110 protein-coding genes and 1 tRNA gene (2 of these 111 cut by a window edge) are annotated in these 115,343 nt (G+C 48.6%); 60 read left to right on the top strand and 51 right to left on the bottom strand.

The genetic code is table 11. The annotated features are described in order from the left end of the window. From GWC95_RS18000 to GWC95_RS17985, 4 genes are all read left to right on the top strand, one after another. Positions 1-1,942: the 3' portion of a SusC/RagA family TonB-linked outer membrane protein gene (locus GWC95_RS18000; RefSeq protein ID WP_161820095.1), read on the top strand. Its footprint begins 1,223 nt before the window's first position; the window shows 1,942 of its 3,165 coding nt (coding positions 1,224-3,165); its start codon lies beyond the left edge, outside the window; the stop codon is at positions 1,940-1,942. 19 nt (positions 1,943-1,961) lie between these two features. Next, positions 1,962-3,419, top strand: coding sequence for a RagB/SusD family nutrient uptake outer membrane protein (locus tag GWC95_RS17995; protein WP_161820094.1), 1,458 nt, complete (start codon positions 1,962-1,964; stop codon positions 3,417-3,419). A gap of 153 nt (positions 3,420-3,572) precedes the next feature. Next, entirely contained in the window at positions 3,573-3,803 is a 231-nt protein-coding gene (locus GWC95_RS17990; protein ID WP_161820093.1) for a hypothetical protein, read from the top strand. Beyond that, the gene (locus GWC95_RS17985; protein ID WP_161820092.1) at positions 3,793-4,128 is read left to right on the top strand and encodes a type II toxin-antitoxin system PemK/MazF family toxin; all 336 of its coding nucleotides are present in this window, start codon (positions 3,793-3,795) and stop codon (positions 4,126-4,128) included. The genes GWC95_RS17990 and GWC95_RS17985 overlap by 11 nt, the downstream gene beginning before the upstream one ends. 467 nt (positions 4,129-4,595) lie before the next feature. Here GWC95_RS17985 and GWC95_RS17980 read toward each other — a convergent pair. The 3 genes from GWC95_RS17980 to GWC95_RS17970 all read right to left on the bottom strand — a co-directional run bounded on the left by GWC95_RS17980 (position 4,596) and on the right by GWC95_RS17970 (position 5,763). Further along, positions 4,596-4,667, bottom strand: a tRNA-Arg gene (locus GWC95_RS17980). A 95-nt stretch (positions 4,668-4,762) separates the two neighbouring features. Continuing rightward, on the bottom strand, positions 4,763-4,951 hold the full coding sequence (locus tag GWC95_RS17975; protein ID WP_161820091.1) for a hypothetical protein: 189 nt from the start codon (positions 4,949-4,951) through the stop codon (positions 4,763-4,765). A 17-nt stretch (positions 4,952-4,968) separates the two neighbouring features. Beyond that, positions 4,969-5,763 (bottom strand): mechanosensitive ion channel family protein, encoded by a 795-nt coding sequence (locus GWC95_RS17970; RefSeq protein WP_161820090.1) that lies wholly within the window; start codon positions 5,761-5,763, stop codon positions 4,969-4,971. 138 nt (positions 5,764-5,901) lie between these two features. Here GWC95_RS17970 and GWC95_RS17965 point away from each other — a divergent pair, with 138 nt between their 5' ends. The 5 genes from GWC95_RS17965 (at position 5,902) to GWC95_RS19850 (ending at position 12,548) form a co-directional block, all read left to right on the top strand. Continuing rightward, complete coding sequence (locus GWC95_RS17965) at positions 5,902-6,366, top strand: VOC family protein (protein WP_161820089.1); 465 nt, start codon at positions 5,902-5,904, stop codon at positions 6,364-6,366. A gap of 63 nt (positions 6,367-6,429) precedes the next feature. After that, positions 6,430-7,080, top strand: coding sequence for a tetratricopeptide repeat protein (locus tag GWC95_RS17960; RefSeq protein WP_161820088.1), 651 nt, complete (start codon positions 6,430-6,432; stop codon positions 7,078-7,080). 220 nt (positions 7,081-7,300) lie between these two features. Next, a complete protein-coding gene (locus GWC95_RS17955) occupies positions 7,301-7,660 on the top strand; it encodes a BlaI/MecI/CopY family transcriptional regulator (protein WP_161820087.1) in 360 nt (119 codons plus the stop codon). A gap of 15 nt (positions 7,661-7,675) precedes the next feature. Continuing rightward, a complete protein-coding gene (locus tag GWC95_RS17950; protein ID WP_161820086.1) occupies positions 7,676-9,028 on the top strand; it encodes a M56 family metallopeptidase in 1,353 nt (450 codons plus the stop codon). A gap of 139 nt (positions 9,029-9,167) precedes the next feature. Further along, entirely contained in the window at positions 9,168-12,548 is a 3,381-nt protein-coding gene (locus GWC95_RS19850) for a glycosyltransferase family 117 protein (protein WP_237722205.1), read from the top strand. A gap of 70 nt (positions 12,549-12,618) precedes the next feature. Here GWC95_RS19850 and GWC95_RS17940 read toward each other — a convergent pair whose 3' ends face one another. After that, complete coding sequence (locus tag GWC95_RS17940; RefSeq protein ID WP_161820085.1) at positions 12,619-13,905, bottom strand: serine hydrolase domain-containing protein; 1,287 nt, start codon at positions 13,903-13,905, stop codon at positions 12,619-12,621. Between the two features lie 87 nt (positions 13,906-13,992). Continuing rightward, entirely contained in the window at positions 13,993-14,871 is an 879-nt protein-coding gene (gene purN / locus GWC95_RS17935; RefSeq protein ID WP_237722204.1) for a phosphoribosylglycinamide formyltransferase, read from the bottom strand. 237 nt (positions 14,872-15,108) lie between these two features. Here purN and GWC95_RS17930 point away from each other — a divergent pair, with 237 nt between their 5' ends. From GWC95_RS17930 to GWC95_RS17865, 14 genes are all read left to right on the top strand, one after another. Then, entirely contained in the window at positions 15,109-16,377 is a 1,269-nt protein-coding gene (locus GWC95_RS17930; protein WP_161820084.1) for a c-type cytochrome, read from the top strand. Positions 16,378-16,454: 77 nt separating this feature from the next. Next, positions 16,455-19,577, top strand: coding sequence for a TAT-variant-translocated molybdopterin oxidoreductase (locus tag GWC95_RS17925; protein ID WP_161820083.1), 3,123 nt, complete (start codon positions 16,455-16,457; stop codon positions 19,575-19,577). A gap of 153 nt (positions 19,578-19,730) precedes the next feature. After that, positions 19,731-21,176 (top strand): NrfD/PsrC family molybdoenzyme membrane anchor subunit, encoded by a 1,446-nt coding sequence (gene nrfD / locus GWC95_RS17920; protein WP_161820082.1) that lies wholly within the window; start codon positions 19,731-19,733, stop codon positions 21,174-21,176. Positions 21,177-21,281: 105 nt separating this feature from the next. Continuing rightward, positions 21,282-21,872, top strand: coding sequence for a DUF3341 domain-containing protein (locus tag GWC95_RS17915; RefSeq protein WP_161820081.1), 591 nt, complete (start codon positions 21,282-21,284; stop codon positions 21,870-21,872). Positions 21,873-21,897: 25 nt separating this feature from the next. Beyond that, positions 21,898-22,551: a c-type cytochrome gene (locus tag GWC95_RS17910; RefSeq protein WP_161820080.1), complete on the top strand. Its 654-nt coding sequence runs from the start codon at positions 21,898-21,900 to the stop codon at positions 22,549-22,551. 80 nt (positions 22,552-22,631) lie between these two features. Further along, positions 22,632-23,858: a quinol:cytochrome C oxidoreductase gene (locus tag GWC95_RS17905; protein ID WP_161820079.1), complete on the top strand. Its 1,227-nt coding sequence runs from the start codon at positions 22,632-22,634 to the stop codon at positions 23,856-23,858. 80 nt (positions 23,859-23,938) lie between these two features. Further along, positions 23,939-25,000 (top strand): cytochrome c oxidase subunit II, encoded by a 1,062-nt coding sequence (locus tag GWC95_RS17900; protein ID WP_161820078.1) that lies wholly within the window; start codon positions 23,939-23,941, stop codon positions 24,998-25,000. A gap of 101 nt (positions 25,001-25,101) precedes the next feature. Then, entirely contained in the window at positions 25,102-26,916 is a 1,815-nt protein-coding gene (locus GWC95_RS17895; protein WP_161820077.1) for a cytochrome c oxidase subunit I, read from the top strand. A 138-nt stretch (positions 26,917-27,054) separates the two neighbouring features. Next, on the top strand, positions 27,055-28,023 hold the full coding sequence (gene cyoE, locus GWC95_RS17890; protein ID WP_161820076.1) for a heme o synthase: 969 nt from the start codon (positions 27,055-27,057) through the stop codon (positions 28,021-28,023). A gap of 231 nt (positions 28,024-28,254) precedes the next feature. Then, positions 28,255-28,764 carry a cytochrome c oxidase subunit 3 gene (locus tag GWC95_RS17885; protein WP_237722203.1) on the top strand — a complete coding sequence of 170 codons (510 nt, stop codon included), beginning with the start codon at positions 28,255-28,257 and terminating at the stop codon, positions 28,762-28,764. 78 nt (positions 28,765-28,842) lie between these two features. Continuing rightward, positions 28,843-29,520, top strand: coding sequence for a cytochrome c oxidase subunit 3 (locus GWC95_RS17880; protein ID WP_161820074.1), 678 nt, complete (start codon positions 28,843-28,845; stop codon positions 29,518-29,520). Between the two features lie 44 nt (positions 29,521-29,564). Continuing rightward, positions 29,565-30,047, top strand: a complete 483-nt coding sequence (locus GWC95_RS17875) for a cytochrome C oxidase subunit IV family protein (RefSeq protein ID WP_161820073.1) — start codon at positions 29,565-29,567, stop codon at positions 30,045-30,047. Between the two features lie 103 nt (positions 30,048-30,150). After that, positions 30,151-30,963 carry an SCO family protein gene (locus tag GWC95_RS17870; RefSeq protein WP_161820072.1) on the top strand — a complete coding sequence of 271 codons (813 nt, stop codon included), beginning with the start codon at positions 30,151-30,153 and terminating at the stop codon, positions 30,961-30,963. Between the two features lie 123 nt (positions 30,964-31,086). Further along, positions 31,087-31,671 carry a DUF420 domain-containing protein gene (locus GWC95_RS17865; protein WP_161820071.1) on the top strand — a complete coding sequence of 195 codons (585 nt, stop codon included), beginning with the start codon at positions 31,087-31,089 and terminating at the stop codon, positions 31,669-31,671. Positions 31,672-31,689: 18 nt separating this feature from the next. On the opposite strand, the gene GWC95_RS17860 is transcribed toward GWC95_RS17865, so the two are convergent. The 4 genes from GWC95_RS17860 to GWC95_RS17845 form a co-directional block, all read right to left on the bottom strand. Then, a complete protein-coding gene (locus GWC95_RS17860) occupies positions 31,690-32,079 on the bottom strand; it encodes an MGMT family protein (RefSeq protein WP_161820070.1) in 390 nt (129 codons plus the stop codon). Positions 32,080-32,217: 138 nt separating this feature from the next. Then, positions 32,218-32,412: a DUF5522 domain-containing protein gene (locus GWC95_RS17855; protein ID WP_161820069.1), complete on the bottom strand. Its 195-nt coding sequence runs from the start codon at positions 32,410-32,412 to the stop codon at positions 32,218-32,220. After that, entirely contained in the window at positions 32,393-33,097 is a 705-nt protein-coding gene (trmB, locus tag GWC95_RS17850) for a tRNA (guanosine(46)-N7)-methyltransferase TrmB (protein WP_161820068.1), read from the bottom strand. The genes GWC95_RS17855 and trmB overlap by 20 nt, the downstream gene beginning before the upstream one ends. 61 nt (positions 33,098-33,158) lie before the next feature. Continuing rightward, the gene (locus GWC95_RS17845) at positions 33,159-33,470 is read right to left on the bottom strand and encodes a putative quinol monooxygenase (RefSeq protein ID WP_161820067.1); all 312 of its coding nucleotides are present in this window, start codon (positions 33,468-33,470) and stop codon (positions 33,159-33,161) included. A gap of 66 nt (positions 33,471-33,536) precedes the next feature. Here GWC95_RS17845 and GWC95_RS20015 point away from each other — a divergent pair, with 66 nt between their 5' ends. Together GWC95_RS20015 and GWC95_RS17835 are read left to right on the top strand one after the other, a co-directional pair. Next, positions 33,537-33,914 (top strand): DUF6660 family protein, encoded by a 378-nt coding sequence (locus GWC95_RS20015; protein WP_161820066.1) that lies wholly within the window; start codon positions 33,537-33,539, stop codon positions 33,912-33,914. A gap of 33 nt (positions 33,915-33,947) precedes the next feature. Continuing rightward, positions 33,948-36,098: a TonB-dependent receptor gene (locus GWC95_RS17835; RefSeq protein WP_237722201.1), complete on the top strand. Its 2,151-nt coding sequence runs from the start codon at positions 33,948-33,950 to the stop codon at positions 36,096-36,098. Positions 36,099-36,132: 34 nt separating this feature from the next. On the opposite strand, the gene GWC95_RS17830 is transcribed toward GWC95_RS17835, so the two are convergent. Further along, positions 36,133-36,492: a winged helix-turn-helix transcriptional regulator gene (locus tag GWC95_RS17830; protein ID WP_161820065.1), complete on the bottom strand. Its 360-nt coding sequence runs from the start codon at positions 36,490-36,492 to the stop codon at positions 36,133-36,135. Positions 36,493-36,604: 112 nt separating this feature from the next. Between GWC95_RS17830 and GWC95_RS17825 the strand changes: the two genes are divergently transcribed. Further along, on the top strand, positions 36,605-36,982 hold the full coding sequence (locus GWC95_RS17825) for a DoxX family protein (protein WP_161820064.1): 378 nt from the start codon (positions 36,605-36,607) through the stop codon (positions 36,980-36,982). 124 nt (positions 36,983-37,106) lie between these two features. On the opposite strand, the gene GWC95_RS17820 is transcribed toward GWC95_RS17825, so the two are convergent. Further along, a complete protein-coding gene (locus GWC95_RS17820; protein ID WP_161820063.1) occupies positions 37,107-37,916 on the bottom strand; it encodes a helix-turn-helix domain-containing protein in 810 nt (269 codons plus the stop codon). Between the two features lie 124 nt (positions 37,917-38,040). Then, the gene (locus GWC95_RS17815) at positions 38,041-39,033 is read right to left on the bottom strand and encodes an SDR family NAD(P)-dependent oxidoreductase (protein ID WP_161820062.1); all 993 of its coding nucleotides are present in this window, start codon (positions 39,031-39,033) and stop codon (positions 38,041-38,043) included. A 496-nt stretch (positions 39,034-39,529) separates the two neighbouring features. Between GWC95_RS17815 and GWC95_RS17810 the strand changes: the two genes are divergently transcribed. From GWC95_RS17810 to GWC95_RS17800, 3 genes are read left to right on the top strand one after another with little or no spacing between them, the layout of a single operon-like run. After that, a complete protein-coding gene (locus tag GWC95_RS17810) occupies positions 39,530-40,003 on the top strand; it encodes an Lrp/AsnC ligand binding domain-containing protein (RefSeq protein ID WP_161820061.1) in 474 nt (157 codons plus the stop codon). 21 nt (positions 40,004-40,024) lie between these two features. Then, entirely contained in the window at positions 40,025-40,888 is an 864-nt protein-coding gene (locus GWC95_RS17805) for a GumC domain-containing protein (RefSeq protein WP_161820060.1), read from the top strand. A gap of 1 nt (position 40,889) precedes the next feature. Beyond that, positions 40,890-42,338 (top strand): O-antigen ligase family protein, encoded by a 1,449-nt coding sequence (locus GWC95_RS17800; protein WP_161820059.1) that lies wholly within the window; start codon positions 40,890-40,892, stop codon positions 42,336-42,338. 63 nt (positions 42,339-42,401) lie between these two features. Here GWC95_RS17800 and GWC95_RS17795 read toward each other — a convergent pair whose 3' ends face one another. From GWC95_RS17795 to GWC95_RS17785, 3 genes are all read right to left on the bottom strand, one after another. Beyond that, a complete protein-coding gene (locus GWC95_RS17795; RefSeq protein ID WP_161820058.1) occupies positions 42,402-43,481 on the bottom strand; it encodes an ABC transporter permease in 1,080 nt (359 codons plus the stop codon). 204 nt (positions 43,482-43,685) lie between these two features. Next, positions 43,686-44,831, bottom strand: a complete 1,146-nt coding sequence (locus GWC95_RS17790; protein ID WP_161820057.1) for a glycosyltransferase — start codon at positions 44,829-44,831, stop codon at positions 43,686-43,688. A gap of 71 nt (positions 44,832-44,902) precedes the next feature. Continuing rightward, positions 44,903-45,709 carry an alpha/beta fold hydrolase gene (locus GWC95_RS17785; protein ID WP_161820056.1) on the bottom strand — a complete coding sequence of 269 codons (807 nt, stop codon included), beginning with the start codon at positions 45,707-45,709 and terminating at the stop codon, positions 44,903-44,905. Between the two features lie 78 nt (positions 45,710-45,787). Between GWC95_RS17785 and GWC95_RS17780 the strand changes: the two genes are divergently transcribed. Continuing rightward, positions 45,788-46,228: a MarR family winged helix-turn-helix transcriptional regulator gene (locus tag GWC95_RS17780; RefSeq protein WP_161820055.1), complete on the top strand. Its 441-nt coding sequence runs from the start codon at positions 45,788-45,790 to the stop codon at positions 46,226-46,228. A gap of 76 nt (positions 46,229-46,304) precedes the next feature. After that, positions 46,305-48,095 carry an acyl-CoA dehydrogenase family protein gene (locus tag GWC95_RS17775; RefSeq protein WP_161820054.1) on the top strand — a complete coding sequence of 597 codons (1,791 nt, stop codon included), beginning with the start codon at positions 46,305-46,307 and terminating at the stop codon, positions 48,093-48,095. A gap of 86 nt (positions 48,096-48,181) precedes the next feature. On the opposite strand, the gene GWC95_RS17770 is transcribed toward GWC95_RS17775, so the two are convergent. After that, complete coding sequence (locus GWC95_RS17770; RefSeq protein WP_161820053.1) at positions 48,182-48,508, bottom strand: hypothetical protein; 327 nt, start codon at positions 48,506-48,508, stop codon at positions 48,182-48,184. Here GWC95_RS17770 and GWC95_RS17765 point away from each other — a divergent pair. Then, positions 48,507-49,199, top strand: coding sequence for a LytR/AlgR family response regulator transcription factor (locus GWC95_RS17765; protein WP_161820052.1), 693 nt, complete (start codon positions 48,507-48,509; stop codon positions 49,197-49,199). The genes GWC95_RS17770 and GWC95_RS17765 overlap by 2 nt on opposite strands. Positions 49,200-49,246: 47 nt before the next feature. Here the strand turns inward: GWC95_RS17765 and GWC95_RS17760 are convergent, their stop codons facing one another. Genes GWC95_RS17760 through GWC95_RS17750 form a run of 3 tightly spaced genes read right to left on the bottom strand, consistent with a single transcriptional unit; the run spans position 49,247 to position 50,850 of the window. Then, positions 49,247-49,573, bottom strand: coding sequence for a DUF4907 domain-containing protein (locus GWC95_RS17760; protein ID WP_161820051.1), 327 nt, complete (start codon positions 49,571-49,573; stop codon positions 49,247-49,249). Further along, complete coding sequence (locus GWC95_RS17755; protein ID WP_161820050.1) at positions 49,566-50,597, bottom strand: Kelch repeat-containing protein; 1,032 nt, start codon at positions 50,595-50,597, stop codon at positions 49,566-49,568. Before GWC95_RS17755 ends, GWC95_RS17760 begins: the two co-directional genes overlap by 8 nt. Continuing rightward, positions 50,509-50,850 (bottom strand): hypothetical protein, encoded by a 342-nt coding sequence (locus GWC95_RS17750; RefSeq protein WP_161820049.1) that lies wholly within the window; start codon positions 50,848-50,850, stop codon positions 50,509-50,511. Before GWC95_RS17750 ends, GWC95_RS17755 begins: the two co-directional genes overlap by 89 nt. A gap of 82 nt (positions 50,851-50,932) precedes the next feature. On the opposite strand from GWC95_RS17750, the gene GWC95_RS17745 reads away from it, so the two are divergent. From GWC95_RS17745 to GWC95_RS17735, 3 genes are all read left to right on the top strand, one after another. Further along, the gene (locus tag GWC95_RS17745; RefSeq protein ID WP_161820048.1) at positions 50,933-52,258 is read left to right on the top strand and encodes a DUF4270 family protein; all 1,326 of its coding nucleotides are present in this window, start codon (positions 50,933-50,935) and stop codon (positions 52,256-52,258) included. 7 nt (positions 52,259-52,265) lie between these two features. Continuing rightward, on the top strand, positions 52,266-53,525 hold the full coding sequence (locus GWC95_RS17740; protein ID WP_161820047.1) for a PorV/PorQ family protein: 1,260 nt from the start codon (positions 52,266-52,268) through the stop codon (positions 53,523-53,525). 126 nt (positions 53,526-53,651) lie between these two features. Further along, complete coding sequence (locus GWC95_RS17735; protein WP_161820046.1) at positions 53,652-54,821, top strand: N-acetylmuramoyl-L-alanine amidase; 1,170 nt, start codon at positions 53,652-53,654, stop codon at positions 54,819-54,821. 43 nt (positions 54,822-54,864) lie between these two features. On the opposite strand, the gene GWC95_RS17730 is transcribed toward GWC95_RS17735, so the two are convergent. Further along, positions 54,865-57,015: a S9 family peptidase gene (locus tag GWC95_RS17730; protein ID WP_161820045.1), complete on the bottom strand. Its 2,151-nt coding sequence runs from the start codon at positions 57,013-57,015 to the stop codon at positions 54,865-54,867. Positions 57,016-57,161: 146 nt separating this feature from the next. Here GWC95_RS17730 and GWC95_RS17725 point away from each other — a divergent pair, with 146 nt between their 5' ends. Together GWC95_RS17725 and GWC95_RS17720 are read left to right on the top strand one after the other, a co-directional pair. Further along, positions 57,162-57,506, top strand: coding sequence for a carboxymuconolactone decarboxylase family protein (locus tag GWC95_RS17725; protein ID WP_161820044.1), 345 nt, complete (start codon positions 57,162-57,164; stop codon positions 57,504-57,506). A 105-nt stretch (positions 57,507-57,611) separates the two neighbouring features. Further along, complete coding sequence (locus tag GWC95_RS17720) at positions 57,612-58,658, top strand: 2-oxoacid:ferredoxin oxidoreductase subunit beta (protein ID WP_161820043.1); 1,047 nt, start codon at positions 57,612-57,614, stop codon at positions 58,656-58,658. Between the two features lie 99 nt (positions 58,659-58,757). Here GWC95_RS17720 and GWC95_RS17715 read toward each other — a convergent pair whose 3' ends face one another. Then, on the bottom strand, positions 58,758-59,414 hold the full coding sequence (locus GWC95_RS17715) for a response regulator transcription factor (RefSeq protein WP_161820042.1): 657 nt from the start codon (positions 59,412-59,414) through the stop codon (positions 58,758-58,760). A gap of 286 nt (positions 59,415-59,700) precedes the next feature. Next, a complete protein-coding gene (locus GWC95_RS17710; RefSeq protein ID WP_161820041.1) occupies positions 59,701-60,582 on the bottom strand; it encodes a cupin-like domain-containing protein in 882 nt (293 codons plus the stop codon). 95 nt (positions 60,583-60,677) lie between these two features. Here GWC95_RS17710 and GWC95_RS17705 point away from each other — a divergent pair, with 95 nt between their 5' ends. Then, complete coding sequence (locus GWC95_RS17705) at positions 60,678-61,286, top strand: L-threonylcarbamoyladenylate synthase (RefSeq protein ID WP_161820040.1); 609 nt, start codon at positions 60,678-60,680, stop codon at positions 61,284-61,286. Positions 61,287-61,291: 5 nt separating this feature from the next. Here GWC95_RS17705 and GWC95_RS17700 read toward each other — a convergent pair whose 3' ends face one another. Beyond that, positions 61,292-61,948, bottom strand: a complete 657-nt coding sequence (locus GWC95_RS17700; protein WP_161820039.1) for a ribonuclease HII — start codon at positions 61,946-61,948, stop codon at positions 61,292-61,294. 126 nt (positions 61,949-62,074) lie between these two features. Between GWC95_RS17700 and GWC95_RS17695 the strand changes: the two genes are divergently transcribed. Next, positions 62,075-63,133, top strand: a complete 1,059-nt coding sequence (locus GWC95_RS17695; protein WP_161820038.1) for a COX15/CtaA family protein — start codon at positions 62,075-62,077, stop codon at positions 63,131-63,133. A gap of 64 nt (positions 63,134-63,197) precedes the next feature. Then, positions 63,198-65,423, top strand: a complete 2,226-nt coding sequence (locus GWC95_RS17690; protein WP_161820037.1) for a patatin-like phospholipase family protein — start codon at positions 63,198-63,200, stop codon at positions 65,421-65,423. A gap of 10 nt (positions 65,424-65,433) precedes the next feature. Here GWC95_RS17690 and GWC95_RS17685 read toward each other — a convergent pair whose 3' ends face one another. From GWC95_RS17685 to GWC95_RS17675, 3 genes are all read right to left on the bottom strand, one after another. Beyond that, entirely contained in the window at positions 65,434-66,336 is a 903-nt protein-coding gene (locus GWC95_RS17685; protein ID WP_161820036.1) for a diacylglycerol/lipid kinase family protein, read from the bottom strand. A 138-nt stretch (positions 66,337-66,474) separates the two neighbouring features. Beyond that, entirely contained in the window at positions 66,475-67,524 is a 1,050-nt protein-coding gene (locus GWC95_RS17680; RefSeq protein WP_202630311.1) for a 3-oxoacyl-ACP synthase III family protein, read from the bottom strand. A gap of 113 nt (positions 67,525-67,637) precedes the next feature. Then, on the bottom strand, positions 67,638-68,651 hold the full coding sequence (locus tag GWC95_RS17675; protein WP_161820034.1) for an alpha/beta hydrolase: 1,014 nt from the start codon (positions 68,649-68,651) through the stop codon (positions 67,638-67,640). A 131-nt stretch (positions 68,652-68,782) separates the two neighbouring features. Here GWC95_RS17675 and GWC95_RS17670 point away from each other — a divergent pair, with 131 nt between their 5' ends. Continuing rightward, positions 68,783-69,904, top strand: a complete 1,122-nt coding sequence (locus GWC95_RS17670) for an acyltransferase family protein (RefSeq protein ID WP_161820033.1) — start codon at positions 68,783-68,785, stop codon at positions 69,902-69,904. Between the two features lie 266 nt (positions 69,905-70,170). Next, positions 70,171-71,985, top strand: coding sequence for a translational GTPase TypA (gene typA / locus GWC95_RS17665; protein WP_161820032.1), 1,815 nt, complete (start codon positions 70,171-70,173; stop codon positions 71,983-71,985). Between the two features lie 75 nt (positions 71,986-72,060). On the opposite strand, the gene GWC95_RS17660 is transcribed toward typA, so the two are convergent. The 10 genes from GWC95_RS17660 to paaA form a co-directional block, all read right to left on the bottom strand. Further along, complete coding sequence (locus GWC95_RS17660; RefSeq protein ID WP_161820031.1) at positions 72,061-72,246, bottom strand: hypothetical protein; 186 nt, start codon at positions 72,244-72,246, stop codon at positions 72,061-72,063. A 154-nt stretch (positions 72,247-72,400) separates the two neighbouring features. Next, positions 72,401-72,814, bottom strand: coding sequence for a hypothetical protein (locus GWC95_RS17655; protein ID WP_161820030.1), 414 nt, complete (start codon positions 72,812-72,814; stop codon positions 72,401-72,403). Positions 72,815-73,126: 312 nt separating this feature from the next. Beyond that, positions 73,127-74,128, bottom strand: coding sequence for a GTPase ObgE (gene obgE / locus GWC95_RS17650; protein ID WP_161820029.1), 1,002 nt, complete (start codon positions 74,126-74,128; stop codon positions 73,127-73,129). Between the two features lie 115 nt (positions 74,129-74,243). Next, the gene (locus tag GWC95_RS17645) at positions 74,244-74,843 is read right to left on the bottom strand and encodes an acyltransferase (protein WP_161820028.1); all 600 of its coding nucleotides are present in this window, start codon (positions 74,841-74,843) and stop codon (positions 74,244-74,246) included. Between the two features lie 14 nt (positions 74,844-74,857). Beyond that, positions 74,858-75,280 (bottom strand): hydroxyphenylacetyl-CoA thioesterase PaaI, encoded by a 423-nt coding sequence (gene paaI / locus GWC95_RS17640; RefSeq protein ID WP_161820027.1) that lies wholly within the window; start codon positions 75,278-75,280, stop codon positions 74,858-74,860. A gap of 1 nt (position 75,281) precedes the next feature. Beyond that, a complete protein-coding gene (locus GWC95_RS17635; RefSeq protein WP_161820026.1) occupies positions 75,282-76,058 on the bottom strand; it encodes an enoyl-CoA hydratase-related protein in 777 nt (258 codons plus the stop codon). Between the two features lie 87 nt (positions 76,059-76,145). Beyond that, entirely contained in the window at positions 76,146-76,697 is a 552-nt protein-coding gene (gene paaD / locus GWC95_RS17630; protein WP_237722198.1) for a 1,2-phenylacetyl-CoA epoxidase subunit PaaD, read from the bottom strand. A 2-nt stretch (positions 76,698-76,699) separates the two neighbouring features. Further along, a complete protein-coding gene (paaC, locus tag GWC95_RS17625) occupies positions 76,700-77,458 on the bottom strand; it encodes a 1,2-phenylacetyl-CoA epoxidase subunit PaaC (RefSeq protein WP_161820025.1) in 759 nt (252 codons plus the stop codon). A gap of 25 nt (positions 77,459-77,483) precedes the next feature. Beyond that, entirely contained in the window at positions 77,484-77,774 is a 291-nt protein-coding gene (paaB, locus tag GWC95_RS17620; protein WP_161820024.1) for a 1,2-phenylacetyl-CoA epoxidase subunit PaaB, read from the bottom strand. A gap of 31 nt (positions 77,775-77,805) precedes the next feature. Further along, positions 77,806-78,750 (bottom strand): 1,2-phenylacetyl-CoA epoxidase subunit PaaA, encoded by a 945-nt coding sequence (paaA, locus tag GWC95_RS17615; RefSeq protein ID WP_161820023.1) that lies wholly within the window; start codon positions 78,748-78,750, stop codon positions 77,806-77,808. Between the two features lie 162 nt (positions 78,751-78,912). Between paaA and GWC95_RS17610 the strand changes: the two genes are divergently transcribed. Further along, complete coding sequence (locus GWC95_RS17610; protein WP_161820022.1) at positions 78,913-79,578, top strand: GDSL-type esterase/lipase family protein; 666 nt, start codon at positions 78,913-78,915, stop codon at positions 79,576-79,578. 22 nt (positions 79,579-79,600) lie between these two features. Here the strand turns inward: GWC95_RS17610 and paaE are convergent, their stop codons facing one another. Together paaE and GWC95_RS17600 are read right to left on the bottom strand one after the other, a co-directional pair. Next, the gene (paaE, locus tag GWC95_RS17605; protein WP_161820021.1) at positions 79,601-80,680 is read right to left on the bottom strand and encodes a 1,2-phenylacetyl-CoA epoxidase subunit PaaE; all 1,080 of its coding nucleotides are present in this window, start codon (positions 80,678-80,680) and stop codon (positions 79,601-79,603) included. Between the two features lie 48 nt (positions 80,681-80,728). Then, complete coding sequence (locus GWC95_RS17600) at positions 80,729-81,322, bottom strand: TetR/AcrR family transcriptional regulator (RefSeq protein WP_161820020.1); 594 nt, start codon at positions 81,320-81,322, stop codon at positions 80,729-80,731. 181 nt (positions 81,323-81,503) lie between these two features. Here GWC95_RS17600 and GWC95_RS17595 point away from each other — a divergent pair, with 181 nt between their 5' ends. The 4 genes from GWC95_RS17595 to GWC95_RS17580 all read left to right on the top strand — a co-directional run bounded on the left by GWC95_RS17595 (position 81,504) and on the right by GWC95_RS17580 (position 85,810). Next, positions 81,504-82,424, top strand: a complete 921-nt coding sequence (locus GWC95_RS17595) for a PfkB family carbohydrate kinase (RefSeq protein ID WP_161820019.1) — start codon at positions 81,504-81,506, stop codon at positions 82,422-82,424. Between the two features lie 383 nt (positions 82,425-82,807). Then, positions 82,808-83,797 (top strand): aspartate-semialdehyde dehydrogenase, encoded by a 990-nt coding sequence (locus GWC95_RS17590; RefSeq protein ID WP_161820018.1) that lies wholly within the window; start codon positions 82,808-82,810, stop codon positions 83,795-83,797. Positions 83,798-83,983: 186 nt separating this feature from the next. Further along, positions 83,984-84,796: an IPT/TIG domain-containing protein gene (locus GWC95_RS17585; protein WP_237722197.1), complete on the top strand. Its 813-nt coding sequence runs from the start codon at positions 83,984-83,986 to the stop codon at positions 84,794-84,796. Positions 84,797-84,955: 159 nt separating this feature from the next. Further along, positions 84,956-85,810 (top strand): IPT/TIG domain-containing protein, encoded by an 855-nt coding sequence (locus tag GWC95_RS17580; RefSeq protein WP_161820016.1) that lies wholly within the window; start codon positions 84,956-84,958, stop codon positions 85,808-85,810. Here GWC95_RS17580 and GWC95_RS17575 read toward each other — a convergent pair. Both GWC95_RS17575 and ligA read right to left on the bottom strand, forming a co-directional pair. Continuing rightward, entirely contained in the window at positions 85,807-86,478 is a 672-nt protein-coding gene (locus tag GWC95_RS17575) for a DUF2461 domain-containing protein (protein ID WP_161820015.1), read from the bottom strand. The two genes, GWC95_RS17580 and GWC95_RS17575, sit on opposite strands and share 4 nt — an antisense overlap. Positions 86,479-86,746: 268 nt before the next feature. After that, positions 86,747-88,852, bottom strand: a complete 2,106-nt coding sequence (gene ligA / locus GWC95_RS17570) for an NAD-dependent DNA ligase LigA (protein ID WP_161820014.1) — start codon at positions 88,850-88,852, stop codon at positions 86,747-86,749. A 156-nt stretch (positions 88,853-89,008) separates the two neighbouring features. On the opposite strand from ligA, the gene GWC95_RS17565 reads away from it, so the two are divergent. The 6 genes from GWC95_RS17565 (at position 89,009) to GWC95_RS17540 (ending at position 94,297) form a co-directional block, all read left to right on the top strand. Next, complete coding sequence (locus tag GWC95_RS17565; RefSeq protein WP_237722196.1) at positions 89,009-89,749, top strand: NUDIX hydrolase; 741 nt, start codon at positions 89,009-89,011, stop codon at positions 89,747-89,749. A gap of 124 nt (positions 89,750-89,873) precedes the next feature. Then, positions 89,874-90,749: a YicC/YloC family endoribonuclease gene (locus GWC95_RS17560; RefSeq protein ID WP_161820013.1), complete on the top strand. Its 876-nt coding sequence runs from the start codon at positions 89,874-89,876 to the stop codon at positions 90,747-90,749. A 109-nt stretch (positions 90,750-90,858) separates the two neighbouring features. Then, positions 90,859-91,326: a gliding motility lipoprotein GldH gene (locus GWC95_RS17555; protein ID WP_161820012.1), complete on the top strand. Its 468-nt coding sequence runs from the start codon at positions 90,859-90,861 to the stop codon at positions 91,324-91,326. After that, entirely contained in the window at positions 91,323-92,306 is a 984-nt protein-coding gene (locus GWC95_RS17550; RefSeq protein ID WP_161820011.1) for a sensor histidine kinase, read from the top strand. Before GWC95_RS17555 ends, GWC95_RS17550 begins: the two co-directional genes overlap by 4 nt. Continuing rightward, the gene (locus GWC95_RS17545) at positions 92,303-93,007 is read left to right on the top strand and encodes a response regulator transcription factor (RefSeq protein WP_161820010.1); all 705 of its coding nucleotides are present in this window, start codon (positions 92,303-92,305) and stop codon (positions 93,005-93,007) included. The genes GWC95_RS17550 and GWC95_RS17545 overlap by 4 nt, the downstream gene beginning before the upstream one ends. Positions 93,008-93,163: 156 nt before the next feature. Further along, complete coding sequence (locus GWC95_RS17540; RefSeq protein WP_161820009.1) at positions 93,164-94,297, top strand: formimidoylglutamase; 1,134 nt, start codon at positions 93,164-93,166, stop codon at positions 94,295-94,297. A 108-nt stretch (positions 94,298-94,405) separates the two neighbouring features. On the opposite strand, the gene GWC95_RS17535 is transcribed toward GWC95_RS17540, so the two are convergent. After that, entirely contained in the window at positions 94,406-96,454 is a 2,049-nt protein-coding gene (locus GWC95_RS17535; protein WP_202630310.1) for a M13 family metallopeptidase, read from the bottom strand. A gap of 205 nt (positions 96,455-96,659) precedes the next feature. On the opposite strand from GWC95_RS17535, the gene dacB reads away from it, so the two are divergent. After that, positions 96,660-98,018 carry a D-alanyl-D-alanine carboxypeptidase/D-alanyl-D-alanine endopeptidase gene (dacB, locus tag GWC95_RS17530; protein ID WP_161820008.1) on the top strand — a complete coding sequence of 453 codons (1,359 nt, stop codon included), beginning with the start codon at positions 96,660-96,662 and terminating at the stop codon, positions 98,016-98,018. Positions 98,019-98,028: 10 nt separating this feature from the next. Here the strand turns inward: dacB and mutL are convergent, their stop codons facing one another. Then, positions 98,029-99,870, bottom strand: coding sequence for a DNA mismatch repair endonuclease MutL (gene mutL / locus GWC95_RS17525; RefSeq protein WP_161820007.1), 1,842 nt, complete (start codon positions 99,868-99,870; stop codon positions 98,029-98,031). Between the two features lie 180 nt (positions 99,871-100,050). Between mutL and GWC95_RS17520 the strand changes: the two genes are divergently transcribed. Continuing rightward, on the top strand, positions 100,051-101,769 hold the full coding sequence (locus GWC95_RS17520; protein WP_161820006.1) for a M3 family oligoendopeptidase: 1,719 nt from the start codon (positions 100,051-100,053) through the stop codon (positions 101,767-101,769). A 94-nt stretch (positions 101,770-101,863) separates the two neighbouring features. Here the strand turns inward: GWC95_RS17520 and GWC95_RS17515 are convergent, their stop codons facing one another. From GWC95_RS17515 to GWC95_RS17500, 4 genes are all read right to left on the bottom strand, one after another. Then, positions 101,864-103,339, bottom strand: coding sequence for a PSP1 domain-containing protein (locus GWC95_RS17515; protein WP_161820005.1), 1,476 nt, complete (start codon positions 103,337-103,339; stop codon positions 101,864-101,866). Between the two features lie 253 nt (positions 103,340-103,592). After that, positions 103,593-104,738, bottom strand: a complete 1,146-nt coding sequence (locus tag GWC95_RS17510) for a DNA polymerase III subunit (protein WP_237722195.1) — start codon at positions 104,736-104,738, stop codon at positions 103,593-103,595. Positions 104,739-105,008: 270 nt separating this feature from the next. After that, entirely contained in the window at positions 105,009-105,545 is a 537-nt protein-coding gene (locus tag GWC95_RS17505) for a glutathione peroxidase (protein WP_161820003.1), read from the bottom strand. A 161-nt stretch (positions 105,546-105,706) separates the two neighbouring features. Beyond that, positions 105,707-106,402, bottom strand: a complete 696-nt coding sequence (locus tag GWC95_RS17500) for a ComF family protein (protein WP_161820002.1) — start codon at positions 106,400-106,402, stop codon at positions 105,707-105,709. 79 nt (positions 106,403-106,481) lie between these two features. On the opposite strand from GWC95_RS17500, the gene GWC95_RS17495 reads away from it, so the two are divergent. Both GWC95_RS17495 and GWC95_RS17490 read left to right on the top strand, forming a co-directional pair. Continuing rightward, positions 106,482-107,846: a M20/M25/M40 family metallo-hydrolase gene (locus GWC95_RS17495; protein WP_161820001.1), complete on the top strand. Its 1,365-nt coding sequence runs from the start codon at positions 106,482-106,484 to the stop codon at positions 107,844-107,846. Then, a complete protein-coding gene (locus GWC95_RS17490; protein ID WP_161820000.1) occupies positions 107,846-108,235 on the top strand; it encodes a hypothetical protein in 390 nt (129 codons plus the stop codon). The genes GWC95_RS17495 and GWC95_RS17490 overlap by 1 nt, the downstream gene beginning before the upstream one ends. 63 nt (positions 108,236-108,298) lie before the next feature. On the opposite strand, the gene GWC95_RS17485 is transcribed toward GWC95_RS17490, so the two are convergent. Next, positions 108,299-109,000 (bottom strand): SAM-dependent methyltransferase, encoded by a 702-nt coding sequence (locus GWC95_RS17485; protein ID WP_161819999.1) that lies wholly within the window; start codon positions 108,998-109,000, stop codon positions 108,299-108,301. A 21-nt stretch (positions 109,001-109,021) separates the two neighbouring features. Continuing rightward, positions 109,022-109,789, bottom strand: a complete 768-nt coding sequence (locus GWC95_RS17480; protein ID WP_161819998.1) for an EI24 domain-containing protein — start codon at positions 109,787-109,789, stop codon at positions 109,022-109,024. Positions 109,790-109,838: 49 nt separating this feature from the next. On the opposite strand from GWC95_RS17480, the gene GWC95_RS17475 reads away from it, so the two are divergent. Next, positions 109,839-110,468, top strand: coding sequence for a DNA-3-methyladenine glycosylase (locus GWC95_RS17475; protein ID WP_161819997.1), 630 nt, complete (start codon positions 109,839-109,841; stop codon positions 110,466-110,468). Positions 110,469-110,482: 14 nt separating this feature from the next. Beyond that, a complete protein-coding gene (locus GWC95_RS17470) occupies positions 110,483-111,355 on the top strand; it encodes a hypothetical protein (protein WP_161819996.1) in 873 nt (290 codons plus the stop codon). Here the strand turns inward: GWC95_RS17470 and GWC95_RS17465 are convergent. Next, a complete protein-coding gene (locus GWC95_RS17465) occupies positions 111,352-112,344 on the bottom strand; it encodes a PorP/SprF family type IX secretion system membrane protein (protein WP_161819995.1) in 993 nt (330 codons plus the stop codon). The two genes, GWC95_RS17470 and GWC95_RS17465, sit on opposite strands and share 4 nt — an antisense overlap. Positions 112,345-112,436: 92 nt before the next feature. Beyond that, the gene (gene upp / locus GWC95_RS17460) at positions 112,437-113,090 is read right to left on the bottom strand and encodes a uracil phosphoribosyltransferase (RefSeq protein WP_161819994.1); all 654 of its coding nucleotides are present in this window, start codon (positions 113,088-113,090) and stop codon (positions 112,437-112,439) included. A gap of 178 nt (positions 113,091-113,268) precedes the next feature. Here upp and GWC95_RS17455 point away from each other — a divergent pair, with 178 nt between their 5' ends. Next, on the top strand, positions 113,269-113,703 hold the full coding sequence (locus GWC95_RS17455; protein ID WP_161819993.1) for a hypothetical protein: 435 nt from the start codon (positions 113,269-113,271) through the stop codon (positions 113,701-113,703). A gap of 17 nt (positions 113,704-113,720) precedes the next feature. Here the strand turns inward: GWC95_RS17455 and ade are convergent, their stop codons facing one another. Then, positions 113,721-115,343, bottom strand: the 3' portion of a protein-coding gene (gene ade / locus GWC95_RS17450; protein ID WP_161819992.1) for an adenine deaminase. 27 nt of this gene lie beyond the right edge of the window; the window shows 1,623 of its 1,650 coding nt (coding positions 28-1,650); its start codon lies beyond the right edge, outside the window; it ends in the stop codon at positions 113,721-113,723.

Raw genomic sequence — 115,343 nt, 5'->3', positions numbered from 1 at the left:
GCTTGAGTTTGCCACCAACGTAGGTATTGCAAGAAACAGCCAGGTGGGCTTTAACGATTCGAGGAATACCGGCGCCAACTATTTCTTCCAGGTGAGAAACCTGTTGTGGCCTTTTTACTGGCCAACAGATTACAAAACCGGCCAGCCTTTTACCGCGCGTTTTGGAAGCCTTGCGCAGAACAATATTTATTACAACGATCAATGGAACAACAATTCTGTAACCAAACGTTTTTCTGTGAATGAAACGGTTACGTTGAAGATCCTTCCTGAGCTCAACATCAAATCCGTTTTCTCTTACGACAACGCAGAAGTGAAGGATCATTTGTATTACAGCTCGATCCATTACAATGGTTCTGCAACAAACGGGCTGATCCAGGAAAGCAGCACAGGGATAAGCAAACTGGTTTCTTCTACCACGATCAATTACGCAAAAAATTTCGGTTATCATGGCATTACTGTGCTGGGTGGATTTGAGTACGAAAAAAACATTACAGAGTTTCAAACCACAACCGGTACCAATCTTCCTTCCAGCGCATTGACAACCTTGTCGCCCGCAGGCGCATTTGCGGGCAGCGGGTATAACTATGGCAACGCGATCGCTTCTGTATTATCCCGCCTGGAATACAATTACAAACAAAGATATTTCCTGTCGGGATCGTTCCGCCGCGATGGTTCTTCCAAACTTGCGCCAGGCACCCGCTATGGTAATTTCTGGTCGGTAGCCGGTTCATGGAAGATCAGCGGTGAAGATTTTATGAACGATCTTACCGCGGTCAGTAATTTAAGACTGAGGGCATCATATGGTATCAACGGTACCCTGCCATCGCAGAACTATGGATGGAGATCGCTCACCAATTACACCTTGCGTTACAACGGCAATGCCGGCGGGTACTTATCAACCAATGCAAATCCTGATCTTACCTGGGAAACCAATTACACCACCAACATTGCTCTGGAGTTTGGTCTCTTCAAACAGAAACTGACAGGTACCATCGAGTACTTCAACCGTGATTCCAAGAACCTTCTGCAGGATGTGCCTATCTCAACCGTTACCGGTTTCTCAAGTGCATTGGCAAACGTGGGAGAGATCAACAACAGGGGCATCGAGGTAGAGCTTGGTGGCGACATCATCAACAGCAAATCGGTTAAATGGACGGCTTCGCTGAATGCATCGTTCATCAAATCAAAAGTTACGAAACTGTATGGCGGAAGGGACATTGTATGGTACGACCCTACCGGCGGCGATGCACGCGCACAGTTCATTTACAGGGAAGGTGCATCAACCCTGAGCCTCTGGGGCTACGAGTGGGCCGGTGTTGATGCGAAGAACGGCAACAATGTGTACTACGTTAACAACCCTGGAGATCCAAAAGCGGGAGATTTTCTTTACAACGGCAGGGGAGCAACCTATACTTTCACAAAAGCAAACTATACCATCATCGGCAATGCAATGCCTGATGTGTATGGCGGATTGAATACGGAAGTATCGTACAAAGACTTCACACTCGGTTTGAACTTCATTTACAAATTCGGTGGAAACATATACGATGGTGCAAACAAAGATGTATCGGACGATGGTTACTACTGGGAAAGGATCAGGGAAAAATCTGTGTACTCGAAAATGTGGACGCCTGAAAACACATCGGGAACCGTTCCGCTGCTGCGTGGAACCGATCTTACAGACCCGATGCAATACAGCACGCGCCAGATGAGCAGCGCCAGCTTCCTGCGATTGAAGAACATCAATCTCGCTTATGCGCTGCCGGAAAGCCTGATCGGCAGGATAGGCATCAAGAGCGCAAGGGTATTCTTCAACGGAACAAACCTGCTTACCTTCTCGAAATACAAAACAGCAGATCCTGAAGTGAACCAGTATGGAACCCGTGGATGGGAAACGCCATTGGGCAAAGTGTATACGTTTGGGCTCGATATTAATTTTTAATCCATCAAAAGCTTAAGTCATGAATAAACTAAAAATATTTTTACCGATGCTGGCGCTGGGATGGTTCTCCTGCAGCAAACAGCTCGACGTACAGTCTACCAACCAGGTTGATGCAAGCACGTCTATCAAAACACCCGCTGATGCGCAGATCATGATCAATGGCATCATCCGCAGCATGAGCAGTTCAGATTATTACGGAAGGAACTTTGTTCTGTACGGAGATGCAAAAGGCGGCGATCTCACCATCGCATCGCAGGGAAGGGGCAACGACGGGCTCTATACTTTCAACCACTCCGCATCCAGCGGAAGTTATTCCGGTTACTGGTCGCAGATCTATTTCTCTTTGCTGCAGGTGAACAACCTTCTCCAGAACATCGATAAGCTGGAAGCGGCTGGTGCCACGGGTTTTGGCAGTTACAAAGGACAGGCGCTTACCCTCCGCGCCATCATGTATTTCGACCTGGTAAGGCTCTATGGCAAACCATACGATGTTGATAAAACCGCGTACGGCGTACCGAATGTTACCACGCCATTGACATCGTCTGCGCAACCGTTGCGCAACACGGTGAACGACAACTACACACAGATCATGAACGACCTGAAAGCCGCTGCGCCGCTGCTGGGAAAAGCAAAGGCAAACGGTTTCATCAATTACTATGGCAACATTGCGATGCAGGCGCGCGTGTATCTCTACATGAAAGATTATGCAAATGCGCTGAAGTTTTCAGAAGAGATCATCACCAGCAATGTGTATTCGCTGTACAGCAATGCGGCCTGGGTAGACTCCTGGAAAACGCAGTTTGGATCAGAATCGATCTTTGAGATCGGCGTCTATCCGCTTGAAGGCGACCTGGGAGCGACTTCGCTTGGTGGCTACCTCAGGAAGAAAGGAGATGGCGGAAGCACGATACTCGGATGGTTCATCGCCAGCGATTATTACCTCAACCGCTTGAAACAGGATGCCGCCGATGTAAGATGGGGCGTAATGAACGACGATGAGATCTCCACCACCGCCAATCCGCGCAAAGGAGCCTTGTACAAATACAGTGGAAGTACCACGCTTGCCGGCGATGGAAAAGCAACCAGCACCGCCGTGAACATAAAGGTGATCAGGCTTTCAGAGATTTACCTGATTGCGGCGGAAGCGGCGTTGCCAACGGATGCCCCGAAGGCGGCCACCTACCTCAATGCCATCAGGAAACGTTCGCCAAACCTGTTGCCCGCAACAGGTTTAACGGTTACGCTGGATATGATATTGGATGAAAGAAGCAAAGAACTTTTTGGCGAGGGCCAACGGTTTTTTGATATGATCCGCCTGAACAAGAGTATCACGTTCAACGACGACATCATCGGCATATCGGTTCCAACACGTCCGAAAACGATAGACAGGACATTCTTTAAAACTTTGCTGCCGATCTCCCAAACCGAGATCAACGCAAACCCTGCACTGGGCGGGCAGCAGAATACCGGTTACTAAGGCAAGACAGAAAAACAAGCAAGAAGGGGCGCTGCGATGCAGTGCCCTTTTTGTTTTCGGAAGAGTGGTTGTGGCCATGGCCACGCGCAACAATGTTCCCTTATTAATTTGGAGTATATACAAATAGTATATACCTTTGAACAAATCGATTTTATGAAGACGCTTTCCCTAAAACTTGATGATACAATTTTTGACGAGGCAGAGAACATCACCCATCAATTGAAACTTCCCAGGAACAGGTATATCAATGAGGCGGTAAACCTCTATAATCTTTTTAACAAAAGGCAAATCCTTAAGAAAAAGTTGCTGAAAGAGTCCAGGCTTTCGAGAAAGGACTCTATGGATATTTTACGTGAATTTGAACAACTCGTTGATGAAAATTAATCAGTTTGACATCTGGCTGGCCAACCTCAACCCGGCTAAAGGAACTGAGCCGGGTAAAATCCGCCCTGTTGTCGTTATCCAGACCAATTTGTTAAACGGCGAGCATCCTTCAACGATCGTTTGCCCAATCACAACAAATGTGCAGCCCGAACTTGAAATATTGCGCGTGCATCTCAAAAAGTCACAGCTCGAAAAGGCAAGTGATGTTTTGGTTGACCAGATCCGTGCTATTGATAACAAGCGTTTAATAGAAAAGGTCGCCAGATTGACAAAAGAACAAGCAAGTTCGTTAAAACGAAACCTTCAGATAGTGCTAGACCTCTAAAGCTTTCGCCGTTGTTGGTCGCCCGACCAACAACAAACAAACATCTGCATTATGGATGATATTCAAGTATGAGCCCACTTAAGCTAATGCATCGCTGGTGATTTAGTTCCGGTAACATCCAAAATTGTATCTAAAGTTTTGTCCCCACAGACTTGGCGGATATTCTATCCATTGAAGCTAACAAACAAAAAGCCCACCTGCGCTAAGCTTCGCTGGACGATGTAGTCCCGATAAGAATCGAACTTGTATCTAAAGTTTAGTCCCCACAGTACTGTGGGGATATTCTATCCATTGATAGCTTAATAAACAAAAAGCCCACCTGCGCTAAAGCTTCGGTGGGCGAGTAGTCCCGACAAGAATCGAACTTGTATCTAAAGTTTAGTCCCCACAGTACTGTGGGGATATTCTATCCATTGATAGCTTAATAAACAAAAAGCCCACCTGCGCTAAAGCTTCGGTGGGCGATGTAGTCCCGACAAGAATCGAACTTGTATCTAAAGTTTAGGAAACTTCTATTCTATCCATTGAACTACGGGACCAGCATTATTAATTAGCAATTAGGAACTAATAATTAATAATTGGAGCGCAAAAATAGGGGTCTGGCGGGGATATAACAAGAGCTGCCTGCCTGGTTTTAAGGATGGGCCGGCTTTTTATTCTCTTCCTGGGGATCGGCATCTACCTTTTTGGCCTTTTGACTGTCCTGGATGGTGAGGCCCTCCTCCGGATGATCGGCGGCATCTTCTCCCGGGGCCTTGTCTACGCCCTGCGGGCCGGAAAGCTGGTCTTGGGGCTTGTCGCTGCCTGGTTTATCGGTTGTCATATGGATTGTTTTAAGGTTTATAGATGGATCGCATCGGGCAGTTTGATGCCTGATGCAACAAGCGCTTTCAGCAATGCCTCGCGGAAACCCTGGCGCTCGTCTTCAAAACCATGTGCCGGAAGCCAGAGATTGATGATGATGCGGTAACAATCAGGGTCGATGTGCGATACCCCGATCCTGTAGGCCGGCGACTGCAGCACAGCACTGCGCGATCTGATCGCGGTCTCCACCACGGAACGGATCTGCTCAAATGGGACCGGAAACGCCACTTTCATCTCCGTATCCAGGCGCCTGGTGCCCTCCCGGCTCAGGTTGACGATCTGTTCATTCGATAATTTGCTGTTGGGGATGATCACGGTGCGGTTGTCATATGTTTTGATGACCGTGTAAAACAATTGAATCGAATCAACGGTTCCCTCCTGTCCCTGTGCCAGAACATTGTCACCTACCCGGTAAGGTTTGAGCACAAGGATCAATATACCGCTGGTAAAATTCTGCAGGGTGCCCGACAAAGCGAGACCGGCCGCCACACCTACGGATGCGATCAGCGCAGCGAAAATACTCATCTCGATTCCCAGGATCTGCATGATGGCGATCACCAGTAAGACCTGCAGCGTGGTAAACAGCAATCCCAGTAAAAAAGGCCGGAGCGAGGGAGCGAAATTTTTCTGCTGCATGGATCGGTGCGTCCATTTTCTAAGCAGGCGGATCAGCCATTGCCCTGCAAAGAACACCACCAGGGCCAGCAACACACGCGGCCCCGCATTTACGAGCCAGGTGAGGGCTTTGTCGTAAAATTTATCCATGTCCATGGCGCAGAAGGTTAAAAAATTATGCCAATCAGGGCTGAAAACAAAAAGCAGTTTGCGGTGTGAAGTCATAGACGGGGCGCCTAAGCTTATGACCTGCCGCAACCAAATTCTTCCTACATTCAATCTTCAAATCCATATATGAAACAAATCATTTACTGTTTTCTGCTGGCCGCGTTTTTTCTTACAACAGGAAATGCAAATGCGCAATCAGGAAACAAACCCAAAGCGGTGCTCAACCACCTTGCTATTTATGTGACCAACCTGCAGCGTACGGTCGATTTTTACAGCAATGTGTTCCAGCTGGATACGATCCCGGAACCATTTCACGATAACAAACATGCGTGGTATTCCATCGCGCCCGGTGTGGCCCTGCATGTGATCGCGGGAGCGGATAAACCCAAAGAATATTTTCTCAATAACCACATGTGCTTCAGCGTGGCATCGGTGGATGATTTTGTTGCCAGGATCAGGGCCCGCAACATTTCCTGGGTCAATGCCAAGGGCGAGCCCGGTCTCATCACTACGCGGGTGGATGGTGTAAAACAAGTCTGGGTCAACGACCCCGACGGATATTTCATCGAGGTGAACGACGCAAAGAACTAAGCAGTTGGGCCTTTGGCGCGCCACTGTTTCCAAACGCCCAACTTTCTTTATCTTTGCGGCATTATGAAGTTTTACAATCTTTTGATCAAATACCGTTTCTGGCTGGGTTTATTTTCTTTGGCGCTGGCAGTGTTCGTGAACGTGTACAGTGGTTTCTGGCCCGCTTTTGTTTTATATTTCTTAGGGGTGATCGCTATTGCGAGCCATCTGTTCATCGGCCCCATGCGTCTTATACAGGAGCCGATGGAAGCCGGCAACGTGGAAGAAGTAAACCGGATCCTCAACAGCATCTGGTGGCCCAACCTGCTGTATAAACCTGTCCGCTCCACCTTCTATACCATCAAGGGCAACCTGGCCATGATGAACCAGGATTTTGATGCAGCCGAAAAACACCTCAAAAAAAGTTCCGACCTGGGCTCGCCGATGCCCGAAGCAGAGGGCGCCAATAAATTGCAATTGGGTATGATGGCCATGCAGCGTGGCGACCTGAAACAGGGTGAAAACTACATCCGCGCCGCTATCCGCGCAGGTATTCCAGATAAAGAGAGCGAGGCCGTGGCTTACCTGAGCATGTGCCAGATCTTTATGAACAAAAGGGAGTTCCGCGCCGCTAAAGATTTTTTCCGCCGCGCCAAAGCCTGCAAACCGAAAACCAAACAGGTGCTCGACCAGGTAAAAGAGATCGAGAAATACATTTCGAGAATGCCGGGATAAGGTTTGCGTTCATCCGTGAATCTTTATTACAGGAAGCCGTTCAAATGCGCAATACAGCCGCGTATGAACGGCTTTTTCAATGCAGCCTGCCGGTTGCTGCGCCGCCCTTTCATCCATCCGCTGTCTCCACGCTAACAAAAAGTTAAAGCCCGGCTGCGCGCCGATTATTTTTTGCGGTTTACGAAATATTCGTAGATTTACGAACTCATCGTAGATTATCATGGAGAAACTGACCAAACAGGAAGAAGAAGTGATGCAGGCCATCTGGAACGCCGGCGAAAACAACATCAAGGCATTTCTTGAATACCTGCCCCAACCGCGCCCGCCGTATACAACGCTGGCCTCAACCGTAAAAAACCTGGAGAAAAAGAATTTTCTCAGCAGTCGCCTGATCGGTAACAACTACCTGTACAAACCCCTGGTATCCGAAGAAGTATACAAACAGAAACTGATGCAGGGGTTTGCGAAAAATTATTTCAACAACTCTTACAAGGAGATGGTGAACTTTTTCATTGAACAGAAAAAACTCAAGCCAAAAGAACTCCAGGAACTCATCAAAATGATCGAAGAAAAAAAATAACTAAAACCATTACCCATGCAATTGTTATTTGCCTACCTGCTGAAATCTTCGTTTTGCCTGGCATTGGGATACCTGTTTTACTTCCTGTTGCTCCGCAGAATGACCTACTACAACTGGAACCGCTTCTTCCTTCTCCTGTTTCCCGTTGCCGCACTGGCCATCCCTTTGTTGCCGATGGAATTTCCGCAGGAACTCAAACCGGCCAACGTGCTCTTTTTTGTTACAGATGCGATCCCTTCTGTCGATCAAACCCTGGCTACCCCTGCTGCTTCGCAATGGAACCTTGTGTCTTATTTGATATGGATACCCGTTGCCGGAATGCTGTTTTTTCTCCTTCGTTTTGCCCTCCGGTTCTATTCCCTTTACAAAACGCGCGATGCAGCAAGGCTGATCAGCGATGGCGACATCAAACTCTATCACCTGGAAGGTTGCGCCGCCCCGTTTTCTTTTTACAACAGCATTTACCTTGACGCCAACGCATACGAAGAAACCGAACTCGAAAAAATAATGGAGCATGAGATCGTTCACGTTTCCCAGAAACATACGATGGATATGCTGTTTTCAGAACTGCTCTGCATTGTGCAATGGTTCAACCCGTTTGCGTGGTTCATGAAACACGCCATCAGGCAGAACCTTGAATTCATCGCCGACGAATCTGTTTTACAGAAAGGTGCAAACCGCGAAGGATACCAGTATTTATTATTGAAAGTATCGGGCGCCATGCCTTATTCGCTCGCCAATAATTTATTGTTCCCCTCTCTCAAAAAAAGGATCCACATGATGAACCGCGAGCGCACGGGGAAAATACACCTGCTTAAATTCATGTGCCTTGTTCCGCTGGTTTGCCTGCTGCTGTTCGCTTTCAGCGGCCCCGCCCCGCGGCGTGCGGCGGATTCGCCTTCGGTGTCTTCGGAAATGTTCAGCCTGAGCAGCCTGAGTTTTTACATCAACGATGAAGAGGTGGCGGGCATCGTTCGCCAGGGACAGGGCAAAAGTTTCCTGAAAGCCGGTGGCCCCCTGAGCTTATCCCTGATCAGCCAGGAAAAACTGCGTTTGAAAAACCTGCTGGAAGAATACGGCTACAAAAACATCAGCAACCACGCGATCACTTTTTTGATGGACACATCGGCAACCAGCAAGAGCTTTTCCGTGCAGGTAACGATCAACTTAGACAAAACACAAAAACAACTTTACCAGGCAGACAAAATAAAAAGCGACAATACCGCCATTCATACCGGTACTGGTGGACACAACATCCGTTACACGTCTGCAAGGGAAGATGCAGCCGGGCAGGATCCGGTGATCCGGGAACAATCGCCGCCACAACGCGCAACCAGTAACAATGCCGCATCGTTGACCAGGGAATAGACCAAAAACATCGGTTTACAATCCGTTTTTAAAGAGATTCTTTAGAAGCGTGGCGGAGCTTTGCCTTTTGTTTTACAAAAACAGGATAACCATAAAGTAAAAAAGAAAGAATACATCAACCAACAACAAACCATTCAACATGGATTACAAAAAAATAAACAACATCTCCGGCTGGATCATTTGTCTCATCGCTTGCACGGTCTACATTCTTACAACCGAAGCGGGTGGTAGTTTTTGGGATTGCGGGGAATTTGTGAGTACCTGTTACAAAGTACAGATCCCGCATCCACCGGGCGCGCCTTTGTTTGTTTTGCTGGGCCGTGTTTTCATCATTGCCTTTGGCGACAACCCGCTCACGGCGGCCAAAGCGGTAAATGTGATGAGCGCCCTCTCGAGCGGTTTCACCATCCTTTTCCTTTTCTGGAGCATCACCTATTTCGCGCGCAAAATAATGTGGGGGCGGTCGGGTGAGAAAACCTTGTCCACTCCGCAGCTCATTGCAATGATCGGTGCCGGCGCTGTTGGCGCACTGGCCTATACTTTCACAGATTCATTCTGGTTCAGCGCAGTGGAAGGTGAGGTGTATGCGATGAGTTCTTTCTTTATCGCTATCGTTTTCTGGTGCATTTTAAAATGGGACGAGCAGGCCGATGAGCCGCATGCAGATAAATGGCTCGTGTTTATTTTTTTCCTGATCGGTGTATCCATCGGTGTGCACCTGCTCTGTCTGCTGAACATTCCCGCGATCGTGATGATCTGGTATTTCAGGAAAAAACACACGGTAAACCACGCGCTGGTCCGCAAATATTTCATCCGCTTTGTACTCATCGGTGGCGTACTGGGTGTGATCGGGGCTTACATCGGTGCGCGTTCCGAAGCCGCTGCTGTTAATGGCCTTGCCGTTGATGGAACCGTTCCTGCACTCATTTTCTTTGGTGCCGCTGCGGTGATCGGTGTTTTGTTTTTGATGGAAAGGATCGGGAAGAAGAAAAACAAAAACTACAGCAGTGTCTATATTTTTATCATCATCGGTGTGGCGCTGGAACAGTTTATACAGATCGGCATCATACAATATTCGGTTAAGGTGGCCAGCAAGTTTGATGTTCTGTTTGTGAACTCCTTCAATCTTCCTTTCTTCTCGGGCTTTGCGTTTTTCTTTTTGCTGCTTGGCCTGGGTATCTGGTACGGGTTACGCATCGCATCCAGGAAACAGTGGCCCTTGCTCAGGCTTTCGATGTGGGGACTCGTGTTTATATTACTCGGCTACAGTTCTTATGTTACCACGATGATCCGCAGCAATGCTGATACTGCCGTTGATATGTTCAATGTAGACAATCCCATCAGTCTCGAAGGCTACCTCGGCCGCGAGCAATACGGCGATTTTCCCATCCTCTACGGGCAGCGTTTTACTGCGCGCCCGGTGGGTTACCGCGAAACATCAGACAAATTTCAAAAAGGCGACAAAGGGTATAACAACATCGGTAAAGATTTTCAATATGTTTTTGCACCGGAAGACAAAATGGTTTTTCCACGCATGTGGGATATGAGCAATGAACAATCGCATGCCGATTACTATGCCGATTACCTGGGCCTTTCAAAACTGAAAGACGGAACCTACGATGTTGAAAAAGACAACGATGGCCACCCGCTTAAACCAAACAGGGCCGACAATATCTCCTTCTTTCTCAACTACCAGAATTATTTTATGTACGTGCGTTATTTTCTCTGGAATTTCTCGGGAAGACAAAACGACCTGCAGGGATTGGTGGTGAGAAATACACGTGATGGAAACTGGATCACCGGCATATCTTTTATCGACAACGCACTTTACGGCAACCAGGATGAAATGCCCGATACATTGAAGAACAACAAGGCACACAACAAGCTCCTGGCTTTGCCGTTGATACTGGGATTGATCGGCCTGTTCTATCATTTCAAAAAAAGAAAAACGGATGCGCTGGCCGCAACACTGTTGTTTTACTGGACGGGCCTCGCCATATTGATCTACATCAACCAATCGGGCATGCAACCACGCGAACGTGATTACGCTTACGCAGGTTCCTTTTATGCATTTGCGATCTGGATCGGCCTGGCTGTTTTATATTTTGTTGACCTTGCATCTAAATGGGACAAGGCGCTGTTGAAAAGCATATTGGTGCCCGGCGCAGTTGCAGCGGCACTGCTCGCATTTCTGTGCATGATCGCGGGATTGGGTGGTGGTATTGTTGCCGGCCTGGGTATCTTTATTTTGTATGCTGCCGTTGCCGCGGGATTGCCCTATGTTTTAAAATTCCTGCGTTCCCCAAAAGCCATTGTTACAACCGCAGTTGCCATTTCGCTTTTTGTTCCTTTGCTGATGGCGCAGCAGGAATGGGACGACCACGACAGGAGCAAAAAACAACTGGCGCGCGATGTGGCTAGAAACTACCTCGAGAGCTGCGCCCCCAACGCGATCCTGTTTACGATGGCGGATAACGATACCTACCCGTTGTGGTATGCACAGGAAGTAGAAGGCATCCGCCCCGATGTACGCGTGGTGATCACAACCTTGATCAGTGCAGACTGGTGCATCAACCAACTGCGTTACAAGATCAACCAGAGCGATCCCGTTGATGTGATCTGGAGCAAAGAACAGATCGAGGGACAAAAAAGAAACGTTGCATTTTACCAGCCGCTCTCGCAGTTTCCGCAGGATAAATATTACGATCTGTATGATCTCATGAAAAATTACATTGGCGACGATAAGAATGTTGACGAGCGGGGTTACAATATTCTTCCTGTAAAACGCGTCAGTGTTCCTGTTGATGAAAAACGGGTGCGCGCCAATGGAACGGTGAATGCAGGCGACAGTGTTGTATCGTCTCTGCAGTTCGAGATCCCGAAAACGAGCCTGTTGAAAAACGATATGGCCATCCTAAACGTGATCGCCGCCAACCAATGGAAGCGCCCTATCTATTTTACCATGCCTTTCGGCGAACTGGGTTTTGGAAACTACCTGCGCAGGGATGGGCTCACCTACCGGTTGGTTCCTGTGCTGCAGTCGCCCGTTAACACCGATCGTGTGTTTGACGTAGTGATGAACAAATTCAGTTACGGCAATGCGCACCTGCCCAATGTGTATTTTGATGAACTCAACCGCCAGCAACTCAACAATCTCCGCCGTGCGGCCGCAGATCTTGCAGAGGATCTTGTGGCAAAAGGAAGAACAGCAGATGCCATCAAAGTACTCGACAAAACAGATGCAGGTATGCGCGAAGAAAATATGCCTTATGCCATGATCTCGCGTGGCGATGAACACAACCGCACTTCCTTGTTCCTTCTGGAAGCCTGTTACCGTGCGGGACATAAACCGCTTGCCTCAAAAATTTCGGCGGCGCTAAAAAAAGGATTGCAGCAGGAAATCAGGTACTATAACAATCTTTCGGGCAACGCAGCCACCTATATGCAATACGACCTGCAACATGCGCAGCGTATGTTGAATGACCTTGAAACGATGGAAAAAATGAAATGGTCTGGTTAACGCATCCAACACCAGGCAACGAACACGAACCGATCGTGTTCGTTGCCTGGTGACTATAGGCGCCTGCTGTTTAATCGCGCAGCGCCTGGTAAACAGCAACCTTGAATTTCTCTGCAATTTCGCCGTGGCTGTTTGGGTAATGCTGCAGCACAAACTGCCCGATGATCTTTTCTTGCGGATCGATCCAGTAAGACGATGCAAACATGCCGCCCCAGCTAAAGGTGCCGGTTGAAACGGTGCTTCGCGGTTCATCCGCTTCGGTGGCGATCTGGAAACCCAAACCGAATTTTGCGGCGCGACCGATGTTGATCTCGCCCACCTGGTTCACCGTCATTAAACGAACCGATTTGCGGCTGAGCAAACGTTTGCCGTTGTATTCGCCTTCGTTCAAAAGCATCTGCATAAATACGGCGTAATCATACGCAGTGGAAACAAGCCCGCCACCACCCGAATAAAATGTTCCGGGCAGGTTTGGATAGTCGCGGTAAAGCGTTCCGTTTACGTTGATCGATTCCGGCGTATTGATCACGTGTTTCCCTGCATCTTCCGAATGCAGCATCGCAAGCCGGTTTTGTTTTTCTTTCGGGATGTAGAAATACGTGTCTTTCATACCCAGTGGCTCGAAAATATTTTTCCTGAAATAGGCGTCGAGGCTCATGCCGCTTGCTACTTCAACCAGGTAGCCGAGTACATCGGTGTTGAGACCGTAGGTGAATTTTTCGCCCGGCTGGTGCATCAGCGGGAGTGAAGCCAGTTTGATGATATTGTCTTTGAGCAGGCCACCTTTCAAACCGATGCCGCCTACAACACCGGCCTTGTAATAGATCGCGTTTGCAGTTTCTGTTCCGATCTGCGCGTAAGAGATGCCCGATGTATGTGTGAGCAGGTCGCGGATGGTGATCTCTCTTTTCGCCGGAACCGTGGTGTATGTTGTATCTGCTTTGTTGAATTTATCAAGCACCACGGGTTTGCGGAAAGCAGGGATGTATTTTGAGATAGGATCGTCGAGCAGGAATTTCCCTTCTTCGTACAACATCATAATGGCCACGCTGGTGATCGCTTTTGTTTGCGAGGCGATGCGCCAGATCGCATCTTTCTGTAAGGGCTTGTTGGCCGGCTTGTCGTCGTACCCGACCGCTTTGTGGTAAACAATGTTGCCGTCTCTTGCCACCAACGCAATCGCGCCGGCGATCCAGTTGCTGTCGATATACTGCTGTATCAGTTTGTCGATGCGCTGCAGCCGCTCCGGCGAAAAACCGGCTTTCTCAGGGGCCGATGCAGTTAATACAGGATGTTTTGTCTGCGCAAAAGTTTGCAGTGATACGGCAAACGCAGCGACCAGGAATATTTTTCTCATGGCGTTCAAATTGAAAAGGAAGTTCGGGAAAAAACAGGAACGAAACGTTATGTACGAATGATGTAATACGTTTCCTTTAATTAAGAATTACGACTTACGACCCAGCACCCGCTCGATCGTTTCCGGGAAATGCGCATGTTCCAGTGCATGTATCTTCTGCGCCAGGCTTTCCGGCGTGTCGCCGGCCTCGATGACCGTTTTTGCCTGGAAGATGTGTTCGCCCTCGTCGAAATGTTCGTTTACGTAATGGATGGTGATCCCGCTTTCTTTTTCACCCGCGGCCAGTACAGCTTCGTGTACTTTCATGCCATACATGCCCTTGCCGCCGTATTTGGGCAAAAGTGCCGGGTGTATATTAATGATGTGGTTGGGGAACGCGGCGATCAGGCTAACCGGAACTTTCCATAAGAAACCGGCCAGTACGATAAAATCGATCTTGTGTTTCTTCAGCTCGGGCAGGTAGGCGTCGCCGCTGAAAAAACGCTCTTTTTCGATGAGAAGGGAAGGTACGCCCTTGCTTGCCGCGATCTGTAATACGCCTGCGCCTGGTTTGTTGCAAACGATCAAGGCAACTTTTATCGAACGGTGACCCTCCAGGTAATCGATGATCTTTGCTGCATTGGAACCTGCACCCGAGGCAAAAATGGCAATACGCGTAACGTCTTTGTTCCTCGCTTTTGACAATATCCCGAGTTTTACAAGCAGTTTTTTCTCGTATTTCCAGAAAAAGGACCATTGGCCGAGTAAGGCGCCAAACGTTAGCAGGATCACCTGGTAACCAAAAACCAGCATGCCGATGCGGAGTAACACACGCCAGAGCCAGTAAGTGGAAGCATCCATGCCGAGCAGGGTGGTGATGTAGCGGGTGAGAACGGCGGTGGTGGTGCCGGTGAGGCCGAATACGATGAAAAGGATCCAGAATTGCCGGGTGCTTACCCCCCATTTTTCCTGCAGGCGTTTAAACATGGGTCAAAAATGAGATAAAAATCTGACTAATCTTGAACCGCTTTTCAAATAACCCGATTGTGTAATACGGAAGAAAAATTCATGACACAGATTTAATCCACCACGGCAAAATCGGCTGAAACCCACGCCAGATAAGGATAAAAAAATTTTTTGATGATGAAGCTTTTGTCAGCTTCCTGTCATATTTTTGCACCCGTTCAAGGATCTTTTTCCACATATAAGAACAACGTTGTGAATATGATATCTTTTAGACGTTTAGCCAAAACATACCTCACCGGAACAGTCCTTTTCCTGAGTTTTTCTTTCGGTACGGCCCTTAATGCACAAGATGGAAAGGCTCTTTTCCAGACCAATTGTGCGAGTTGTCACGCGGTTCACAAAAAAGTGACAGGCCCAGCCCTCGCCGGCGTAGAAAGCCGCTGGAGCAGCAAAGAGAACCTCCATGCGTGGATCAAGAACAACCAGGCCTTCCTGAAAACAGGTGATAAATACGCGAACGACCTGTTCCTCGAGTACAATAAATCTGCGATGACGGTTTTCCCGTCACTGACAGATGCAGATATCGATGCGATCCTCGCTTACATCAAATCTGTTCCTGAACCAAGCGCCGCAAACCCGGCAGCAGGTGGTGCAGCAGCAGCCAAAGACGAAAGCAGCGACAATACCTTATTATTTGGTATCCTTACCCTTGTTCTCGCCGTTGTAGCATTGATCCTCCTCCAGGTAAATGCCAACCTCAAGAAATTAGCAGACCAACACGCCGGCGAACCAGGTGTTGAGCCGGTTCCTTTCTGGAAGAACAAAAGTTACATCGCTTTGTTGACCGTTGTTTTATTTATTGTCGGCGGATATTTAACCTCTGTTGGCGCCATGAACCTCGGCCGCAGCAAGAATTACCAGCCCTTACAACCTATTTACTACTCTCACAAAGTTCACGCAGGCATCAACCAGATCAATTGCCAGTACTGCCACATCGGTGTTTACCAGGGCAAACAGGCTACTATTCCTTCTGTGAACATTTGTATGAACTGTCACCTTGCTATTAAAGAATATACCGGCGCCCCGCTCCACAACGAAGAAGGAGAGGAAGTGAACGGTACGGCACAGATCCAGGAACTTTACAAATACGCAGGGTACGATCCTTCCAAACAAACACCTGAATCATGGGATGCCTCCAAGGCAAAACCAATTGAGTGGGCGAGAATTCACAACCTGCCCGACCACGTTTACTTCAATCACTCACAACACGTAAAAGCAGGTAAAGTGCAGTGCCAGACCTGTCATGGCGAGATCCAGAAAATGGATGAAGTAAAACAATTCGCCGACCTGAGCATGGGCTGGTGCGTAAACTGTCACCGCGAAACGAAAGTTCAGTTCAAAGACAATGGATTTTACAGCATTTACGAGAAATACCACCAGGATTTAAAGAACGGTAAAATGGACAGCACCAAAGGTGTTACGGTGCACGATATCGGTGGAACAGAGTGCCAGAAATGTCACTATTAACAGAATGAACCGGGCGAAACGATCGCCTGATTCAGCGTTGTCAAATTTTCAAATTATCGAATTTTCAAATTAGAATAATGGAGCAAAAAAAGCACTGGCAAAGTTTTGGAGAGCTGAATCAGTCTGAAGCTTACAATAAAGATGTAAAAGACGAATTCAAGGAGGAACTACCTTTTGTATCTGAAGAAAGCACCAGCTTCCTCGATGCGAAAGCGCCGCGCAGGGACTTTTTAAAGTACCTCGGTTTCAGTACCGCTGCTGCCGCTGTGGCTGCAAGTTGTGAGATGCCGGTGAAAAAGGCGATCCCTTTTGCCAATAAACCGGAAGATATTGTTCCGGGTGTTTCCAAATTCTATGCTACTACCTATGTTCAGGATGGCGATGTGGTGAGCATTCTCGCCAAAGTGCGCGATGGCCGCCCGATCAAAATAGAGGGCAACGAGTTGAGCGAAGTGACCAAAGGCGCAACCTCTGCACGTGTCCAGGCTTCTGTACTCGATCTGTATGATACGGCCCGTCTCCGCTTCCCAACCATGAATGGAAAAGAGGCGCGTTTCGAAGACATAGACAAGGCCGTTGCCGGTGCCATCAGCGGTCCGGTGGTTTTGCTTACGAGCACCATTACTTCTCCTTCAACCAAAGAGATCATTGCGCAGTTCCTTGCAAAGAACCCGGGCAGCCGCCACGTAACCTACGATGCGGTTTCCTATTCAGGAATGTTGCTGGCGAACGAAGCTTCTTATGGCAAAAGGGCGATCCCTTCTTACCATTTCGAGAACGCGAAAGCGATCGTGAGCCTCGGCGCAGATTTCCTCGGTACATGGCTCAACCCGGTTGAATTCAGCAAACAATACGCTACAGGAAGAAAGATCAACGAAAAAAATCCCGAAATGAGCAAACACATCCAGTTCGAGGGTGTGCCAAGCATTACGGGAGCAAGCGCTGATGAAAAATATTTACACCGCCCTTCAGAAACAGGCGCCGTGGCTGCAGCCCTGCTCGCAGCGGTAACAGGCGGATCTGTTAACATCGCAGATGCGAAACTGAAAGCAGGCATCGAAAAAGCGGCAAAATCATTAAACGAGAACAAAGGCGCTGCGGTTGTGGTTTGCGGAAGCAATGACGTAAACATCCAGCTCATCGTGAACGCGATCAACGAAGCCGTTGGCGCAGGCGGAAAAACGATCAACTGGTCGGCCCCGCTCAACATCCGCCAGGGTGTCGATGCAGATTTTGCAAAGCTGGTTGATGATATGAACGCCGGCTCAGTAGGCACCCTGATGATCTACGGCGCAAACCCGGTTTACACCTGGTTCGACGGCGAAAAAGTAAAAGCGGGCCTCGCCAAAGTAAAAACTACCATTTCATTCAACCCTAAACTGGATGAAACAACACAACTCTGCACATACGTAATACCCGACAACCACTTCCTGGAAAGCTGGGGCGATGCAGAAGCAAAAGCCGGTTATTACTCATTCATGCAGCCTACCATTTACCCACTGTTCAAAACACGCCAGTGGCAGGATAGCCTGTTGAAATGGTCCGGCAATCCATCCGATTACCTCGCATTCCTGAAATCGTTCTGGGGATCGCGCATTGGTGGAGAAGCGGGTTGGGACAAGGCCTTGCAGGATGGTGTGATCAATCCAACTGCTGCCACACCTGCCGGCGGCACCTACAACGGCGGCGCAGTAGCGGCGGCTGTTACGGCGGCCACTTCGGGCAAAAAAGGCGGTAAGATTGAATTGGTGTTGTATGAGAAAATAGGTATCGGTGCAGGACAAGGCGCTGCCAACCCATGGTTGCAGGAACTGCCGGATCCGATCACGCGCGCTACCTGGGACAACTACGTAATTGTTTCTCCGGCACTCGCGAGAACATTATTGAATATTGACCTGAACAACGGCGGACAGGCGGATGCTTACGAAGTAAATCCACCAAAACCTGTTGTAAAAGTTACGGTTAACGGCAAAAGCATGGAGCTTCCTGCGTTGATCATACCGGGAACACATCCTGATACGATCGCCATCGCCGTTGGTTATGGCCGCAGTGAGAAATTGGGTAAAGCGGTTGTAGGAACGGGTAAGAACGCCTATGTTCTTGCAAGCCTCTCCGGTAACACCGTGAACTTTGTAAACGCAGATGTTGCCATCGCAGCAACCGGCGAAAAATATCCTGTAGCCCTGACACAAACACACAACCGTTACGATACCGAACAGGGCAACCGTACGGAAGTGATGAAAGAAACATCGCTCGCAGCCTATAAGCACCATCCTACAGAGATCCGCGATGAGCGCCAGAAAGAACTGGAGCCATGGGGTGGACTGGAGAACTTCGAAAAACAAGGTACCATCTATCCTGTTTACGATCGTCCGGGTGTAAGATGGGGAATGAGCGTTGACCTGAACGCATGTAACGGTTGCGGCGCGTGCGTTGTGGCATGTAATGCAGAGAACAACGTATCTGTTGTTGGTAAACCGGAAGTATTACGCGGCCATGAAATGCATTGGTTGCGCATCGATAAATATTACAGTGGCGATATGGACAACCCTAACGTGGTGTTCCAGCCATTGATGTGCCAGCATTGCGACAACGCTCCTTGTGAGAACGTTTGCCCTGTTGCCGCAACCAACCACAGCTCTGAGGGTCTGAACCAGATGACCTACAACCGCTGTATCGGAACAAGGTATTGTGCAAACAACTGTCCTTATAAAGTACGCCGCTTCAACTGGGCCGATTACTCGGGTGCAGACAGCTTCCCTAACAACCAGAAAGAAGTGGTGAACGATGTTGTGCTGGATATGAACGATGATCTCACAAGAATGGTATTGAACCCGGATGTGACCGTACGTTCACGTGGTGTGATCGAAAAATGTTCTTTCTGCGTACAGCGTTTACAGGAAGGAAAACTCGCTGCGAAAAAAGAAAGCCGTCCGCTGGAAGACAAAGATGTGAAAGTGGCATGTGCGCAGGCATGTGCGAGCGGTTGCATCACTTTCGGAAACGTGAACAACCCGAACAGCGAGATCAGCCAGATCAGGAAAAACAACCCGAACCGTACGTTCTATGTGCTTGAACAATTGCACGTGCTCCCGAATGTGAACTACCTCGCGAAAGTGAGAAACACAGACGAAATGCACGAAGACGCGGCACACGGCGAGGCAAAGAAAGAAGAACACGCGGCACCGGCGCACCATTGATTGGTAATTGATAATTAGAAATTAGTAATTAGTAATTGAGAGAGAAGTTCTTGATTGTTGATTCTTATTCTTGATTATTAGTTGAAAATAAAGTTGATTCAATAAAATACGATTCCCGGCAGTACTGCAGGGAGTGACCATAAACAAGACCAGATGCATTTAAAGTACGAATCACAGCTCAGGGAACCATTGGTGAATGGAGATAAAAACTATCACCAGGTTACGGAAGATATTGTTCGCCCTATTGAAGCTAAACCTACCAGGTTATGGTACATCGGCTTTTACATAGCCGTTGCCTTGCTTTTGTTTGGTGTGTACAGTATTTACAGGGACGTTACGTATGGTATTGGCCAGTGGAACCTGAACAAGACCGTGGGTTGGGGTTGGGACATCACCAACTTCGTTTGGTGGGTAGGTATCGGTCACGCCGGTACGCTCATCTCTGCGATCCTTCTCCTTTTCCGCCAGGGCTGGAGAACAGGTGTGAACCGTGCGGCAGAGGCTATGACGATCTTCGCGGTAATGTGCGCCGGGCAGTTCCCGATCTGGCACATGGGTCGTGTGTGGATGGCATTCTTCGTATTACCTTACCCAAATACACGTGGCCCTTTGTGGGTGAACTTTAACTCACCGCTTCTCTGGGATGTATTTGCGATCTCTACTTATTTTACCGTATCACTGTTGTTCTGGTATTCAGGATTGATCCCGGATATGGCAACGGTTCGCGACCGCGCTTTCACCAAGCTCCGCAAACGCCTGTACGGTATCGCTTCTTTCGGATGGAACGGTTCAACCAAACACTGGCAAAGACATGAGAGCCTCTCTCTTGTACTCGCAGGTTTGAGTACACCGCTGGTACTTTCTGTACACACGATCGTATCCTTCGACTTCGCCACTTCCGTTATCCCGGGCTGGCACACCACCATCTTCCCTCCTTACTTCGTTGCCGGTGCGATCTTCTCAGGTTTTGCCATGGTGCAAACCCTGCTGGTGATCATGCGTAAGGTATTTGAAATGGAAGACTACATCACCATCGGCCACATCGAGGCGATGAACAAAGTAATTGTACTCACCGGTTCTATCGTAGGTATCGCCTACCTGACAGAACTGTTCATGGGCTGGTACAGCCAGAACAAATACGAAGGCTACACATTCTGGTACAGCCGTGCCTACCTGTTCAGTCCTTATGGATGGAGCTACTGGGGCATGATGGCATGTAACGTATTGAGCCCGCAGATCTTCTGGTTCCGCAAAATGAGAAGGAACCTGTTTGTTACCTTCTTCATGAGCATCATCGTGAACATCGGTATGTGGTTCGAGCGTTTTGTGATCATCGTAACTTCTTTGTACCGCGATTACCTTCCATCAAGCTGGTCTGTTTACTACAGCCCGTCTATCTGGGAGATCGGTTTCTATGCCGGTACATTCGGTTTGTTCTTTACCTGCTTCTTCCTCTTCGCCAAATACTTCCCTGTGATCGCGATCGCAGAGATCAAATATGTATTGAAAACGACGGGTGAGAACTACAAGAATAATATGGGAAGCATTGAAGCGGAAGATCTCGACAAATTTGTTCACGATCAACAGCATCACCACTAAAGCCCTGGCCACCGAAGCTTCAGCGCAGGCGGCCGGCAAAACAGAGAGTATTGAAATTTTTATAAAAGCTCGAAGCTCAAAGCTTACAGCTCAAAGCTCAAGAAAATGGCAAAAAAGAAATTCGTAGTAGGTTGTTTCGATGATGAGGCTACATTATTTCCTGCAGTGAAAAAAGTTCGTACGGCAGGTTATAAGATCCATGATGTGTATACGCCTTTCGCGGTACACGGGCTGGATCATGCAATGGGTTTGAGGGAAACAAGCCTGCACACTGCGGGATTTATTTACGGTATCACCGGTACATCAACAGCATTGGGTTGCATCAGCTGGATATTGACGAAAGACTGGCCGCTGAACTTCGGCGGTAAACCACACTTCGCATTGCCGGCGTGGATCCCGATCACGTTCGAGTTAACGGTATTGTTCTCAGCAGTAGGCATGGTACTCACATTCTGCTACCTCTGCCAGATCGCGCCGTTCGTGAAAAAACACCATTTTCACCCGCGTGCCACCGATGATCTTTTTGTGATGGTGATCGAATGCACGGAAAAAACAAACGAGAACGATCTCACCGCTTTCTTATCCGCCAACGGCGCAATAGAAACAGATGTACAGATCGCCGAAGAAGGATGGTGGCTTGGCCGTTACGATAAGGACGAACTTCCTTTCACAAACAAAACAACTGTAGCCGCTTAATATTATTATTTAGAACAGAAGTCCGATGAAGAAATTATCAATCATAACTGTATTGTCCGCAACAGCGCTGATCGTTGGTTGCAGCGATGTGAAACGTACTCCGGGACATGTATACATGCCGGATATGGCCAACAGCCGCGCTTACGAAACCTATGCGGACCACAGCAACCTCGCAGAGAAAGGCATCAACTACAACAACCGCCCCGTTAACGGAACACTGGCGCGTGGCGAAGAAATGCCGTTCCACATTGCAAAGGATTCTGTGGGCAGCACCAGGAACTACGAGGCATCAAAAGCGGTGGTAAACCCGATCGACTCCCTGTCGAAAGACGATCTCGCCGAAGCAGAAAGATTGTATCTCATCAACTGCGGCATCTGCCACGGTAAAAACCTCGACGGCAACGGCCCATTGTACAACGATGGTAAGGGCCCTTACCCCGCAGCACCCAAAAACCTGAAAGGCGATGCAGTGGTTTCGGTAATGCCTGAAGGACAAATGTTCTATTCAGTTACCTACGGAAAAGGAAGCATGGGATCATACGCATCGCAGCTCGACCGTAAACAGCGCTGGATGGTGATCAAATATGTGAAAATGCAGCAGAACGGCGCAAAAAAACCGGCCGCAACACCGGCCACAACAAACCCGGCCGCCGCAGGCAGTCCGGCAGTAGCAAAATAATTGAAATAAAGGTTCAGAAATATTTGTAAAAGCCTGCATCCGCCGCAGCGGATAAAAGCTAAAAGTTAAAGAAATCAACGATGGCATCTATCAGACAACAATTTGAGATTCCCGCAAAAATGAAAACCTGGTCACTGGCATTGATCGGTGTAGGATTGGTTGCGTTGGTGACCGGGCTCGTAACAAAAGGGTTCAGTGGCGACGTGCACGAGCAGGCACATTTCTGGGGAACACTCATGTACAATACCATATTCTGGACATTGGTCTGTAACGCTTCCATGTTCTTTATCTGTGTAACCACGTTGGCGCATGGCGGATGGCAGATCTCTTTCCGCCGCGTAACGGAAGCCATCTCGGTGATGGTGCCTATTTTCGGATCGATCACTTTTATCGTGCTGATGTATGTTGTATTCAGCGACAAGCACCATATCTACCACTGGCTCGATACAGAAGCAGTAAACGCCGATCCGATCCTCAAAGGAAAATCAGGCTTCCTCAACCTTAAATTCTTTGTGATCTGGACAACCCTGACCATCGCCCTCTGGAGCATTCTCGGATGGAGAATGCGCAAGCTTACAGAAGAGGCAGACAATGCAATGGACCAGGAAACAGGCGCAAAATTCATTCTCCGCGGAACGGTGCGCGCAGCATTGTTCACCGTATGGTTCGGTTTAACCGTAGGTTCTACCATTCCATGGCTGTGGATGATGAGCATCGATGCACACTGGTACTCTACCATGTACAGCTGGTACACTTTCGCAAGCTCATTCGTTTCAGGTATGGCATTGATCGCACTGTGGGTGATCTACCTGAAAAACAAAGGCTACCTCGAACTCACCAACCAGGAGCACCTGCAGGACATCGGTAAGTTCATGTTCGCCTTCTCCATCTTCTGGACCTACCTCTGGTTCGCACAATATATGCTGATCTGGTACGCCAACATTCCGGAAGAAACCGTTTACTTCAAACACCGCGTACAAGGGCCGTACAAAGGAATATTCTTCCTTAACCTCATCATCAACTTCGTTTGCCCGCTGTTGATCCTGATGAAACGCGCCGCAAAACGTAACTATACACTGATGACGTTCATGGCAGTACTGATCATCTTCGGTCACTGGCTGGATTTCTACCAGATGGTAATGGGAAGCCTTTCGAAAGAACACGTATCGCTGGGCTGGCTCGATTTCGGTATCCTTAGTTTGTTCATTGGGTTGATGATATTCTTCGTGGGCCGCGCACTCGCCAGCAAACCACTGGTAGTGAAGCACCATCCGTTCCTGAAAGAAAGTATCATTCACCAGGTTTAGAACATCAGCACTGGGCACGGGTATTTCCCGGGATCAGTGTAAAAAAAGAATTGTAAGAAATAAGATAATTAGAAAGCGTTATGACAATGTTTTTAACCATAGCAGTGATCGTTCTGATTTTTGTTGTGATCTTCCAGATCGCCAAAGCCAGCGAGTATGTATCTGTATTGAAAGGCGAAGAAACCAGCCGTAGACAAAACAACAAGATCAACGGGTTCATGATGGTTGTTTTCTTAATCGTTGGAATGATCGGCGTTTGGTATTGCAACAAACTCTATTTCCACAAAACATTACTCGCCGTTGACTCCGGCAGCGTTGAAGGCGCACGCGTTGATTCAATGTTGTGGATCACCATCGCTGTAACAGGTATCGTTTTCGTGTTAACGCAGGTTGTGCTTTTCTGGTTCGCATACAAATACCAGGACAGCGACCGTAAGGTTTTCTATTTCCCGCACAACAACAAGCTCGAAGTTTTATGGACCATCGTTCCCGCCATCGTATTAACGGTGCTGGTGGTGATCGGCCTCCGCAACTGGTTCCTCTTCACCGGCGAACCTCCTGCACAGGCAATGACCGTTGAGGTTACCGGTAAACAATTCAGCTGGATCTTCCGCTACCCGGGTAAAGACGGCGCCTTCGGAAAAAAATATTACAAGAACATCAACGACGCCGATAACAACCAGCTGGGTATCCTTTGGGACGATAAGCTCAGCCACGACGATATTGTTACAAGCGAAAAACTGGTGTTGGTAAAGGGACGTCCCGTAAAACTCGTTATCGGCTCACGCGATGTGATCCATGATGTGGGCCTTTCGCATTTCCGCATGAAGATGGATGCGGTACCGGGCATTCCAACCACCATGTGGTTCACGCCAAAATACACAACCAAGGAAATGGCGGAGCTTACAAAGAATCCAAACTTTGTGTACGAGATCAGCTGCGACCAGATGTGCGGTAACAACCACTTCTCCATGCGCGGTATCATCGAAGTAGTGGAGCCGGAAGAATACGATATGTGGATCGCAAAACAAAAACCAACTTACCTGGTGGTGCATCCCGACCTGGACCCGTCTAATAAAAAAGATTCGGTTGCAGTGAAAGGAGTGGATACGGCAGCGAAAAAGACGATCGCGAAGTTGTAGTTCACGGTAACATGTTTAAGTAATAAGTTTTTAGAGAATCGAACTAATAAAAATAAGACCCACCTGCGCCGAGGCTCCGGTGGGTAAAAAAGAAACAGAGTATGAGTAACGAAGCTGTTTTACACGCACATTCAACCGGGACGCATGATGCGCATGGTGATCATCATCATGAGCACCATCACCATGAAACGTTCATCAGCAAGTATGTATTCAGCATGGATCATAAGATGATCGCGAAGCAGTTCCTGATCACCGGTATGGTTTGGGCAGTGTTGGGTGGATTGATGAGCGTGTTGTTCCGTTTGCAATTGGGTTATCCTGATTCTACTTTCCCATGGCTGGAAGACATCCTTGGTAAATGGGCAAAAGGCGGCCGCATCACACCGGAAGCTTATTATGCGCTTGTTACCACGCACGGAACCGTGTTGGTGTTCTTTGTATTGACAGCAGGATTGAGCGGTACATTCGCCAACTTCCTGATTCCATTGCAGGTTGGTGCACGCGATATGGCGTCTCCGTTCCTGAACATGCTCAGCTACTGGTTCTTCTTTATCGCGAGCATCGTAATGCTCTCTTCCATTTTTGTTGAAACTGGTCCTTTCTCCGGTGGCTGGACGGCTTATCCGCCATTAAGCGCCCTGGGCGATGCATCGCCGGGTTCTAAAACCGGTATGGATCTCTGGTTGATATCGATGGCATTGTTCGTGGTATCATCGTTGCTTGGTGGCCTCAACTACATCGCAACCATCCTGAACATGCGTACAAAAGGCATGAGCATGACGCGCCTGCCGCTCACCATCTGGGCATTGTTCTTTACAGCGGTACTCGGCGTATTGTCGTTCCCTGTATTGTTCTCAGGATTTATCTTATTGATCTTCGACAGGAACTTCGGAACAAGTTTCTATCTCTCAGACATATTTGTAAGCGGCGTGGGCGCATTGCCAAACGAAGGTGGTAGCGCTATCCTTTACCAGCACTTGTTCTGGTTCCTGGGCCACCCCGAAGTGTACATCATCCTGCTGCCGGCAATGGGAATGGTATCAGAGATCTTATCCGTGAATTCGCGCAAACCGATCTTCGGTTACATGGCCATGATCGGATCGTTGTTCGCTATCGCGATACTCGCGTTCCTTGTATGGGCGCACCACATGTTCGTAACAGGATTGAACCCGTTCCTCGGATCGGTATTCGTACTCCTTACCCTGTTGATCGCCGTACCATCGGCCATCAAGGTGTTCAACTGGCTCACCACTTTGTGGAGAGGTAACGTACGCTTCACACCGGGTATGCTGTTCGCGATCGGTTTTGTGAGCCTGTTCATTTCAGGTGGATTGACCGGTATCTGGTTAGGAAACTCGGCACTGGATATTCACCTGCACGATACCTATTTCGTTATCGCACACTTCCACATTGTAATGGGTGTTGCATCCATGTTTGGAATGTTTGCCGGTATCTACCACTGGTTCCCTAAAATGTATGGCCGTTACATGAACAATTCACTGGCGTACATGCACTTCTGGATCACCATCGCAGGCGCCTATATGATCTTCTGGCCAATGCACTACGAAGGGCTCGCAGGTATGCCACGCCGTTACTACGATTACAGCATCTGGGAAAGCTTCAAACAGTTCGTAGAACTGAACCGTTTCATCAGCACCGTTGCGATGATCGTGTTTGCGGCACAGTTCCTGTTCCTGTTCAACTTCTTCTATTCCATTTTCAAAGGAAGAAAAGTTACAACGCTCAACCCATGGTCGGCCAATACTTTGGAATGGACAACACCGATCCGCCCGGGTCATGGAAACTGGCCTGGTGAAATTCCTGAGGTACACCGTTGGGCATACGATTATGGTAAGGACGGGCAGGAGTTCATAACCCAGGTAACGCCGGTGGGAGAGAACGAGAGTCATCACTAATTGAAGATCTTTGGTGCGAACAAAATGAACGGTAGTACAAGAGAGGAAGGAAAGGGGGTAGTTCATCGCACATTGAAATAAAAAATAAGTCGATGCTCCTGTAAGAAGGAGCATCGTTCTTTAAACCGCAGATTATCAGTGGAACCAACAACGAACGAATCAGTGGTGGAGTCGGGGTCCTTGAAAAAGGCATCCAAGGTCAGAGATTATTTCCAGCTGATAAAATTCACGTTGAGTTTTACGGTGGTTTTTTCCTGCGTGATCTGTTACCTGCTGGCGCCTAACGTGGAATACAACTGGTTACAGGTTGTTGTTCTTTTTGTGGCGGGCATGCTGATCACAGGAAGCGCAAACGCCATCAACCAGGCCGTAGAAAAAGATACGGACGCAATGATGAAACGCACCGCTTCGCGCCCGGTGGCAAGCGGCAGGATGAGCCAGCAGGAAGCCTATACATTCGCAACCATTGCAGGACTGCTGGGTGTGTTTATGATGGGTTGGTTCTTTAAAACAGAAAATGGGTTCAACTGGAACGCGGCATGGTTGTCGGCCTTCAGTTTGTTTTTATACGCGTTTATTTATACGCCATTAAAAAAAGTGAATTCAATAGCAGTTTTGGTAGGTGCCTTTCCGGGCGCATTGCCATGTTTGATAGGATGGGTTGCGGCAACAGGCGCACTGAACCCGTTTGAAACGATGACGGTAAACGGAAAAACGTTTTCAAACGCAGGCGGCTATGTTCTTTTCGCGATACAGTTTCTCTGGCAGTTCCCGCATTTCTGGGCCATTGCCTGGGTAGCGCACAGCGATTACAGCAAAGCCGGTTTCAAACTGTTGCCCGCAGAAAAGGGCCCGACGCGTTTTACCGCGGTACAAGGCATTATGTATTCGGTATTGATGATACCGGTTGGCATACTTCCTTATTACTTCGGAATGACGGGCCAGGTAAGTATGTGGATCCTCATCGCGGCAAACCTGTTCATGGTGGTACAAAGCATACGCCTGTACAACGAAATGAACGCGAAAGCAGCGAGAAGGGTGATGTTCAGCAGCTATATATACCTGCCTATTGTGCTTTTGGCGCTTTTGGCAGACAAAACAATATAATTAGGAATTAGAAATTAGGAATTAAGAATTATTGATTGCCGGGGGATAGCTGATGGACCTAACAAATTACTAATTTCTAATTGCTAATTTCTAATTACAAATTGCCTTGCCGGCTGCTGGATCAAAACAAATTACTAATTGCTAATTTCTAATTACTAATTAAATATGTTCACGGTGCAAACGAACCCTCCCCAAAGAATACACCCGCACAAGTTTACCTTGTGGGTGGCTATGGGTAGTATTGTGATGATGTTTATTGCGTTTACGAGTGCATATATCGTAAAACGCAATACGGGCAACTGGCTCGAATTTGCTGTGCCCAAAGTGTTCTGGTACTCAACATTCGTGATCATGCTGAGCAGCGTAACCATTCATCTTGCGGCAAAAGCATTCAAGGCGCGTGAGATCAGCAGGTACAGGGTATTGATCACGCTCACCGCATTGCTGGGCGTAACCTTTATGGCGCTGCAGTTGTACGGGTTCAGCGACCTGGAGAACAGGGGCATCGCGCTGATCGGGCCAAAAAGCAACTCGTCGGCTTCATTTTTGTACGTGATCACATGGGTGCACATACTGCACGTGCTGGGAGGAGTGGCGGCGTTGCTCACGATCTTTATAAGGGCATATGCATCACGCGTAAAAAATTATAGCAGTTTACCGATAGATCTTGTAAGCACCTACTGGCATTTTGTAGATGTGATCTGGATCTACCTGTTTGTCTTCTATAACTGGATAGGATAGGCTGAGAAAAAGTTGCGGTTAATTCAGCTTTTTTGAACGGCAGCCAATATTTTTGTAACGAAATTTTAGATCAAGCTCATGTCAACAACAACAGTTACACCAACCAAATTGTGGAGCGGCGGAAAGAGCCCGTTCAACGTAGAATACGGGAAATTGATGATGTGGTATTTCCTGATGAGTGACGCTTTCACATTTGGCGCGTTCCTGATCTCTTACGGAACGATCCGTTTCTCAACCAACGGATGGCCTGACCCGAATGAAGTCTTCAAAAGCTTCCCATTCGCACCCGAAGGCGTACACGCGCCGTTGGTGTTCGTGAGTATCATGACCTTCATTCTCATCATCTCCTCTGTTACCATGGTGCTTGCGGTTCATGCGGGCCACCAGATGAACAAAAAGAAAGTGGTGATCAACCTTATCTGGACCATCATCGGCGGTCTCGCGTTCCTCGGTTGCCAGGCATGGGAGTGGAACCACCTTCACCACGAAGGCGCATGGTGGGGCTCTAACCCGTTCCTGAATGCAGACGGAACCGCATCATCAACCAACTTTACAAACTACTTCTTTACGATAACAGGTTTCCACGGTTTCCACGTATTCTCTGGGGTAGTGATCAACATCATTATGCTGATCATGACACTCATGGACAAATTTGAAAAACGCGGGCATTACCTCATGATCGAGAAAGCCGGTTTGTATTGGCACTTTGTAGACCTTGTTTGGGTATTTGTATTCACTTGTTTTTACCTTATCTAACAACAACTGGAAACCCAAACCCCTAACTCCAAACTTAAATAACCATGGCACATACAGTAGAACATAACGAGCACGGTCACCAGGAACATTCAGGCGGTGGTGTAAAAGAGATCATCAAGGTTACGATCATCCTTTCGGTACTTACGATCATTGAACTGATCCTCGGTTTCTGGATGATGGGCTTTGACCACGAAAGCGGCATGCGCCTGGCCATCAAAGGAACGATCATCATCCTGATGCTTGCAAAGGCATTCTACATCGTTTCCTATTTCATGCACCTTGGCCATGAATTGAAAAACCTGATCATGACCATCGTTGTTCCGTTGGCACTGTTCATCTGGTTCATCATCGCGTTTTTATACGATGGAAATTCGTTCCGTCATTTGAGAAATACGTACGATCCGCATTTCAAGGAGCAAAGCACCATCAAAGTAGAAAAGAAAGAACACGGCGCTGCTGAAAAGAAACACGAAGGCGCCGCCGAAGAAAAACACGAAGACACCAAACACGACGAGGCGAAACACTAATACACACAAACTACCGGCGGTACGGTGGAATAAATAGTAGTGAACTCCTTTCAAATATTATTAAAACCATCGTTCTGAACGATGGTTTTTTTATAGGTATACCATGAATAAAAAAGCACTTACCGGACTCTGTGTTGCACTGCTGCTGCCGCTCTGCTGTTATCTTTTGTTGCGATACGCCACCAGCAATACGGTAGAAATGCCACGCAGGTACCTGCTCGATTCCGTATCGGAACGCGTAGTGAACGGCAAGACCATCTCCGACAGCATCTGGCACACCACCGCCAACATCCATCTCCGCAACCAGCTGGGCGATTCGGTGAGCCTGTACGATAAGCCGGGAAAAATACTGGTGGTAGACCTTTTCTTTACCAGCTGCGGAAGCATCTGTCCAAAGCTCACCTACAACATGTCTAAACTGCAGCAATCGTTTTTGCGTGGCGGCGACCTGAGAAAAAAAGTGGATACATCGATCGTACAGTTTATGTCGCTCACAGTGGATCCGCAACGCGACAGTGTTCCTGTTTTAAAACACTACGCAGACCAGTACGGCGTTAACCACGACAACTGGTGGCTCTTAACGGGAAACAGGGATTCTATCTATAATTTTGCTTTCCAGGAACTGAAAGTAGACAAGTTCAGCGATGAGCCCGTGAGCCCTGAATTTGTTCATACCAGCCGTTTTGTGCTGATCGATAAAGAGAAGGTGATACGCGGTTATTACAACGGGCTGGATTCTACATCCCTTTCAAAACTTGCGCGCGACATCGGTTTGCTGATGCTCGAGAAAGACAAGAAAAAGAAGAACGAAGTATTTGCCGCTATACTTGACCTGAGCTGGTTATGGCTCATCATCATCGTAAGCGTGATCTTCTTTATGGTCTACCTGCGCAACAAAAGAAAGGCCAACGGGTAGCAACATTTTGTTACCGGTATGTATCATGCAAGTAACAAAAACAATTAAGCGCCGTTAAACAGGAACCGCACCGTTGGTAAAACAAACAAACCATTAACTAACATCACAAACGAACCAACCAAAATGCTAGCACCATCACTCACAAAGAACGACACAAAAGCCAGGTGGCTCATTGGTATTTTTTCCGTTGTTGTGTTTGCCCTTGTTTCGGTTCTGGGCCGCTACCATCTTACGGCTGACCTTGGTTTCGACATACACATTTTTGCAACTGCAAATGCTGCTATCAATACAATTGTCGCAGTATTGCTGGTTGCGGCCCTGGTTGCCGTAAAAAAACAGCGGTACCAGCAACACAAGAAAATGATGATCGCAGCACTGGCATTGTCGGTATTATTCCTGCTTTCATACGTCATGCATCGTCTCTTTGCCGGCGAAGCATTGTTTGGAGATGCGGATCATGATGGGATCGTGAGCGCACAGGAACTGGCCGTTGTAGGCAAAACCCGCGTCGTTTATTTCGTCATCCTCAGCACGCATATTTTACTTGCGGGGTTAACGCTCCCGATCATCCTGTTCACTGCATACCGTGGGTTAACATCAGAATTTGCTGCACACAAGAAGATCGCGCGCATTACATGGCCGTTGTGGTTTTATGTTGCGGTTACGGGGCCGGTGGTTTACTTTATGATCAGCCCGTATTACAGTTAGGGTTCGGAGCGCCCCTTCTCAGAGTTCCAGCTCTACCGAGGGATCCCAGAATTTTTTTTCGAAATCCACGACCGCATCGTTCTTTACGCTGATCTTTTCTTTCTTCAGCAACTCCTCCATTTTAGTGGGTGTTGAAAAATGCATTTTGCCTGATAACATACCGTTGCGGTTTACAACGCGGTGCGCGGGAACCGGGGGCTTAACATGAAACGCGCCATTCATCGCCCAGCCAACCATACGCGCGCTCTTTGCTGCACCAAGATAGGCAGCGATGGCCCCGTAGGATGTAACACGCCCACGCGGCACCTGTCGCGCAACATCGTATACCTGTTCAAAAAAACTGGTATCGGTTCTTCCGCTGGGTAAAACCGATTTTATTTTTTCAGGGGTGGTTTTTTTATGGGGCAACTTGTGTATTTGTGTTTGGAAAGGTAGCAAATTCGGGTGTTGATGCCACAGATTTCACGGATTTACACGGTTGATCGCTAAGGTGAGGGGACGCTCATTAATAACTTTGTCAATCCGTGAAATCTGTGGCATCAACTCTTATTCTGGAGTTTTGTTTCGTTTTGAAAGGAGTTGCGTGCGTGTAGGTTCCGGCACGGACTCATAGTTGTACGGACAATGCCTGCACCCCAAACCACAGCAATACCCCTTTTCAACATGGTATTTTTCGGTGAGCACCATAAAACCACGATCGTCGTAGTAGAAGTCAACACCTTCAATCAGCGTCTTGCTCACGGAACATCTGTTTTAAAACTTCGTCTTTTTCTACCGGCAATGGTTTGTTGATACGGAAACAAACATAGTGGATCCGGTTGCTCTGCGCAATATCCAATCCTTCGTAATGCGTTTTGATCTGCAGCTCGGGTTTAACCGTCTCCTGCTGGTAAACATGATCGGTTTGTTCAACAACTTCGAGTTCAAATAAATGGATCACGGCAAGGGTAAACCGATACAGGTCGGGACTATCCGTTTTCAGGTTGATCAATCCATCCTCCCGGATGATCTGCTGGTAGAGCCTGAGGAATTTCGGATGGGTCAATCTTTTTTTGGCGCGCGATGCACGCAGTTGGGGATCGGGGAAAGTGATCCAGATCTCTGCCACTTCGTTCCTTGCAAAATAATCCGTGATCTTGTCGATGTGCGAACGGATGAACGCAACATGCTGCAAGCCCTCATCCAGCGCCGTTTTCGCGCCGCGCCAGATCCGGTTACCCTTGATATCGATGCCAATGAAATTCCTGTCTGTATACAGCCTTGCGAGCCCCACAGCGTACTCGCCTTTTCCGCAGGCAAGCTCCAGCGTCAGCGGCGCATCGTTCCTGAAAAATTCCTTCCACTTTCCTTTCATATCCTGCGGATACTCCAGCACATTTGGAAAATGCCTGATGGCCTCGAAACGGATGAGTTTTTTTTGTCCCATGAAGAACAAAAATACGGACTTTGAAGGTTAAGATCCCTGAATTCGGCGTGGCGTGAGACAGCTACCCCTCGGCCCCTTTGCCACCCACCGGCGTAAGCACAACCTGCTTCGGCTCATGTGCGAGAATATGGGCCGCTTCAACCATCAGCTCTTTGCTGCCATCGAGCGCTAAAGAAATGGCATGGTCCTCGCGGGTGTCCCACAGCTCATTGACCCAAAAAACATCTTTGTCTTCGGCCTCATGGCTGATCAGGTACAACCTGCAGCCCTTGGCAGCAGATACAATGTTATTGGCCTTCATAAGCAGGCTTAAAAGCTCATCGCCCTTGTCTGGATGGGCGCTGAAGCGGGTATTGAGCGCGTATTGGGACATAGAAATAGATTTTATTAAATCTTTACAACAATCGTTCCACCCATAGCGCCGGCAACGAGTGATTGCATGATCAAAGATGTTAAACAAGTTAAAAAACCAAAAAGGCCACAGAATACATCATTCCATATCTTCGCGGGGTTGAAACTGCTGGCTTACATATTATCATTCTGCATCCTGTTTTGTGCCGTTGCGCCCTGTTGTTTGTTTGACAATTGCGAGGAAACGGAAATGACCGCAAAAAACCAGGATCCGTTTAAAGAGTGCGGCAATTGTTCACCTTTTTCTACCTGTTCAACCTGTCATGGATTTGCCTGCAAACAGGAAACAATGGTGGTATCGCCCGCTGTATTTGATGTAACGCCGGAATATGTTGATCACTCATCCAGCTTCGGCCCCGGCTACCGCAATTCTTTTTTCAAGCCGCCGCGAAATGTTTACGCATAACGGTAAACATTTTTTTCATTTTTTATAATCAATATGAAGCATATACTTATCACAGGTATGCTGCTGTTTGCGTATACGTTTGCGCAGGCGCAGCATAGCCTCAGGCTTTCTGTAAAGAGCAAAGAGAACGGGCAGGCGCTCGGCGGCGCATCGGTAACCATTGCACCGGCCAATAAAAATGCGGTTACAGACAGCGCCGGCATTGCCTCTTTTACAAACCTGCCCGCAGGCAACTATACCGTGCGCGTGGTTTTTGTTGGGATGATGGAGAAAGAGATCCAGGTTATGGTTCCGCAAAACAACACGGGCGCATTTGAGATTGAACTGGAAGAAGAAACGCACGAAGAGGAAGAGGTGATCGTTACCGCAACAAGAACCAGCCGTTCGATCAGCGATATTCCAACACGTGTTGAAACGATCTCGGGAGAAGAGCTCAACGAAAAAGCAAACATGAAACCCGGCGATATCAGGATGCTGCTGAGCGAAAGCACGGGTATTCAAACACAGCAAACATCAGCCACATCCTACAACTCAAGCATACGCATACAGGGACTCGATGGAAGATACACGCAGGTACTGCGCGATGGATTTCCTTTGTACGCGGGCTTTTCAGGCGGGCTGAGCCTGATGCAGGTGGCGCCGCTCGACCTCAGACAGATCGAAGTGGTGAAAGGATCATCGTCTACCTTATACGGCGGTGGAGCGATTGCGGGCCTCGTGAACCTGGTATCCAAAACACCCGGGCAGAAAAAGGAACTGTCTTTTGTAGCCAATGGAACATCTGCCGGCGGACTCGACCTCAGTGGTTTTTACAGTGAGAAGTTTAAAACAACTGGTGTTACTGTTTTTGCATCTTCCAACTCATCGAAGGCATATGATCCTGCATCGATTGGTTTTACGGCAATCCCTTCTTTTGAGCGGTATACGATCAATCCGAAATTGTTCTGGTATGGTAAGAACACAACGGCCAATATCGGGTTCAGTTATGTAACAGAGAAGCGTATCGGGGGCAGCATGGCATTTATAAAGAACGAAGGCCCGGGTTATTTTGAAAAGAACAATACCGATCGTTTTACCACGCAACTGCAGGTAACGCACAAGCTCACCGATCATTCACAATTGAATTTCAAGAACAGTTACAGCCGTTTCAAACGTTTGATAGAAGTGCCGGGCTATGTTTTCAGCGGAACGCAATTATCGGGTTTTACAGAGGCCACCTACAATGTGCAATACAAAAAAACACAATGGGTGGTGGGCGCTAATTTTCTTACGGATGATTTTGACGAAGACAAACAAACCACAACCATCCTTCGCAATTACCACTACAGCACCATCGGCGCATTTGTTCAGCATACATGGTCGCCTGTAAAAGCGTTCACGCTCGAAACGGGTTTGCGTGCGGATCATACCCGCGACTACGGCATTGAATGGTTGCCGCGTTTTTCGGCGATGATGAAATTGTCTGCGCAGGTAACTGCGCGTTTGGGTGGCGGGCTAGGTTACAAGATCCCGACTGTATTCAACGAAGAAGCGGAGCGCACGCAGTTCCAGGCAATACTGCCGATCGATAAATCGGCAACAAAAGACGAACGTTCCGCAGGTGCCAACTTTGATCTCAACTACCGAACAAAGATCGGCGCTGTTGGCTTCACCGCGAACCAGTTGTTTTTTTATACACGTCTGAACCGGCCCCTTGTTTTGTCGACAGCCGGTGCGTACCAGTTTGTAAACGCCAATGGCCACATTGATACAAAGGGAATGGAGACGAACCTTCGTTTTGTGTACGACGACATCAAACTGTTTGTGGGCTACACTTATGCGGATGTGAACACGCATTTCAACAACACGCTTCTGTGGTTGCCGCTGACGGCTCGCCACAGGTTGAACAATGTGTTGATGTATGAGCAGGAAGGAAAACTAAAGATCGGCTTCGAGGCTTATTTTTTCAGTAAACAGGGATTGAACGATGGCACAACCGGACGCGCCTACTGGACTTTTGGTTTGATGGGAGAAAAAACATGGGAGCATGTTTCGCTGTTCATCAATTTCGAAAACTTCACCGATACAAGGCAAACGCGTTACGGATCTATTTACACAGGTGCTGCATCAAACCCGGTGTTCAAAGACATTTATGCGCCGGTTGATGGATTTGTAGTGAATGGAGGCGTGAAGCTGCGATTATAAAACATCGATCGTGGACCGTAAGTTCGTATACGGTTCACGATCTTTTCATCAGTCTTTTCCTGTGCTGCATACCCCAGTTGCTCATGGCTTCGATGATGCTGTTGAGCGATTGGCTGTATTTGGTAAGGGCGTATTCAACCGTAACGGGCGAGGTGTCGTAAACCGTTCGTGTAACGAATTCATTCAGCTCAAGCTCCTTTAATTCTTTTGAAAGGATCTTAGGCGTGATCTCGTTTAGCGAGCGTTGCAGGTCCTTGAAGCGTTTTGGCCCGCTCATCAGCGCGATGATGATGGGCAGTTTCCATTTCCCATTCAGTACGTACAATGTATCACGCACAGCGGCAATGCTGCGTGTGCAGGCCTCGCTGGTGTGTAGGTGTGTTTTGTGATCCATTCTTTTTAAGATTTGATTGATAGCAGTATCCAAAAGGATACCGGTATCCTTTTGGATACTGCTATCCTTTAGATACCAAAGGTAGGTAGCTTTGCTGTTCAAATCAAAAAATATGAGTCAGAAAACAAGAACGATCGTTGGTTGGTCGCTTACCGCATTGGTAGCCCTGGTGCTCCTTATGAGCGCGTCTATGAAGTTAAAAGGCGGCGAAGAGCTGGCCCGCAATGCCGCGATGGTTGGTCTTACAGCGAAAGCCATGTTTTATATTGGCCTGTTGGAACTGGTATCCCTCGCGCTATTCATCATTCCGCGCACCGGAGTCCTGGGAACATTGCTCCTGGCCGCCTACCTGGGTGGCGCGATCGTTACGCATCTTGAGCACGGACAGCCCGCATTCATGCCTGTGGCCGTACAATGCATGGTATGGATAGCCGCGGTGATCAGGTTCCCGGAGTTGGGGAGGCGGTTGGTAGGTAAACAAACGCAGTAAGCATGTTGCTGCCAGACTTAAGTGTAAGCTGGTAAGTGACATTCAAAAAGGCGGGATGATATTTAGATCCTGCGGCTTTTTGCTGCAGTCGAAATGGCTCAGGTTGTGCCGGGATGGTAAAAATTTATTGCTGTTCCACCAGTTGGCTGGGCGCTATCCCGAATTGTTTTTTAAAAGCGAACGAAAAGTGCGACAGGTTTTCAAAACCGACTTCGTAACATACATCCAAAGGCTTTTTCTTTTTTTCAGTAAGCTGGTAATGCGCGAGCTCCAGTCTCTTTTGCGTGAGCCATCGTTGGGGTGTAGAGCTGAACGCTTTCTTGAAGTCGCGTTTGAATGTTGAAATACTTCTGCCAGTCAGGTAACCGAATTTTTCCAATGGCAGGTTGAACATAAAGTTTTTTTCCATATAGTCTGCGAGGTTTATTTTGCCAGGCTCTTCAAAGTTGGCAAGCACATGATCAATATCCTTATCGAGCGTTCTGAGAATACTGATGGCTTCAGTGATCTTAAGGGAAGCGATATCACCGGGGATATCCTCCATGTCAAAATAAGGGATGAGCGAAGCAAGGCAGCTTTCCAGCAACGGATGCCGGCTGAAGCTGAATATTTTTGGTGATTTCAGAGGCAGTGGTTTTATATTCCTGGCAGCGTAAAAGTGCTGGAGCCTGTTTGTTGATAAGTGCATCACTACTGTTTTATGTGGTTGTCCGTCTTTGGGATAGTTAATGATTGTTGCCAGTTGGTTTCTCGGGATCAGGAAGATATCGCCTTTGGTAAAAAAATAAGTGGCATCCGCCTGTACGATCTTGGTTTCTCCGGAAAGAAACCATACAAGCATGTGGTGCTCGAACATAATATCCGACTTGAAAAATTTGTCGTCGTAACTCGAGAGTTTTATGTCTTCGGTAATGTAACGGGCCCTGTATTCCATAATTTTATTTTTTAAGGCAATCCCTGGCGCGAAAATAGAGCATTGCCAATACACCCTTTGTTTAAACGGGCAAGACCAGCAGGTTGAACGGCTGTTGTAGTCCTTCGGATGGAATTGATGAATGCTACGGGTTAAATGTGATTCCAGTCATTTCTTCGGTAAGCGCCCAGAGTTTTTTTGCAGTGGCTTCATCCAGCGAATAAGGGTTTACGCCCCGTGGATGGGCGGCTTCGGCAGAAAGGTGAGCGATGTCTGCATCCTCACAATATACACCGCCGATATGGTTTAATAAGGCCGAGGTTGCACACCAGATGGTTGTGGCGGCGCCTTGCGGAATTGTTTTTAATGAAGCAGCCACTTCCGGGAGCATATTTCCATCTGCGTCTACAAAACCCATTTTCTGAAACAGTTCCAATGGCGCTTCCCTTCCAAGTTCTGTGCCGCCGATAGAACCGGGATGTACAGCATATACCCTTACGTTATGATCGCAGGCGCGATGGTCGAGTTCCACTGAAAAAAGATTAACGGCGGTTTTCGATTGGCCGTAACCCAATAATGTTTCATATTCCCTATTCAGAAAATTAGGGTCTTCAAAATTGAAAGGAGCAAAATGATGTCCGCGAGAAGACACATTGACAACCCTCGCGCCATTGGCTTTTTTCAGCGCGGGCCATAGCCTTGCCGTAAGTTGAAATAGCGCCAGGTAATTGGTAGCCAGCTGCGATTCGATGCCACGTTCATCCCGGCGAAGTGGCACCCACATGATGCCGGCATTGTTGATCAGCAAATCTAGTTGTCTGCCGGAAGCAAGAAAATGATTGGCGAAAGTATCAATGGATAACGGGTTCATTAAATCCATTGGCATTATCTCAACATGGGCTATGTTGAAAAGGTTTTTCCTGGCCTTTTCGGTATCTCTTGCAGGCACTATTACGGTTGCACCCGCTGCTGCCAGCGTTTTCGTTGTCTCCAGGCCAATCCCGGTATTGCCGCCGGTTACGATGGCAATTTTTCCCGTAAGGTTGATCCCTTTGATCACATCGGCGGTTGTTGATTCTGCGTTGAAGCCTGAGCCTGTAGGTTGTTGCAAAGCTCCCTGGTAATTGTCTTGTTCCATGTTTACTGATTTTGTTGGAACAAAAGTAGAAAGCGGCGTGGCAGGTGGCTTTGTTTAGAAGTCCGGAGTTGGTTTGTTCAAAAGGTCATTATTCAAATGGTTCGATAGGATCCGGAAAATAAAAAGACCTCGTAAATTACACATTTACGAGGCCACGATTGCTTGTTAAAAGCTGTAGGGGGAGGGATCGAACCTCCACGAGGCAGTTAGCTATAGCGCAAAGTTCAGTGGTCGACCCTGGTCGCCCCAACCCGAAAGCCGGAACGGCTCTACACTACGTTTATCCTGTTATCCCCACCCCCGAGACAAGGGGGCATGTCTGCCAAAAATTTCATCACCCCACAGTATATAAGAACTACGTCGTTGCTGCTTGACAATACAATATTACGGCAAAAGATCGGTTTGTTGTAAAATATTCAACAAATATTTTGATAATATAGAAATTATACAATAATATTGTTATTGTATTAGATAATATTTAAAAATAGAATAAAAAATGGCGGGCAAATTGAATCTTGACAAATTGGATTTCCAGATCATCCAGGAAATGATGGAAGATGCGGAAATATCCTACGCCGATCTCGGTAAAAAACTCTTCGTATCAGGCGGTACCATTCACGTACGCATCAAGAAACTCGAAGAACTCAAAGTCGTTAAAGGTAAAAAATTATCGGTGGATCTCAAATCCCTCGGCTACGATGTGATCGCCTTTATCGGCGTTTACCTGGAAAAAAGTTCTTTGTACGACAGCGTGGCCAAAGAACTCAAGAAGATCCCCCAGATCGTTCGCCTCAACTACACCACCGGCAACTACAGCATGTTTGCCGAGATCGTTTGCAAAGACATCCAGGAACTCCGGTTTGTGCTTCACGACGAGCTGCAGAAGATCAAAGGAATCGAACGCACAGAAACATTCATCTCGCTCGAAGAGAGCCTCGACAGAAACGTGGTGGTTGCCGCGCAATCCTGAGCCAAATAAATTGTATTTTCAATGAACATGCAAACCTCTTCGTTCAACCTTATCACCACAAGCGCCGTACTGCTGCGTCGATGGAAATTCATTCTTGCATTCGTGGTGGTTTGCGTCCTGGTCGCTGCCATCACGGTTTTTGTTGTGCCGAAATATTTCCGCTCTGCTGCAACCATCGTTTCGGCCAACACAACGCTTGCCGACAAAGGCAGGCTGTTCAACCAGAACATCAATGGCCTCTACTCCTATTTTGGTTCGGGCGATGATCTTGACCGCATACAGGGCATTGCAGAGCGCGACACCACTTTCCTGCAATTGGTGGATGAGTTTGCTCTTGTGAGTTATTATAAACTCAAGAACGACGATAGTGCTGTACTCAGGAAAAAAGCATCCATCTGCCTAAAGAAAAATATTTCATTGCAGAAAACAGAACAGGGGCAGTTGCAGGTCATTGCCTGGACAAAAGATAAAAAGCTATCTGCCGACCTGGTAAACCGCCTGGTTGATATTGTTCAGCAAACCGGCACACAGATCTGGCGCAGCAATTACAACCAGCAGATCGAAAAATTCGACAGCACCTTGTCGGTCATGCAAAAAGAATACGCAACTGTTCTCGACAGCGCAAAAAAAGTGAAAACGGAAAGTACCGGGCCCTTGCGCCTGCAGCAACTTTACGACCGCATACAATCGTTCAGCAAGGTGTCGGACGAATTTAAACTCGCATCCCAAACTTTACCTCCTTTGTTGTATGTGCTGGAACCAGCATCGCCAGCGGCTTTTGCACAGCGGCCCGACAAACCCGCGGTGATCATCGCCGCCGCATTGCTCGCGTTCGTGTTCGCATGTATTGTTGTTTTGGTCAGCGACCGGAAAACTGTTTCCTGATATGCTCACCAACAGCGCCTCATATAGAAAAGCGGCCCTACCGGTTTTTATTTTTTTGGCCTGTGGCATTGTTGCCGTTGCCTGCTGGCAACCCTTGTTCATGCTGATCCCTTTTGGCTGGGTGCTGTTTCCTTTATTGTACGAGTGGTTGGTTGTTGGGCCGCAAAAAATATTCTGGCTGTTGTGCATCGCATTGCCGTTGTCTACCGAACTGAACATTACTCCGCAACTGGGCATTGATTTCCCGGATGAAATTTTACTGGTGCTGCTGGCGGCACTTGTGGCCGTAAAAACCATTCACCAGCCATCCTGGTTTCCGCGCGCTTTGTTGAGAAGCAGTTTGTTTCTGCTGTTGGTGATCCATTTGCTGTGGATACTGGTTACCTGTTTTTATTCTTCGGAGCCGTTGTTGTCGGTAAAATACCTGCTTGCAAAAACATGGTACATCATCCCGCTCGTGGTTTTACCCCAGGTATTGCTTGAAGAAAAAAAAGATTTCAGGAAGCTGGCATTGTGTTTCCTGCTGCCAATGCTTTTTGTTGTGATCCAGGTGCTCGTTCGTCAATCGCTGTACCGTTTTTCTTTTGCGGACGTTAAAAAAGCAATGGCGCCTTTCTTCCGCAACCATGTGAATTATTCTTCCATGCTGGTTTGTCTTTTACCCGTTGCCTGGTGCGCCTGGAAACTTACACCGGCGGGTGATCGGAGAAGAAAATGGATCCTATCTGGTATCGCCATCGGTCTTGCGGGTTTGCTGTTCGCCTATTCGCGCGGCGCGTGGATCGCTTTGCTGGCGGGTATTTCAGCGGTTTGGGTGATCAGGGGAAGATGGATGAACATCGTAGTGGTGGCTGCCCTGACAGTTGTATTGGTATCCACGGTTTGGCTGGCAACAGATAAGAACTACCTGCGGTTTGCGCCTGACCACGACCGCACCGTTTTTCATACCGATTTTAGTGAACACCTCCAGGCAACCGTCGACATGAAAGATGTTTCTACCGCCGAAAGGTTTTACCGTTGGGTTGCAGGCGCAAGAATGCTTGCCGAACGGCCGGTTACGGGTTTTGGCCCCAATGGTTTTTATTCCCATTACAAGCCTTATACCGTAAGCAGTTTTGAGACATGGGTGAGCGACAACAAAGAACATTCCACCGTTCACAATTATTTCCTGCTTACTGCGCTGGAGCAGGGTGTTGCAGGGCTTGCTTTTTTCTGTACCTTGTTTTTTGCCATGTTGCTGCGTGTGCAGCAATTGTATCATAGGATCAAAGATGAATTTTACAGGACCATCGCTCTTGCCATCGGTTCAATATTGGTTATGATCGGTGTTGTAAACAGCCTGAGTGATATGATAGAAACGGATAAGATCGGGAGCCTGTTCTGGCTGTGCCTGGGGCTGATCATCCTTTTGGAAAAGAAGGCCGCAGCGCAGCAACCCGCGGATCAATGATGCAAGTTGCATTCAGCCTTGGTTGTATTTTTTTTCTTAGTCTTTATTTTGAATGCGTAGGCATTAGATCTTTCCTCTTACATTCAAAGCATCCCTCAATCCATTTCCCAGGAGGTTGAATGCGAGTACCAGCAGCATGATCGCTATACCGGGTGCAAGTGCGAGCATGGGATTGTGGGTGATGATGAAATTGTAATTCTCCTTTATCATCAGGCCCCAGCTTGGTTGTGGCGGCTGAACGCCAACGCCGAGAAAACTCAATCCTGCTTCGATAACGATGGCGGATGCAAAATTGCTTGCGGCGATCACCATTACGGGACCGAGTATGTTTGGAAGTATGTGCCTGAAAATGGCCCTTGTGTGCGAGTAGCCCAATGCGCGTGTTGCTTCAATGTATTCCAGCTCGCGAACGGCGAGTACCTGTCCGCGCACGAGCCTGGCAACGTTCACCCACATGGTGAGTCCTACAGCAATAAATACCTGCCAGAAGCCTTTCCCCAGCGCCAGTGTGATGGCAAATACGAGCAGCAGGGTGGGGATGCTCCAGATCACGTTGATGAACCACATGATCACATCGTCAACCCATCCTTTGAAATAGCCTGCGATGGCGCCGAGCAGGATGCCGATGGTGAGGGAGATCAGTACGGCGATCAATCCTACACTCAGGCTGACACGCACACCGATCAGTAGCCGGCTGAGTATATCGCGGCCGAATTTGTCGGTGCCGAGGTAATATTTTGTTTTGACCACGGGTGGATCGCCCGCGAGTGAAAGCGGGATCGATCTTCTTTCGGTGATCCCTTCGTCCACATATTTCTGGAACACGATACTGTCTTTAACCACCGTATAGGCAGTAACGGGCACATATTGATAAGACTCTTCCGCCCCGTTCAACAGTTGTTTGAAGAACCCTGTTTTGGCTACTGTTTTATCTCTTTTGGTACGCAGCAACAAAGTGGTAAAGCCCGGTTTTTTACTTCCGATCTCCGGGATCATGCGGTTGGCATTGGGCGAAGTGTCGGGTGCGATAAAATAACACAGCAGTGCAAGCAGCAAACTCACAATAATCAGGATCAATCCAAAGAATGCGCCTTTGTTTTTGAATAAGCGTTTGAGAAAGGGGGATCTGTTGAGTGTTGCCACGCCTGAAAATTAAGAAATAATGTGTTCACCGAACAGATCAGATTTTCTACCGAATAACCTGATTCTGGTTAAACGTTTGTGAGCTCTTAAGTATCAATATAAAAACCAATTCCATGAGAAAGCTATTTTCTTTCCTGTTGTCACTCATTGCCCTTGTTCCTCTCATGATCTACGCCTGGTGGCCTGGAGAAGACACCAACTGATTTACCGGACCGTTCTCCCCTTCCATTGGTACGTACCGAATTTACCCAGCCATCCGGCCACTACCGTATAAAGCATATGAAATACCTGCATCACGGGAAACCATGCCAGCACGCCCGTTTGCCTGTAAAATTTTGCAACAGGAATCATAAAACCCAGCTCGATCAATGTTTTTGCGAGCAATAACAACAGCCAGTTGTTAAAACCCTTTTCTACAAAAGGCGACCAGGCCAGCAATACCAGTAATAAAAAATTTACGCCGTACACCAGCGCCAGCGTCCAGAATATGCCTTTGTCCTGGTAGCTCCCTGTTTTGCTTGCCCAGCGGATGCGCTGGTTGAGAAAGCTTTTCCAGTCTTTCATCGGCTCCGTTAACACAACCGATTCGCGCGCAAAGAGGTAGCCCATTCTTGCGGGGTATTTCTGTTTGATCTTATACATCAGCAACATATCATCACCACTTGCCACATCATCAATGCCCCTGAACTGCCCTGCTTCATAGAACACATCTTTGCGGTATGCTATGTTTGCGCCGTTGCACATGGTGTGGTAACCTGCAGAAACCGCCGCGGCGGTAATGCCCTGCAGGCTTATGAAATCGAGCAGCTGGAAGTTTTGCAGGAAAGAACCATCGCTTGTAAACATCACAGGCGCGGCAATAAAAACAGGATCGTTCTGCCGGATGAATGCATCAAACCTGTTCAGCCACTGCGTGCCCATTGTGCAGTCTGCATCGGTGGTAACGATCCAGTTGCCATTGCTCTGCGCGATGGCGAATTCGATGGCTTTTTTCTTGTAGGCGTTCAGTTTCCTGCCGTCGATATGGTCGGCAAGGTTTAATAATCGTAGGTTGGTATGTGTTTGCTGGTATGATCTGATGATCTCTTCTGTGCGGTCCGTTGAATGATCGTTGATCACAATGACCTCATACAACCGGGCGGGATAATTTTGCCCAAGCACATTGTTGAGGCACTGCGCGATGTTGTGTTCCTCGTTCCGTGCGGGAATGATGATGGAGAATTTTGTGACGGGGTCATCGGCCTCTTTTTGAAACAGCGGCAACCTCAGGAACCATTGCCTGTACAGCAGGATCAGCAGGCAATAAGCGAGCAGGAGGATGGATGTGATAAGTACGACGATCCAATACATAGGCCAAAGATAGGGAACGGGCCGTTTGCCGGGGGTGTATTGTACATGTGAAAGACAACGGTTCAGATCTTTCAACCCGTAATGGCGTCCAGGATCTGCGGCAGGTATTTCTGTTTCAGTAATTGGTGGCCGGCTTCAATCACTTTTAGTTCGATCAAAGGATTGCTGTTGGCAAATGTGGATGCGTGTTTCGACAGGATCACGTGGTCGTGTTTTCCAAACAACAAACGCACGGGGATCTTGTGCGCGACAACAATCTGCCGCAGCAAAACCTTGCGGGCACGAAACCCGCGAAGGGTGGTCCAGCGGCGGTACAGCGAAAGGCGTTGCTCCGCATCATCAAGATAATAATGTATGAATTTTTGAAGGCTCTTGCTGTACAATCCAAACTTCGCCGCCCGGTCTGTCAATGCAAGAACAGCCGCCGGACGATGCATGAAGTACCGGAACAAACGGCTGCCCGCTTTTGTTCTTGTGGCGATCCACTGCCATTTGTTTTTGTGGAACCCGTCGGGCGCGATCAACACCAGCTTCCCGACCTGTTCCGGTATCAATTGCACCAGCTGCATCGCAATTCTTCCACCCATGCTGTAGCCGAGCAGGTGCATGGGCAGTTTTTTGGGTTTGACCAGGTTGATCAGCCCAACCAGGCTTTCCGGCGTGAAGAGCAGTTCATCGTTCCATATTGTTTTGCCATGAAAAGGGAGATCGATGGCGATGATGGTGAAACGCGCGCCCAGTGCGGGTTCCAGCAACCGGAACGAATCGGCGTTTTCGCCATACCCATGAAAGCATAACAGCCATTCGGCGCCTGTTCCCATCCGCAGGTAGTGAATGCGCGAATGGCCATGGGTGATGTAAAAAGATTCTGCCGCCACGGTTGAACTTTTAAGGGTTTATTCTTGGTAATATCAAAGAAACGAACTTATTTTGAAATTAGTTGCATAACTAACTATATGCCAAACAACCAATTTAGAAGGGGTGAGCTGTACAGCGTGATCAATGGCATGGCATCAACTGCCGTGGCGAGGCGTTTGCAAAAGAATTTCCGGCAGGCCGGGCTTGAGATTACCATCGAGCAATGGAGCGTTCTATACCATTTGTGGAAAGAAGATTGTCTTAGCCAGCAGGAGCTGTGTAACAGGACCTTCCGCGACAAGCCCAGCATTACCCGGCTCATCGATAACCTGGAGAAGCAAAAACTGGTAAAGCGTGTTCCGTCTAAAACGGACCGCCGCATCAACCTCGTGTGTATGACGGATGCCGCCAAAGAGCTGCAGGATCTCACCATCGATCTCGCCAACCAAACCATGAACGAGGCGCTGGTAGGAGTGAACAAGGATGATATTGAGACGGTGAAAGTTGTTTTTCAGAAAGTGTATGATAATCTTACATAGATCGTCAATCTGAATGATGAACGATTGTTCACCATCCGGTGCCGGCAAATTGATAACATAATAAATTTTTCCACCCATGGAACCCACCAAACAAACCAATGCGCTGCACGGCGGCGAGTGGTTGATCAAAGAAAGTAATGCGTTTGAAACGTTCATTCCTGAAGACTTCAATGAAGAGCAGACGATGGTGATGGATATGTGTAAGCAGTTCCTCGACACAGAGGTCCTGCCCATCATCGACCGTATCGACAAACTGGAGCCGGGGCTAATGCCGTCGCTGCTGGAGAAAGCGGGAGAGCAGGGACTGCTGTCTACCGCTTTCCCTGAACAGTATGGCGGGTTGGGAAAAGATTTTATCACTGCATCTATCGTTAACGAAGGATTGGGCGCGGGCCATTCGTTTTCTGTTGCCGTTGCGGCGCATACCGGTATCGGTTCTTTGCCGATCCTGTATTTTGGTACAGATGCACAGAAAGAGAAATACATTCCCAAACTGGCTTCCGGCGAGTGGAAAGGTGCTTACGGGTTAACGGAGCCGAACAGCGGCAGCGATGCGCTGGGCGCAAAAACAACTGCAAGGCTGAGCGAAGACGGGAAACATTACATCCTCAACGGACAGAAATGCTGGATCACCAACGGTGGTTTTGCCGATGTATATACGGTGTTTGCAAAAATAGATGGCGATAAGTTCACGGGCTTTATCGTGGAGCGGGGTTTTGAAGGGTTTACCCAGGGGCCGGAAGAACACAAGATGGGGATCAAAGGATCATCTACCGTACAGTTGTATTTCCAGGATTGCAAGGTGCCCGTGGAAAATGTGTTGGGGGAAATTGGCAAGGGGCACCTGATCGCATTCAACATCCTCAACATCGGCCGTTTGAAATTGTGCGCGGCGGCGTTGGGCGGATCCAAGCGGGCGGCAACCATTTCTATCCAGTATGCAAAAACACGGGAACAGTTCAAATTACCAATCGCTAAGTTCGGAGCGATCCGGCACAAAATGGCCGAAATGGCCGTGCGTATGTGGGTTTGCGAGAGCGCACTGTTCAGGACCGCGAGCTGGATCGATAATAAGGAACACGAGTTGCTTGCCGGTGGAAAAACATTTGCGGAAGCATTGCTTGGCGCCGCCGAAGAGTACGCGATCGAATGTTCTATTTTGAAAGTATACGGAAGCGAGGTGCTGGATTTCGTGGTAGACGAAGGCGTGCAGATACACGGTGGTAACGGTTTCAGTGATGAGTACCTGATCTCGAAAGCATACCGCGACAGCCGCATCAACCGCATTTACGAAGGAACCAATGAGATCAACCGTTTGCTTACGGTGGATATGGTTTTGAAACGCGCAATGAAAGGCAAGCTCGACCTGATGACGCCGGCAATGAATGTGCAGAAGGAGCTGATGAGCATTCCTGATTTCGGGTCGGAAGACGAAGGCGCTTTTGCAAAAGAGCGTAAATATATTGTCAACTTTAAGAAAGCCATCCTCATGGTTGCCGGCGCCGCCGTGCAGAAACTGATGATGCAGCTGGATAAAGAACAGGAGATACTGATGAACATCGCAGACATGGCGATGGAAACCTTCAATGCCGAGAGTGCCTTGCTGCGGGTGATGAAACTGGCAGACAGCAAAGGGGAAGCGGCGGTGAGCCTGCAGGCCGATATCATGCGCACCTACCTGTACGACGCGGCGGACCGCATCAATAAATCGGGTAAAGATGCGCTGAACAGTTTTGCGGATGGCGACGAGCTGCGTATGATGCACATTGGCCTGAAACGGTTTACCAAAGTAGAGCCTTTCAACACCAAAGACGCCCGGAGAAGGATCTCAGACAGGCTGGTGGCAGACGACGGGTACCATCTTTGATTAAAAAAGCATAAAAAATTAGGAGCTTTCGGAAAAGTTCTTCATATTCGGGAACTGTTTTACGATTGCTTGCTCAAAACAAAGCCTCATCGCCGAAAAAGTGATGAGGTTTTTTTATTTCCTGTACCCAACCCTTTTTGGGTTTCTTCCATCTTAGCAGAAAAATCCGCTTGCTTTTTCATTCTGTTAACAACAACATAATTGATCGATACAAAACCCTCATTCATGCCTTTTAACAATAAGTTAAACAGCATCTCCTGCATTTTGCAGTCATTAAATAAACTGCCCGTGTCATTGTTGCCACAGATTGCACAGAACGACACGGTTCTGTGTTTTCCCTGAAATCTGTGGCAATAAAATGAACGAAGCAAAAACCAAACGCGTATCGCAGGATTTTTATAACTGTTGTTCATGAGAAAAATTATTATCATCAGCGATGATGATCGTTACAGACCGTTATTACACGAATACCTCAAAACCGGCCCCGGCATATTCATCGCAGGTATGTTTGCCACCGCCGAAGAAGCGCAACCTACGCTTGATGAGATCAAATGCGACGTGCTTTTTGCCAGCCTTCCTGTTTTATTATTACCAGCCATCGAAAGAAAAGAAATACCCGTATTGGTTTGCCTGGGCGAAGAGAAAGACATGGTTTCTCCCGAAACCGGTCGCAATATTTTTGCGTGGCTCCACCTGCCGTTCAGTTATGAGCGGGTATTATCGTTACTCCAAAACATCGAGCTATATATGATACAATTGTCAACGCGGACGGAAGAAAAAAGGGGTTATGTATTCATCAAATCGGAATACAAACTGATCCGGATCAACCTTTCGGATATCCTGTACCTCTCCGGGCTGCGCGATTATACGCAGGTGTTTTTAAAAGGGAAATTATCGCCGCTGACGACCCTGCAGAACCTGAAGGATTTTGAAACAAAATTGCCTGATCACAATTTCATCCGGGTGCACCGATCCTATATCATATCGCTGAGCCAGGTAGATTCGATCAGCCGGAGCGAGATCGTGATCGGCACGCATGTGATACCGATCGGCAATGCATACAGGCAGATGCTGGATGAGATCATCAATGCCGCTAACCAATAGCAACTTTTGGAAAGTTTAAACTTTCCAAAAGTTGCCATTTCTTTCTATTAACGAAGTACTGGGGCTCTATCCAGGTCCTCAACAGTAATAACCGGGAAGGCCCTCGCTTTCATTCTCTCTACAACCAGGTTCCCGATCTTTTTTGCATCGGCTTCTGTTGCAAAACCTTTTCTTCCTTCGATAGCGGGCATGTATTCCTGGTGAATGTAGATCGCATCATCTTTAAGAACATCATAACCCCAACCCATTCCGGTATGAAAGGTTTTTACCGTAACAATGCCCGCTACCGCCTGCTCCTGCTTTACCAGGCGCTTGTATGCGAACAGTACCACCGCAAAAATAAAAAACGCATAGATCCAGTATTTCTTAATCATATGCATTGTAGGTTACGTCTGGCTGAAATTCATCAATGTCATCAAAATAGTAAGTGCTGTTCCTGCCGCAGGCAATAAATCCCCTGCCTTTAACGGCAAAAGCAACGGCGCCGGTTCTTTCGGAGCGCTCGTAGGTTGTTTTGCGCGACCAGAGATCGGTTGCAAAGTCGTACACCCATGTTTTCTTATTGTATGCACCGCTCTCTCCCGTGGTAATGTATGCCTTGGTGCCGATCACAAAACCTGCGCCGTTGTTGCGTATGATGTCTGAGTAATCATCGTCGTAGGTATCGGAACTCACATTGGAAATATCACGGAGCTGCGTCCATGCTGCGGTTGAAGGGTCGTAGACCCATGCATCGGTTACGCTTGTGCCATTGTTGATGCCTGTGAACACATAGGCTTTGTTGTTGTAAACAAGCGCGATGGCGCCGGAGCGTTTTGTTCCGCCAAGGCTTACCAGCTGTGTCCATGAGCCGCCATTGTTCGTGCCGCCTGTTGGTGTAAATTCCCACATGTCTTTTGTATAACCGCCATCAAAGCCCGTAGAAATGTATCCTTTGCCGTTGATGCCGAATGCTACCGCATCGTACCTCGCTGTTCCGCCGAAGTTTGCCTTTTGTGTCCATTTGTTGGTAGAAGGATCGTATTCCCATGTGTCGTTCAAACGGTTGAGTCCGTCGTAACCGGTAGCGATGTACCCCTTGCTGCCCACGGTAAAACCCACTGCAGAGTTTCTTGCCACGCCGGGGAACTGTGCGCGTTGCGTCCAGAAATTCTTTACGGGATCATAGGCCCAGAAATCTGTGTAGCGATTGGAACCATCAAACCCTGTTCCTATATATGCGGTATCGCCAATGGTGAACGACGCGGCCTCGGTTCGTGCATTGCCCTCGAACTCGGAACGTTTGAGCCAGTTGCCGCTTGTATCTTCATCAGAAGACGAGTCGCTGCTTTTGGAACATGAAATAAGAACCAGCACGATACTCGCCGGCAAAAGAAAATAGTACTTTAATCGCTTCATGTAATAAAATTTTGACTGAAATTATCTTCCCGCCCCTGACGCAAATCGTTAAAATGGATTTGCGTGGATTTTTTACAGACGAAGAGAAGTTTTTTGTCTGCGAGAAATAAGCTGTGTGCTGCAGGCCAACAGCCACGCGTTTTTCAGCATGCACGCATCTTTTTTTGGGGGAAATAAAAAAGCGCGGACCCTGTGCTTTCTCTCCGCAGACAAAAACCCAACCCTGATCGTCGCAATCCGATAATTCATCCATACTAACAATTTTGTAACAGCACACGATTCTATTATTGTACCGTTCAAGTATAAAAAACTGTACGGCCCAATAATATTTGCTGATGGTGAAAAATAAATTGTACCTGTTCCTGCTGTTTGTTTGCGTTACATGGTTTGCATGTAAGAAAGTTGATATTCAGTTTGGCGATCAGTTTCTTGACAATGGTTATACGCAGGTAATAAAAGTAGACTCTTTCAATGCAGAATTGTCTACGGTATATATCGATTCATTTGGTACATCGGCCTCGGGCGTTGCCATGATCGGCGGTTACAATGATCCTGTATTCGGGAAGATCAGCACCAGTTCGTATTTTGAATTTGCGCCACCCACTTATGTCGATTCTTTTGCAGGAACCACCTTCGATTCCATCGCGTTGATCGTTCAGCCTACAGGCAGCTATATCGGCGATTCTACAAAACCTGTGCACATAGAGGTGAACAGGCTGGCGCAGGCAATCGTTCCATCAGACAATAGTTCCTCTATTCTTTTTAACACCAATTCGTTTGCCGTAATGCCTTCGTTGCTTGGCTCGAAAGATGCAATTGTTCGTCCCACAGCAAACGAACCGGTCCGCATAAGGCTCGATGATGCCTTCGGAAAGGCGCTGCTCAAAAAATACCAGAACAACAACGATGGCGACATACAAACACTGGACGCCTTTCTTCAATATTTTTTCGGCATACGTGTGAGCGCTTCGGCAAACAGTTCAATGATCTTTAACTGCAAAGACAGCGTGGTGATGCGATTGTATTATAAGAAGCCAGGTTTGTACACAGAGGACCGTGTGATCAATTTTACACTGAACAACAACGCGCATCAATTCAACCATGTTGAGGTGGACCGTTCTGCCGCCGTGTTAAAGAACCTAGCTTCGGCAAAGGAGATAAAGAGCGGCAATATCAACAATGCGGCTTACACATTGTACCCCGCCGGCGCCATGACGAAGATCCGTTTTCCCTCGGTGCGTGATATACTGAAGATGCCTTCGTATGCGAAAATACTGAAGGCAACGCTTACGGTAAGGCCACTGCGTGGATCGTATGGTTCGGGATCGTATACGTTGCCGCCGCAGTTGCGGCTTTGTACCACCACCACCCTTAACCAGCTTGGTGCAGACATTTATATCTACACGAGCGGCGGCTCCATCGAAACGCTCACCGGCAACCTGCAGGTTGATCAATTGTACGGGGAAAATACAAGCTATTCTTACGACATCACCAATTACCTGCGCACCGTTGTTGCAGATGGAACGATCAACGGAAATGGTCTTTTGCTGTTGCCGCCATCGGGCGTTTATACCTCGCAATTCGGACGCGTGGTCATTGGCGACCGCAACAATGCGCTGGGAAAAACAGAATTGGACATTGTGTATGCAGCCGTGCAATAAATATTTTATGATGAAGCGATCAGTTGTTGTTACTTACTTACTTGTATTTGCCGTTGCAGTGGCGCATGCACAAAACAATACCTCTCCTTATTCCATCATCGGTATTGGCGATCTTGAGAAAAGTATGTTTGACAGGACATCGGGAATGGGTCATGCCGGTATTGCGCTTTCTTCAAACCGGTTCCTGTACCAGGGCAATCCCGCATCGTATGCAAAAATAGATGAGCATTATTTTTATGTGGAGGTCTCATCTCGTTTTAAAGGTGTTGCTTACTCGGGCGCGCCGATCACCGATCCTACGCAGGCCAATTCTTCTGACCTGCAGTTCAAAAAAATTGTACTGGCCATCAAGCCGAAACCGAAATGGGCGCTGAGCATCGGGTTGCTTCCTTTCAGCACATCCAACTATTCCTTTTATGGAAAGAAAACGGTGCAGGGAAGCAATTATACTGCAGATGCGTATTACGAAGGATCGGGAAGCACCAACCAGTTTTATGTGGCCAACAGTTTTGCATTGACAAAAAACTTTTCAGTGGGGGTGCAGGCGTCGTACCTGTTCGGACAAATGGAAGAAAAAGAAACACTGGCGGCAACGGTAAGCGACACATCACTTATTACCACGAGGAACATTTACCTTGGAAGCCCGTACCTGAAACTGGGCGCGCAATACAGGATCCGCTTGAACAGGCAATGGGATGTATCGCTCGGTGCCACCATCGCCAACAAAACACGGCTTAACGCGAACTACGACCTGGAAGTGAAGGAGGGCACGACTACCATCATCAGCAATGCGTCTTACAAATCCAATTATTTTACCATCCCGCTAACCTATGCGGGCGGGCTGGCGGTAACGTATAAGGATGCGTATACATTCGCCATTGATTACGACCACCAGGACTGGAGCAACCTGAATTACAAAGGCATCAGTTACTCGCTGGTAAACAGCCAGAAGATCGCCGCGGGGTTCGAGTATTCAAAAAAACAGCGTTACCTCGATCAGTCGTTTGAAAAATATTTTTTACAGACAGGAGTATTCTATAACAATTCTTACCTCAGGATTGCGGGACAGCAGTTGAAAGACTTTGGCGCAACATTCGGGGCCGGTGTTCAGCTAAACAGGAGCGGCCTCGGTCTGCAGGGTTCGGTAGAAGTGGGGCAGCGGGGAACAACGGCTGCAAATCTCATCAAAGAAAAATACACACAGGTCAATTTTACGATCAGTTACCGCGATTTCTGGTACTCGCGGAAGATGAAAAAATACAATTAGGACCGGCGTTTTGTAAGATGGTTAGATCGCGCATGCGACTGGCATTTTAGATTAACTAAGGGTGCGGGGAAGTATTCTTACTTCCCCAATTTTTTTATTACGGCGGGATCTTTTTACCTTCAGAAGATGAAAACCCCCATACTCGCTTGTTTTTTCCTGTTGATGTTCCAGGCAAATGCGCAAACCAATGCACCACGTTATAAATTGGCAAGATCCGGCGGCAAGCTGCCTGCGCTGTTGTATGGGCTCGGCGCCGACAGGCTCGGCGGCGCCAAGATGGGGTATATTGATACGAACATTATTCTTCGTGTGGTAGATTCTACGAAAGACATGTACAATGTTCAGCTCTCAAAATTCCATTCGGCCTATATCGAAAAAATATACCTGAAGTTCGACAGCATACCTGCCGAAAAGCCTTTTTACCTCACAAATTCCTTCAGCGTAAAAGGAGATACCGCCGCGGATGTGGTGGCCATCAGCATGGAAGAAAAGTTGCCTTATAAAAGCTGGATGGAGATCAACCCTTCAAAGATCATGGTTGATATCTATGGCGTGCAGAGCAATACCAACTGGATAACCCAACTCAAATCTTTGAAAGAAGTAAAGAATGTTTATTACAACCAGGTAGAAGATGATGTGGTTCGTGTTACCATTGAACTGGTTCACAAACAGCATTGGGGTTACAGCATTGGTTACAACGGGAAATTCCTCACCATCCGCGTTAAGCGCCAACCCCAGAAACTCGACCTGCGTTTTATGAAGATAGGAATTGATGCGGGCCATGGCGGAACCAATGCAGGTACCGGCGGCATACGTTCAAAGTACGAAGAGAAATATTACACGCTGTTGTTTGCAAAGGCGCTTCAGAAACTGTTGAAATCAAAAGGCATCAGGAACGTTGTGATGACGCGAACGGCAGATACTACATTCGACAACAAGGACCGCATCCTGTTTATGCAGCATGAGAACCCTGACCTGCTGATCAGTTTCCATTTGAACTCGAGCGGCAATCCGCAGGTGAGTGGCGTGAGCACCTACTACAAACACATCGGCTTCCGACCGCTCACGCAATCGATACTGAACCGCATGCTCGAAACAAAACTGAATGAATTCGGCAATGTTGGAAACTTCAATTTTGTGCTGAACCAGCCCACGGATTTTGTCAACACACTCCTCGAGGTTGCCTTTATGAGCAATGAAGACGATGAGCGCAAGGTAATGCGCAGCTCCTTCCACGATGAAGTGGCTACGAAAGTTTATTTAGGTATGCTGGACTGGTTGAAAGGATTGAAATAACCACGAGCCAAAAGCTTACTGCTTATGGCTCGTGGCCTGGCATTCAATGCCTGATGAAACGTTCAAAAAATTCCATCGTTCTCAACATCTGGTCAATGCGTTGCCTGTTGTTTCCGCTTCGGGTAAGTTCGTGGGTGCCGCCGGGGTGGCGCACGTATTCAACCGTGCGGCCGAGTACTTTCAAACTTTTGTATAACATTTCGCCCTGTATCACACCCGTACGCAGGTCGTTTTCTCCATGGAAGATCAGGTATGGGGTATGGATGTTCTCAACATAATTGATGGGTGATTCTCTCAGGATGTTTGCCCTGGTTGCTGGCTCCCAGGGATAACCGCCAAAATAATTCGGCACCAGCCGCCATGCATTGCCCTCGCCGAAGAAAGTGGCAAGATCGTACACACCGCGTTGGGAGCAGGCGGCTTTGAAACGCTGGTCGTGGCTGATGATCCACGCCACAAGATACCCCGCGTAAGAGCCACCCGTAACGGCAAGTTTAGAAGTGTCTATGAAACCTTCGCCAACGGCCTTGTCGAGATAAGTGAGTACATCGGAAGTTGGGCCCTTGCCCCAGTCGTTCACATTCGCGCGCAGGAATTCTGCGCCGTAGCCACCGGAACCTCTCGGGTTGCCGTAAACAACAACATATCCTTTTGCGCAATAGTATTGAAACTCGTGCCACATAGACGATTCGCCTGGTCCCCACATCGCGGTTGGGCCGCCGTGGATATTAAGGATGGCGGGGTATTTTTTGCCTGGCTCATAATTGGTTGGTTTCATGATCCAGTATTCAACCGTCAATCCTTTCTCATTTACAAAACTTCTTTTCTCCGGCAGGCTTAGTTTTTTTGTTTTGATCCAATCGTTGAAGCTGCTGAGTGTCGTGTTTGTTTTTGTGGTGAGAGAATAGACATAAAGCTCGAATGGATTTGTTGCCATTGTTTTTACATATACGATCTTGTCTTTGTGCAGGTCAAACGAGCTCACGCCGCCGGCTGTTGTGGTGGTAATGCTGTCAACTTTTTTTGTTTGAACATCCGCGCGGTAAATAGGAGCGCCCCCGTTGCTTTGCGCGGTGAAATAAATGTACCGTTCATCTTCGCTCCAGCTGAGGTTTCCTTTGTTCCTGTCAAATGGAATGTTTACGATGTCTTTTGCCGAGCCGTTTACGGGTATCACGCCAAGCATAGGAACATCAACAAACGCAGTGGACCCATATTGAAACGCGATCCATTTTCCCGAAGGCGAGAGTTTGGCGCTGTTGTAGCTTTTGCCTTTCTCACCGAGGATCATTTTTGGCGTTTTTGTGAGCAGATCTATGATAAAGATCTCGCTCTCGAGCGAGCGGTCGGGATGTTCCGTCGAGTCTATATCGCCCGTTACGAGCAGGTGTTTCCCATCGGGTGTAAACTCCGCACTGTTGAACCTGTTGAATCCGCGTGTGATGGCAACCGGTTGCGAGGTCCCGTCGCTGTTCACAATAAAAAAATGACTGAAAGACATGTCACCGCTCGTAGTGGCCTCTTCCTGGAAGTTGAGCTTGTCGATCACTTTTGCTTTTTTATCAGTGGCATTGTTTTCGAGGTAGGCGCGGATCTCGTCCATATTTCCATCAGGATCCGGTTTTGCATTGTTGGCGCGCAGGTTTGCATTTTTGTCGAACCCCGGTTTCTCATAGGGCCAGGCCGGCAATTCTTTTCCGGGGTTGAGGTCTTCTTTCAGCAGGTCCTTCAGCGTGAGCGACGAAGAGAAAAGGATCTGTTTGCCATCCGGGCTCCATTTGGGAGAAGATGCGCCGAATCTGAACCGGGTAAGCTGTGTTGGTTCGCCACCGTCGAAAGAGAGAACAAACACCTGGGGTTTTGAATCTACTGTTCTTACAAAAGCAAGTTTTCTGCCATCGGGGCTCCAGGCCGGTTGGGAAGCGTTCTCTTTGGCGGTAAGGGCGCGTGGCGGTGCGGAACCATCTACCGGCGCCACATAAACCTGGTTCACGTACTTGTATTCCCATTTGGTATCGCCATCGGGCTCGATGCTGTTGAGTACGAATGCGACCTTGCTTCCATCCGGGCTGAGGGTAACGCTGTTAAGCTGTTTGATCCTGAGCATATCGGTAACCTTGATCAATTCATTCCCATGCTGCGCCATGGCGGCATGGAGGGAGAAGGCAGCAAACAGGGACAGGATCTTTTTCATCGAAATGTTTTTTTGAAATAATAAAAAAAGGGTCGTCAACCGCCAACGCCTGGTGTTGAACGCCGTTTGTGAATTTAGATAATTCTCTTCACGATTCACGAATGACGGTTCGCTACGCCGTATTTTTGGCCCTTAAACCTACCATCATGAGTCCACTAGTAGCAGAATTCAACAACTACCGCGAAAGAATGAACGAGGTGATCCTTAGCAAGAACAACCTTGTGATGAAACGCCTATGGAACCTCGATACCAATACCTACGAAGCGGGTGCGCTCGATAAAAAGACCAAGGAAATGCTGGGACTTGTTGCCAGTATGGTTTTGCGTTGCGACGACTGTATCAAATACCACCTCGGTAAAAGCCACGAGCTCGGTGTGAACACCGAGGAAATGTACGAGCTGTTTGCCGTGGCCAATATCGTGGGCGGAACCATTGTGGTGCCGCATACCCGCAGGGCCGCCGAGTACTGGGAGGCGCTGGTTAACAATTGAAAACCGGGAATTGGTACTATTTTAGGTATTGTAGCGTATTTTTAAGGGGGTGAGAACTTCACTCCCATGATTAATTGCTAATTTTCAATTATTAATTACAGCAACATGTCAGAAACAGCAACAACTCCATCCGCCCCTTTGCTTACAGCGAAAGATTTTGCAACAGACCAGGAAGTGCGCTGGTGCCCTGGGTGCGGCGACTATTCTATATTGGCGCAGGTGCAGAAAGTAATGCCATCGATAGGCATTCCCAAAGAGAATATTGTGATCATCAGCGGTATCGGCTGCAGCAGCCGTTTCCCGTATTATATGAACACTTACGGTATGCACAGCATCCACGGCCGCGCAACGGCGGTGGCGAGTGGATTGAAAGCGGCGAGGCCCGAGCTGAGCGTATGGATCGTTACGGGCGATGGTGACGGGCTCAGCATTGGCGGTAACCACACCATCCATTTGCTGCGGAGGAACTTTGATGTGAATGTGCTGCTGTTCAACAACCAGATCTATGGGTTAACAAAAGGGCAGTATTCACCTACATCAGAAGAAAATAAAATAACCAAGAGCACGCCGTTCGGCAGCATCGATCACCCTTTCAACCCGCTGGCGCTGGCCATGGGCGCGGATGCAACTTTTGTGGCGCGCAGTATGGACCGCGACCCGAAACACCTGCAGGCGATGCTCACCAGGTCGTACCAGCACAAAGGCTCCTCGTTTTTAGAGATCTACCAGAACTGTAATATTTTCAATGACGGCGCTTTTGAGATCTTCACTGAAAAATCTACCAAACCCGAAGAAACTTTGTTCCTCGAGCAAGGCAAACCATTGATCTTTGGCGCCACGCAAAACAAGGGCATAAAGTTCGATGGCATGAAGCCCGTTGTAGTTGAACTTGGCAATGGCGTAAGCGCAGACGATCTCTGGATACACGATGACCGCGATTTCTACAAGGCGCAAACGCTGGTTCGTATGTTTGACGACCCTGCAAAGAGCGGTGATCATTTCCCAAGGCCGTTTGGTGTGTTTTACGAAACAGACAGGCCCTGTTACGAAGATGGCATGTCGATGCAGATTGAAGAGGCCATTGCAACAAAAGGCAAAGGCAATCTTGATAAATTATTGCGGGGAAAAGAAGTTTGGGAAATACTTGGGTAAAGAAACAGGACAACAACATTCATTATCCGGATCCTATTTTACAGCGGCAAGGAACAAGAAGGGCTCAAGCCATTCCCGTTCCTTGCTTTTTTGTTTGCGTTATACCTGTACAAGTTCGTTCCTGATGGCGAACAGCACGAGGCCCACACGGGAACTTACTTTTAGTTTATCGAACAATGCATCACGGTAGCCATCGATCGTTCTCGGGCTGAGGTACATTTCTGCGGCGATCTCTTTGTACGATTTTTCTGTGCACAGCCAGCGGAGAAAAACTTTTTCCCGTTCGGTCATATCAAGCGCGATCTGTTTTTCGGCTTCTTCTGTAGGCTGCTGGTTGCCGGCTATAGAGTGAACGATGTTTTTGTAAAGGATATCGTTCATATAGATCCCTTTGTTTGCCACTTCATACATCGCGGTTTTCAGTTCGTCAACATCAGTGTCTTTAAGAAGATACCCTTTTGCCCCATTGCGCAACATGCGGATCACTGCCCGCTCATCGTGCTGCATGCTCAATGCGATCACTTTAACATCAGGATAATGCGTGGTGAGCCAGGCGGTTGTTTCGAAGCCGTTCATACCGGGCATCATCACATCCATCAAAACAAGATCGGGTTCGTTGCCGCTGCCGAGCATTTCCCTGAGCTGCGCGCCGTTCCCGGCACAGAACAAAACCGTGTACCCGTTGAGCGAATTGATCAGTTTCGCAAGCGCATCACGCATCAATACATGGTCGTCGACTAATGCAACCTTCAACATAAACAGCATTTAGAGAGGATAAAACCTTTTATTTCGCGCAGACAAATTGCACTTTTCCGCCAATAAAAAAAACAGTGTAAACACTGTAAATTTTTCGGGTAATAATACGCTTGTTCAGGGTTGGGTGTCTTAATAGTTTTGCTTCGTGACTAAAAGTTTATAGCTGGGCTTTTTCTCACTTTCAGTTTTTACTGGGGGCTTACACACAGAAAAGGCGGTCTCAGACCGCCTTTTTGTTTTACATGATTATTTTCAGAACAGGATCCGCGATTGGGTAGCTTGTACCTTAAGCTTCCATTGCTTTGGCAGCGTTCGCAAGTATTTTCTTCTTTTTCCAGTTGTACCAGGGATGCGGCATTGTTTTTTTCATCAACGTATCAATGCTGCGCATGCCAAACAGGTTCCATACACCGTTCAGTTTGCCACCGAGCGAGGGCTGCAGTGCGCGCAGGCTCATTGCGAAGCCGCTGTCTAAATATTCCATGTGGTGCCAGTAGCCGGCGGGCATAAACAGGGTGTCTCCGTGTTCGAGTGTGAGGTCAAAGCCTTTCGCGTTTTGTAAGGCGGGAAACTGGTTGTAATCAACCTTGCTTTTTTCAGGATCGTAATAATTGCTGAAATCGGCGAGGCTCAATACTTCAAACGGCTTGCGGTAGAGTTTGTCTTTTTCCTCGTTTGGAAAAAGAAGCACCCTTTTTCTCCCGGCAAACTGTGTGTGTAAAATATGGCTCACATCAATATCGAAATGCATGTGGGTGATGGAGGTTTGCCCGCCGGTGAACAGCATCGGGTATTTCTTCACAAACCCCTTCATCAGCTCTTCCGGCCAGGTAAAATCGTTGATCAGTTCCGGCGCATGGTCAAAAATATTAAAGAGAAAAATGCGCCAGGCCGCCGGCCCCTGTTTGATCATGTCGATGTATTCCCCAAAGGTCTTGTAATCGTCCGCGGTATTGATGGGCGTATAGGCATCACTTTTGATGTTGTTGTAAAGCGCAACTTTCTGGTTGCCCACCAGGCTTTTAAAATAATCCCAGTTCCATTTGTGGTAGGCTGGCCAGTTTTTTGCAAGGTTACGGATAACCAGCGGCCGCATCGGGTAGTAATAGTTTTCCCTGAAATCGTGGGCACTGATCTCGTCTACTACATCAACCGGTTTTAATTGCATGGGAACGGGTTTTAAGGCAAAGGTAAGTTTTTTGATTATTTATGGCTTTGTGCAGCTGGTACCGGAAGCTTGCCGCTAAATTGTAAATTGCAGATATGCTTCTCCACATCCACCCAGATAACCCCAACCCGCGCCACATTAAAACAGTGGTGGAATGTTTGCTGGATGGGGGTGTAATCATTTATCCCACCGATACGATCTATGGATTGGGATGCGACATCTTCCAGCACAAGGCCATAGAGCGTGTTGCGCGCATCAAAAACGTGGATCCGGCAAAGGCGCAGTTGAGTTTTGTTTGTTACGACCTGAGTGACCTGAGCAAGTACACCAAAAGCATTTCCACGCCCCTGTACCGCATACTCAAGAACTATTTGCCCGGACCTTATACCTTTATCCTGCCTGCCAGTAAAGAAGTACCCAAAATACTGCACAGCAAGAAAAATACGATCGGGCTGCGCGTTCCCGACAATAACATTGCACGTACCATTGTGCAGGAACTGAACCACCCGCTTCTATCGGCCTCATTACCGGGAGAAATGGTTGAAGAATATACCGACCCCGAACTCATGCATACCAACTTCGGTAAGCAGGTAGATATTGTGATCGATGGCGGAATCGGCGGTATGATCCCTTCAACGATCGTTGACTGCACCTCCGATTCGTACGAGGTTACCAGGCAGGGCGCGGGAACATGGGAGGAATAAAGCATTCAACACTCCAGTTCCTCATCCTTCACTCTCAATTCAAATTCATCCAGGTCCGGGATGCCATCGAACAGGCTGGGTACGCGTGGGTCGATGTTGTAGCTCATGCGGTGGTATTTGCAAAGGCCGTGTTTTTCAATGGCGGTGCGGTGTTCGGCGGTGCCGTAGCCTTTGTTCTTATCCCAGCCATAATGCGGAAACTCTTCGTGCAGCTGCTGCATATAGGCGTCGCGGTACGTTTTGGCGAGAATACTGGCTGCAGCAATGGAGGCATAAATACCGTCGCCCTTTACAATACAATGGTGGCGAACATCTTTGTACGTAACAAAACGGTTCCCATCGATCAGCAGGATTTTAGGCTGGGGATTGAGTTGGTCGATGGCAAGATGCATCGCCTTGAAAGAAGCCTTTAAAATATTGATCTGGTCGATCTCCACGTTGTCGATCCTCGCAACCGCCCATGCCGTGGCAGATGCTTCGATCACTTCACGGAGTATTTCGCGGTCCTTTGCTATTACCTGTTTGCTGTCGTTAAGCAAGGGGTGATAAAAGTTTTGCGGCAGGATAACCGCTGCTGCAAATACGGGTCCCGCATAACAGCCCCGCCCCGCCTCATCGGCTCCCGCCTCCCTGAATCTTTTCTGGTGATACGCTTTTAACACCCAACAAAATTTGAGTAATCCGCAAAACTTTCCAAAAACAAATTGTGAAAGTTAGGCACAGCCTTGAAAAAACTTGTATCCAAAAGCCTGCAACACAGCCCCAAAACCTCGTAGCTTCGCTTTAATATGAGAACAGCAACAGAACGTTCGCAGAGGGCCGTGGCAACCTGGTTATTGGTGGGTGTGGGCATGATCGTGGTACAGATCGCGCTCGGTGGAATTACCCGTTTAACCGGAAGCGGGTTGTCTATTACACAGTGGGATGTTCTTACCGGCGCCCTTCCGCCGCTCAACGAACAGAAATGGATGGAAGAGTTCGGGAAATACCAGCAAACGCCGCAATACCATCTTCTCAATTTCGATTTTACACTGGCCGATTTTAAAAAGATATTTTTCTGGGAATGGTTCCACCGTTTCTGGGCGCGGTTGTTTGGTGTTGTGTTTGCGGTGGGGTTTGCCTGGTTCCTTATTAAAAAAGCGTTCAGGAAAGAAATGATCATACCCTTGATCGTTCTGTTTATAGTAGGGGCCATGCAGGGACTGATCGGCTGGATCATGGTAGCAAGCGGCCTCACCGGCGATGCCATCTACGTAAAGCCCACCCGGCTGGCCATGCACTTTATTTTTGCATTGGGGTTGCTCTCCTATACCTTCTGGTTCGCATTGCAGTTATTGGTAAAGAAAGAACAGATCGTTCACAACAACCCGCTGCGCAAATGGAACATTTTTATCCTTTGTGTGCTTGCGCTTCAACTCATTTATGGCGCGCTGATGGCAGGCCACAAAGCCGCAACCGCCGCCGCAACATGGCCCACCATCAATGGCGACTGGGTTCCGGGTGGTTTGATGCGCGACACACCCGCTGCTTTGAATTTTATCGACAATAAAATACTCATTCATTTTATTCACCGCGGACTTGCGTATTTTTTATTTATCTTGATCGTGTTGTGGAGCGGCCGGCTTTTCAAAACAAAAGGAACGCCCCTGTTAGAAAAAACAAAATGGCTCCCGCTTGTGATCGTGACGGCCCAGGCGCTGCTTGGCATTGTAACCGTGTTAACCAGCCCCGGTATCGTACCCGGCCGCTGGGGCACATTTGAGTGGATGGCGCAATTGCACCAATTGGTAGGCATGTTGTTGCTTTTGTCGCTTGTATGGACCTTGTACCTGATTCGAAGAAAATGAATATAACAGCGGGCCTTCCCGCCCGTGGTAACAGTTTCGCGACGCTTAGCCCGAAAGAAACAAAATGAAAAAATACCTGCTCGGCATCTGGCATTCGTTGCCTATACAGTTGTTCCTGCTGCATTTTCGCAGGTACCAGGTGTTTTTGATCTTCTGGTATATCCTGTTTGCAACGGTTGCCGGATCATTCATGTTCACTTTTGGCGCCAACTCACTTTACCTGGCTCCTGAATACCTGGGGGAAGTTACCCCGCTCAGTACCGCCATTGTTGGTTTTGCGATCGGTGTGTTTATCATGAGCTGGAACATCACCACGTTCATCCTGCACAGCAAGAATGTAAAATTCCTGGCTACAACAGCGCAGCCTTTCCTGAAATATTGCATCAACAATGCCCTGATACCGCTCTGCTTCCTTGTTTTTTATTTTGTGAAAGCGGTACACTATGCCCGCTACCAGGAATTGCTGCCCGGCGCGGATATATTGTTCCTCGCGGGCGGTTTTGCAGGAGGCATCATTGCTTCGATAGCCATTGCCTTTATCTATTTTTTTGGTGCAGACAAGACCATCTACCGCAGCATGAGCGCAGTGATCACCACGGCCAATACGCATTATGCCGAAGTGGTTCAGAAAACACAGCTTCCCAAAGAAAAAACGGAGCTGAATGTAGAATGGTTCCTCAGCGCAAAGTTCCGCCTGCGCAAACCACGGGATGTGCGCCATTACAGCGATGATTTCCTTCAATCCGTTTTTAAACGGCACCATGTTGCAGCTGTGATCGCCATTGCCGTTGCCTTTCTTTCGCTGATACTGGTTGGCTTCACCTCCGATGCCCGCCTCTCGCAAATACCCGCCGCCGCAAGCATTACTGTTTTCTTCGCGATCGTGATCGCTGTTGCCGGCGCACTTACTTTGTTCCTGCGCAGTTGGGCCATCCCCGTATTGGTGTTGTTGTACCTCGGGTTGAATGTGCTTTATAAGAAAGAGATCATCGACCCGCGCAACAAGGCATATGGGCTCAACTACATCGATAAATCAAACCGCCCTATTTACGACCGGGAAACGATACGAAAGCTGGCCAGCGACAGCAACATCAATGCAGATAAAAAATATTTCCTCGGCATATTAAACAAATGGAAGGCAAAACAGAAAACCGATAAGCCCGTTCTTTACATCATCAACACAAGTGGTGGCGGCGCTCGCAGCGCTGTGTTTACGATGAATACCCTGCAAAGGCTCGACAGCCTGTTTGGCGGAGAACTGATGAACCAGACCGTTCTCATCAACGGGGCCTCCGGCGGAATGCTCGGCGCGGCGTATTTCAGGGAACTGTACTACGAAAAGGTACGCGGCGCAAACATCAACCTGCAGGATAAACAATATGTTGAAAACATTTCGAAAGACCTGCTCAGCCCGCTGTTTGCTTCTTTTGTTACACGCGATATGATCGGCCCCGTGCAGAAGTTTGAGGCAGGTGGTTTCCGGTATGCCAAGGACCGCGGTTATGCATTTGAACAGAAACTGAACGAGAACACCCATTACGCGCTTGCAAAAACATTGAACGAATACCTGCTTCCCGAATCGGAGGCAACCATACCAACCATGTTCTTCAATTCGGTGATCAACCGCGATGGAAGGAAGATGATCATGAGCACACATCCCGCCCGCTACCTCATGCGCCCGCAATCGGATACAAACAACATCAGCGGGGTAGATGCAGATGCGGTTGATTTCAATTCCTTCTTCAGCAAACAGGGGTCGATGAATGTGAACATACTGTCTGCACTCCGTATGAATGCAACGTTCCCTTATGTGTTGCCCAGCGTATGGCTCCCCACCAACCCGATCATTGATGTGATGGACGCAGGGCTGCGCGATAACTTCGGGCAGGAATCATCGTTGCGGTTTATTGAGGTGTTCAAAGACTGGCTGCGCGAAAATACCAGCAAAGTGGTGTTGCTCCAGATCAGGGACAGGAGCCTTGGCGATTGGGATAAAACGGCAGAAGGCGACCTGATCAATTCACTCACACAACCTTTTTTGATCCTGCAGAGCAACTGGTACAAACTGCAGGATTACTACCAGCACGATCAGCTCGAATATCTTTACGATGCGTACGGCCCGCAGTTTTACCGCGTGTGTTTTCAATACGTGCCATCCAAACTTGACGCGCCGGCGAGTTTAAGCTTTCACCTGACAACCGCGGAGAAACGGGATATTGCGCGGGCGCTTGAGAACCCGGCAAACATGAAGGAGTTTAAAAAACTGGAGAACATCCGGAACAATAAATAGCTCTTGCTGTTTACGGCTGTATCAACCGGAAACAATCTTTCAGCACCTTGATGTTGAATTCATCTGCCGTATCCCTTGGTTCGCCATCAATGTGCAAAGGCGCGTGTTTCAAGTTTTTTACGGTGAGGGAATCGGTTTGAAAATAGATCACGTTCTTCTTTGTCATATCCTCCACCAGCTGGTTCAGTTTGTTGTTGCCACGCACCTGTTTCAGAATAGCGAACGGGAGTTTTGCCTTGTTCATTTTTTGCACCACAACAATATCCAGCAAACCATCATTGATCTCGGCTTTGGGCGCGATGGTAAAATTGTTTCCGAACTGGTTGCTGTTGGCGATGCTGATGAAGAATGCATCGCTGAAAAAAGAGAAATTATCAAGGATGATCTCGAACTGGTATGGATGCGCCTTGAAATAATTTACGAGGCTCTGCTGCGTATACATCATCAGGCCCCTGCTCGATGCATTCGCGAAATCATGCGCCACCTGCGCATCAAAGCCAATGCCGGAGAGCATGCACGAGTATTGGTTGTTGATGAGAAATGCATCCACGTGCCTGGCCGTTCCTGCAAACACCAGCGCCAGCGATTGCTGCGGTTTCATGGGGATGCAGGCCGAACGTGCCAGCCCATTGCCCGAACCAACAGGGATGATGCCAAAGCGTATGTCTATCTCGCGGAACGCATCGGTAACCTGGTTAACGGTTCCGTCGCCACCTATGATCACGATATCGGTGAAATCTTCTTTTGCAACTTTTTCTTTCAGGAAATCATAATCGCCCTGCGCATTGGTGGCAACAATCTCAAAAGGAATTTCCTGCGCCGCAGTTTCTCTTTCGATGAGCTTTTTAATGCCGTCCTTTTTAGAGGTGCCTGATATGGGGTTGATCAAATAAAGTATCTTTCGGTCACTCATCACTGATGGTTCTTTTGCAAATGAACAAATAAAAATACATCTTGTTCATTTGTCTTTGATATGAGGGAAATATTAACAATAGTGCATCCTGACTTGTGATGCATTTATATCATTGCATAAAAATGTACACACCACAGGTTACCATTTGATCAGCGCGCTCGCCCAGGTAAACCCGCTTCCAAAAGCGGCAAGGCAAACAAGGTCGCCCTCGCTGATCTTTCCTTTTTCCCAGGCCTCGCATAGTGCAATGGGCACAGAGGCCGCAGTGGTATTGCCGTATTGCTGGATGTTGTTGTACACCTGTTCATCCGACAATTTTAATTTCTGCTGCACAAACTGGCTGATGCGCAGGTTGGCCTGGTGCGGAATAAGCATATTGATATCGGTTGACCGGTATCCATTTTTATCCAATGCTTCCATGATCACTTCGGGGAACTTGACCACAGCTTTTTTGAACACCGATTGTCCATCCATAAAAGGGAAATTCTGTGCCTTGTCGATCATTGCATGGCTCATAAACATCTCTCCAATGGGTGCATCGTCGAAGTCTGCATAGTTCTGTGCGGCCCAATGGTTGGCATGGGTGCCGGGGTTGTACATAGCGAGTATTTCTGCAGATTCGCCATCGCTGTGTAAATGCGTGCTTAAAATACCCTCGTCCTCTTTTTCTGTGGGCTGCAATACAACGGCACCTGCGCCATCGCCGAAAATTACGGAGATGTTCCTGCCGCGTGTGCTGAAATCGAGACCGAAAGAATGTTTCTCACTGCCCACCACCAGTATGTTTTTATACATGCCTGTTTTGATAAACTGGTCTGCAACACTGAGTGCGTATAAAAAACCACTGCATTGGTTGCGTACATCCAGCGCCCCAATCTCTTTCATTTTCATTGCGCGTTGCAGCAGTACGCCGCATCCTGGAAAATAATAATCGGGAGAAAGGGTGGCAAATACGATGAAGTCTATTTCCTCAGGCGTAGTGCCCGCGCGTTCGATCGCGATCTTTGCGGCTTCTACACCCATCGTGGTCGTGGTTTCGCCGGTACGATCGGCATAACGGCGCTCTTTGATACCGGTGCGTTCCTGTATCCATTCATCGCTCGTGTCCATGTATTTGGTGAGGTCGTTGTTGGTAACAACATGGGCCGGTACATACATACCAATGCCGGCTACTTTGCTGCGGGGCATAGACAATCGTTTAGAGGATTGAAGATAGCGAATTGTTCGGGTAGCGGGCCGCGGCTTTTGACCGGTTCAAACACGGTCGTTTAAAAACGCATGGCTGGCGGCGCCGGCAAACCTTACAACTCTTTTGGCACGCTTACTTCTTTCAAATGCAGGATGGTTTTGAGAAAATCCGCTGTTTCTTTTTCAACGCTTACAATGTCTTTCGACTGTATGGGCGATGCGATCACGTGGCTGCCGGCCTCGGGGATGGCTACCATGCGTTCCTGGTTCTCGGGCGTGCCGAGCGAGGCCATCATGTCCTTCATCGGGCCCACTTTTACAACATCATCCTGGTGTTTCTCGTCCTTGTAATAATACAACAGCAGCGTTGGCTGTTTTACGGCGCCGAATGTTGCGTTGTTCATGGATGTTTCGAGCAACTCTTCCAGTTGAACCGTTGCTTCGAGGCGGTACTGTTTGTTCCAGTATTGTTTGTAGATGTCTGTATTGTTTTTTGCGGTGTTGAAGTCGCTGCCCTTTACCAAACGCGCGATCTGTAGTCCCCAGGGGTTGTTCAAAATCCACGCATTCGGATCGTTGATGGCGATGTTGGGCGAGTACAATACCAACCCCGCAATTTCAGGATAAGCGGCGGCCAACTGCAACGCAAGCGTTCCCCCGGTTGAGGTTCCCATTACGATCACTTTGTTGCCCAGTTGTTTTGCAATGGCGTAGGCCTGTTTGGCCGATTCCCAAAGGCTCTCGGCGGTCATGTTGATGAGTGCATCGGTGGTATCGATACCATGTTCAGAGAGGCGGGAGAGGTAAAGATTGCATCCAAACTGTGCGGCGATCCTCCTGTGTACGGGATTGCCTTCTTCCTGCGAGGCGCTGAAGCCGTGAAGGTAAACGATGGCGTATTCCGTTTTTTGTTTGAGCGAATCGTTTGCCCAAACGATCCTTGCTTCGTTATCGGGCTTGAGTTTGTGTGCCGATTCCTGTTGAAGGATGAACTGCTCAAGCCCCGCATCGATCGCCGGCACCACCGGCAATTCTGTTCTGTAATCAGGGCTCGAAGGTTGCGGGCCGAGCAGGTAGATGATCATGAGCGCAACAACCACGGTAAGAAATCTTCGAAGGATACGCATGGGTACGGGTTTGTTTTTAAAGGTACAGATTTTTAAACTGCGGGCTGCGCACCGGGCGCCTTTTACCCGCGCCAAAAAAAACAGGGGCGATGGCCCGCAGCTCGCGGTGCACGGCTTATCTTTAAGGTACCATGACCACTGCCACCCAACGCTTCACCGCCCTGGATGTTTTTCGAGGGCTAACAATTTGCCTGATGGTGATCGTAAACACACCCGGCGATGAGGCCTTCAGTTTTGCGCCGCTGCTCCATGCAAAATGGAACGGTTTTACGCCAACCGATCTCGTGTTCCCCTCGTTTTTATTCGCGGTAGGCAATGCGATGAGCTTTGTTTCGAAACGATGGATGCATCAAACCAACGCACAGGTGCTCACAAAGATCTTTAAGCGAACGGCGGTTATTTTTTTATGCGGTTACCTGATGTACTGGTTCCCGTTCGTGAAAAATATGGATGGCGAATGGATCGCAAAACCCTTTTCCCATACGCGTTTGATGGGTGTGTTGCAGCGCATCGCATTGTGCTATTGCATTGCATCGTTGCTGGTTTATTTTTTCAAAACAAGGGTGGTGGTTTTCATCGGCATCGCATTGCTCCTGTTGTACTGGCTGATTGCCGTGTTGTTTGGCGATGCGGCGGACCCGTTCGGCATGACCACCAACGCCGGCTATAAATTCGATTACTGGCTCATCGGTGAAAACCACCTGTACCACGGGGAGGGGATCGCTTTCGATCCCGAAGGGCTCCTCAGTACAATGCCGGCAGTGGTAAATGTGCTGGGTGGTTACTTTGTCGGACTTCATCTTCAGAAAACAAACAAAAGCTACGAGGGGTTGACGAAGCTGTTGCTTACGGGCTTCGCATTGATCGCGATCGCTTATTTCTGGAACTTCCTTTTTCCCATCAATAAAAAATTATGGACAAGTTCTTTTGTCTTGCATACGGTGGGACTGGATTGTATGATATTGGGAGCGATCGTTTTTCTCATCGACAGGAAACCCACCGCCCGCTGGCCGCGTTTTTTCGAGATCGCAGGAAAAAACCCGCTGGCCATTTATCTTTTTTCAGAATTGCTGGCGCATGGGCTGGAGGCCATCCCGGTTGGCGAAACCAATTCGCTGAACTGGGTTTACACGAACAGTTTCATGTACCTCCCGGATTACTGGAACTCCCTGCTTTTTGCCATTGCCTTTATGCTGGTGTGCTGGGCATTGGGTTATTGGATGGATAAAAAGAAAATTTACTGGAGAGCCTGATGCCTTTTATGATTTCAGGCTAATAATAAGGTAGCTGCACCGCACTGTTCAGGAACGCATAGCCACCAACCCTGGCTTCAAAGCATAAGAAACGTGCCCGGCAACTACAGCGAGGCGACTGGAAAACGCCCCATTTTTGACCTTAAAACGTTCATCTTCAGCAGTTTCTATGTAAATGGTTGTGATACAGTCAATTATGTCATATTTATGTTAACTTCTTTGCCCCTCCGTTGTAAAAGCTTACCTTTGCAGCCTCAAATTTTTACATGGAAATAAGAAACATTGCCATTATCGCGCACGTCGATCATGGTAAAACAACGCTGGTAGACAGGATCTTGCAGACTACCAAAGTATTCAGGGACAACCAGGAAACCGGTGAACTGATCATGGACAGCAACGATCTTGAGAGAGAACGTGGTATCACCATCTTTAGTAAGAATGCCGCAGTGACGTACAACGACGTTAAGATCAACGTTATTGACACACCGGGCCACAGCGACTTTGGTGGTGAAGTGGAGCGTGTATTGAAAATGGCCGATGGGGTGATCCTTCTCGTGGATGCGTTTGAAGGTCCCATGCCGCAAACCCGTTTCGTATTACAGAAAGCGCTGCAGCTTAACCTGCGCCCGATCGTTGTGATCAATAAAGTAGACAAAGAGAACTGCCGTCCTGATGAAGTGCACGATGCCGTTTTCGAATTGTTCTTCAACCTCGATGCTACGGAAGAGCAGCTCGACTTCCCTACTTATTATGGTAGCGGAAAGAATGGCTGGTTCAACGACAGCCTTACGCAAACAGACAATATCCTCCCGTTGATGGATGGCATCATCAAATATGTGCCACCACCAAAAACAAATGAGGGGCCATTGCAAATGCAGATCACTTCGCTTGATTACTCATCTTTCCTTGGCCGTATTGCCATTGGTAAGGTAACGCGCGGATCGATCAAGGAAAACCAGACGATCGCGTTGATGCAGGCCGATGGTTCCATCAAAAGAAACAAAGTGCGTGAGTTGTATGTGTTTGAGGGAATGGGCAAAAGAAAGGCAACAGAAGTAATCGCAGGAGATCTTTGTGCGGTTGTGGGCCTGGAAGACTTCAACATCGGCGATACCATTGCAGACATCGATACACCGGAAGCGTTGCCGGTGATCAGCGTGGATGAGCCAACCATGAGTATGACCTTCAGCATCAACAACTCGCCCTTCTTTGGTAAGGACGGAAAGTTTGTAACATCGCGTCACCTCCGCGACCGTTTGATGAAGGAAACAGAAAAGAACCTTGCGCTCCGCGTAGAAGATACAGACAGCGCCGATAGCTTTAACGTATTCGGGCGTGGTATCCTTCACCTCGGCATCCTGGTAGAAACCATGCGCCGCGAGGGGTATGAGTTGACAGTAGGTAACCCGAACGTGTTGGTGAAAATGATCGACGGAAAAAAACACGAACCATACGAGAACCTCGTGGTGGATGTTCCGGCAGAATTCAGTGGTAAAGTGATCGATCTCGTTACCCAGAAAAAAGGAGAGATGCTCGTGATGGAAAGCAAAGGCGAAATGCAGCACCTCGAATTTGAAATTCCTTCAAGGGGCTTGATCGGCCTGCGTTCACAGATGCTTACCAATACTGCCGGCGAAGCCGTAATGGCTCACCGCTTTATCGATTACAAACCATGGAAAGGCCCGATCCCGGGAAGAAACAATGGTGTACTGATCGCTAAGTTTGGTGGTGTTACAACAGCCTATTCGATTGACAAGCTGCAGGACCGCGGCGCTTTCTTCGTAGATCCTACAGAAGAAGTGTATGTTGGGCAGATCATCGCAGAACACATCAAACCAGGCGACCTGAACGTGAATGCAGTGGAAATGAAAAAACTCACCAACCACCGTGCAAGCGGAAGCGACGATGCGGTACGCATTACGCCGAAACTGCAGTTCACACTCGAAGAGTGTATGGAATACATTCAGCAGGACGAATGCATCGAGGTTACGCCTAAAAACATTCGTATGCGTAAAGTGGTACTGAACGAGGAAGAAAGAAAGAAAAGCACAAGAAGCATGCAGAGCGAAGCAGTAGGATAAGCAACGCTTCTTTACCATAGTGAACGCTTCCCGGCAACGGGGAGCGTTTTTTTTTTGTGGAAGGGATGTTGCGGTTTACCGGTTTTCCGTTTCGTTTTCTCCAGGAGAAGGTTGAAGGTCTTTCAACAGGTTGTTCGTTCCGCAATTGTCGCCATCGCAACAGGGCAATGCGTTGGTGAAACATACCGGGCACTGGTAGTGGCCGTGTACATGCACCAGCTCAACCAAGTGGCCGCAGAATAAACATTGTTGGGGCTGCATACTTTGAAGGTACGTTATAAAGCATTCGCAACGAAGGCTTGCGCCGATAAAAAGACAAGGACCAGGAGCACAAGTCGCAAGTATTAACCCTGCCTCCTGCATTCCTGATCCTTGCTCCTTAACACATCGCCGTCACTCACAACGGCCAGGTTAATTAGTTAGCCTTGCTAACGCTCACATTCTCGATCACTTCTGTAGTAACGCTTACTGCGAATTTTTCTTTGTAAGAAGTTTTGCTGTCTTCGATAACGAAAGCGTATTTACCGTTCTCGAATTTTGGCAGTTTGAAAGTTTTGTCGAACTGCTTGTCGCCGTAAAAACTTTTGAACAGTAATTCACCGTTTGCGTCAAGAACCGTAAGGTTGAAGGTGTTTCCGGCCGGGTTGCTGTACTTAACGTTGAACGATAACAGGTTTTCTTTATCGGTACCTGTATACTTTACTTCTGCTTTATCAGAAGTGGTGATTGTTTTACCGCCTGTAGAAGCGTTTGCAGTGAGAAACAAAGCGGCTACCAACACGTTGCCAAGTAAAAATCTTTTTGCGATTTGAATGGTTTGCTTTTTCATAGTGTTTTTTTTGAATGAATTAATAAATGGTTTGTTTGTGCATGGCGCTGCCAATGGCTCACAAAAGAAAATTGTTACATGGAAAAGCAAATCAGAAGAAATACAGGAGCTACCGTAACGGTGAAATGAATTGAAAATTCATGTTAGATGTACATCAGAAAAACCTGTATGATACTCTTAATACGCAGAGTTAAAAAAGGTAACCCAACAATTTTTGTAGGGTATGTTAACTTAATGTTACCGAATAATAATACGAACGTTCGTTCGCAAGCAATGAATGTTTGTCGTGCGGTTTATTGGCAACGCCTGTTATCAGGCTGGTTTGTTGAGTGTTTCCCAGAGTACATCTTTCAATTCTGTAAGTCCCTTGTTGGTTACAGAAGAAATGAACAGGTGGGGAATGCCTTCGGGCAGTTCTTTGGCGATCGCTTCTTTCAGTTCGTCATCAAGCATATCGCTTTTGCTTACTGCGATGATGAAATCTTTCTGCAGCATTTCCGGGTTGTATTCTTTCAGTTCGTTGCGAAGTATTTCGAATTCTTTTTTGTGATCGTTGCTATCGGCCGGGATTAAAAAAAGAAGTACCGAGTTTCTTTCTATGTGCCGGAGAAAACGGTGTCCCAATCCTTTTCCTTCTGCCGCGCCTTCGATGATGCCGGGGAGATCTGCTATGCAGAACGATTTTGAATCGCGGTAGGCCACCATTCCCAGTTGCGGTATCAATGTAGTGAACGCATAGTTGGCGATCTTGGGTTTTGCCGCGGTGATCACCGATAACAAAGTTGATTTGCCGGCATTTGGAAATCCTACAAGTCCAACATCGGCCAATACTTTCAGTTCGAGATTTTTCCATCCTTCCACGCCTTCTTCACCGGGCTGGGAGTGTTCGGGCACCTGGTTGGTGGGTGTGGCAAAATTGCTGTTGCCCAATCCGCCCCGGCCGCCTTTGAGCCAGATCACCTCCTGCCCGTCTTCCAGGATCTCCACTTCTATCTTTCCCGATTCTTCGTCGCGCGCAACGGTTCCCAAAGGAACATCGATGATGATGTCTTTTCCATCGCGCCCGGTGCAGTTGTTCTTGCTGCCGTTCTCGCCGTTTTCGGCCAGTACGTTTTTAAAATAGCGAAGGTGCAGCAGTGTCCACAGGTTGCTGTTGCCCCGCAGGATGATGTGCCCGCCCCGGCCGCCATCGCCACCATCAGGGCCGCCCATTGCGGTGAGCTTGTTGCGCATAAAATGTGTTGCGCCCTGCCCACCATGGCCACTGCGTGCAAAAATGCGGATGTAATCGATGAAATTGTTTCTTTCTGACACTGCTGGATAATTAGCTGCAAAGATAAAGCTATCTCGCTGGAAAGGCGGAAATGATTGAAGCCGCGTAATTCACTGCACTTACAGCCCCGGAAGCGTTGATGCTAGAGCCAATCCGTCATTTTTCGCCGTTTGTTTCGTTCCATGTTTTGTACATCGCCTCCTGTATTGCCCGGTTGGCAGGGATCTCCCGCAGCGGTTCCACTTCTTTCCAATGCAGGTGCATTTCATTGGGCAATGCCTGGTAGAGTTTGGTGCCCTCGGTTTTCCATTGGATCATTTCGTCTGTAACTTCTTTTATTTTTTTTGCGGGATTGCCCACCACCAGGCTGCGGCTTTCGAACACTTCATAGGCCTTGATAAAACTCAATGCGCCAACAATGCATTCATCACCCAATACCACATTATCCATCAATACCGCATTCATCCCGATCAAACAGTTCCTTCCAATGGTGGCGCCATGAATGATAGCGCCGTGGCCGATGTGCGAATTTTCTTTCAGCACAACAGTAATGCCCGGAAACATATGAATGGTACAGTTTTCCTGTACGTTTGAACCGTCTTCTATAACGATACCGCCCCAGTCGCCGCGTATGGCAGCGCCCGGCCCGATGTATACGTTTCGTCCAATGATCACGTTACCTGTAACAGCGGCCTGCGGATGAACGAATGCCGATTCGTGCACCACAGGGATAAAATCTTTGAATGCGTAGATCATTTTGTACAATTTTTTTAGATCAGCGTTTTTCCCGTGCGGAAACAGGTGCCCTTGAAATGCGCTACCGTTTCGTTGTGCTGGTTGGTAATGGTGATGAAGTAGAGGCCGGTGCTTTTCCCATTGTGGCTTTCCTTCGCTTCTGCAATGAGTGTATCGCCGGAATGAACGGCCCTGGTAAAATTCATGGCCGTATCCAACGCAACGGAAAGATTGTTGCGGTTGTTGCAGGCAAAGGCGAATGCGCTATCGGCAAAAGAAAAGGCGATGCCGCCATGTGCCGTTCCAAAACCATTGATCATTTCATCGCGAACGGTCATCTGTAGTTTGCTGTATCCCTCTTTTATTTCGAGCACCGTAATACCGAGCCATTGCGAGAACTGATCGTGCTGCAACATGTGGTCCACTACCTGTTTGGCATATAGGTCTTTGTCATTCATGTTATTCGCCTTTGAAAATGGGTGAACGTTTTTCAAGAAATGCCTGCACACCTTCTTTGAAATCTTTTGTACCGGCGGCTTTCTGCTGGTATTCATCCTCGAGTTGTAACTGTGCCTGCAAACTATTGCCGGCCGAATGGTTCAATGCCTGTTTGATGTAGCCCAGTGCTTTTGTTGGCATTTGTGAAAGTGTTGCTGCGATTTTTTTGCTTTCATCGGCAAACGTATCGTCGCTGAAGACCTTGTACAGCATGCCCATTTGCAATGCATCGGTGGCTGGTACTTTATCGCCCAGCATCATCAGCGCCGAGGCGCGTTGTGCACCGATGAGTCGTGGTAAATGATACGTGCCGCCGCTGTCGGGAATCAAACCGATTTTTGAGAAGGCCTGCATAAAAGAGGCCGATTGCGCAGCCACTACAACATCACCCGCAAATGCAATGTTAGCGCCCGCTCCCGCGGCAACGCCGTTCACTGCAACCACCACCGGTTTTGCAATGGTGCGCAGCCTTGTAACAATGGGGTTATAATGTTCGCCCAATATCTTCTGCATGCCCGGCCCATTGGGATCAACCACTTCAGCAAGATCCTGCCCTGCGCAGAAGCCCTTGCCTGCACCTGTAAGGTAGATGCAGCGGATGCTGTTGTCGTTTTCGCACTCGTCCAGTTTCTCCTGGAGCAACAGGGCCATTTCCCGGTTAAAGGAGTTTAGTTTATCTGGGCGATTCAAGGTAAGGAAGGCTGTGTTGGATTCAACGGAGAATAGTATGGAAGACATGGGATGGGTTAAACGGGTTAATGGTTAAAGAGGTATAACGAGTAAAGGTGCGTGTTTTTGAGTTTCCAGTAAATATCCGGCGCTATACTAATGGCACTTAAAATAATCAAATGGCTCCTTACAATCATTGCACTGGTACAAGGCCTTGCAGGCTGTGCTGCCAAATTGTGAAACCAGTCTTGTGTGATAGGAATTGCACAACGGGCATTGAACCGCTTCTTCTTCCTGGAACGAATCGGGTGTACAAACCAATTGTTTGTAATGTGGCGCAGCAATACCGTAGGCCTTTAATTTTTGTTTGCCGCTTTCGCTCATCCAGTCGGTTGTCCAGGCGGGTGATAATGTTTCAGTGATCCCGATGTTTTTGAAACCGGCCTCCAGCAGCGCCATGCGCATATTGATCTTCATTACATCAATGGCCGGGCAACCTGTGTAGGTGGGAGTAACAGCCAGCTGCACCTCCCATTCCTTGTTTTCATTCTCCCGCACGTCAACCTTCCTTACAACGCCGAGGTCGATCACGGAGAGTACCGGCACTTCGGGGTCGGGTACGGTTTCGAGCACCTGCAACACGCGCTCCCGAATCTCTTCGGAAAAGCCTGCACCGGGTATCGTATTTTTTTCAATCGCGTTCATCATGCTCACCATTCTGCATTTGGGTACGACCGTTGTAAAAACTGCATCTCTGCTAAAATAAACCCGAGGTGTTCTGTGTGCCTGCCTTGTTTGCCGCCCGTTTGCATCCAAGTGTCTGCCGGTGGAACGGGTAGTGTTGCTTCTTCAAAAACGGCAGTGATCTTTTCGGTCCATTTGTTTTTGACCGATGCAAGGTCAATGCCGGTACCGGTTTCAGCGGGAGATGGTTCATAGTGTGCAGGTATGAACATTTCACCTGTGAAGCTCCACAATTCATCAACGGCATGAAGCATGCGCTGCCTGCTCTCTTCTGTTCCATCGCCCAGGCGGATCACCCATTCGCTGCTCCAGCGCACGTGGTAGGTTACTTCTTTCAAAGCTTTTTCGGCAATGGCCGCTATTTGTTGATCGCTGCTGTTTTGCAATTGCTGGTAAAGAAAATACTGGTATGTGCTGAAGAAGAACTGGCGGAGGATGGTTTGTCCCCAATCCCCGTTTGGCAATTCAACCAGCAGGCAATTTTTGAACTCGGTCACATCGCGCAGGTACGCAAGGGAATCTTCCGTTGCGCCATTGCCGGTGAGTTGCGCGGCATACTGGTAAAAATTTCTTGCCTGGCCGATGCAGTCCAGTGCGATGTTCGAAACAGCGATGTCCTGTTCCAATATCGGGCCATGCCCGCACCATTCGCTGTTGCGGTGGCCGAGTATCAACGCATTGTCTGCTAGGTGGAGTGTATAATTTATCAGGTTGGTATCTGCCATAATCTTATGCCCATTCCGGGTCGGGTCACATGTGTTTTAATTCATCGGGCAGATCGTAAAAAGTAGGATGGCGATAGGCTTTGTCGTTGGCAGGGTCATACAGCGAGCCGCCCTCTGCCGGGTTGCTTGCATGGATGTATTTGCTCTCAACGGCCCAGATGCTTACGCCTTCCATTCTGCGCGTGTAAACATCTCTTGCATTTTCAATTGCCATCTGCGCATCTGCGGCATGCAGGCTGCCCACGTGCTTGTGGTCAAGGCCCTGTTTGCTGCGGATGAAGATCTCCCAGAGCGGCCATTCGGTTGGTTGTGTCATGGTGTTTGTTTTTGGCTAAGGCCCTGTTGCTTTATGCTGCTTTTACTGCTTTTCTTTTTGCTCTTTTTTCGGCATGTGCGTTTGCTGCTTCTCTTACCCATGCGCCCTCTTCCCATGCTTTTCTGCGTGTGTCGAGTCGTTGTTTGTTGCAGGGGCCATTGCCCTGTACCACCTGCCAGAACTCATCCCAGTTGATGGCACCAAAATCATAATGGTTGGTGGCGGCGTTCCATTTGAGGTCTTTGTCCGGTAAGCTGAGGCCCAATATTTTTACCTGCTCCGCGCAGATGTCGACAAACTTCTGCCGGAGTTCGTCGTTGGTAAAACGTTTGATCTTCCATTTCATGCTGAGGATGGTGTTGGGGCTCTCATCGTCTTTGGGACCAAACATCATTACACTCGGCCACCACCAGCGGTTGATCGCATCCTGCGCCATTGCCCGCTGCGCAGCAGTGCCCTTGCTGAGCGTTAACAGGATCTCGAAACCCTGGCGCTGGTGAAAACTTTCTTCTTTGCAAACACGAACCATGGCCCTTGCATAAGGCCCAAAACTGGACCTGCACAACGGAACCTGGTTCATAATGGCCGCACCATCAACCAGCCAGCCGATCGCGCCGATATCGGCCCAGGTTAAAGTGGGGTAGTTGAAGATGGATGAATATTTTGCTTTGCCGCTGTGCAGTTGCGCATACATCTCATCGCGCGAAATACCCAGTGTTTCGGCGGCCGAATACAGGTACAAACCATGGCCCGCCTCATCCTGCACTTTTGCAAGCAGGATGGCTTTGCGGCGCAGGTTGGGTGCGCGCGTGATCCAGTTCCCCTCGGGCAGCATGCCTACGATTTCGCTGTGCGCATGCTGACTGATCTGGCGGATCAGCGTCTGCCGGTATTTTTCGGGCATCCAGTCTTTTGGCTCGATCTTTATTTCCTTATCGATCTTGTCCTGGAATATTTCTTCTAGGTTCTTTTCCATCGTAAAACATTGACTGCTCAAAAATACGGAAAGAAAGGGAGCAACTAACAAATGTTAGCATGTAAAATCTCTTAAAATTTTTGCATTGTTAGCCGGATTGATGGCTGAAAAGCATGGCCCATGTTAGTGCCGGGTGGCAAAAGAAATCGGTACCTTAGGGGCATGAAGAAGATCCTCCTTTTTATAGCCTTGTTTGCGATCGCAGGGGCGATAGATGCCCAAACGACAACAACACCTCCCTTCAGAAAAGAGATCGATGCATTCAGAAGGAAAGACAGCCTTGAAAAACCTGCGCCCAACAGCATTCTTTTTACGGGTAGTTCCTCGTTTACCAAATGGACGGATGTGAAAGATTATTTTCCCGGTTACCCTATTGTAAACCGCGCATTCGGCGGCTCGCAGCTGGTGGATATGATACGGTATGTAGATGAGGCGGTGATCGCCTACCGCCCCAAACAGATCGTTATTTACTGCGGTGAAAATGATGTGGCCGCTTCCGATACCGTTACTGCGCAGCTGGTGCTCGACCGTTTCAAGACCTTATTCTCACTCATCAGGAAAAAATTACCAAACGTTCAGATCGCGTTTGTATCGCTCAAACCAAGCCCTAGCCGCTGGAAACTCGAGCCGATCTATGTAGAGGCCAACAAACGCATCAAGGATTTTATCGGGAAACAAAAGAAAGCAACGTTCATTAACATCCACGATGCGATGCTGAAACCCAATGGCGAGGTAATGACGGATATTTTCCTGGGCGATAACCTGCACATGAATGCAAACGGTTATAAGATCTGGCAGCCTATATTGAAACCTTATCTTTTGAAATAGGCAAGCGCCAGGGTTCAGAAGTCTACTTCACATCAAAATCAACCACTACTTTCTCCGTACGGGGATGCGACTGGCAGGTGAGAATAAACCCCTGTTCAATTTCTTCGGGTTCCAGCCCATAGTTTACATCCATGTCTACTTCGCCTTCCACGAGTTTGGCGCGGCAGGTGCAGCATACGCCGCCCTTGCAGGCGTAGGGGAGGTCTGCGCCGTGTTTCAGCGCCGCATCGAGAATGGCATCGCTTTCAAAACCAAGGTCGAAATCGAATGATACGCCATCGAGTTTAATGGTGATCCTGCTTTTCACTTCCGCTTTAACCGCCTGCTCTGCCTGGTTGCTTTTTTTCGGCCCGGGTGATGTGGTTGTGAACAATTCAAAATGGATCTTCTTTTGGTCAACGCCCATTTTTTCCAGCTGCTCTTTTACCGAAAAGATCATGTTCTCCGGCCCGCACAAAAAGAAGGCATCGGTGCGTGTTATGTCGAGGTTTTTGTTGCAGAGCTCGGTGCATTTATCAGCATCGATGCGGCCGAAATTGACCGCGGCATCGGTTTTTTCGCGCGAAAGGATATAGATCACCCGGAAGCGGTCCATATACAGGTTTTTCAGCGCCTCAAGTTCTTCCTTAAAAATAATGGTGTGCCTGTTCCGGTTGCCATACACAAGCGTAAATGAGCTGGATGGTTCCGTTCGCAAAGTGGTTTTTATGATGGACAGCAACGGTGTAATACCACTTCCGGCGGCAAAACCGGTGTATTGTTTTTTGTTGGATGGATCAAGCTCCGTGAAGAAATTTCCCATCGGCGGCATCACATCAAGCGCATCGCCTTTTTCCAGTTGCGTATTGGCGTAGGTTGAAAAAACACCGTGCTCTACTTTTTTAACCGCGATGCGGAGTTCGTTGTCGAGCGGACTGCTGCATACCGAATAAGAACGCCGTATTTCTTCGCCGTTGATGTGCGTGCGGAGCGTGAGGTATTGACCCTGTTTGTAAGAAAAAGTTTCTTTCAGTTCATCCGGAACCACGAAGGAAATAGATACACAGTCACTGGTTTCTCTCCTGATGTCTTTCACCGTCAATTCATGAAAGTGTATTGCCATAATAATAAACAGCTTGAGCCATGCGCCGCAGGCCGGGCATTTTTTTGATTAATGATTGGTGAGTCCGCCCACCAGTATCGTGATCATGTTCTGTTCCAGTTCTTCTGCGCTGATCTTTTGCGTTGAGCGGTGCCAGCTTTCAATACCACTGATTGCGTGTAACATGATCAGCACGGCGGTTGCCGCGTCTATCTTTTTGATCTCCTTATTGCGGATGCCATTCTCGATGATCGCGGCAAATCGCTTGCGGTAAATACGGCGCTGGTTCTGGAAATTAGACAGGTAGGGATCCGCAAGGTGTTTCCATTCGCGGTCGCTCACATACACTTCTTCGTAATGGTTGATCATTTCACTGATGTGGAAACGCAGGATCTTTTCCACTTTTTCGATGGAGCTGATCGGCTCCGCCTCTATCTCGTCTATCTTATGGGTAAAACGGTTGGCCACGCTGAAGCACAACTCGTGCAGCAGCTCTGTTTTCGATTTGATGTGGTTGTAAAGGCTCGCCGCTTCTACGCCAACGGCTTCGGCCAGGTCGCGCATACTCGCCGCCTTGAAACCTTTTTCCCTGAAGAGTATCGCCGCCTTGGTTACGATCACATCCTTACGCGAGATGTTTTTCTCTGTTTTTATTCTTGCCATGGAACGAAGATAATACAGCTAACGCATGTTAGCAAGAAATAGAAATATAATTACATGATTTGTTAGTTTTGCTTCTGCTTGTTTTTATCGCCCGGGCTATCCGGCCGGTCTGTGGGCCCGGAGCAGCCGGAAAACCGTTACAAACCCCTAATTTCGCCCCCGGATAACCAAAAAAATAATTATGTCTCTAGTTGTTGTGGGTTCTATGGCTTTCGATGCCATCGAAACACCTTTCGGAAAAACAGGTAAGATCGTTGGCGGCGCCGGCACTTACATCGCATGGTGCGCTTCCAATTTTACTCCGGTTAAACAGATCTCTGTAGTGGGTGGTGATTTCCCGCAGGCGGAACTCGACGCCCTTACCGCGCGCAATGTGGATGTTGAAGCCGTACAGATCAAGAAAGATGAAAAAACGTTTTTCTGGAGCGGCCGTTACCACATGGACATGAACACACGCGATACGCTCGAGACGCAGCTGAATGTGCTCGGCGATTTCCAGCCCGTTGTTCCCGACAGCTACCAGGATTGCGAGTTCCTGATGCTCGGCAACCTCGCGCCGTCTGTTCAGAGCAGCGTGATCGAACAACTGAAGAACCGCCCGAAGCTCATTGTAATGGATACCATGAACTTCTGGATGGAAATAGCCATGGATGATCTCAAAAAGACCATCTCCATGGTAGATGTGCTGATGGTGAACGACAGCGAAGCGCGCCAGCTGAGCGGCGACTACTCTCTCGTGAGAGCGGCGCAAACCATTATGGCGATGGGCCCGAAATACATCATCATCAAGAAAGGGGAACACGGCGCGTTGCTGTTTCATGGAAACCAGGTGTTCTTCGCACCCGCCCTTCCGCTCGAAGAGGTTTTCGACCCAACCGGCGCAGGCGATACGTTTGCCGGCGGTTTCATCGCACACCTCGCAAAAACAAAAGACATCTCCTTCGATAATATGAAAACGGCCATCATCGTGGGAAGCGCAATGGCATCGTTCTGCGTAGAAAAATTCGGAACGGAACGCATCCGTGAAATCGGTAAAGAAGACATTGACGCGAGATTGTCTGAATTTGTGCAGTTGTCCAATTTCGATATTTCATTGGTGTAATCTCCGGGATTGTTAAGCCGGCAGGAGAGAAACCTCAACAGGTAATTTATAAGCCGCTTGACCAGGCGGCTTATTTTTTTAGCGTACCTGCGTTCATAAAAAAGACCATTGCCTGTGGCAAGCGGCGGCGGAGACAGAAGCCCGTCAGGCGGCCCAGCTCAAAAATTTTTTGGCGAAACTGAAATCACTCGATACATTCGCAAAGCAAATGATGACAACCAAACATACAAAACGTATTAAGATAACCTCCCGCGGGAAGTGCTGACGTTTGTGTATGACTGAACATACTAAAGAGCCTTCCCAGATACGGAAGGCTCTTTTTTTTGAGCATAAGCAGGATGATCCGAACAACAAACCATAAACCACTAAACAAATAAACTCAAATGAAAGTAGCCGTAGTAGGTGCCACAGGACTAGTAGGCACCAAAATGTTGCAGGTATTAGCCGAGCGTAATTTCCCGGTAACGGAACTCGTTCCCGTAGCTTCTGAAAGATCAGTAGGTAAGGAAGTAGAATTCAAGGGAAAAAAGTACAAGGTGGTTGGTATGGAAGAGGGCATTGCCGCCAAACCGGCCGTGGCCATCTTTTCTGCAGGCGGAAGTACTTCAACAGAATGGGCGCCGAAGTTTGCGGATGCAGGTATTTATGTGATCGACAATTCTTCTGCCTGGAGAATGGACCCCACCAAAAAACTGGTCGTGCCCGAGGTGAACGCTTCTGTGCTTACCAAAGAAGACATGATCATTGCAAACCCCAACTGCTCCACCATCCAGATGGTCGTTGCCCTGCAGCCTTTGCACCAGCGGTACAAGATCAAACGCGTGGTGGTAAGTACGTACCAGAGCGTTACCGGAACGGGTAAGAAAGCGGTTGATCAGCTGTTCAACGAAAGAAAAGGCGCCGAAGGCGAAATGGCATACAAATACCAGATAGACCTGAACGTGATCCCGCAGATCGATGTGTTCCTTGACAACGGTTATACCAAGGAAGAAATGAAAATGGTAAAAGAAACCAATAAGATCATGGGTGATGATTCGATACGCGTAACGGCAACCACGGTGCGCATTCCCGTTGTGGGCGGCCACAGCGAAAGTGTGAACGTTGAATTTGCAAACGATTTCGACCTCGCGGAAGTAAAAGATATTTTGAGCAAGGCACCGGGCGTAATCGTACAAGACGATCCTTCTGCGCAACTCTACCCGATGCCAATGTGGGCACACGAAAAAGATGAGGTATTTGTAGGAAGGCTGCGCAGGGACGAAACCCAGCCCAATACGCTCAATATGTGGATCGTAAGCGATAACCTGCGCAAAGGCGCGGCAACCAACGCTGTACAGATCGCTGAATATTTACAGCAACAAGGCATCCTTTAACGGAGCCGTTCTTATCTGCCTGATTGTTGTAACAAGGATTCCTGTATTATTTTTTTGGGTGAGTGAGTGCTAAGTGCCGGCGCAATATGCGTCGGCACTTTTTTTGCGAAGGCGGGGCAGAATCATTATATATTTCCTTAAAATATATTGAAATTTTTTTATAACTTCAAGGACCAAGCGATCCCTATGTCAACCTTACTCCAGGAAAAAATGCCAGGAGCCCGTTGGCTCTGTGTCGTTGTTGCGGGCATGATTTTCTTTTATATGCTTCCCTGTTCCAGACCCAACAACGGGCAACAGGCAAAAGCAGAGATCAGTTTTTTTGCTCCGCAAACGGCAACCGACGATGAGCCTGTAAAGATCTCTGGCAAGAATTTCAAATCTACCACTGCCGTTCAATTTGGCGGAGCAGCTGCAAAATCTTTTAAGATTCTTTCTGATACCGTCATCTTCGCATACGTTGCCACAGGAACCTCGGGTGATGTATCTGTTGTTACGCCGAACGGCACTGCAAAATTGAGCGGCTTTACTTATTATACACCACAGTTTTACGACATGACCGGCACCACGAAATACGCAAAGGTACTTTGGCCGCAAATGGATTCTTCAACCCTGGCGGTTCAAACGGTGAACAATGATGTGAATACTGTTTTTATCCGGCAGATCAACCGCTATGATACAGCAAGCCTGCAAACGCAAACAACCGGCAGATCCAATATAACCGCCTACGTAGATTCTCCAAATTATGTCAGGCTCTTTGGCATTAATGCAGACCCCGCTTCATATGGCCCATCCTACAAGTTTGCAGGTAGCAACGGAACAATAAGCGTTTTCGCGGAACTGAAAAACGGCGTGATCAGGATACCGGTTCAAATGCCTGGATATGGCGTTCCCATTTCAGGGTCGGGCACGCTGGTGAATAACAAACTCACGCTCAATTATTACACGAATTACCGCGGACAAATTCTATGGCTGCAGTCGCGCGGCTCTGCCGCGTGACGACTATCAGCGGCTTCCAGCCTGAACGAATGTTTATCTTGTCAGTCACCTTGCATTTGTTGGTTTAATAAAGTGAACGCCACTTTAGGTTAATAGCCAGGTGGCACAACCCGTTAAATTTTAATTGCAGAAAAAAAACGATATGTTTAACTTGGCAATATGAAAACCCTACATACCGCAAAGCTTTGCGCCATCGGCCTGATTTCCGGCATTGCGTTCTATGCCTGCGAAAAATCAGGAGACAGTCCTGCTGCTCCGTTGGCCCCGACGGTTAACCTGAGTTTTACGCCTCAAACCGCCACGGCAGATGATACGGTGATGGTAAAAGGTACCGGGTTCACCGGTGCTACCGCCTGTAGTTTTGGCGGGGCCAATGCAAAATCGTTCAGCGTATTATCCGACACGGTAATCATGGCGGTGATCAATGCGAATACACCTTCCGGCCCTGTAGTGGTTAACCGGGTAGGTTCATCAGCCATGTCTGCCGCAGGGTTTACGTATTATACACCCATAGCCTCTTATCTCCTGGGTTCCGCGAAATATACTACGCTCAACAAGGTCATCGCGCTACCACGCCTTCCGTCGGATTCGGCGTTGTACAAGGAGTTCACCGCACCCGATACGGCATCGTTCGTGATCCGGGCCATCAATCCGAACAATACCGAACAGAATAAAACCGCGGTTGGCGCAAACCTGAAACCTCCCATCCGGAGCAGGTACGCCGACAGCGCAAATTATGTGATAATGACCGGCGTAATGATCGAGAACGACTTTCCCGTTACCAATTACAATGGATATGTGTACCGCTTCAGGTCAGCCAATATGCCTGCACGCTCCAGCGTGTTTGCAAAGATCACAGATACGCTGCTCACGATCCCGGCGCAATACCCTTTGGACGGCTATATAACGATCTCAGGATCGGGTGTGATCAAAAATGGCGTGGTGGTTTCGCTCGATTATTTTGTGAATGAAAACTTCGGCAATACCAAACGCGCTTCGCTCCGCAAGCCCTAGTCTTCGAGCGCGCGGTTCAGGAAACGGATCAGCGGTTGCAGTGTTTCAAAAGCTGCTGTTATCTTTTTTACGAGATCCTTGCCGGTGAGGTCTGCATCCGTAAGGCTCGTGGTAGCTACAAAACTCTTCAGCTTGATGTATTCGATGGCGGGATTGTCTTTCTCGTAGCCTTTCGGCTCGCGGCTCAGGGCCATGCCTTCCCCGCGCTCCAGCTCGCCATAAGTGGATCTGAATTTTTTGTTGCCGATGATCTTTTCAAATTCTTCCCACGAGTAATCAATTTCCTGCCTGATCTTTTTCAGCTCCGATGGTTCAACCATGTAGCGGCCGCCACCGATAAAACTTTCGCCGCCGGGTTGTATGTGTATGTAATAGCCTGCGTTTGCAGCTTTCTTGCCGCCCTTGATCAAACTTGCCGCCATATTGTTCTTGTATGGCGCCTTGTTCTTACTGAAACGCACATCGCGGTTGATGCGGTATACGCACTCCTTCGCCGTAAGCGGTGCAATGCCTTCTTCCTTCTTGCCAAATTGCCTGATCACATCGTCTACCAGCCTGGCCATATCTTCTTTTGCCGCTTCATATGCGGCGCGGTTTTTTTCAAACCACTCGCGGTTGTTGTTCTTTTTTAAATTCTTGAGAAAAGTAAGGGTTGATGATTGTAGCATGGGTTTGGTTGTTGATGTGAATCCTGAACATTTTTTATATTGACCGGTATTAAAGTTGCAGTCGCGCGGTTTCATCGCAGTCGCGCGGCTCCATCGCAGTTGCGCGGCCCCATCGCAGTCGCGCGGCTCCATCGCAGTCGCGCGGCCCCATCGCAGTCGCGCGGCCCCATCGCAGTCGCGCGGCCCCATCGCAGTCGCGCGGCCCCATCGCAGTCGCGCGGCTCTGCCGCGTGACGACTATCAACAGGCTTCCAGCCTGAAAGTATGTTTAACTGTTGATCAAATCCAAAAACTCATCTTCCGAAATAATCTTGATCGTATTGATCTTCTTCGCTTTTTCAAGTTTACTGCCCGCATCTTCGCCCACTACCAGGTAATTGAGTTTGGCGCTTACCCCGCTAACGATCACGCCCCCCTGTGCCTCTGCTTTTTCTTCGGCTTCGCTGCGTTTCAGTTTAGACAAGGTTCCGGTGAAAAGAAAGGTCTGGCCCGTTAACGCGCCCGCTGCTACGGCCGCTTTTTTCTTGTTGTTCAGGTGCAGCCCCAGTTTTTCCAGGTGCTCCAGCATATGGATGTTCTGTTCGTTCTGAAAGAACTGGTGAATGCTTTTCGCCACTTTCACACCTACATCTTCAAGCTGTGTGAGTTCTTCTTCGGTTTTGTTTTTAAAGTCAAGAATATGGTCAACCGCATTGGCCAGTGTCTTTGCCGTTGTTTCGCCCACAAAGCGGATGCCCAATGCGTAGATCAAACGGTGCAGCGGCTGTTGTTTGGATGCTTCGATGGCGGATTGCAGGTTGTCTAAACTCTTTTTACCGAAACCTTCCAGCTTGCCGATCTTTTCAAAATCGAGTTCATAAATACCTGGAATGTCTTTCAACAAACCCAGTTCATAAAACTTCCGCACATTGGCCTCGCCAAAACTTTTTATGTCCATGGCATCTTTGCTCACAAAATGGATCATCTTCTCCACTACCTGTGCCTCGCACTCTATGTTGATGCACCGCCATACGGCTTCTGCTTCTTCTTTGAATAATACGCTCCTGCATACCGGGCATTTTTTGGGGAACACGATCGCCTGTTCTTCGCCGTTGCGCAGTTCGGTGATCGATCTTACGATCTGCGGTATCACATCGCCCGCGCGCTCGATCAAAACCGTGTCGCCTACCCTGAGGTCCTTTTCCCTGATGTATTCTTCGTTGTGCATGGATATGCTCGAAACGGTAACGCCCGCGAGGTAAACAGGATCCAGTTTGGCAACGGGTGTTACTGCGCCCGTTCTTCCCACCTGGTACTCTACGCCGCGGAGTTTGGTGGTGGCCTGCCGCGCCTTGAATTTGAAAGCGATGGCCCAGCGTGGGTGGTGGGATGTCATACCCAGTTTTTCCTGCAGCGCCACATCGTTTACTTTTACAACCATGCCGTCTATCTCGTAGGGAAGATCATCGCGGCCGGCCTCGAAAGCAATACAATAATCGATCACCGGCTGGATGCCTTTTACCACTCTCTTTTCTTTTTGCGGCGAGCGGAAACCGAGGTTCCACAGCATTTCCAGCGATCCGCTGTGTGTATCCAGGTAGTTTGCATTTTTATTGGTGGCGGCCGAACCGGTTTCCGTAAAATAGCTCACGTGGTAAAGAAAGGCATCGAGGTTTCGGTTGGCAACATCTTTGGGGTCCTTCATCCGAAGGCTGCCCGATGCTGCATTGCGCGGGTTGGCCAGCGGGGCAAGGTGCTGCGCGGTGAGTTGTTCGTTGTATTGGTAGAAAGACCGTTTACTCATGATCACCTCACCCCGTATCTCTATTTGACGCACACCGTATTTTGAGAAAGCGGCTGTTAGCGGGATCGACCGGATCTGCCTGATGTTCGTGGTAACATCTTCTCCTTCCACGCCATCGCCACGCGTTGCGGCGCGAACCAGTACATCGTTCTCGTAGATCAATGAGATGCTTGCGCCGTCGAATTTTGGTTCAATGCAGTACTCGATCAGGTCAAGCCCGCTTAACTCGCGCGCCTTGCGGTCGAAATCGTTGAGGTCGTCTGCATTGTAGCTGTTGTCGAGGCTCAGCATCGGAACCAGGTGCTGAACCGTTTCAAAACCCTGGTTCAGGCTGCTGCCCACGCGTTGCGTGGGAGAATCGGGCGTGATGAGGTTTGGATCCGATGCCTCCGTGCGCTCAAGCAATTTATACAGCCGGTCGTATTCCGTATCGGTGATCAGCGGCTCATTGGCCACATAATACCTGTATTCATGAAAGCGAAGTACCTCTTTCAATGCATCGATCTCTTTGGCAGAAACCGTTTCGTTTTTTGTATGGAGGAAAGCGGCAGACGTTTTGTGTAACTGCTGGATCTGATCGTTGTTGTACATAAACCGGGATTGCGGATAAAGTTAATTCGCAATTGGTAATTATTAATTAGTAATTGCAGATTAATAATTCTTAATTATTGTTCCTGCGAGGGGGACAATTCGCAATTATTGATTACGAATTCCTAATTATTATTTATTTTGTTGTAACGAACTGCCATGACGAAGAAGAATTCCACGCCGGTAGCGCCGGCCGTACAGATGATCAGGGATCCGAAGGGATTGGTGGAAAGCTATCCGAAAGTTCCACTCACGGTGGATTGTGTGATCTTTGGTTTTGAAGAAAACAAACTCAAAGTACTCCTCATCAAAAGCGACCTGGAAGCTTTCAGCGGCAAACTTTCCCTCTTGGGCGATATTGTAAAGCACAACGAAGAACTCGATGATGCAGCGTACCGCGTGCTCAAGGAAAGAACGGGTATGAACGACGTGTTTTTAGAACAGGTGCGTGCCTTTGGTTCACCCAACAGGCATCCCGGTGGAAGGGTGATAACGGTGGCGTATTGCTCGCTGCTCAATATCCATCACCACGAACTAAAGATCCACGACAACGACCTGCACTGGCACTCGGTTGCGTCGCTGAAAGAGATGGCATTCGATCACAAAGAAATTGTGGATGTATGTTATGCCTGGCTGCAGAAGCGGATACAGGAACACCCGCTTGGCTTCAACCTGCTGCCCGATAAATTTTCCTTACGCGAACTGCAGAACCTCTACGAAGCGATCCTGAACGTAACCCTCGACCGCCGCAACTTCCGCAAAAAATTTGCGTCGATGGATCTGCTCATCGACATCGATGAAATGGAGCAGGATGTGCCGCACCGCCCGGGTAAATTGTATAAGTTCAATTTTGAGAAGTACAAAAAAAGCAAACGGAAATGGGTTGGGATCGATTTTTAAGACCGGTGCCGGCTGTGAGATGTCGGCTATATCCTGTTTGTGAGCTCCCCAAAAAATGCCGTCGCAGTGCCGGAAGCCCCGGCCATAGCTTTTTTCCCCTACATTTACCTAATAACAACATCCTATGCTACATTCAATGACAGGTTACGGAAGGGCGGAGCAGACGCTGGCAGACAAGACTTATCTTGTGGAAGTGCGTTCACTCAATGGCAAGCAGTTCGATCTCCGGTTGAACATTCCCGCGCTGCTGAAACCTTTTGAATTTGAGGTACGCAATATGCTCAACGAGGGCCTGTTGAGGGGGAGCGTGGAGTGCAACATCAACATCAAACAGAATGGTGCGAGCAAACCGGTATCGATCAATACCGATCTTGCCAAAGCCTATTTTGAACCGGTGGCGCAGCTGGCCAATGAGCTGAAACTGCAAACAGGTGACATACTCAGCACCATTTTAAAACTGCCGGATGTGATCACCCCATCTACCGAAATGCTGAACGAGGAAGAATGGAAATGTTTCGAGAAAGTACTCAAAGAGGCCATCGCACAACTCAACGAGCACCGCATGGACGAAGGCAGGTCCATAGAAACGGACCTGGTGCTGCGTGTAAACAATATCGAATCGCTCCAGGAACAGGTGGCCGCGCTGGAACCGCTTCGCCGGACAAAGATCAGGGAAGGTATTGTAAAAGTCCTGGAGGAAAACGTGGGCAAGGAAAACTACGATGCGAACCGTCTTGAACAGGAACTCATCTATTACATCGAAAAGATAGACATCAGCGAAGAGCAGGTGCGGTTAAAGAACCACTGCGATTACTTCCGCTCTATCCTTGCAGAGAAAGAGCCCAGCAAGGGCAAAAAATTATCATTCATTCTCCAGGAGTTCGGTCGCGAGATCAATACCACCGGCTCCAAGGCATACGATTCCACGATACAGAAATGCGTGATATTGATGAAAGATGAGCTGGAGAAGGCAAAGGAGCAGATCCTGAACGTACTCTAGTTTTCAGCAGCGGTGTTTTGGTTGGGAAGAAGTGCCTGGCCGGGCCCGCCTCCTGAAAAAATAAAAGTGCACGGAACGCAGCTCACGGCTCATGGCTTATCTTTGCTATATGAAAAATCTCCTGAAGCTTCTTCCCCTCACCATACTCCTCTTCGCAGGTTGCGGCACGCTGGATGTATATGAAAAGATCAGCTCTTTTCCGGGGCACGAATGGAAGAGCAACGAGAAGCCGAGTTTCACCTTCACGATCACCGATACCGTTTCGCGTTATGATATTTATGTGATCTTCAGGCATGAGGATGCTTATCATTTCAAAAACCTCTGGGTTAATATTTCAACCATCGCGCCAAAGGATACGATGAAAACACAACTTCTCAATATCCCGCTGGCAGACAACAAAAAAGGATGGCTGGGCTCGGGTATGGATGATGTGTTCGATCACCGCGCACGCATCACTTCTTCGCCCATCAGGCTCAAACAGGGCAACTACACTTTTACGCTGCAGCAGAACATGCGCGAAGAGCCTTTGCAGTATGCACTTGCGGCAGGCATCCGCGTTGAAAAATCAAAAAGATGATTCCCGTTACCCGCCGCCCGCCCAGGCTGTTCGTAGTATCCTTTGTGTATTGGGTACTGCTCACCTACATGGTGGCCGCGCTGCTCTGGTGGTTCATTGCACTGGATAAACAGAACAGGGATATCACGAATATCCGTCTCAACGAACTCAGAAAAGACGAGCCCTCCTATTTCGAAAAAAGCGTTGCCATCATGGAGGCAAAAAAAAGAAAAACGGCGCAGTACCTGGGCGAGGGCGTTACGTTTCTTGCATTGATCATGTTTGGCGCCGTATATGTGTACCGCGCCACGCGCAGGCAGTTCCGCGTATCGCAGCAGCAGCAGAATTTTATGATGGCCATCACCCACGAACTGAAAACACCCATAGCGGTTGCGCAGCTCAATCTTGAAACTTTGCAGAAAAGAAAGCTGGATGAAGACAAACAACAGAAACTCATCAGCAACACCCTCCAGGAAGCCAACAGGCTCAATGTTCTCTGCAACAACATCCTGTTTGCATCTCAGCTCGATGCGGGTGCATACTCGCCCACCAACGAAGAGGTAAATTTCTCCGATCTTGTGGAAGGATGTGTAGACGATTGCCGCAACCGTTTCCCGCATCGCGTTATTATTGAGCATATCGGCGAAAGCATCTACCTTACAGGAGAAACGCTGTTGCTGCAGATGCTGGTAAACAACCTGCTCGACAACGCCTTAAAATATTCACCCAAAGAAGCGCCCGTAACCATCACCCTTTCCGAGGCCTCGCAACGGGTAAAACTGGTGGTCAGCGATGAGGGGTTTGGTGTGCCGGACAGTGAAAAGAAGAACATATTCGAGAAATTCTATCGCAGCGGCAATGAAAACACCCGCAAGGCAAAAGGCACAGGACTGGGGCTTTACCTGTGCAAGAAGATCGTGGAAAACCACAATGGATACATTTCTGTGACAGATAATTCTCCATCAGGCAGTAGTTTTGCAGCATCATTCCCGGTAGCATGAAAGAAACAAAGGCAACGATATTGGTGGTGGAAGATGAAGAGAACCTTCACGAGGCGCTAAAGCTGAACCTTGAAATAGAGGGATACGAAGTTGTGTCCGCTTTTTCGGGCAACGAGGCTTTGCAGAAGATAGGCAACGAGTATTTCGACCTGATCATCATGGACATCATGCTGCCCGAAGTAGACGGCATCAGCATCACCGAAACCATCCGCGTGAACAACAATGAGGTTCCGGTGCTGATGTTGAGCGCACGAAACAGCAGTGCCGACAGGGTACTCGGTTTGAAAAAAGGCGCGGACGATTATCTTACCAAACCGTTCAATCTTGAAGAATTGTTGCTGCGTGTGGACAAGCTGATCGAAAAAAGCAAAAAAATGCAGGTGAAAGAGAGCATCGGCGACACGTACGAATTTGGCCAGAACCAGGTCGATTTCAAGGCGCAGGATGCGATCACCTGGAACGGGCAGCGCATTGAATTGAGCAAGAAGGAAACCATGCTGCTCAAGCTCCTCATCGAGAACAAAGGCGAAGTGGTAACGCGCGAAAAAATACTACAGTTGGTATGGGGCTATAACGTTTACCCAACCACACGCACCATCGATAATTTCATCCTCAGCTTCCGCAAGTACTTTGAAGAAGACAGCCGCCATCCGAAATACTTCCATTCGGTCAGGGGAGTAGGGTATAGGTATGTTGATTAGCCACTAGCTGAAAAACAATCCGGCAATGTAATAAAATGGCAGACGCAACAGGGTATTGGTTTGTAAAAAGCACCTGTAATTTTCCACGGTAAACCGGTAGATCCTGAATACAATAACATTGCACAATATCGGGCAACTATTTTCGTTTTGAAATGCATGTCTCTACAAACATTGATCGACTTTCTTGAACCCGTGAATATTGCGCAGTTGTCTGACGACGAAGGGTTCAAAGACACACAGCTTGGCAAGCACATTGCCGTATACGATGAATCCTTTCCTGACATTGCCGATGCCGATATGGTACTGGTAGGTTGCGGCGAAATGCGCGGCGCCGGAATGCAGTACACAAACACCGGCTCGCCCGATGCGATACGCAGGGAATATTACCGCCTCTTTCACTGGCACACCGAAGTAAAAGTGGCCGACCTGGGAAATGTAAAATGCGGCGCCAGCCTGCAAGACAGCTATGCGGCGCTCCGCACCGTTGTTCGCGAACTGGTTGAGCAGGGTAAGAAAGTGGTCATCATCGGTGGCTCGCACGACAATACCTTTGCGCAATACCAGGCGTATGGCTCGATGAACAAAATCGTGGATGCGGTTTGTATAGATGCGCGCATAGACCTGGATATGGAAAGTGTTTTGCCGGCCGACCAGTTTTTGGTAGAGATGTTCACGGGCGTGCCCAATCATCTAAAACATTATACACACATCGGTTTCCAGAGTTATTTTATGCATCCTGAAATGCTGGAGACGATCGATAAGCTTGGCTTCGATTGTTTCCGTGTTGGTAAAGTGAAAGAGGCTATCGAAGAAATGGAACCACCCATCCGCAACAGCGAAATGGTTAGCTTTGATATCGCAGCGATACAGTATGCGCATGCGCCCGCCAATCACCTCACCCCAAACGGGTTTAACGGCGAAGAAGCCTGTACGCTGATGCAATATGCGGGCATGAGCCGCGAATGCTCGAGCATTGGCATCTATGGCTATATTCCTGAACAGGACCAGCACACCCTTACCGCGAAACAGATCTCGCATATGCTTTGGTATGTGATGGACGGCATCAACAAGGGCAAACACGAGGCCGCGCTCGATAACCGGGGTTCTTTCGACGAGTTCACCATGGCCTTTGCCGAGGTGGAAACCACCTTCCTGCGCAGCAAACGCACCGGCCGCTGGTGGATGCAGCTCCATGATGGCAAATATGTTGCCTGCAGCTACAACGATTACCTCGTGGCCAGCAGAAACGATATTCCGGAGAGATGGCTAAGAGCAGTGGAGAGAAGTTAGCCGCTGTTTTTACCGCGCGAAAAGACTTTTAGATTTTAAAATTAAAAAGGGTAGAATGTTGATTGCATTCTACCCTTTTTTCTAAAGACCCTTTCAAAAAAGTTCAGGCTACCATATCCTGATCCTGTCTTCTTTTGGCTTGTACATTTTGTCTCCCGGTTTTACGTCAAAGGCCTCGTACCACGCGTCGATGTTGGTAACGGGCGCATTGGCGCGGTGCTCGCCGGGTGAGTGCGGGTCGGTTAAGATCAGCTGTGCGGCTGTTTCGGGGAGCGCGTTGTTTCTCCAGATCTGCGCCCAGCTAAGAAAGAAACGTTGCTGTGGTGTAAAGCCATCTATCTTTTTTCCTTCCTTGAATTGTTTTGTTTTGGTGAAAGCCTCGTATGCCATGTTCAATCCACCAAGATCCGCGAGGTTCTCGCCAAGGGTCAACTCGCCCTTTACATGAACGGTGTCGAGAACGGTTAATGCGTTGTATTGTTTTACAACCTGGTCTGCCCTGCTTTTGAACTTGTCTGCATCCGGTTTGCTCCACCAGTCTTTCAGGTTTCCTACCGCATCAAACTGGCGGCCCTGGTCGTCGAAACCATGTGTGATCTCGTGGCCGATCACTGCGGCGATCCCTCCATAGTTCACCGCATCATCCGCGCCAAAGTCGAAGAACGGAAACTGCAGTATGCCCGCAGGGAAAGTGATGTCGTTGTTAGACGGGCTGTACGATGCATTGATCGTTGGCGGCGTCATCCCCATTTCTTTGCGGTTAACGGGTTTGCCCATGCGGCTCACATTGTAATTGTATCCCCAAATGGCCGCATTGCGAACGTTCTGGAAGAAATTGTCTTTTGTAGCGCTCATTCCCTCGTATTCTTTCCATACATCAGGATAAGCGATCTTCTTTGCAATGGCATTCAGTTTTGCCAGCGCCTGCGCCTTTGTTTCCTCGCTCATCCAGTCGAGGCGTTTGATGCGGTCTGCAAAAGTAGACTGAAGGTTGTTCACCATCTTCACCATGTATTCTTTTGCTTCGGGTTTGAAGTATTTGGCTACATACAATTCGCCAACCATATCGCCCAACTGGCGGTCGATAAGGCCGCTCAACCGCTGCCAGCGTGGTGTTTGCTCTTTCTGCCCGGTCTGAACTTTTGTAAATTCAAAATCCTGTTTCACAAAATCACTGCTCAGGTACGGCGCTGCGTTTTTGATCAGGTTCCAGCGCAGGTAACTTCTCCATTCCGCCACCGGTATCGATTTGAGCATGTTGTCTACCTTCTTCAGGAAGCCGGGGTTGTTCACCAGCACACTGTCTGCACCGTTGATCTTCGATTCGTGCAGCATCATTGCCCAATCGATGCCCGGCGTAAGATCCGTAAGCGCCCGTACAGAAAATTTATTGTAGGTCGCATTCGGGTCGCGCATCTGTATGCGGCTCATCTGCGCATTGGCAAGTTCCGTTTCAATTTTCAGAACCGTTTCTGCACTCGCTGATGAAGTGATCTCGTCTTCACCCGCAAGCATAAACATTTTTTTCAGGTGCACCTTGTATGCATTGCGTATGGTGGTACTGCGTTTATCGTCTTTCAGGTAATAGTCCCTGTCGGGCATCGTGGTTCCACCCTGGCTCACCGATGGAATGTATTTCATCACATTCTTCCTGTCTGGCCCAACACCCATTCCAAACAATGCATTGCCAAGCCCGTTGATGCGAAGCACATTCAGCTCATGCAATACTTCTTTTGAAGTGGTGATGTTGTTCAAACGATCGAGGTCCGCCTTGATGGGCTGGTAACCTTTTTTATCGATGGCGATGCTGTCCATACCGCTTGCATAAAAATCGCCGATGATCTGCATCTTGCGTGTACGCGCCGGTTTTTTAGCGGCGTCTTCCAGCAGTGTACGCAGGCGTTTGGAACTCAGTTCGCGCAATTCATCAAAACTGCCCCAGCGTGTTTTAGAGGCAGGAACAGGGTTGTTCTTTACCCAGTTGCCATTGGCGTACCGGTAAAAATTGTTGCCGGGCTTAACGGAAAGATCCATGTTGACCTTGTCGATATACTTTGGTTCTTCTTTAGACAACTTACCACCACCACCGGCAAAACTGTTGGCGCCGGCCATCAACAGCGAAGCTGCGAGTAGCGTGGAAGAGAGGTTTAATTTCATGGGTATTTGTTTTAGGGATGTCCAATTTACAAAATTATGGTTGATGATTGCCGGGCAATCGGTGAAAAGATTGGGTTGATGCGGGCGGGATGTTGCCACGGATTTCACGGAATAACACAGAACCGTGTTATTCCGTGAAATCCGTGGCAAAAAAATGAAATGCGGCAACCCCCGAAATAATTAACTTACGCAGCCAATCACTTGTATGAAAAAGTCAGCGCCATTCCTTCTTGTTCTTATCATTCTTTCTTCCTGCAGCATTCAAAAGCAGATCGCGAAGCAGGCAAAAGAGATCATCCTCGCTAACCCTGATTTTGCACCCGCCAATGTGGGTATCAGCTTGTACGATCCCGCCACCCGGAAATACCTCTACGATTTCCAGGGCAGCAAATTTTTTGTTCCGGCGAGCAACACCAAACTTTTTACCTGCTATGCGGCGATGAAAAATTTAGGGGACAGCCTGGTTGGTCTGCGTTATAGTGAAGTGGGAACGGGCGACCGCCGACAGGTATCGATAGAACCGACCGCAGACCCTACATTCCTTCTCCCGGAATTCAGGAACCAACCGGTATTTGATTTTCTCAAGCGCGAAAAAAACATTTATTACTACGAGGATCAACAGCGCAAACAATTTTCGCCGTATGGGCGCGGCTGGCCATGGGATGATTATTCCGCAGATTATGCACCCGAAAGAAATGAGTTTCCCATACACGGCAACTACGTTACGTTCACCGCTGTTAAAGACACGCTGCGTGTGGCCCCATCCTTCTTTGGTAAAAAAGAATTCCTGGCTTCCGACGCAACGCGCAAATCCTTGTCGGAGTTGTTCCGGGGAACGAACTTCAGGGTTACCAGGATCGAGGATGAAAATAAATTTTTGGTACGGGGCGATGCTTCAAAATTCACAACAACGGCGATCCCTTTTAAGACTGTGTTGAAGGACAATCAGAGCCGGCCTTTGGCGGTTAAGATACTGGAAGATACACTGGGTATTGAGTTTGGCCGCGAACATTATTCCGATGGGCGCTATCACCTGCCTAAGATCATCCATTCGCAGCCAACCGATTCGATGCTGAAGATCATGATGCACCGCAGCGATAATTTTTTTGCCGAGCAGACCCTGCTGATGGTGAGCAATGAGAAACTCGGTTTTATGAGCGACAGGAAACTGATCGATACCCTGTTAAAAACAGATTTTGCCGGCCTGCCACAAAAGCCCCAATGGGTAGATGGGAGCGGGCTCAGCCGTTACAACCTGATCTCACCACAGGATTTTGTATGGGTGCTCACACAGATGAAGAATGAGTTCAAATGGGAGCGCATCAAAGAGATCCTCCCTACCGGTGGTGAAGGAACCCTATCGAGTTACTATAAAAATTACGCGGGCCGTATCTATGCAAAAACAGGAAGCCTCAGCAACCACCTTGCATTGAGCGGTTACATCACAACAAAAAAAGGAAGGCAATTGGTATTCTCTGTACTCGTTAATGCGCACAATACAGCTGCGGCGAACATCAGGAAGGCCGTGGAGAAATTTTTGGTGGGGGTGATGGACAAGTACTGACGAGCTTGGTTTATCGCCCAAACATCCTGTCGAGGTAATCTTCTTTGAACTCGAGATAGGTGGGGCTTCCCGTAGGTGTTACATTGGGGCTGCTGCAAGTAAAGAGTTCTTCAACCAGCACAAGCATTTCTTTCTGCGAAAGCGTTTGACCGGCTTTGATGGCCTGTTGCCTTGCCATGCACCGTATCAGTTTTTCTCTCTTGCTGAATTTTATATCGCTGCTGAAGTGTTTGAATTGTTCGATGAGCAACTCGATCGCATTTTTTTCGTTGCCCGGTGTTACGTCTGCGGGAATGCCCTGTATCACAAAACTGTTGTTGCCAAACGGTTCTACGTGGTAGCCAATGGCAAGCAGGTCGGGGAGAAGGTCTGTAAGCAATGCTGCATCGGCGCCGGCAAGTTCAAGCGTTACGGGGAAAAGGCTTTGCTGGGTAGCCATCTGCTGACCGTGTGCCGCGATGCCGTAACGTTCGTACAGGATCCGTTCATGCGCAAGTTGCTGGTGCACCAGTAAAAACCCGCTGTTGGAAGAGGCGATGATGTAGGTGTTGTGCAGTTGCAGCAAAGTTGTATCCGGCAACACATGCAGGGCCCTGGGGCGGGGCTCTACGGTTTGTAGTTGTTGCGGCAGGGAGCGTTGTGCATTGTTTTGCTCCTGTGCGGGCGAGGTGAAAAAATCTTTCCAGTGTTTCAGGTCGGTCTTCTCGTTTTTTTCAATAAAGTGCGCCTGGTTTTTCTGGGTAAATGTTTTGAATAAATTGGATGATGAGGCCGCATCTTTCTGGTCGGTGGTAAAGGGTTTGCTCACTGCGTCCAATCCCTGGATCTCTGCATTCAGCGTAAAATCCAGCGAGGGCGCGATGCTGAACTGTGCAAGCGCATGTTTTACCGCGGCCTGCACAAAAGCATAAATGATCTTTTCATCTTCAAACTTGATCTCCTGTTTGGTGGGATGCACGTTGATGTCGACCTGCGAAGGATCAAGATCGATGTACAATACATAACTCGGGAAACTGTCTTTCGCAATCATCTCATCAAATGCCGTATTGACCGCGTGGTTGAGATAGGCGCTTTTGATAAAGCGGTTGTTTACAAAAAAATATTGGTCGCCCCTTGTCTTGCGTGCTGTTTCGGGCTTGCCTACAAACCCGTAAATATTCATGTAATCCGTTTCCTCGTTCACGCTCACCAGTTTTGCGTTGTAGCCAGAACCAAGCACCTGTACGATGCGCTGTTTCAGGCTGCCGGCCTCGAGGTGGAACAGTTCCTGGCCGTTGCTCGACATCGAGAAGAAAATCCCCGGGAAGGCCATCGCCACACGGATGAATTCGTCTACGATGTGGCGCATCTCCGCGGCATTGCTCTTCAGAAAATTCCTTCGCGCGGGCACATTGAAAAAAAGGTTTTTCATGCTGATGCTGGTGCCCGGTGCACATGCGCAAGGTTCCTGTTTGGTAACAAGGCTGTTTTCTATTTCAATGTAAGTGCCGAGTTCATCCTCTGCCCGGCGCGTTTTCAGTTCAACCTGTGCAACCGCTGCAATAGAGGCCAGCGCTTCGCCGCGGAAACCCATTGTTTTGATCCTGAAAAGATCTTCGATGTTCCTGATCTTGCTGGTGGCATGCCGTTCAAAAGCCATACGGGCATCGGTTTCGCTCATGCCTTTGCCGTTGTCGATCACCTGTATCAAGGCCTTGCCCGCATCTGAAACGATCAGTTTTATTTCGGTGGCGCCCGCATCGGCGGCGTTCTCCAACAGTTCTTTGACAGCGCTGGCAGGGCGCTGGATCACTTCACCGGCCGCTATCTGGTTTGCAATATTGTCTGGTAACAACTGAATAATATCCGCCACTACAATTTCCTCTTTGGTAAGTCGGCAAAAATACCACAGATTTCACAGATTTTTTGGACGATTCACGGGAATGACGCCGGTATTCCAGGATTATTGGACGAAACCAGGGTGGAATCAACAAAAATCAGCCGCCGGGTCAACGAAATCGGTGGTAAATTTGTTGTTCAAAAAAAACAGGCAATGGTATTAAGTGCAGACATAAAGAAACTCGAAAGACATTTTGTTCCGAAAGATTTTGTGTTGACCGATTGGGCATCGCTCGAGCCGTATTTCAAGGATCTTTCAGAAAGAAAAATCGCTTCAAGGGCCGACCTGGAAAAGTGGTTGAAAGACACCAGCGAACTCGAGGCCGTGGTAAGTGAAGATGCGTGCTGGCGGCAGATTAAAATGACCTGCGACACGATGGACAAGAACCTTGAAGAAGCCTTCACTTATTTCTGCATGGAGATACAGCCGAAGCTGCAGCCGTATGCGGACCTGCTCAACCGCAAACTCATCGATAGCCCGTTTACAAAAGAGTTGGACCAGGAAAAATATTTTACCTACCTGCGCAGCGTTAAAAAGAACATCGATCTTTTCCGCGAAGCGAATATTCCCCTGCAGGCCGAGCTGAGTGTGATGCAGCAGCAATACGGCGCCATTGCGGGTAAAATGACCATCGAAGTAAAAGGCGAAGAATATACTTTGCAGCAGGCCGCAAAATTCCTGGAGAGCCACGACAGGTCGCTCCGCGAAGAAGTGTATCGTAAAATACAGGAGCGCCGTCTCCAGGACCAGCAGGCGATGCACGACCTCTACACACAGCTTGTTGCCAAAAGAGACGAGGTGGCGAAGAATGCAGGTTTTGCCAACTACCGCGATTACAAGTTTGTAGAACTTGGACGTTTCGATTACACCAAAGAAGACTGTTTCCAGTTTCACGAAGCGGTGAAGCTGCACGTGCTGCCGCTGATCGATAAGATCTACCAGAAGAAAAAAGAAAAACTCAAACTCGATACGCTACGCCCATGGGATACAGAAGCGGAGCCCGAAGGTGTACAGCAGTTGCGCCCGTTCAGCGGCGGCAATGAATTGTATGAAAAATCGGTACAGTGTTTTGAAAAACTCAACCCGTTCTTTGCGGATTGCCTGCGCAAGATGAATGAGCTGCGGCATTTCGACCTCGAGAGCCGCAAGGGAAAAGCGCCGGGTGGTTACAACTGTCCGCTGAGCGAAAGCGGTGCGCCGTTTATTTTTATGAACGCGGCCGGGCAGATGAGCGATGTAACAACCATGGTTCACGAAGGCGGCCACGCAGTGCATTCCTTTCTTGCGCACAACCTGGAGCTCAGCGCTTTCAAAGAATACCCGATGGAAATTGCCGAAGTGGCAAGCATGGCGATGGAGCTGTTCAGTATGAACCATTGGGAATCTTTTTTCAGCAACGAAGAAGACCTTACACGCGCAAAAGAGCACCAGCTTGAAAGAACGATCACGATCTTTCCATGGATCGCGATCATCGATAAGTTCCAGCATTGGGTATACGAAAACCCATCGCACACAGTGGAAGAAAGAACAAAACGCTGGGTAGAGATCCTGAACGAATTTTCAACACCGGCCATCGATTACACGGGCCTCGATGCGTATCGCGCAATCGGCTGGCAAAGACAGTTGCATCTGTTCGAAGTTCCCTTCTATTATATCGAATACGGTATCGCGCAGCTTGGTGCCATCGGTTTGTGGATGCAATACCAGAAAGATCCGCAGCAGGCATTGCAGAACTACATCAATGCCTTGCGTCTTGGCGGAACAAAAACACTTCCTGAATTGTATGCGGCTGCAGGATTAAAATTTGATTTGTCTCCGGATCATATAAAAACACTGATGGAGTTTACGGCAGCGGAAATGGAGAAATTATAGAACGGCATTGCGCGGGAATTTTTACATGTGATCTTCAGTAAATATTGAAATAAAAAAACGCTACTTATTAGGTAGCGTTTTAAATTTTATCAATTCAATTATCAGCAGGAGGTTCCTGTTTCGGGCCTTGTGGTCTTGGTGGCCGCGGCCCTTGCTGGCGTTGGTTTCCGCCTCCGCCTTGTGGGCCTTGTGGTCTCGGCCCTTGCGGCCTTTGCCCCTGGCCCTGCGGCCTTGGCCCTTGCTGCTGTGGTCTTTGTCCCTGGTTTCCGCCTTGCGGTTTAGGTCCTTGTGGTCTTTGAGCCTGGTTATTTCCCTGGGCGCTTTGCTGTTGCCCTGGTTGTCTTGGCCCCTGCGGTTTTTGTCCGCCGCCCTGTGGCCTTGCACCTTGCTGGCCTTGTTGTCTCGGACCCTGGCCTCTTTGCTGCTGGTTCCTGTTTCTATCCTGGTCTCTTTTCCTCCTGTCGTTTTTCTCGAGTGTTTTGAGGCTGATCTGCCCTACGAGGTCTACAAATGCTGCCGGCTCATTTTCTTCGCGTTGTTTACTGCTTACGATCTCTACGGGTTGCAGCTCGTCCACTTTTTGTCCTTCGCGGTTGAGGCGTTTGATGTCTTTAACGCGTTGGATGGTGAGCGGGTAATGTTTTGTATTGTTTGGCAAAACATACCACATCAGGTTTTTGAAAATATCTTTTTTGATCAGGTGCGCGGTGCCCATTGCTGTATCCAATGTTTCTGCGTAGTCTGGAAATTGCTGGAGCGCATCGAGGTAAGTATCCAGCTCATAGTTCAGACAGCATTTCAAACGTCCGCACTGGCCGCTGAGTTTTGTCTGGTTAATGGATAAATTCTGGTAGCGTGCCGCCGTGGTATTCACGCTTTTGAATTCGTTGAGCCAGGTGCTGCAGCAGAGCTCCCTTCCGCAGCTGCCGATGCCCCCCACCTTGGCGGCTTCCTGGCGGATGCCGATCTGGCGCATTTCCACTTTTACCTTAAAATCGCTGGCGTATACTTTGATCAGTTCGCGGAAGTCTACACGGTCATCGGCGGTATAAAAGAAAGTGCCTTTCTTGCCGTCGGCCTGTATCTCTACTTCACTCAGTTTCATCTGCACGTTCAGCTGCCTTGCGATGGCGCGGCTGCGGGCAAGGATGTCTTTTTCGCGGCTCTTGCTGATTTTGAACGTTTCTATGTCGCGGTCCGAACTTTTACGGAGTACTTTTTTCATCTCCGGGCTGAATTCGTCCACCCCTTTTTTCTTCAACTGGAGCCTAACAAGTTCGCCTGTAAGGCTCACTTCGCCCACATCGAAGCCGCTCACGCCTTCAACGCTTACGTAGTCGCCTTTATCAAAATATTGTAAAGTGGTATTGCGGAAAAATTCTTTCCGGCTGCCTTGTTTGAAGCTCACTTCGATCACTTTGCAGGTGCTTTCAGGATCGCTGAAGGGAAGGTTGAGGAGCCAGTCGTGAACATTCATCCGGTTACAACTGCCTGTGCTGCAGCCGCCGTTGCTTTTGCAACCGCCCGGTTTACCCCCGTCTTTTGAGGAACTACATGATCCACATCCCATATCTTGACTGATAAGTTGTTAGTTAATATTAGAATGGAAGGGATGTCGTTGCGGGATATAGTTCTGCTCTTCTGCTTAGTTCCGCTGTAGCGGGTCAGTTCAACGTCCGGTGCGCTGTTCAGCTGGCTTTGTTGAAAATATATAGATAAGCTTTTAACAGTTCAGGTACACAGTATTCGTACGATCCATCAACCTGTGCACATCCACACTTCGAAATCCTTCTCACGGCGTTCCACCTGTCACCCGGCCCGCCTTACCCCATCAAAATTAGGGTTTTGTTCTGAATGATGTGGTAGAGTTTAATGGTAACGGCCTGGAACAGCATTTTGGCATTGGCATTCCGCTCTATATAGTATGAGGCGCGGTCCAGTTCTTCTATGATGGATTGCTGCTGGCTCACCGAGGCTATTTTATTCAATCTTTGTGCGAAATCCCTCTCATTATCCCCCAAAAGCACGTTTTCCAGGCCCATAACCTTGATTCTAATGCTTTGTTCGAGCAGGTGGTTAAAATAACGGAGAAACTGTTTCTGTTTTTCGCGGCCGAGTTTGCTTACTTCTTCCACAAACTTCACCTGGGCCATCGGCCCTCCTTTCAGTGTTGCGTTGAGCCATTCGCGGAGGAGGCTTTGCCAGTCTTCGTCGGCATGCTGCAGCAACTGAAGCGCCTCGCGGTAATTGCCCTCGCAGATGCCGGCTATCTGGCGGGCGGTATCTGGCGCCGCTTTGGCGCGTTCGATGAGTGCCTGTTCCACATCCCTGTTCTCCAGCATGGGAACCTTGATCAGCTGGCAGCGGCTTAAAATGGTTGGCAGGATCTGTTCGTCGTTTTCGGCCACCAGGATGAACAATGTATTCGGCGGCGGCTCTTCGATCAGCTTTAATAATTTGTTACCCTCTTTGCCCAGGTATTCGGGCATCCAGAGCAAAAGCACTTTGTACTCGCTTTCAAAACTTTTCAGGCTCAGCTGGCGGATGATGTCGTTGCACTCATCTGCCGTAATGTTTCCCTGTTTGTTGTCGGCGCCAATGAACTGCAGCCAGTCGTATACATTCCCATAAGGATACGACCTGATGAATTCGCGCCATTCTGTTATATAATCGGCGCTTACGGGTTTGTCGCCCGATTTTTTAGGGATCACCGGGTAAGTAAAATGCAGGTCGGGGTGTATCAATTGTTCGGCCCGCTGAAAAGCCGGTTGTGAGGCAATGTGATCGGGATGAATGAAAGAGGGTGTGGGTTCGAGCGCGGTCATCCCCCCAAAAAGGTCTTCCACCACGGGCGCCGCCTGCGGAAGGGATACGACGTATTGCGCAAACGCCAAAGCCAACGGCAAGGCGCCGCTGCCTTCTTTCCCCAGGAAGATCAACGCATGGCTCAGCCTGTTCTGCTCAACCATTTCAGCAAGGTGCTGTTTGGTTTCGTGTTGACCTATTACATCCCCGAATTGCATAAAATACCTTAGCGATTAGCAACGCAAAGTAAGAAAATATGGATCGCCGGGGAGATGAATTTTATAAAGCGTGGGTGAGAAGCACGATTTGCGCAGTGGATCGTATGTGAGTTCAGGCTCCAGGTTGAGGCGGTGGCTGTATTGCACGATCAAGTGAATAAAAAAGGATGCCGTAAAGGGCATCCTTTTTTATTCATCAGGCAGGAAATCGAATCCTTATTTCAGGTATTTCACGATCTCTTCGCTGTCCGGCAATACTTTGCTGTCGAAGTAGGCGATCATTTTTCCATTCTCATCCAATAAAAATTTATTGAAGTTCCATTTGATCTCTGCATCCAGCACACCATTCTCGGCCTTGCTGGTGAGCCATTTGTAAACCGGCGCTGCATCATCTCCTTTTACGCTGATCTTGCTGGCGAGCGGGAACTTGACACCAAAACGCGATTTGCAGAATTGGTCGATCTCTTCGTCGCTGCCTGGCTCCTGGCCGCCAAAATTGTTGGCCGGGAAACCCACCACAACGAGTTTGTCTTTGTATTCTTCGTACACTTTTTCCAGTTGCTCATACTGCTTGGTATAACCGCATTTTGATGCCGTATTTACCACCAGTATTTTTTTGCCTTTGAATTTTGAAAAATCGATTGTCTTTCCTTCGATCGATTTCACTTTAAAAGCATGGATGCTCGGCTGGCCACCCGGCACCGTAAATGCGCAGAACAAAGCCGCGACTACAACCGTTAACAGGTATTTCATGGTTTGTGTTTTTTAATTGTTAGACGTCTAAATTACGCAAGTTTCGAGAGTAAAGGATGAAAAAGGTTGGTTGGGTGAGTTGGGTGGTTTAATGGGTTAAAGGGGTTCGAACACGCCATTCACTACCTCAACCCTGCCGTTCCAACGCCTGGCCCCCGGCGCTACACCGTATAAGCCGCCGCCCCGATGCTCACCCGCACGCCTTCAACCGCCAGTAAAGACGAGCTGCAGGCCTCGAGGGTTGCCCCGGTGGTGATCACATCGTCGATAAGCAGGATGTGCCGGTTGCGCAGGGCCGATGCATCGGTTACTGCAAACACACCGTCCATGTTCTGCCAGCGGGAGAGCCGGTTCTGCCTGGTCTGTGTTTCGGTAAAACGTGTGCGGGTGATGGCATCCGGCAGCACAGGCTTTGCCCATACCTGGTGAACACCCTCGCACAGAAGAGCGGCCTGGTTGTAGCCTCGCGACTGTTCTTTCCTGGGGTTGAGGGGAAGCGGCACCAGGGCATCTATGTCTGCATATTTTTTGCATGCCGAAAGGATTGTTCCCAACATCCTTCCTAAGAAATAGCCGGCTTCTTTGTTGCCCCGGTATTTTAATTGTATCATCAGGTGCTGCAGCAACGAATCCTTTGTAAAATAAAAAGCAGCACCCGCCTGCTGGATGTTCACGCGTCCATAAAATAATTTTTCCACCGGATTGTTGGCCTGGCCAAAAAAATTCGTCTCCGGTAACCGGTGCCTGCACCGCGCGCACAACAACTGCGAATCAAAAACAACGTCGGACCCGCAACCTTCGCAGTTGTGCGGATAGAAGAGGTGAAGGAGGCGGGAAGACAGGCTGTTGATCTTCATGACGGGATCTTTTTGGTAAGCGTGCGCAGCGGCTTCAACAAATTTCGCGAAGCATGTACAAATGGCTAACTTTAGCACTATGAAAAAATACCTGTTATTTATCGCAATGCTGCCGCTGGCGGCTATGTCGCAGTCCGCGGAGGATGCAGCTGTGATCAGGAAAATATCCGATGAGATCCTGCGCAACGGAAAAGCCTACGACCTGCTATACCAGCTCACCAAACAGATAGGCGGCCGTTTATCGGGCTCACCACAATTTGCCAAAGCGGTAACCTGGGGAGAGAACGCAATGCGCAACAACGGCGCCGACAATGTTTTTCTGCAGGAGTGTATGATACCGCATTGGGTGCGGGGTGGCAACGACAAGGCATTCATTATTGAAGTAGACAAAAACAAGACCAGCCGTGCGCTCGATGTGCTCGCATTGGGTAACTCACTGGGCAAAGGAACCGTAACGGGACAGGTGCTTGCGGTACAGGATTTTGAGGAACTGGAAAGAAGAAAAGACGAGGTAAAAGGAAAGATCGTTTACTACAACAATGGCTTTAACCCTACCAACATCAAACCCTTTGTTTCATACGGTGAAGCGGGAATTTACAGGAGGTCGGGACCGAGCCGCGCGGCAAAATACGGGGCGGTAGGGGTGATGATCCGCTCGCTTACGGAATCTACTGCGAACGATCCGCATACAGGTGCGATGGTGTACAACGATTCGTTTCCAAAGATCCCGGCAGTGGCGGTGGGCCCCCGCGATGCAGATGAGCTCTGGTTGCTGAGTAGAAAATCAACCATCAACATGGCACTATTTACCAATGGCCATTTTCTCCCCGATACCATCGGGCACAATGTGATCGCTGAATTGAAAGGAACGGAATTTCCCGAACAATACATAACCATCGGCGGGCATCTCGACAGCTGGGATGTGAATGAGGGGGCCCACGACGATGGCACAGGCGTTGTGCACACCATCGAGATCATGCGCGCATTGAAAGCGATCGGTTACAAACCCAAACACACATTGCGTTTTGTACTGTTTGCAAACGAAGAGAACGGTTTGCGCGGCGGAACAAAATACGCGGCGGAAGCAAAGGCCAAAAACGAAAAACACATTTTCGCGCTGGAAAGCGATGCGGGTGGTTTTACCCCCCGCGGCTTCTCACTGGAAGTGAACAAAACGCAAATGGCGAAGATCCAGGGCTGGCTGCCGTTGCTGAACCCTTACGGCACCTTCGAATTGACCAACGACGGCGGCGGCGCCGATGTGGGCCCGTTGAACAGAACATTCAACATTCCTGTTGGCGAACTGATACCCGATCCGCAACGTTATTTTGACCTCCACCACGCAAGAAGCGATGTGTTTGAGAAAGTAAACAAACGCGAGCTCCTGCTCGGGGCGGTGAACATGGCGGCGCTGATCTATCTCATCGACAAATACGGCATCTGATGAAAAAATCCGGATGGATCATAGCGGGTATCGTGGTGCTTGTACTTGTTATCACCGTTTACTGGCGCTTCTACTTCGTACTCGCCGAAGGAACACAGGCGGGCACGCTGAACATCTTCCAGAAAAAAGGCATCCTGTTTAAAACCTATGAAGGAAAAATAATCCTCAGCGGGTTCAAGGCCAATGTGCAGAGCAACGAATTTTCTTTCAGTGTTACGAACGAAAAAGTAGCCGAACGTTTGTTACAGGTTTCGGGAAGGGAAGTAAACGTTCATTACAAACAATACTTTGGCTCATTGCCATGGAGAGGGATGAAGAATTTTATCGTGGATAGTATTTACGAGATCAGGGGCATGGGTGCCGATGGCGTTATTGCGCCAAGACAATAACTTTTTTCTGAACCGGGAGATCTTTTTCAGAAGGATCTGCCGGTTCCTCTTTCCAATGCCTGTTTACGCCTGCAGCAAAAAAATACCCAGCCTCTTGTGAATATCAGGCGTGCCTGCTTTCCATTTTTTCACGGTTTGCGTGCGTATGCTTTCTGATGCGCCGGTGATGTCTACCGCGATACAGAACCGCGTTTCTTCCCTGCAACAATCCAGCACATCCTTGATAAGGGCATTGTTGCGGTAGGGTGTTTCAATAAACAACTGCGTGCAGTTTCTTTTGTGGGAGTCGGATTCGAGTTCTTTTATTTTTCTTTTGCGCTCTGCTGAATCAATGGGCAGGTACCCGTGAAACTGGAAACACTGGCCATTCATTCCACTTGCCATCAATGCGAGTAAGATGGAGCTTGGGCCCACCAATGGTTTTACGGTGATGTTGTTTTGCTGCGCCGCCTCTACCAGGATCTGCCCTGGATCCGCAATGCCGGGGCAGCCTGCCTCGCTGATGATGCCAATGTTTTTTCCCTCCTGCAGAAGCTGTATGAACGGGCGGCGCACTTCTTCCTCCGCCTTGTGGATGGTGAACCATTGGTAATCATCGATCACCATTTCGCGCCATAGTTTCTTGAGAAAACGGCGCGCTGTTTTTTCCTGTTCAACAAAAAATACCGGGCAGTCCTTTACAGCATCAAGCAGGTAAGCAGGAATCGTTTCCAGCCCATCTTCATGCAGCACCGTTGGAATAAGATAAACTTTGCCCGAACTCATACGAGGTATTTCTACAGGAAATTATTTTTCATTCTGTTTCAAAGGATACATGCTCAGCGTTGCGGCCACTACCGAATAAGCGGGTGCAAGGATCCATCCCACGAACGGCAGCATGTGCATGAGGTAAAACACGAGCCCGTTGCCAATGGCCAGCCCGCGGTGGTGGCCGATGAAGAAAATGCTTTCGGCAGGCGATCGTTTGTGGCGCTCCATGCTGTAATCGAGCATCGAGAAACCATAATAGTAACACTCTACCAGCAAGGCAATGATGGGCATGAGCCATCCCGCGATGGGTACAAAACTCAGCAGCAGGATCGATAACGTATAAACCGTTTGCCACAAACTGTTGCGCACCGCTATGTAAACGCCGCGCTTCATGTCTTTCAGCAATTGCCGGAAACTAAACGGGAAACTCTCTTTCCCTTCTATAATGGCTTCCGTTCTTTCGCTCAGGTAAGCAAACAGGGGAGAGCCCACGATGAGAAAAATATATTTGAAGAGCGAGAAATAAAACAGCATCAGGATCAGCCACAGCAGCAGGCTTCCCATGATGAAAAGAAAACCGAGTATACCGCTGTCCATTTTGTTGAGCCAATCGCTCAAACCCGTTTTATGGCTCATCCACTCGATAAACTGGGTGGAGGTTTGGCTGAAGAAATACATGCCTACCAGGAACAGCGTGGTGTAGATGATACCGGGTATCACGATCCATTTCCACAGTTTATGTTTTTGGATAAACCGGTGCGCCTGGAAATACGCCTGTATGCCTATGATCATTTCTTTGAGCAAATCGGGGAATTTGGGCGGTGAAGTTACTACATTCAGTAGTTTTATGGTGATGAAAGCTATAACGTTCAAGGCTTCCGATAAATTGCCCGTTTCGTTTTACCGGCAAAAGAATGTTTGCACAGTGGCCCGGGAGCTGATCGGAAAAGTGCTCGTGAGTTCTTTCAATGGCATTGTAACCGCAGGGCGGATCGTTGAAACAGAAGCTTACAACGGCGCCATCGACAAAGCCTCGCATGCGTGGGGCGGACGAAGAACCAACCGCACAGAGATCATGTATGCAGCGGGAGGCGTGGCCTATGTATACCTTTGTTACGGCATTCATCACCTCTTCAACGTGGTAACCAATGTTGCCGATGTGCCGCATGCGGTACTGGTGCGCGCCATAGAGCCGGTGGCTGGTGTGGATCATATGCTGCAACGCACCGGGAAAACAAAGGCCGATTTCACCCTTACCCGCGGCCCCGGGAATGTTTCCAAAGCACTTGGTATTTATAAGCAACATACGGGCCTTGACCTTCGCGGCAATGAATTGTTTATTGTGAACGATGGATTTACTGTGCAACCCTTGCAAATCATTGCGACACCAAGGATCGGTGTTGATTATGCAGGTAAAGATGCCTTGCTTCCCTATCGCTTTATTGTGAAGGACAATCCCTACGTGAGCGGGAAGAAAAAATAAAACCGAAACCAGCTATGAAAATCAAATCCACCCCTGTAAAGCTGCGCGCGATGGCCGTGCTGGTTTTTCTCGCGCTGACGGGTGCGGCCCATGCACAAACAGGAAAATTCATCCGGTTCACATCCGCCCATTCCATGTTCCCCGATACATTACGGAAGGATGGATATACCTACAACGGAAAATTTTTTGATGCGGCCACTCACTACAGTGATAGCAGCGTGCTCATCTATGTACCTTCTTATTTTTCGCCAAAAGAAAAAACAAACCTGGTTTTCTGGTTTCATGGATGGGGAAACAACATCGACACGGCTTGCAGGCAGTTCCAGCTCACCGAACAATTTGAAGCATCAGGGCGCAACGCTGTTTTTGTTTTTCCCGAAGGGCCAAAAAACGCTTCAGACAGCTATGGCGGAAAACTGGAGCAGTCACAGGTTTTCCAGGCGCTGGTAAAAGACGTGGGGGAGAAACTGCAGGAACACGGCATCCTTCCAAAGAAAAAATTCTTATTGGATCAATTTGATATTTCCCTTGCGGGCCACAGCGGCGCATACCGCGTTATCAGCCGCATCATCAACAAAACACCCGTGCGCGAAGTGATCCTGTTTGATGCGTTGTACGGCGGCAACGATGCTTTCCTGGCCTGGTTGTCTGATGCGGATCACCGCTTCATCAATATTTATACAAAGGATGGCGGTACTTACGACAACAGCCTGCTGGTTGCAAAGACCATAACGGAGGCAAACATTCCCTTGCTTTTGGTGAAAGAAGAAGAGGTAGACGATAACCTGCTGCGCAATAAGAAAGTAGTGATGTTCAGCAGCAAGGGTCACAACGAGGTGATCACACACAACCGGAACTGGGAAAGGTTTTTGAGAACAGGCAATTAAAATTTGGGACAGCGTATTCCCCTTGTGTCCGGCGGCCTGCGCTGGTAGATCAGCGACAGCTCAAACCCGCCGCGCATATTGGTGCCTGCCTTGAGATCGCTTGTATTTACGTCGTAGGATACACCGATGCGCAGGTCGCCGATCTCGGTGCCCAGGTAAGGGATGATGGCATCTTTGTAACGGATCCATGCACCTGCGTAAAAGCTGGTGGCGTCGGCTACTTTTCTTTCATAAATACCGCCGAGCAAAACTTCGCTGGCGCTTGACTGTGTGCTGTAAAACCCGCTCACGTGAATGTTGCTGTAAGGGTTCAACTCAAAAGACCCGCCGCTGTGTATTGTGATACGGGGCTGGAGCAAAAACAACGCGCCGGTAAACTGTTGTTTGGGGCGGTTGATATGGTAAGCGCTTGCGCCGAGGTAATAATAATTTTTTTCCGATGAGGTGCCCGAATACAAAATGCCCGCATTCACATCGATGTATTTCAGGTTCAGTTCATTGCCGCTGAAGAACTCGGATGTTACCCCCGTAAAACCATTGCTGGTGATCTGGTCTGCAAACGTAAGCTTGGCCGTATTGATCAGCATATTTGCATAGGTAACCTGGAAGCCGCCCCCGATCTGCGACGTTCCATCCTCATCGAGCCCTTTGTGGAAAGCGGTTCCGATACTCCCGTAATTAAACCCTACCGCACCGTTGGCGCTTTTGTCTGTATACCCCATAAGACCCACCCCCCAGGTATCGGTAGAAGGGATGTTCTTGCCCATGACATGAAAATCTACGGAAACGGTCTTGGTTTCAAAGGCGCGATCGATCACCTGCCATTGGTTCTTGTAATTTCCCGTGGCGCGGATGGTTCCATCAAACTTGCCGATGAAGGCCGGTGATAAGGTAAGGGGTGATGAGAAGAACTGCGAGAAATGCGGATCCTGTGCAGACACAACGCCGGCCAATGAACACAAGCAGCAAAGCAGGATCAGTTTTCGCATAAAAGGTGATACCGAATGTACGTGAAACTGGCGAGCTAAGCTGCTTCCGCCCAAAAATATACGGGCTCTTAACGAATCGTTTGCAAATTTTGTTACGACTGCATTTTGGTGCCAAAAGCAAGGTCGCCCGCATCGCCCAGCCCGGGAACGATGTAGCCTTTCGCCGTAAGCTCGTCGTCGATATCGCCGCACCAGATCTTGGTGTCCACCCCGCATTCGCGTTTGATGAACTCGATCCCTGTTGTGCAGGCGATGGCCACCACTACATGAATATCGGCCGGCGTGCCTTCGCTGCGCATGTACTGAATGGTTTTTACGATAGAGGAGCCCGTGGCGAGCATCGGGTCGCTGATGATGATCACCCGGTTATCAAGCACCGGGCAGCTCATGTATTCGAGACTGATCTCGAAAGACCCGTCGCGGTGGTGCTTGCGGTACGCAGAAATAAAAGCGTTGTCTGCCTTGTCGAAATAATTCAGCATCCCGTTGTGCAGTGGCAATCCTGCCCGCAGGATGGTGGCCAGCACAGGCTGCGCATCCAGCACCTTGCTTTCGTGTATGCCAAGCGGTGTAGGCGTTTCAACCGTTTTCCATGGCAGTTGCTTGCTGATCTCGTACGCAGCGATCTCCCCGATGCGCTCCAGGTTGCGGCGGAAACGCAGGCGATCGTGCTGAACATTCACATCTCTTAATTCTGATACCCAGTTAGAGACAAGGCTGTGTTGGTCGCTTAAGTTAACTATCATGGAAAAAGGTTCTGGTTTGCGGCAAAACTAAATTCTAATGATTGGAATGGGAAATTTACTTTCTTCCCCCGCGCCTTTTTGAGATTGTTAAATTTTTTGGGACAGAGGTTCCTGCGGCGCAGGCAAGGCGCGCGCGGATGGGTCAAACGCTTAACTTTAACCAGCCAAAACAATCACCATGAAAAAGATCCTGTGCCTGGTCATTTTGTCCGCCACATTCTTTGCCTGCAAAGACGATCCTAAAAAAGACAAGAAGTTCGATACTGTATCCTACGAAAAAGCGAAAGAAACGCTTGCTGAAAAGGAAAAGAACAATCCGGTAAAATTCATACAGGTAGACAACCGGGACCGTAAGAACCTGATCGGGCAAACCGTAGTGATCGGGCACCTGACCAACAATGCGAAACTCTGTACCTACAAGGATGTTGACCTCAAACTTTCATTCTTCAGCAAAACAGGCGTGAAGCTCGACGAGGGCATCGAAACCATTTACGAGACCATAGCGCCCGGCAAAACGATCAAATTCAAAACCAAATATTTTACACCCAAGGGAACCGACAGTGTGTTTGTTGCCGTGGTGAAGGCAACAGGAGAAGCGCCGGAGGGAAAATAGTTTCAGTAGCGTTCAAACTATTTTACAAATTCAAATTTATCCCCGTCGAACAGCCCTTTATCGCTCAGTTTCAAATGCGGGATCACGAGCAGCGCCATAAAACTCAGCGTCATGAAAGGCGCCGCCAGTGGTGAGCCGAGCGTTTTGGCCATGGCGTCTATAGAGGTGTAGGCTTCTGCAACGGCAAAACCATCACCGGCGCTCATCAATCCCGCAACAGGCAGGCCGAGTACTTCCTGCGATGTTTTGTTTACACAGCTCACACCGCCTTTTTCCCTGATCACAAGGTTGATGGCCTTTGCAAGGCTTTCATCGTCAACGCCCACCGCAACAATATTATGGCTGTCGTGCGCAACCGACGACGCGATCGCCCCTTCCCTGAACCCGAAATTCCTGATGAAACATTTTGCTACCGGCGCATTGTGGTAGCGGTTTACCACTACCATTTTTAAAATATCCTGCGCAACATCGCTCACCCATTCGCCGTTTTCATTTTTGCCCGGGAGATCAAGTCTGTTGGTGATGAGCTGGCCGTCGAGCGCCTCCATAACGGGTATTCTTCCCTGTGATGAGGGGTATTCATTTGTTTTGATGGCAAGTTGTGCAGTGCCCACTTCATCGCATTCAAATTGATTGATGGGAGAAATGGCAACGGGTGCGATGAATGTTTTTCCGTCTTCTGCCACCAGCCGGCCATCGATGTAGGTCTGGTGAATTTTAAAATCAACAAGATCTTCCGCCACAATAAAATCCGCCGCATCACCCTCGCGCAGCAGGCCTATGCCGAGGTTGTAATGCAGCACAGGATTGATGCAGGCCGCACGCAGCACATGGAATACATCCATCCCCTTGGCTATCGCCCTTGCGCAAAGCTGGTTGATGTGGCCGGCCGTTAAACTGTCGGGGTGCTTGTCGTCGCTGCAGAACATGATCATTTTCGGATGGTCTTCCAGCAATCCGATCAGCGCCTCAAAATTCTTAGCGGCGCTTCCTTCCCTGATCAGGATCTTCATGCCGTGTTCGAGTTTGTCAAGCGCCTCTTCCGCAGTAAAGCATTCATGATCGGTTGATATGCCTGCTTCGATGTATTGTTTTGCCTGCCCGCCGCGTAAACCGGGTGCATGGCCGTCAACGGGTTTGCCTGCCTTGTGCGCCGATGCAATTTTTTTCATCACTTCTTCGTCTTTGAACAACACACCGGGGAAATTCATCATTTCGCTCAGGTATTTGATTTCGTCTTTTGCAAGCAATGCTTTTACATCGTCGCTGTTCAGCGATGCGCCCGCTGTTTCAAACACCGTGGCGGGTACACAGCTTGGCGCGCCGAAGTTGAATTTGAAAGGAACCTGTTTGCCGTTTTCGATCATGAATTCAACGCCTTTCATTCCGCATACATTGGCGATCTCGTGCGGATCGCTCACCGTTCCCACGCTGCCGTGTAAAACCGCAATGCGCGCAAACTCGCTGGGCACCAGCATGCTGCTCTCTATGTGAACATGGCTGTCTACAAACCCGGGCAGGATAAATTTACCGATTGAAGATGCTCCGTCACCGATTTTTGTGATGGAGCGGATGATGCCGTTTTCAACAACAATTTCTGCGGAATAGATGTTTTTCTTCCACACATCAACAAGATTGCC

Source organism: Sediminibacterium roseum (assembly GCF_009939005.1).
Classification (GTDB): Bacteria; Bacteroidota; Bacteroidia; order Chitinophagales; family Chitinophagaceae; genus Sediminibacterium; species Sediminibacterium roseum.
This window is presented reverse-complemented; position numbering and strand designations above follow the sequence as displayed.

Excerpts from the sequence above, each read along its gene's own strand:
- GWC95_RS17995 (WP_161820094.1), top strand. The coding sequence starts at position 1,962 with ATGAATAAACTAAAAATATTTTTACCGATGCTGGCGCTGGGATGGTTC.
- GWC95_RS17990 (WP_161820093.1), top strand. The coding sequence starts at position 3,573 with ATGAAGACGCTTTCCCTAAAACTTGATGATACAATTTTTGACGAGGCA.
- GWC95_RS17985 (WP_161820092.1), top strand. The coding sequence starts at position 3,793 with ATGAAAATTAATCAGTTTGACATCTGGCTGGCCAACCTCAACCCGGCT.
- GWC95_RS17975 (WP_161820091.1), bottom strand. The coding sequence starts at position 4,951 with ATGACAACCGATAAACCAGGCAGCGACAAGCCCCAAGACCAGCTTTCC.
- GWC95_RS17970 (WP_161820090.1), bottom strand. The coding sequence starts at position 5,763 with ATGGACATGGATAAATTTTACGACAAAGCCCTCACCTGGCTCGTAAAT.
- GWC95_RS17965 (WP_161820089.1), top strand. The coding sequence starts at position 5,902 with ATGAAACAAATCATTTACTGTTTTCTGCTGGCCGCGTTTTTTCTTACA.
- GWC95_RS17960 (WP_161820088.1), top strand. The coding sequence starts at position 6,430 with ATGAAGTTTTACAATCTTTTGATCAAATACCGTTTCTGGCTGGGTTTA.
- GWC95_RS17955 (WP_161820087.1), top strand. The coding sequence starts at position 7,301 with ATGGAGAAACTGACCAAACAGGAAGAAGAAGTGATGCAGGCCATCTGG.
- GWC95_RS17950 (WP_161820086.1), top strand. The coding sequence starts at position 7,676 with ATGCAATTGTTATTTGCCTACCTGCTGAAATCTTCGTTTTGCCTGGCA.
- GWC95_RS19850 (WP_237722205.1), top strand. The coding sequence starts at position 9,168 with ATGGATTACAAAAAAATAAACAACATCTCCGGCTGGATCATTTGTCTC.
- GWC95_RS17940 (WP_161820085.1), bottom strand. The coding sequence starts at position 13,905 with ATGAGAAAAATATTCCTGGTCGCTGCGTTTGCCGTATCACTGCAAACT.
- purN (WP_237722204.1), bottom strand. The coding sequence starts at position 14,871 with ATGTTTAAACGCCTGCAGGAAAAATGGGGGGTAAGCACCCGGCAATTC.
- GWC95_RS17930 (WP_161820084.1), top strand. The coding sequence starts at position 15,109 with ATGATATCTTTTAGACGTTTAGCCAAAACATACCTCACCGGAACAGTC.
- GWC95_RS17925 (WP_161820083.1), top strand. The coding sequence starts at position 16,455 with ATGGAGCAAAAAAAGCACTGGCAAAGTTTTGGAGAGCTGAATCAGTCT.
- nrfD (WP_161820082.1), top strand. The coding sequence starts at position 19,731 with ATGCATTTAAAGTACGAATCACAGCTCAGGGAACCATTGGTGAATGGA.
- GWC95_RS17915 (WP_161820081.1), top strand. The coding sequence starts at position 21,282 with ATGGCAAAAAAGAAATTCGTAGTAGGTTGTTTCGATGATGAGGCTACA.
- GWC95_RS17910 (WP_161820080.1), top strand. The coding sequence starts at position 21,898 with ATGAAGAAATTATCAATCATAACTGTATTGTCCGCAACAGCGCTGATC.
- GWC95_RS17905 (WP_161820079.1), top strand. The coding sequence starts at position 22,632 with ATGGCATCTATCAGACAACAATTTGAGATTCCCGCAAAAATGAAAACC.
- GWC95_RS17900 (WP_161820078.1), top strand. The coding sequence starts at position 23,939 with ATGACAATGTTTTTAACCATAGCAGTGATCGTTCTGATTTTTGTTGTG.
- GWC95_RS17895 (WP_161820077.1), top strand. The coding sequence starts at position 25,102 with ATGAGTAACGAAGCTGTTTTACACGCACATTCAACCGGGACGCATGAT.
- GWC95_RS17885 (WP_237722203.1), top strand. The coding sequence starts at position 28,255 with ATGGGTAGTATTGTGATGATGTTTATTGCGTTTACGAGTGCATATATC.
- GWC95_RS17880 (WP_161820074.1), top strand. The coding sequence starts at position 28,843 with ATGTCAACAACAACAGTTACACCAACCAAATTGTGGAGCGGCGGAAAG.
- GWC95_RS17875 (WP_161820073.1), top strand. The coding sequence starts at position 29,565 with ATGGCACATACAGTAGAACATAACGAGCACGGTCACCAGGAACATTCA.
- GWC95_RS17870 (WP_161820072.1), top strand. The coding sequence starts at position 30,151 with ATGAATAAAAAAGCACTTACCGGACTCTGTGTTGCACTGCTGCTGCCG.
- GWC95_RS17865 (WP_161820071.1), top strand. The coding sequence starts at position 31,087 with ATGCTAGCACCATCACTCACAAAGAACGACACAAAAGCCAGGTGGCTC.
- trmB (WP_161820068.1), bottom strand. The coding sequence starts at position 33,097 with ATGGGACAAAAAAAACTCATCCGTTTCGAGGCCATCAGGCATTTTCCA.
- GWC95_RS17845 (WP_161820067.1), bottom strand. The coding sequence starts at position 33,470 with ATGTCCCAATACGCGCTCAATACCCGCTTCAGCGCCCATCCAGACAAG.
- GWC95_RS20015 (WP_161820066.1), top strand. The coding sequence starts at position 33,537 with ATGATCAAAGATGTTAAACAAGTTAAAAAACCAAAAAGGCCACAGAAT.
- GWC95_RS17835 (WP_237722201.1), top strand. The coding sequence starts at position 33,948 with ATGAAGCATATACTTATCACAGGTATGCTGCTGTTTGCGTATACGTTT.
- GWC95_RS17830 (WP_161820065.1), bottom strand. The coding sequence starts at position 36,492 with ATGGATCACAAAACACACCTACACACCAGCGAGGCCTGCACACGCAGC.
- GWC95_RS17825 (WP_161820064.1), top strand. The coding sequence starts at position 36,605 with ATGAGTCAGAAAACAAGAACGATCGTTGGTTGGTCGCTTACCGCATTG.
- GWC95_RS17820 (WP_161820063.1), bottom strand. The coding sequence starts at position 37,916 with ATGGAATACAGGGCCCGTTACATTACCGAAGACATAAAACTCTCGAGT.
- GWC95_RS17815 (WP_161820062.1), bottom strand. The coding sequence starts at position 39,033 with ATGGAACAAGACAATTACCAGGGAGCTTTGCAACAACCTACAGGCTCA.
- GWC95_RS17810 (WP_161820061.1), top strand. The coding sequence starts at position 39,530 with ATGGCGGGCAAATTGAATCTTGACAAATTGGATTTCCAGATCATCCAG.
- GWC95_RS17805 (WP_161820060.1), top strand. The coding sequence starts at position 40,025 with ATGAACATGCAAACCTCTTCGTTCAACCTTATCACCACAAGCGCCGTA.
- GWC95_RS17800 (WP_161820059.1), top strand. The coding sequence starts at position 40,890 with ATGCTCACCAACAGCGCCTCATATAGAAAAGCGGCCCTACCGGTTTTT.
- GWC95_RS17790 (WP_161820057.1), bottom strand. The coding sequence starts at position 44,831 with ATGTATTGGATCGTCGTACTTATCACATCCATCCTCCTGCTCGCTTAT.
- GWC95_RS17780 (WP_161820055.1), top strand. The coding sequence starts at position 45,788 with ATGCCAAACAACCAATTTAGAAGGGGTGAGCTGTACAGCGTGATCAAT.
- GWC95_RS17775 (WP_161820054.1), top strand. The coding sequence starts at position 46,305 with ATGGAACCCACCAAACAAACCAATGCGCTGCACGGCGGCGAGTGGTTG.
- GWC95_RS17765 (WP_161820052.1), top strand. The coding sequence starts at position 48,507 with ATGAGAAAAATTATTATCATCAGCGATGATGATCGTTACAGACCGTTA.
- GWC95_RS17770 (WP_161820053.1), bottom strand. The coding sequence starts at position 48,508 with ATGAACAACAGTTATAAAAATCCTGCGATACGCGTTTGGTTTTTGCTT.
- GWC95_RS17760 (WP_161820051.1), bottom strand. The coding sequence starts at position 49,573 with ATGATTAAGAAATACTGGATCTATGCGTTTTTTATTTTTGCGGTGGTA.
- GWC95_RS17755 (WP_161820050.1), bottom strand. The coding sequence starts at position 50,597 with ATGAAGCGATTAAAGTACTATTTTCTTTTGCCGGCGAGTATCGTGCTG.
- GWC95_RS17750 (WP_161820049.1), bottom strand. The coding sequence starts at position 50,850 with ATGGATGAATTATCGGATTGCGACGATCAGGGTTGGGTTTTTGTCTGC.
- GWC95_RS17745 (WP_161820048.1), top strand. The coding sequence starts at position 50,933 with ATGGTGAAAAATAAATTGTACCTGTTCCTGCTGTTTGTTTGCGTTACA.
- GWC95_RS17740 (WP_161820047.1), top strand. The coding sequence starts at position 52,266 with ATGATGAAGCGATCAGTTGTTGTTACTTACTTACTTGTATTTGCCGTT.
- GWC95_RS17735 (WP_161820046.1), top strand. The coding sequence starts at position 53,652 with ATGAAAACCCCCATACTCGCTTGTTTTTTCCTGTTGATGTTCCAGGCA.
- GWC95_RS17730 (WP_161820045.1), bottom strand. The coding sequence starts at position 57,015 with ATGAAAAAGATCCTGTCCCTGTTTGCTGCCTTCTCCCTCCATGCCGCC.
- GWC95_RS17725 (WP_161820044.1), top strand. The coding sequence starts at position 57,162 with ATGAGTCCACTAGTAGCAGAATTCAACAACTACCGCGAAAGAATGAAC.
- GWC95_RS17720 (WP_161820043.1), top strand. The coding sequence starts at position 57,612 with ATGTCAGAAACAGCAACAACTCCATCCGCCCCTTTGCTTACAGCGAAA.
- GWC95_RS17715 (WP_161820042.1), bottom strand. The coding sequence starts at position 59,414 with ATGTTGAAGGTTGCATTAGTCGACGACCATGTATTGATGCGTGATGCG.
- GWC95_RS17710 (WP_161820041.1), bottom strand. The coding sequence starts at position 60,582 with ATGCAATTAAAACCGGTTGATGTAGTAGACGAGATCAGTGCCCACGAT.
- GWC95_RS17705 (WP_161820040.1), top strand. The coding sequence starts at position 60,678 with ATGCTTCTCCACATCCACCCAGATAACCCCAACCCGCGCCACATTAAA.
- GWC95_RS17695 (WP_161820038.1), top strand. The coding sequence starts at position 62,075 with ATGAGAACAGCAACAGAACGTTCGCAGAGGGCCGTGGCAACCTGGTTA.
- GWC95_RS17690 (WP_161820037.1), top strand. The coding sequence starts at position 63,198 with ATGAAAAAATACCTGCTCGGCATCTGGCATTCGTTGCCTATACAGTTG.
- GWC95_RS17685 (WP_161820036.1), bottom strand. The coding sequence starts at position 66,336 with ATGAGTGACCGAAAGATACTTTATTTGATCAACCCCATATCAGGCACC.
- GWC95_RS17680 (WP_202630311.1), bottom strand. The coding sequence starts at position 67,524 with ATGCCCCGCAGCAAAGTAGCCGGCATTGGTATGTATGTACCGGCCCAT.
- GWC95_RS17675 (WP_161820034.1), bottom strand. The coding sequence starts at position 68,651 with ATGCGTATCCTTCGAAGATTTCTTACCGTGGTTGTTGCGCTCATGATC.
- GWC95_RS17670 (WP_161820033.1), top strand. The coding sequence starts at position 68,783 with ATGACCACTGCCACCCAACGCTTCACCGCCCTGGATGTTTTTCGAGGG.
- typA (WP_161820032.1), top strand. The coding sequence starts at position 70,171 with ATGGAAATAAGAAACATTGCCATTATCGCGCACGTCGATCATGGTAAA.
- GWC95_RS17660 (WP_161820031.1), bottom strand. The coding sequence starts at position 72,246 with ATGCAGCCCCAACAATGTTTATTCTGCGGCCACTTGGTTGAGCTGGTG.
- GWC95_RS17655 (WP_161820030.1), bottom strand. The coding sequence starts at position 72,814 with ATGAAAAAGCAAACCATTCAAATCGCAAAAAGATTTTTACTTGGCAAC.
- GWC95_RS17645 (WP_161820028.1), bottom strand. The coding sequence starts at position 74,843 with ATGATCTACGCATTCAAAGATTTTATCCCTGTGGTGCACGAATCGGCA.
- paaI (WP_161820027.1), bottom strand. The coding sequence starts at position 75,280 with ATGAATGACAAAGACCTATATGCCAAACAGGTAGTGGACCACATGTTG.
- GWC95_RS17635 (WP_161820026.1), bottom strand. The coding sequence starts at position 76,058 with ATGTCTTCCATACTATTCTCCGTTGAATCCAACACAGCCTTCCTTACC.
- paaD (WP_237722198.1), bottom strand. The coding sequence starts at position 76,697 with ATGATGAACGCGATTGAAAAAAATACGATACCCGGTGCAGGCTTTTCC.
- paaC (WP_161820025.1), bottom strand. The coding sequence starts at position 77,458 with ATGGCAGATACCAACCTGATAAATTATACACTCCACCTAGCAGACAAT.
- paaB (WP_161820024.1), bottom strand. The coding sequence starts at position 77,774 with ATGACACAACCAACCGAATGGCCGCTCTGGGAGATCTTCATCCGCAGC.
- paaA (WP_161820023.1), bottom strand. The coding sequence starts at position 78,750 with ATGGAAAAGAACCTAGAAGAAATATTCCAGGACAAGATCGATAAGGAA.
- GWC95_RS17610 (WP_161820022.1), top strand. The coding sequence starts at position 78,913 with ATGAAGAAGATCCTCCTTTTTATAGCCTTGTTTGCGATCGCAGGGGCG.
- paaE (WP_161820021.1), bottom strand. The coding sequence starts at position 80,680 with ATGGCAATACACTTTCATGAATTGACGGTGAAAGACATCAGGAGAGAA.
- GWC95_RS17600 (WP_161820020.1), bottom strand. The coding sequence starts at position 81,322 with ATGGCAAGAATAAAAACAGAGAAAAACATCTCGCGTAAGGATGTGATC.
- GWC95_RS17595 (WP_161820019.1), top strand. The coding sequence starts at position 81,504 with ATGTCTCTAGTTGTTGTGGGTTCTATGGCTTTCGATGCCATCGAAACA.
- GWC95_RS17590 (WP_161820018.1), top strand. The coding sequence starts at position 82,808 with ATGAAAGTAGCCGTAGTAGGTGCCACAGGACTAGTAGGCACCAAAATG.
- GWC95_RS17585 (WP_237722197.1), top strand. The coding sequence starts at position 83,984 with ATGTCAACCTTACTCCAGGAAAAAATGCCAGGAGCCCGTTGGCTCTGT.
- GWC95_RS17580 (WP_161820016.1), top strand. The coding sequence starts at position 84,956 with ATGAAAACCCTACATACCGCAAAGCTTTGCGCCATCGGCCTGATTTCC.
- GWC95_RS17575 (WP_161820015.1), bottom strand. The coding sequence starts at position 86,478 with ATGCTACAATCATCAACCCTTACTTTTCTCAAGAATTTAAAAAAGAAC.
- ligA (WP_161820014.1), bottom strand. The coding sequence starts at position 88,852 with ATGTACAACAACGATCAGATCCAGCAGTTACACAAAACGTCTGCCGCT.
- GWC95_RS17565 (WP_237722196.1), top strand. The coding sequence starts at position 89,009 with ATGACGAAGAAGAATTCCACGCCGGTAGCGCCGGCCGTACAGATGATC.
- GWC95_RS17560 (WP_161820013.1), top strand. The coding sequence starts at position 89,874 with ATGCTACATTCAATGACAGGTTACGGAAGGGCGGAGCAGACGCTGGCA.
- GWC95_RS17555 (WP_161820012.1), top strand. The coding sequence starts at position 90,859 with ATGAAAAATCTCCTGAAGCTTCTTCCCCTCACCATACTCCTCTTCGCA.
- GWC95_RS17550 (WP_161820011.1), top strand. The coding sequence starts at position 91,323 with ATGATTCCCGTTACCCGCCGCCCGCCCAGGCTGTTCGTAGTATCCTTT.
- GWC95_RS17545 (WP_161820010.1), top strand. The coding sequence starts at position 92,303 with ATGAAAGAAACAAAGGCAACGATATTGGTGGTGGAAGATGAAGAGAAC.
- GWC95_RS17540 (WP_161820009.1), top strand. The coding sequence starts at position 93,164 with ATGTCTCTACAAACATTGATCGACTTTCTTGAACCCGTGAATATTGCG.
- GWC95_RS17535 (WP_202630310.1), bottom strand. The coding sequence starts at position 96,454 with ATGAAATTAAACCTCTCTTCCACGCTACTCGCAGCTTCGCTGTTGATG.
- dacB (WP_161820008.1), top strand. The coding sequence starts at position 96,660 with ATGAAAAAGTCAGCGCCATTCCTTCTTGTTCTTATCATTCTTTCTTCC.
- GWC95_RS17520 (WP_161820006.1), top strand. The coding sequence starts at position 100,051 with ATGGTATTAAGTGCAGACATAAAGAAACTCGAAAGACATTTTGTTCCG.
- GWC95_RS17515 (WP_161820005.1), bottom strand. The coding sequence starts at position 103,339 with ATGGGATGTGGATCATGTAGTTCCTCAAAAGACGGGGGTAAACCGGGC.
- GWC95_RS17510 (WP_237722195.1), bottom strand. The coding sequence starts at position 104,738 with ATGGTTGAGCAGAACAGGCTGAGCCATGCGTTGATCTTCCTGGGGAAA.
- GWC95_RS17505 (WP_161820003.1), bottom strand. The coding sequence starts at position 105,545 with ATGAAATACCTGTTAACGGTTGTAGTCGCGGCTTTGTTCTGCGCATTT.
- GWC95_RS17500 (WP_161820002.1), bottom strand. The coding sequence starts at position 106,402 with ATGAAGATCAACAGCCTGTCTTCCCGCCTCCTTCACCTCTTCTATCCG.
- GWC95_RS17495 (WP_161820001.1), top strand. The coding sequence starts at position 106,482 with ATGAAAAAATACCTGTTATTTATCGCAATGCTGCCGCTGGCGGCTATG.
- GWC95_RS17490 (WP_161820000.1), top strand. The coding sequence starts at position 107,846 with ATGAAAAAATCCGGATGGATCATAGCGGGTATCGTGGTGCTTGTACTT.
- GWC95_RS17485 (WP_161819999.1), bottom strand. The coding sequence starts at position 109,000 with ATGAGTTCGGGCAAAGTTTATCTTATTCCAACGGTGCTGCATGAAGAT.
- GWC95_RS17475 (WP_161819997.1), top strand. The coding sequence starts at position 109,839 with ATGAAAGCTATAACGTTCAAGGCTTCCGATAAATTGCCCGTTTCGTTT.
- GWC95_RS17470 (WP_161819996.1), top strand. The coding sequence starts at position 110,483 with ATGAAAATCAAATCCACCCCTGTAAAGCTGCGCGCGATGGCCGTGCTG.
- GWC95_RS17465 (WP_161819995.1), bottom strand. The coding sequence starts at position 112,344 with ATGCGAAAACTGATCCTGCTTTGCTGCTTGTGTTCATTGGCCGGCGTT.
- upp (WP_161819994.1), bottom strand. The coding sequence starts at position 113,090 with ATGATAGTTAACTTAAGCGACCAACACAGCCTTGTCTCTAACTGGGTA.
- GWC95_RS17455 (WP_161819993.1), top strand. The coding sequence starts at position 113,269 with ATGAAAAAGATCCTGTGCCTGGTCATTTTGTCCGCCACATTCTTTGCC.